92 protein-coding genes and 11 pseudogenes are annotated in these 107,433 nt (G+C 69.2%); 41 read left to right on the forward strand and 62 right to left on the reverse strand.

Annotation, left to right across the window (positions count from 1 at the left end; translation table 11 throughout):
• Positions 1-106 precede the first annotated feature (106 nt).
• On the reverse strand, positions 107-946 hold the full coding sequence (locus tag ACFYW8_RS25665) for a phospholipid scramblase-related protein (RefSeq protein ID WP_389080433.1): 840 nt from the start codon (positions 944-946) through the stop codon (positions 107-109).
• A gap of 52 nt (positions 947-998) precedes the next feature.
• Positions 999-3,050: a phosphocholine-specific phospholipase C gene (locus ACFYW8_RS25670; RefSeq protein WP_389080436.1), complete on the reverse strand. Its 2,052-nt coding sequence runs from the start codon at positions 3,048-3,050 to the stop codon at positions 999-1,001.
• 149 nt (positions 3,051-3,199) lie between these two features.
• Between ACFYW8_RS25670 and ACFYW8_RS25675 the strand changes: the two are divergent.
• Positions 3,200-3,458: pseudogene (locus tag ACFYW8_RS25675) on the forward strand (hypothetical protein); the annotation flags it as partial.
• A gap of 14 nt (positions 3,459-3,472) precedes the next feature.
• On the opposite strand, the gene ACFYW8_RS25680 reads toward ACFYW8_RS25675, so the two are convergent.
• The 7 genes from ACFYW8_RS25680 to ACFYW8_RS25710 form a co-directional block, all read right to left on the reverse strand.
• On the reverse strand, positions 3,473-4,033 hold the full coding sequence (locus ACFYW8_RS25680) for a nitroreductase family protein (RefSeq protein ID WP_389080439.1): 561 nt from the start codon (positions 4,031-4,033) through the stop codon (positions 3,473-3,475).
• A 137-nt stretch (positions 4,034-4,170) separates the two neighbouring features.
• The gene (locus ACFYW8_RS25685; RefSeq protein ID WP_389080442.1) at positions 4,171-4,635 is read right to left on the reverse strand and encodes a DUF3592 domain-containing protein; all 465 of its coding nucleotides are present in this window, start codon (positions 4,633-4,635) and stop codon (positions 4,171-4,173) included.
• 306 nt (positions 4,636-4,941) lie between these two features.
• Positions 4,942-5,496, reverse strand: coding sequence for a hypothetical protein (locus ACFYW8_RS25690; RefSeq protein ID WP_365869637.1), 555 nt, complete (start codon positions 5,494-5,496; stop codon positions 4,942-4,944).
• A gap of 117 nt (positions 5,497-5,613) precedes the next feature.
• Complete coding sequence (locus tag ACFYW8_RS25695; protein WP_389080445.1) at positions 5,614-6,888, reverse strand: MFS transporter; 1,275 nt, start codon at positions 6,886-6,888, stop codon at positions 5,614-5,616.
• Positions 6,889-7,190: 302 nt separating this feature from the next.
• A complete protein-coding gene (locus ACFYW8_RS25700; RefSeq protein WP_389080448.1) occupies positions 7,191-8,405 on the reverse strand; it encodes a glycoside hydrolase family 3 N-terminal domain-containing protein in 1,215 nt (404 codons plus the stop codon).
• Between the two features lie 250 nt (positions 8,406-8,655).
• Positions 8,656-9,849 (reverse strand): MFS transporter, encoded by a 1,194-nt coding sequence (locus ACFYW8_RS25705; protein ID WP_389080451.1) that lies wholly within the window; start codon positions 9,847-9,849, stop codon positions 8,656-8,658.
• Between the two features lie 4 nt (positions 9,850-9,853).
• A complete protein-coding gene (locus tag ACFYW8_RS25710) occupies positions 9,854-11,218 on the reverse strand; it encodes an FAD-dependent oxidoreductase (RefSeq protein WP_389080454.1) in 1,365 nt (454 codons plus the stop codon).
• Between the two features lie 111 nt (positions 11,219-11,329).
• Here ACFYW8_RS25710 and ACFYW8_RS25715 point away from each other — a divergent pair, with 111 nt between their 5' ends.
• Both ACFYW8_RS25715 and ACFYW8_RS25720 read left to right on the forward strand, forming a co-directional pair.
• Positions 11,330-11,704 (forward strand): ArsR/SmtB family transcription factor, encoded by a 375-nt coding sequence (locus ACFYW8_RS25715; RefSeq protein ID WP_389080457.1) that lies wholly within the window; start codon positions 11,330-11,332, stop codon positions 11,702-11,704.
• Between the two features lie 85 nt (positions 11,705-11,789).
• Positions 11,790-12,161 carry a metalloregulator ArsR/SmtB family transcription factor gene (locus tag ACFYW8_RS25720; protein ID WP_365869631.1) on the forward strand — a complete coding sequence of 124 codons (372 nt, stop codon included), beginning with the start codon at positions 11,790-11,792 and terminating at the stop codon, positions 12,159-12,161.
• A 147-nt stretch (positions 12,162-12,308) separates the two neighbouring features.
• Here ACFYW8_RS25720 and ACFYW8_RS25725 read toward each other — a convergent pair whose 3' ends face one another.
• The 19 genes from ACFYW8_RS25725 to aroA all read right to left on the reverse strand — a co-directional run bounded on the left by ACFYW8_RS25725 (position 12,309) and on the right by aroA (position 33,285).
• Positions 12,309-13,247 (reverse strand): GNAT family N-acetyltransferase, encoded by a 939-nt coding sequence (locus ACFYW8_RS25725; RefSeq protein ID WP_389080461.1) that lies wholly within the window; start codon positions 13,245-13,247, stop codon positions 12,309-12,311.
• Entirely contained in the window at positions 13,244-15,580 is a 2,337-nt protein-coding gene (locus tag ACFYW8_RS25730; RefSeq protein ID WP_389080464.1) for a heavy metal translocating P-type ATPase, read from the reverse strand. The genes ACFYW8_RS25725 and ACFYW8_RS25730 overlap by 4 nt, the downstream gene beginning before the upstream one ends.
• A gap of 132 nt (positions 15,581-15,712) precedes the next feature.
• Entirely contained in the window at positions 15,713-15,964 is a 252-nt protein-coding gene (locus tag ACFYW8_RS25735) for a heavy-metal-associated domain-containing protein (RefSeq protein ID WP_389080467.1), read from the reverse strand.
• A complete protein-coding gene (locus ACFYW8_RS25740) occupies positions 15,961-17,154 on the reverse strand; it encodes a pyridoxal phosphate-dependent aminotransferase (protein ID WP_389080470.1) in 1,194 nt (397 codons plus the stop codon). The genes ACFYW8_RS25735 and ACFYW8_RS25740 overlap by 4 nt, the downstream gene beginning before the upstream one ends.
• A gap of 6 nt (positions 17,155-17,160) precedes the next feature.
• On the reverse strand, positions 17,161-17,673 hold the full coding sequence (locus tag ACFYW8_RS25745) for a FixH family protein (RefSeq protein WP_389080472.1): 513 nt from the start codon (positions 17,671-17,673) through the stop codon (positions 17,161-17,163).
• A gap of 36 nt (positions 17,674-17,709) precedes the next feature.
• The gene (locus ACFYW8_RS25750) at positions 17,710-17,970 is read right to left on the reverse strand and encodes a hypothetical protein (RefSeq protein ID WP_389080474.1); all 261 of its coding nucleotides are present in this window, start codon (positions 17,968-17,970) and stop codon (positions 17,710-17,712) included.
• Positions 17,963-19,885: an ABC transporter ATP-binding protein gene (locus ACFYW8_RS25755; RefSeq protein WP_389080477.1), complete on the reverse strand. Its 1,923-nt coding sequence runs from the start codon at positions 19,883-19,885 to the stop codon at positions 17,963-17,965. Before ACFYW8_RS25755 ends, ACFYW8_RS25750 begins: the two co-directional genes overlap by 8 nt.
• Complete coding sequence (locus ACFYW8_RS25760; protein WP_365869623.1) at positions 19,882-21,579, reverse strand: ABC transporter ATP-binding protein; 1,698 nt, start codon at positions 21,577-21,579, stop codon at positions 19,882-19,884. The genes ACFYW8_RS25755 and ACFYW8_RS25760 overlap by 4 nt, the downstream gene beginning before the upstream one ends.
• A gap of 286 nt (positions 21,580-21,865) precedes the next feature.
• The gene (locus tag ACFYW8_RS25765; RefSeq protein ID WP_389080481.1) at positions 21,866-23,113 is read right to left on the reverse strand and encodes an acetyl-CoA carboxylase biotin carboxylase subunit family protein; all 1,248 of its coding nucleotides are present in this window, start codon (positions 23,111-23,113) and stop codon (positions 21,866-21,868) included.
• 8 nt (positions 23,114-23,121) lie between these two features.
• Positions 23,122-24,303, reverse strand: a complete 1,182-nt coding sequence (locus ACFYW8_RS25770) for an acetyl-CoA carboxylase biotin carboxylase subunit family protein (protein WP_389080483.1) — start codon at positions 24,301-24,303, stop codon at positions 23,122-23,124.
• Positions 24,303-25,430: a GNAT family N-acetyltransferase gene (locus ACFYW8_RS25775; protein WP_389080485.1), complete on the reverse strand. Its 1,128-nt coding sequence runs from the start codon at positions 25,428-25,430 to the stop codon at positions 24,303-24,305. The genes ACFYW8_RS25770 and ACFYW8_RS25775 overlap by 1 nt, the downstream gene beginning before the upstream one ends.
• A 9-nt stretch (positions 25,431-25,439) precedes the next feature.
• On the reverse strand, positions 25,440-26,705 hold the full coding sequence (locus tag ACFYW8_RS25780; protein WP_389080487.1) for an acetyl-CoA carboxylase biotin carboxylase subunit family protein: 1,266 nt from the start codon (positions 26,703-26,705) through the stop codon (positions 25,440-25,442).
• A gap of 44 nt (positions 26,706-26,749) precedes the next feature.
• Complete coding sequence (locus ACFYW8_RS25785) at positions 26,750-27,097, reverse strand: carboxymuconolactone decarboxylase family protein (RefSeq protein WP_365869618.1); 348 nt, start codon at positions 27,095-27,097, stop codon at positions 26,750-26,752.
• A 34-nt stretch (positions 27,098-27,131) separates the two neighbouring features.
• Positions 27,132-28,361, reverse strand: a complete 1,230-nt coding sequence (locus tag ACFYW8_RS25790; protein ID WP_389080491.1) for a M28 family metallopeptidase — start codon at positions 28,359-28,361, stop codon at positions 27,132-27,134.
• 10 nt (positions 28,362-28,371) lie between these two features.
• Positions 28,372-28,551, reverse strand: coding sequence for a hypothetical protein (locus tag ACFYW8_RS25795; protein ID WP_389080493.1), 180 nt, complete (start codon positions 28,549-28,551; stop codon positions 28,372-28,374).
• Between the two features lie 85 nt (positions 28,552-28,636).
• Entirely contained in the window at positions 28,637-29,665 is a 1,029-nt protein-coding gene (locus tag ACFYW8_RS25800; protein ID WP_389080496.1) for an anion permease, read from the reverse strand.
• Between the two features lie 59 nt (positions 29,666-29,724).
• Positions 29,725-30,423 (reverse strand): hypothetical protein, encoded by a 699-nt coding sequence (locus ACFYW8_RS25805; protein WP_389080499.1) that lies wholly within the window; start codon positions 30,421-30,423, stop codon positions 29,725-29,727.
• Positions 30,424-30,472: 49 nt separating this feature from the next.
• Positions 30,473-31,990 (reverse strand): 2,3-bisphosphoglycerate-independent phosphoglycerate mutase, encoded by a 1,518-nt coding sequence (gpmI, locus tag ACFYW8_RS25810; protein WP_389080502.1) that lies wholly within the window; start codon positions 31,988-31,990, stop codon positions 30,473-30,475.
• Positions 31,987-33,285 (reverse strand): 3-phosphoshikimate 1-carboxyvinyltransferase, encoded by a 1,299-nt coding sequence (gene aroA, locus ACFYW8_RS25815; protein WP_389080680.1) that lies wholly within the window; start codon positions 33,283-33,285, stop codon positions 31,987-31,989. Before aroA ends, gpmI begins: the two co-directional genes overlap by 4 nt.
• A gap of 247 nt (positions 33,286-33,532) precedes the next feature.
• Between aroA and ACFYW8_RS25820 the strand changes: the two genes are divergently transcribed.
• Positions 33,533-34,603, forward strand: a complete 1,071-nt coding sequence (locus tag ACFYW8_RS25820; RefSeq protein WP_389080504.1) for a LuxR C-terminal-related transcriptional regulator — start codon at positions 33,533-33,535, stop codon at positions 34,601-34,603.
• Positions 34,604-34,757: 154 nt separating this feature from the next.
• Here ACFYW8_RS25820 and moaA read toward each other — a convergent pair whose 3' ends face one another.
• The 3 genes from moaA to ACFYW8_RS25835 all read right to left on the reverse strand — a co-directional run bounded on the left by moaA (position 34,758) and on the right by ACFYW8_RS25835 (position 38,916).
• On the reverse strand, positions 34,758-35,756 hold the full coding sequence (gene moaA / locus ACFYW8_RS25825; RefSeq protein ID WP_389080506.1) for a GTP 3',8-cyclase MoaA: 999 nt from the start codon (positions 35,754-35,756) through the stop codon (positions 34,758-34,760).
• Between the two features lie 77 nt (positions 35,757-35,833).
• Positions 35,834-36,220: an ArsR/SmtB family transcription factor gene (locus tag ACFYW8_RS25830; RefSeq protein WP_389080509.1), complete on the reverse strand. Its 387-nt coding sequence runs from the start codon at positions 36,218-36,220 to the stop codon at positions 35,834-35,836.
• Between the two features lie 182 nt (positions 36,221-36,402).
• Complete coding sequence (locus tag ACFYW8_RS25835) at positions 36,403-38,916, reverse strand: molybdopterin-dependent oxidoreductase (RefSeq protein WP_389080511.1); 2,514 nt, start codon at positions 38,914-38,916, stop codon at positions 36,403-36,405.
• A 234-nt stretch (positions 38,917-39,150) separates the two neighbouring features.
• On the opposite strand from ACFYW8_RS25835, the gene ACFYW8_RS25840 reads away from it, so the two are divergent.
• Both ACFYW8_RS25840 and ACFYW8_RS25845 read left to right on the forward strand, forming a co-directional pair.
• Positions 39,151-39,474, forward strand: a complete 324-nt coding sequence (locus tag ACFYW8_RS25840) for a hypothetical protein (RefSeq protein ID WP_389080514.1) — start codon at positions 39,151-39,153, stop codon at positions 39,472-39,474.
• A 361-nt stretch (positions 39,475-39,835) separates the two neighbouring features.
• Positions 39,836-40,159: a hypothetical protein gene (locus ACFYW8_RS25845; protein WP_389080516.1), complete on the forward strand. Its 324-nt coding sequence runs from the start codon at positions 39,836-39,838 to the stop codon at positions 40,157-40,159.
• Here ACFYW8_RS25845 and ACFYW8_RS25850 read toward each other — a convergent pair.
• Positions 40,146-40,577, reverse strand: coding sequence for an arsenate reductase ArsC (locus ACFYW8_RS25850; RefSeq protein WP_365869606.1), 432 nt, complete (start codon positions 40,575-40,577; stop codon positions 40,146-40,148). The two genes, ACFYW8_RS25845 and ACFYW8_RS25850, sit on opposite strands and share 14 nt — an antisense overlap.
• A 117-nt stretch (positions 40,578-40,694) precedes the next feature.
• On the opposite strand from ACFYW8_RS25850, the gene ACFYW8_RS25855 reads away from it, so the two are divergent.
• The gene (locus ACFYW8_RS25855; RefSeq protein WP_389080520.1) at positions 40,695-41,006 is read left to right on the forward strand and encodes an ArsR/SmtB family transcription factor; all 312 of its coding nucleotides are present in this window, start codon (positions 40,695-40,697) and stop codon (positions 41,004-41,006) included.
• Between the two features lie 123 nt (positions 41,007-41,129).
• On the opposite strand, the gene ACFYW8_RS25860 is transcribed toward ACFYW8_RS25855, so the two are convergent.
• Positions 41,130-41,561: a phosphotyrosine protein phosphatase gene (locus tag ACFYW8_RS25860; protein ID WP_389080523.1), complete on the reverse strand. Its 432-nt coding sequence runs from the start codon at positions 41,559-41,561 to the stop codon at positions 41,130-41,132.
• A 226-nt stretch (positions 41,562-41,787) separates the two neighbouring features.
• Between ACFYW8_RS25860 and arsB the strand changes: the two genes are divergently transcribed.
• Complete coding sequence (gene arsB, locus ACFYW8_RS25865) at positions 41,788-42,894, forward strand: ACR3 family arsenite efflux transporter (RefSeq protein ID WP_389080526.1); 1,107 nt, start codon at positions 41,788-41,790, stop codon at positions 42,892-42,894.
• Positions 42,895-43,022: 128 nt separating this feature from the next.
• Here the strand turns inward: arsB and ACFYW8_RS25870 are convergent, their stop codons facing one another.
• Positions 43,023-43,679: an HAD-IA family hydrolase gene (locus ACFYW8_RS25870; RefSeq protein WP_389080683.1), complete on the reverse strand. Its 657-nt coding sequence runs from the start codon at positions 43,677-43,679 to the stop codon at positions 43,023-43,025.
• A gap of 235 nt (positions 43,680-43,914) precedes the next feature.
• Between ACFYW8_RS25870 and ACFYW8_RS25875 the strand changes: the two are divergent.
• A pseudogene (locus tag ACFYW8_RS25875) lies at positions 43,915-44,187 on the forward strand (transposase); the annotation flags it as partial.
• On the opposite strand, the gene ACFYW8_RS25880 reads toward ACFYW8_RS25875, so the two are convergent.
• From ACFYW8_RS25880 to ACFYW8_RS25890, 3 genes are all read right to left on the reverse strand, one after another.
• Positions 44,150-44,707 carry an esterase/lipase family protein gene (locus tag ACFYW8_RS25880; RefSeq protein ID WP_389080529.1) on the reverse strand — a complete coding sequence of 186 codons (558 nt, stop codon included), beginning with the start codon at positions 44,705-44,707 and terminating at the stop codon, positions 44,150-44,152. The pseudogene ACFYW8_RS25875 and the gene ACFYW8_RS25880 overlap by 38 nt on opposite strands.
• Positions 44,708-44,748: 41 nt before the next feature.
• Positions 44,749-45,606, reverse strand: a complete 858-nt coding sequence (locus ACFYW8_RS25885) for an alpha/beta hydrolase (protein ID WP_389080531.1) — start codon at positions 45,604-45,606, stop codon at positions 44,749-44,751.
• Positions 45,607-45,713: 107 nt separating this feature from the next.
• Positions 45,714-46,538, reverse strand: a complete 825-nt coding sequence (locus tag ACFYW8_RS25890; RefSeq protein ID WP_389080534.1) for an alpha/beta fold hydrolase — start codon at positions 46,536-46,538, stop codon at positions 45,714-45,716.
• 302 nt (positions 46,539-46,840) lie between these two features.
• On the opposite strand from ACFYW8_RS25890, the gene ACFYW8_RS25895 reads away from it, so the two are divergent.
• The 5 genes and pseudogenes from ACFYW8_RS25895 (at position 46,841) to ACFYW8_RS25915 (ending at position 52,719) form a co-directional block, all read left to right on the forward strand.
• Positions 46,841-47,806, forward strand: a complete 966-nt coding sequence (locus tag ACFYW8_RS25895) for a helix-turn-helix domain-containing protein (protein ID WP_389080536.1) — start codon at positions 46,841-46,843, stop codon at positions 47,804-47,806.
• 207 nt (positions 47,807-48,013) lie between these two features.
• Positions 48,014-50,788, forward strand: a complete 2,775-nt coding sequence (locus ACFYW8_RS25900; RefSeq protein ID WP_389080539.1) for an ATP-binding protein — start codon at positions 48,014-48,016, stop codon at positions 50,786-50,788.
• A gap of 303 nt (positions 50,789-51,091) precedes the next feature.
• A pseudogene (locus ACFYW8_RS25905) lies at positions 51,092-51,325 on the forward strand (pyridoxal-phosphate dependent enzyme); the annotation flags it as partial.
• A gap of 226 nt (positions 51,326-51,551) precedes the next feature.
• Positions 51,552-52,109, forward strand: a complete 558-nt coding sequence (locus ACFYW8_RS25910) for a hypothetical protein (protein WP_389080542.1) — start codon at positions 51,552-51,554, stop codon at positions 52,107-52,109.
• A 37-nt stretch (positions 52,110-52,146) separates the two neighbouring features.
• Positions 52,147-52,719: a DUF6529 family protein gene (locus ACFYW8_RS25915; RefSeq protein WP_365882830.1), complete on the forward strand. Its 573-nt coding sequence runs from the start codon at positions 52,147-52,149 to the stop codon at positions 52,717-52,719.
• Positions 52,720-53,356: 637 nt separating this feature from the next.
• Here the strand turns inward: ACFYW8_RS25915 and ACFYW8_RS25920 are convergent.
• The 10 genes and pseudogenes from ACFYW8_RS25920 to ACFYW8_RS25965 form a co-directional block, all read right to left on the reverse strand.
• Positions 53,357-54,421, reverse strand: a pseudogene (locus ACFYW8_RS25920) (S-(hydroxymethyl)mycothiol dehydrogenase); the annotation flags it as partial.
• A gap of 64 nt (positions 54,422-54,485) precedes the next feature.
• Positions 54,486-55,703 (reverse strand): cytochrome P450, encoded by a 1,218-nt coding sequence (locus ACFYW8_RS25925; RefSeq protein WP_389080546.1) that lies wholly within the window; start codon positions 55,701-55,703, stop codon positions 54,486-54,488.
• Positions 55,704-55,747: 44 nt separating this feature from the next.
• Entirely contained in the window at positions 55,748-56,737 is a 990-nt protein-coding gene (locus ACFYW8_RS25930) for a PDR/VanB family oxidoreductase (protein WP_389080548.1), read from the reverse strand.
• A 130-nt stretch (positions 56,738-56,867) separates the two neighbouring features.
• On the reverse strand, positions 56,868-57,632 hold the full coding sequence (locus ACFYW8_RS25935; protein WP_389080549.1) for an IclR family transcriptional regulator: 765 nt from the start codon (positions 57,630-57,632) through the stop codon (positions 56,868-56,870).
• 48 nt (positions 57,633-57,680) lie between these two features.
• Complete coding sequence (locus ACFYW8_RS25940) at positions 57,681-57,803, reverse strand: hypothetical protein (RefSeq protein ID WP_365881645.1); 123 nt, start codon at positions 57,801-57,803, stop codon at positions 57,681-57,683.
• 161 nt (positions 57,804-57,964) lie between these two features.
• On the reverse strand, positions 57,965-60,400 hold the full coding sequence (locus ACFYW8_RS25945; RefSeq protein ID WP_389080552.1) for a glycoside hydrolase family 3 C-terminal domain-containing protein: 2,436 nt from the start codon (positions 60,398-60,400) through the stop codon (positions 57,965-57,967).
• Positions 60,401-60,900: 500 nt separating this feature from the next.
• Positions 60,901-63,498 carry a family 78 glycoside hydrolase catalytic domain gene (locus ACFYW8_RS25950; protein WP_389080555.1) on the reverse strand — a complete coding sequence of 866 codons (2,598 nt, stop codon included), beginning with the start codon at positions 63,496-63,498 and terminating at the stop codon, positions 60,901-60,903.
• 44 nt (positions 63,499-63,542) lie between these two features.
• Positions 63,543-64,457 (reverse strand): carbohydrate ABC transporter permease, encoded by a 915-nt coding sequence (locus ACFYW8_RS25955; RefSeq protein ID WP_389080558.1) that lies wholly within the window; start codon positions 64,455-64,457, stop codon positions 63,543-63,545.
• A gap of 5 nt (positions 64,458-64,462) precedes the next feature.
• The gene (locus ACFYW8_RS25960) at positions 64,463-65,347 is read right to left on the reverse strand and encodes a carbohydrate ABC transporter permease (protein WP_389080561.1); all 885 of its coding nucleotides are present in this window, start codon (positions 65,345-65,347) and stop codon (positions 64,463-64,465) included.
• A 101-nt stretch (positions 65,348-65,448) separates the two neighbouring features.
• Positions 65,449-66,765: an ABC transporter substrate-binding protein gene (locus ACFYW8_RS25965; RefSeq protein ID WP_389080564.1), complete on the reverse strand. Its 1,317-nt coding sequence runs from the start codon at positions 66,763-66,765 to the stop codon at positions 65,449-65,451.
• A gap of 296 nt (positions 66,766-67,061) precedes the next feature.
• On the opposite strand from ACFYW8_RS25965, the gene ACFYW8_RS25970 reads away from it, so the two are divergent.
• Both ACFYW8_RS25970 and ACFYW8_RS25975 read left to right on the forward strand, forming a co-directional pair.
• Positions 67,062-68,075 carry a LacI family DNA-binding transcriptional regulator gene (locus ACFYW8_RS25970; protein ID WP_389080566.1) on the forward strand — a complete coding sequence of 338 codons (1,014 nt, stop codon included), beginning with the start codon at positions 67,062-67,064 and terminating at the stop codon, positions 68,073-68,075.
• Positions 68,076-68,090: 15 nt separating this feature from the next.
• The gene (locus tag ACFYW8_RS25975; protein WP_389080569.1) at positions 68,091-69,182 is read left to right on the forward strand and encodes a LacI family DNA-binding transcriptional regulator; all 1,092 of its coding nucleotides are present in this window, start codon (positions 68,091-68,093) and stop codon (positions 69,180-69,182) included.
• Between the two features lie 10 nt (positions 69,183-69,192).
• Here ACFYW8_RS25975 and ACFYW8_RS25980 read toward each other — a convergent pair whose 3' ends face one another.
• Together ACFYW8_RS25980 and ACFYW8_RS25985 are read right to left on the reverse strand one after the other, a co-directional pair.
• Positions 69,193-70,419 (reverse strand): MFS transporter, encoded by a 1,227-nt coding sequence (locus ACFYW8_RS25980; RefSeq protein ID WP_389080571.1) that lies wholly within the window; start codon positions 70,417-70,419, stop codon positions 69,193-69,195.
• A 267-nt stretch (positions 70,420-70,686) separates the two neighbouring features.
• A complete protein-coding gene (locus ACFYW8_RS25985; RefSeq protein WP_389080574.1) occupies positions 70,687-71,598 on the reverse strand; it encodes a LysR family transcriptional regulator in 912 nt (303 codons plus the stop codon).
• Positions 71,599-71,724: 126 nt separating this feature from the next.
• Between ACFYW8_RS25985 and ACFYW8_RS25990 the strand changes: the two genes are divergently transcribed.
• The 10 genes from ACFYW8_RS25990 to ACFYW8_RS26035 all read left to right on the forward strand — a co-directional run bounded on the left by ACFYW8_RS25990 (position 71,725) and on the right by ACFYW8_RS26035 (position 80,799).
• Entirely contained in the window at positions 71,725-72,726 is a 1,002-nt protein-coding gene (locus ACFYW8_RS25990) for a fumarylacetoacetate hydrolase family protein (protein WP_389080576.1), read from the forward strand.
• Positions 72,723-73,688: a cyclase family protein gene (locus tag ACFYW8_RS25995; RefSeq protein ID WP_389080579.1), complete on the forward strand. Its 966-nt coding sequence runs from the start codon at positions 72,723-72,725 to the stop codon at positions 73,686-73,688. The genes ACFYW8_RS25990 and ACFYW8_RS25995 overlap by 4 nt, the downstream gene beginning before the upstream one ends.
• Before the next feature lie 23 nt (positions 73,689-73,711).
• Complete coding sequence (locus tag ACFYW8_RS26000) at positions 73,712-74,842, forward strand: FAD-dependent oxidoreductase (protein ID WP_389080582.1); 1,131 nt, start codon at positions 73,712-73,714, stop codon at positions 74,840-74,842.
• Complete coding sequence (locus ACFYW8_RS26005; RefSeq protein ID WP_389080585.1) at positions 74,839-75,843, forward strand: amidohydrolase family protein; 1,005 nt, start codon at positions 74,839-74,841, stop codon at positions 75,841-75,843. Before ACFYW8_RS26000 ends, ACFYW8_RS26005 begins: the two co-directional genes overlap by 4 nt.
• Before the next feature lie 12 nt (positions 75,844-75,855).
• Positions 75,856-76,794, forward strand: coding sequence for a VOC family protein (locus tag ACFYW8_RS26010; RefSeq protein WP_389080588.1), 939 nt, complete (start codon positions 75,856-75,858; stop codon positions 76,792-76,794).
• A gap of 91 nt (positions 76,795-76,885) precedes the next feature.
• Complete coding sequence (locus tag ACFYW8_RS26015) at positions 76,886-77,857, forward strand: fumarylacetoacetate hydrolase family protein (protein WP_389080591.1); 972 nt, start codon at positions 76,886-76,888, stop codon at positions 77,855-77,857.
• Positions 77,854-78,609 carry an SDR family NAD(P)-dependent oxidoreductase gene (locus tag ACFYW8_RS26020; RefSeq protein WP_389080593.1) on the forward strand — a complete coding sequence of 252 codons (756 nt, stop codon included), beginning with the start codon at positions 77,854-77,856 and terminating at the stop codon, positions 78,607-78,609. Before ACFYW8_RS26015 ends, ACFYW8_RS26020 begins: the two co-directional genes overlap by 4 nt.
• A complete protein-coding gene (locus ACFYW8_RS26025) occupies positions 78,606-79,397 on the forward strand; it encodes an SDR family NAD(P)-dependent oxidoreductase (RefSeq protein ID WP_389080596.1) in 792 nt (263 codons plus the stop codon). The genes ACFYW8_RS26020 and ACFYW8_RS26025 overlap by 4 nt, the downstream gene beginning before the upstream one ends.
• Positions 79,394-80,149, forward strand: coding sequence for a CoA transferase subunit A (locus ACFYW8_RS26030; RefSeq protein ID WP_389080599.1), 756 nt, complete (start codon positions 79,394-79,396; stop codon positions 80,147-80,149). The genes ACFYW8_RS26025 and ACFYW8_RS26030 overlap by 4 nt, the downstream gene beginning before the upstream one ends.
• Positions 80,149-80,799: a CoA transferase subunit B gene (locus tag ACFYW8_RS26035; protein WP_389080602.1), complete on the forward strand. Its 651-nt coding sequence runs from the start codon at positions 80,149-80,151 to the stop codon at positions 80,797-80,799. Before ACFYW8_RS26030 ends, ACFYW8_RS26035 begins: the two co-directional genes overlap by 1 nt.
• A 49-nt stretch (positions 80,800-80,848) precedes the next feature.
• On the opposite strand, the pseudogene ACFYW8_RS26040 reads toward ACFYW8_RS26035, so the two are convergent.
• Positions 80,849-81,291, reverse strand: a pseudogene (locus ACFYW8_RS26040) (transposase); the annotation flags it as partial.
• Between the two features lie 48 nt (positions 81,292-81,339).
• Positions 81,340-82,161, reverse strand: a complete 822-nt coding sequence (locus ACFYW8_RS26045) for a hemolysin III family protein (protein ID WP_389080605.1) — start codon at positions 82,159-82,161, stop codon at positions 81,340-81,342.
• A gap of 218 nt (positions 82,162-82,379) precedes the next feature.
• Between ACFYW8_RS26045 and ACFYW8_RS26050 the strand changes: the two genes are divergently transcribed.
• Positions 82,380-82,940: a hypothetical protein gene (locus tag ACFYW8_RS26050; protein ID WP_261710027.1), complete on the forward strand. Its 561-nt coding sequence runs from the start codon at positions 82,380-82,382 to the stop codon at positions 82,938-82,940.
• A 151-nt stretch (positions 82,941-83,091) separates the two neighbouring features.
• On the forward strand, positions 83,092-83,448 hold the full coding sequence (locus ACFYW8_RS26055) for a hypothetical protein (RefSeq protein WP_328446067.1): 357 nt from the start codon (positions 83,092-83,094) through the stop codon (positions 83,446-83,448).
• Between the two features lie 108 nt (positions 83,449-83,556).
• On the opposite strand, the gene ACFYW8_RS26060 is transcribed toward ACFYW8_RS26055, so the two are convergent.
• From ACFYW8_RS26060 to ACFYW8_RS26080, 5 genes and pseudogenes are all read right to left on the reverse strand, one after another.
• Positions 83,557-83,865 (reverse strand): SCO5918 family protein, encoded by a 309-nt coding sequence (locus tag ACFYW8_RS26060; RefSeq protein ID WP_326784465.1) that lies wholly within the window; start codon positions 83,863-83,865, stop codon positions 83,557-83,559.
• A gap of 50 nt (positions 83,866-83,915) precedes the next feature.
• Positions 83,916-84,320, reverse strand: coding sequence for a CBS domain-containing protein (locus ACFYW8_RS26065; RefSeq protein WP_389080611.1), 405 nt, complete (start codon positions 84,318-84,320; stop codon positions 83,916-83,918).
• A 45-nt stretch (positions 84,321-84,365) separates the two neighbouring features.
• A complete protein-coding gene (locus ACFYW8_RS26070) occupies positions 84,366-85,856 on the reverse strand; it encodes a DEAD/DEAH box helicase (RefSeq protein WP_389080613.1) in 1,491 nt (496 codons plus the stop codon).
• A gap of 341 nt (positions 85,857-86,197) precedes the next feature.
• Complete coding sequence (locus ACFYW8_RS26075; RefSeq protein WP_151471173.1) at positions 86,198-86,401, reverse strand: cold-shock protein; 204 nt, start codon at positions 86,399-86,401, stop codon at positions 86,198-86,200.
• A 673-nt stretch (positions 86,402-87,074) separates the two neighbouring features.
• Positions 87,075-87,251, reverse strand: a pseudogene (locus ACFYW8_RS26080) (STAS domain-containing protein); the annotation flags it as partial.
• A 41-nt stretch (positions 87,252-87,292) separates the two neighbouring features.
• On the opposite strand from ACFYW8_RS26080, the gene ACFYW8_RS26085 reads away from it, so the two are divergent.
• The gene (locus ACFYW8_RS26085; protein ID WP_389080617.1) at positions 87,293-87,757 is read left to right on the forward strand and encodes an ATP-binding protein; all 465 of its coding nucleotides are present in this window, start codon (positions 87,293-87,295) and stop codon (positions 87,755-87,757) included.
• Between the two features lie 299 nt (positions 87,758-88,056).
• On the opposite strand, the gene ACFYW8_RS26090 is transcribed toward ACFYW8_RS26085, so the two are convergent.
• On the reverse strand, positions 88,057-88,392 hold the full coding sequence (locus ACFYW8_RS26090) for a MerR family transcriptional regulator (RefSeq protein WP_389080619.1): 336 nt from the start codon (positions 88,390-88,392) through the stop codon (positions 88,057-88,059).
• A 1,133-nt stretch (positions 88,393-89,525) separates the two neighbouring features.
• Between ACFYW8_RS26090 and ACFYW8_RS26095 the strand changes: the two genes are divergently transcribed.
• From ACFYW8_RS26095 to ACFYW8_RS26125, 7 genes and pseudogenes are all read left to right on the forward strand, one after another.
• Entirely contained in the window at positions 89,526-89,654 is a 129-nt protein-coding gene (locus ACFYW8_RS26095) for a hypothetical protein (protein ID WP_389080622.1), read from the forward strand.
• 332 nt (positions 89,655-89,986) lie between these two features.
• Entirely contained in the window at positions 89,987-90,826 is an 840-nt protein-coding gene (locus ACFYW8_RS26100; protein WP_389080624.1) for an RNA polymerase sigma factor SigF, read from the forward strand.
• 342 nt (positions 90,827-91,168) lie between these two features.
• Positions 91,169-92,329 (forward strand): annotated as a pseudogene (locus ACFYW8_RS26105) (IS3 family transposase).
• A 20-nt stretch (positions 92,330-92,349) separates the two neighbouring features.
• Positions 92,350-92,763, forward strand: coding sequence for an alcohol dehydrogenase catalytic domain-containing protein (locus ACFYW8_RS26110; RefSeq protein WP_389080626.1), 414 nt, complete (start codon positions 92,350-92,352; stop codon positions 92,761-92,763).
• Positions 92,764-92,919: 156 nt separating this feature from the next.
• A pseudogene (locus ACFYW8_RS26115) lies at positions 92,920-92,994 on the forward strand (DoxX family protein); the annotation flags it as partial.
• A gap of 172 nt (positions 92,995-93,166) precedes the next feature.
• Positions 93,167-93,769 (forward strand): annotated as a pseudogene (locus ACFYW8_RS26120) (LLM class flavin-dependent oxidoreductase); the annotation flags it as partial.
• Positions 93,770-94,261: 492 nt separating this feature from the next.
• The gene (locus ACFYW8_RS26125) at positions 94,262-94,429 is read left to right on the forward strand and encodes a hypothetical protein (RefSeq protein WP_389080628.1); all 168 of its coding nucleotides are present in this window, start codon (positions 94,262-94,264) and stop codon (positions 94,427-94,429) included.
• A 155-nt stretch (positions 94,430-94,584) separates the two neighbouring features.
• Here ACFYW8_RS26125 and ACFYW8_RS26130 read toward each other — a convergent pair whose 3' ends face one another.
• Positions 94,585-95,130 (reverse strand): hypothetical protein, encoded by a 546-nt coding sequence (locus tag ACFYW8_RS26130; RefSeq protein ID WP_389080631.1) that lies wholly within the window; start codon positions 95,128-95,130, stop codon positions 94,585-94,587.
• Between ACFYW8_RS26130 and ACFYW8_RS26135 the strand changes: the two genes are divergently transcribed.
• From ACFYW8_RS26135 to ACFYW8_RS26145, 3 genes are read left to right on the forward strand one after another with little or no spacing between them, the layout of a single operon-like run.
• Entirely contained in the window at positions 95,105-96,007 is a 903-nt protein-coding gene (locus ACFYW8_RS26135) for an MFS transporter (protein ID WP_389080633.1), read from the forward strand. The two genes, ACFYW8_RS26130 and ACFYW8_RS26135, sit on opposite strands and share 26 nt — an antisense overlap.
• A 3-nt stretch (positions 96,008-96,010) precedes the next feature.
• On the forward strand, positions 96,011-96,265 hold the full coding sequence (locus tag ACFYW8_RS26140) for a hypothetical protein (RefSeq protein WP_389080635.1): 255 nt from the start codon (positions 96,011-96,013) through the stop codon (positions 96,263-96,265).
• Between the two features lie 7 nt (positions 96,266-96,272).
• Positions 96,273-97,940, forward strand: a complete 1,668-nt coding sequence (locus tag ACFYW8_RS26145) for a beta-N-acetylhexosaminidase (protein ID WP_389080638.1) — start codon at positions 96,273-96,275, stop codon at positions 97,938-97,940.
• A 935-nt stretch (positions 97,941-98,875) separates the two neighbouring features.
• On the opposite strand, the gene ACFYW8_RS26150 is transcribed toward ACFYW8_RS26145, so the two are convergent.
• The 4 genes and pseudogenes from ACFYW8_RS26150 to ACFYW8_RS26165 all read right to left on the reverse strand — a co-directional run bounded on the left by ACFYW8_RS26150 (position 98,876) and on the right by ACFYW8_RS26165 (position 104,840).
• Positions 98,876-100,480: a family 43 glycosylhydrolase gene (locus ACFYW8_RS26150; protein WP_389080640.1), complete on the reverse strand. Its 1,605-nt coding sequence runs from the start codon at positions 100,478-100,480 to the stop codon at positions 98,876-98,878.
• A 61-nt stretch (positions 100,481-100,541) separates the two neighbouring features.
• Positions 100,542-100,826, reverse strand: a pseudogene (locus ACFYW8_RS26155) (MFS transporter); the annotation flags it as partial.
• Between the two features lie 74 nt (positions 100,827-100,900).
• Positions 100,901-103,342: a beta-glucosidase gene (locus ACFYW8_RS26160; RefSeq protein WP_389080643.1), complete on the reverse strand. Its 2,442-nt coding sequence runs from the start codon at positions 103,340-103,342 to the stop codon at positions 100,901-100,903.
• A gap of 208 nt (positions 103,343-103,550) precedes the next feature.
• Positions 103,551-104,840 (reverse strand): MFS transporter, encoded by a 1,290-nt coding sequence (locus ACFYW8_RS26165; protein ID WP_389080646.1) that lies wholly within the window; start codon positions 104,838-104,840, stop codon positions 103,551-103,553.
• Between the two features lie 188 nt (positions 104,841-105,028).
• Between ACFYW8_RS26165 and ACFYW8_RS26170 the strand changes: the two genes are divergently transcribed.
• Both ACFYW8_RS26170 and ACFYW8_RS26175 read left to right on the forward strand, forming a co-directional pair.
• A complete protein-coding gene (locus ACFYW8_RS26170) occupies positions 105,029-106,039 on the forward strand; it encodes a LacI family DNA-binding transcriptional regulator (RefSeq protein WP_389080649.1) in 1,011 nt (336 codons plus the stop codon).
• 912 nt (positions 106,040-106,951) lie between these two features.
• Positions 106,952-107,433, forward strand: a pseudogene (locus tag ACFYW8_RS26175) (hypothetical protein); the annotation flags it as partial.

A 107,433-nucleotide genomic window follows, 5' to 3' on the forward strand; every position in this document is an offset into this window, starting at 1 on the left:
CCTGTCACCCCCCCCCGACGGGCGCGGGTGGGGGGGCGGGGGGGGGCGGGGGGGGGGGGGGGGGGGTGCCCCCCCCCCCCCCCCCCTTCCGTACGACCGCAGCCGGTCAGCCCAGTCCGCGGGAGTCCTGCTTGAGCGCCGTGTCGACGGTCAGCGCCGTCGCGACGACGAGGCTCAGCAGCGGCTCGGGGAGCTGGAAGTGGATCTGCAGGACGTAGTTGTCCGCGGTCGTGAACATCGTCTTGGCGAGACCTTCCCAGGTCTTCGTGATCCGGGCCACCTCGTTCTCCGCGTGGTCGACGATCGCGAAGTTCCAGGCTCGCCAGTTCTCCGCCTTGATCGCGCCGACCTTCTGGCCGTTGACGTTCATCGCGAAGTTGATCTTGCCGATCATGTTCTGCTGCACGATCTCGCCGACGGCCGAACCGTCCGGACGCGTCACGACCACCCGCGACTTGAATATCTTCGCGGGGCGTGTGAGCAGCAGCTGCGGCTGGCCGTGCGCGTCACGGATCTCCAGCCGGTGCGTCAGGAACTGGTCGAGGTTGGAGACGAAGCGCAGGATCTTCTTGAACACGCCCTGCCCGACCTCGACGACCGAGCCGATCAGGTTGCCCTGCTGGTCCATGACCTTGTACTCGTTGGTCAGCTCGATCAGCTTGGCCTTCTGGTTCACCACCAGGACCGGCTCGGTGAACATCGTGCCGCCGCCGACACCGCTCGGCGCCACCCCGGCCTGCTGCTGCACCTGACGCTGAACGCGCGGGTCGGGGGCCGCAGCCTGCTGAGGGAACGCCTGCTGCGGCGGCTGGGCCTGCTGGGGCACCTGCTGGGCGGCCGGAGCCTGCTGGTCGGTCCACTGCGAGCCGTCCCAGTAACGCTGCGTCTGCGGCGTCCCGTTCGGGTCCGGGTACCAACCTGCAGGAGTGTTCGAATGCGTGGTCACCGGGGCACACTACCGCGACACACCCGGAAATCAACCGGCAGTCGGGCATCCATCAGACGGTGATGAGGGCGGGGTCGCTGACACCGGGCTGCCCATTCTCGACATGTCCGGCGAATCGCCGCAGGAAGCCCGCCTCCTTGTCGGATACGACGGTGAGGTCGTACCAGCATTTGCTCGCCCGCAGGTCCACCGTGTACTTCACGGTCGCGCCCGCCCGCACCCGGAAGGCCTGAGGCTGTCCGCCGTAGCCGTTCGTGAGCGTGAGCGTTGCCGTGGCGGCACCCTTGTTGACGAGCGTGAGCTCCACGTCGCAGCCGGTGTGGCGGGCGGTGACCTCGGGCCCCGCCGCCTTGCCGGCGCCCTTGAACGTACGCAGGAAACCGTTCGGACCGTGCACCGTGAGGTCGTACGAGCCGCCGGAGTACGCGGAGTTCCAGGTGTCCGAGATGGTTTTGCCCGCTTCGGTGGTGTACGTCCAGGGGCCGTCGGCGCGGTTGCCGGAGGTGACGAGGAAGGCCGCGCCGGCCTTGGCCCCTGAGCCGAAGGTCAGCGTGTACTTGCCGGCCGCGGTGTCCGCCGAACCGTCCACCAGAGGTGCGTACTTGAGGGGACGGGCCGGGCGCGAGCCGCGCTCCTGCCTGGGCAGGACGGGGTTCGCGGGCGGGGTCGGCACATAGTCGGGGTGACGGTTGGCGTCCGGCGGCCGGTAGCCGTCGGTGTCGGGCAGCGCGACCGGCTCGGTGTCCTTGTGGCCGAAGTCGAAGGCGGCGGTGAGGTCGCCGCTGATGGCGCGCCGCCAGGGCGAGATGTTGGGCTCGCGCACCCCGAACCGGGCTTCCATGAACCGGATGATCGAGGTGTGGTCGAGCGTCTCGGAGCAGACGTAACCGCCCTTGCTCCAGGGCGAGACGACGAGCATCGGCACCCGCTGGCCCAGTCCGTACGGTCCGGCGGCACGGCCCGCGTCACCCGCGTAGAGGTCCGGGCCGACGTCGACCGTGGACCTGCCCTGCGACGCGGACTGCGGCGGGAACGGCGGGACCAGGTGGTCGAAGAACCCGTCGTTCTCGTCGTACGTGATGAACAGCGCCGTCCTGCTCCACACCTCGGGGTCGGAGGTGAGCGCGTCCAGCACCTTGGAGATGTACCAGGCGCCGTAGTTGGCGGGCCAGTTGGGGTGCTCGCTGAACGCCTCGGGAGCGGCGATCCAGGAGATCTGCGGCAGCGTCCCGCCCTGCACGTCGGCCCGGAGCTGGTCGAAGAAGCACTCGCCCTTGCGGGCGTCGGTGCCGGTGCGGGCCTTGTCGTACAGCGGGTCGCCGGGCTTGGCGTCGCGGTACTGGTTGAAGTACAGCAGCGAGTTGTCCCCGTAGTTGCCCCGGTAGGCGTCGGGGATCCAGCCCCAGGAGCCGTTCGCGTCGAGCCCGTCGCCGACGTCCTGGTAGACCTTCCAGGAGATCCCGGCCGCTTCCAGCCGCTCCGGGTAGGTCGTCCAGCCGTACCCCGCCTCGTCGTTGCCGAGAACCGGGCCGCCGCCCTTGCCGTCGTTGCCCGTGTAACCCGTCCACATGTAGTAGCGGTTGGGGTCCGTGGAGCCGATGAACGAGCAGTGGTACGCGTCGCAGATGGTGAACGAGTCGGCCAGCGCGTAGTGGAACGGGATGTCATCACGCGTCAGATAGGCCATCGTCGTCGCCGACTTGGCGGGCACCCACTTGTCGTACCTGCCCTTGTTGAACGCGGCGTGCCCGTCGCTCCAGCCGTGCGGGAGGTCCTGGATGAAAGCGAGTCCGAGGTCGTCCGCCTCCGGATGGAAGGGGAGCACGTCCTTGGTGCCGTCCGACTGGTACCAGACGGACTTGGTGCCCGTCGTGGTGGCCGGACGAGGGTCGCCGAAGCCGCGGACGCCCCTCATCGAACCGAAGTAGTGGTCGAACGAACGGTTCTCCTGCATCAGGACGACGATGTGCTCGACGTCCTCGATCGTGCCCGAACGGCGGTGCGCCGGCAGAGCCGCCGCCCGCTGGATGCTGCCGGACAGCGTGGTGAACGCCGCTGTACCACCGGCGAGTTGGAGGAATCGGCGCCGATTCGTTTGAGGCATGAGTGGGTGACCTCTTGTCCTGACGGGCCCATGGGCCGGGGGGTGCTGGAACGTGCGCGAAGGGAGTGTTCCAAGCGCACCAAACGTCAGGAAAGGGCCCTGTATCCCTTGCGTGAAACTCGGCGGTACGCGAAGCGAACGATTCCGGACGCGGCACCAAGGCGGTCATCCCTGAGAAGAAGGACCCGACCGCCGACCGGAAGAAGGGCGCCCGCGGCGGGGCGGCCTGTCAGTCACGACGCCGAGCTCTACAAGGAGCGGAACACCGTCGAGCGTCTGATCAACACGCTCAAGTCCTGGCGCGGCGTTGCCACCCGCTACGACAAGACCCCAGGCAGCCGCCTCGCCGGTCGCCGCCTCCGTGCCTCGATGATCCGGAACAAGGATCTCACCCGGGCCGCTCATTGATCATGACTCGGCCGTCACTCCGCCGGTGACCAGGGAGCGGAGCGCAAGTGCGCGACGCTGTACCGGGCGCGGCCCTCCGGCGGTCCGTCGACCGCCTTGCCCACGGCGACCATGGAGACGATCACCCAGCCAGGGGTCGGGTCCAGCTCCTTGGTGAGCCCTTCCAGGTCGAAGGCCCGGAATTGGTGCGCGGCCAGCCCCATCGCCTGGGCCTGAACAGTCATGTGGGCGACGGCCTGGCCGAGGTCGTAGTCCGCGAACTCGGAGTAGAGCAGCCGCGTGTCATCGATGTGTCGGCGCGTCAGCGTGACGACGAGCAGGCTCGCGTCCGTCGCCCAGCGGGCCGAGCTCGGCGCAAGGTGAGGGAGCACCCGGTCGTGCTCCGGCTCACCGGGCCTTCCGGTGAAGAAGCCCCACGGCTGGGAGTTCCCCGCCGACGGCGCCCACCGCGCGGCTTCCAGCAGCAGACCGACGGCGTGGTCGTCGACAACCACGGACGGATCGAACCGGTAGGGGCTGAAACGCCCGGCAAGCAGCGGGTGTATGCCGATGGGCGGCTCCTGATGATCGTGCATGTTCCGCTGCAACCGGCGACCGCGAGTGCGTATTCCGGCCGGTGCGAGCGCGGGCACCGCCCCACACCGGACGATCCACCGGAACGAAGATCCACACGCGGGGGAACCCGCAGATCGATCACGACCCGATGCACTCCCTAGCTGCCACCCGCGAACAGGGAGAGCACGCCGATCCCGACCCCGGCGATGACCAGTGACGTGGTGAGGAAGAAGGCCAGGAACACGAGAAGGCAGCCGAGTTCCCGCTGGGCCCGGCGGTCGCCGGGCAGGGCAACCGTGGCCTTGTCCGGGCGCTCCGGCAGATAGGAGACGGTGAACAGGTCACCAGGGACGGTGGTGTCCGGAGCGGCGTCCTCGAACCGGACCTGTCGACCGTCCTGCGTGACGAACTCGAAGAGGTAGTGGCGTCGCAACGAGGAGGGACGACCGCCGCCGGAGCGCCGCACCGTCTCGATTCTTATGCATCTGCCCTCGGTCCGCAGACCGTGCCGCTGCGCCCGGGTCCGCCAGCGGACCCGGTTCACCGCTTTCACCGCCATGACGATCGGGGCGAGCACGAACAGAGAACTGATGGCGACGAACACAAGCGCGATGAAGGTCATTCGAAGTTCCTTTGGCGCAAATGGTGCTGATGGCGCGTCAGAACGAGTGAGGCGCTGCGACCGGCAGGGCGCTCGCCCCAGGACGCCGCACACGCCGGACGGGTTCACCCGACATGGCCGACGCACCGCGGCTCGCGGCCCGGACCGGGCCGGTCCGGGCACCGCCATCCGGCCCGCCGGAAGAACGGGCCGCGCGCCCCCTCCGCACCAAGACGGGCTCCGGGTCACTTCCGTTCCATCAGTACCGACCAGCCCGCCCGACAGCTCGGCATCGGGCGGGCAGGAGACGGCCGGTTCGTCTCCAGCTCAGCAGTCGCTGCCCTTGGGGGTGAAGGCCATGCGGGCGTGCCTGTCCGTGCCGATGGCCGCGTCGTAGGTCGTCCTGCTGACCCGGTACCAGACGTCGTCCTTCGTCGCGTCGCCGTCGAGGTCGTCCAGACTGACGCACCACCGTTCCGGCCGGACGACGCGCGTGTAGGTCTCGGTTCCGCTGACGACCTGCTTGCAGGTCCTGGACTGCTCGGTGGAGTACGAGGTGCGGGTGCGCCGCTTGGTGCCCGACCCGGTGCTTGTCGTGTGTTTGACCCGCCGCGTGGTAGTGGCGCACTTCTTGGTCGTGTGCGGCCGTGTGGCGCGGGTGGTCCTGGCGGCGAGGTGGCGGACCTCGTCCCGGAGGCCGAAGACGCTCGCGTCCGTCGTGGTGGCCGGGTCCGGCCGGTGCTCCTCCGCCGTGCTCCCGCTGTCCTGGCCCACGCCCACCGAGCCCGTGCTCTGGTGCTGGACGTCACCCCCTCGGCCGCACGCGCCGAGCCCGGCTATCAGCACTGCCGTCACTGCGGCGGTCACAAGTCGCTTGAACATGTCTTCCTTTGCGATCAACGGCCCGCAGCGTAACGGATCACCGGCCGAACCTTCGGAAGCGGGTCGGGCCACTGACGCCCGGGGTGGAACGCGGGTTCCGGCGGCGGCAGTTGTCGCTCACCCGCCGCACGGCACACCGGTTTCCGTGCCTGCCTGGATGCTGTCGACGACCCTTGCCGCGTCGGAGGCTCGGGCCGGAAGGCGCCGTACGGCCGGGACACAGAGAAGTGCGAGGGCGGCGGGGACCGCGATGACGGTCATCGCGTACAGCGTGGGTCGCACGCCGAAGGACTCGGACACCGGGCCCGCGAGCACGAGCCCCACCGGCATGAGTCCCTCCGACAGCAGATAGTCGTAGGAGCTGACACGGGACAGGGCGGATTCGGGTATGTGCGTCTGCAGTGCGGTTTCCCAGATGACGAAGAAGAGGGACACGGCAACGCCGGTAACCGCTTCAAGAGTCGCTATCAGAGCGAGATTTGCGCCGGACCCGATGATGAGCGCCTGGCAGGAGCCCACGGCGAGCGCCGCGGCGGCCAGCGCCATGGGACGGCTGACCTTGAGCCGGTAGGCGCAGACGTCTCCGACGATGGAGCCGATACCGAAGCCCACGGTCACGACCGACCAGCTCGCCGCGCCGCCCCACTCGTCCTGGGCCAGGACGGGCCCCAGCACGAACACCGACGGAAGTACGACGACGTGGTAGACCGCTATGGCGGCCATGCCGGACCACACCCACGTCCGACCGCGCAACTGGGCCCAGCCGGCGCGCAGTTCCCCGAGGAACCGTCCTCCGGGGGCGAGCCGCATCGTCTCGGGTGCCATGCTGCGGGGTCTCAGCCGGGCCAGGAACCAGGCACTCACCGCGAAGGTCAGGGCGTCCACCGCCAAGGCGCCGCCAGGGCCGGTCGACGCGACCAGCAACCCGGCCAGGGCCGGACCGACCACCAGCCCGGCCGACTGGACGAACCCGCGCAGGGCGTTCGCCTCCCGCAGTCGGTCGGCCCCGACGACCAGCGGCATCAGTCCGGTGGCCGCCGGCATGAAGAACGCGTCCGCCGTGCCGAACACGATCATCAGCAGAACAAGATGCGAAACCTCGGCGACGCCGGTCAGCAGCAGAACCGCGGCGAGCCCCTGCACGACGAACCGCACCAGGTCCGAGACCAGCATGATGCGGTGCCGCTGGAATCGGTCCGCCCAAACCCCACCCACCAGGGCGAAGAGCAGCATGGGCAGGAGCCCTGCCGCCGCCAGCAGCCCCACGTCGGAGGCGGACCCGCCCACCGAGAGCACGGCGAAGGGCACGGTCACGAACGACATACGGTCGCCCACCACCGACAGGGACTGCCCGACGAACAGCCGGGCGAACTGCGGCTCATCACGCAGCACGCCAGGAACCAAGGACTTCACGCGATGGCCGATCAGGAAAGGAGGAACAGGACTGCGGCGCCCGATGGTAAGCGGCGCCGACCTCGGCGGTCACCTGGATTCCCGGGCCGGAGCCCGTTCCGGCGGCTCACCGTGACGCCGGCACCCGACACCTGACCCCCGGCACCCGGCGCTTCGCCCCGACCAGTGGTACGACCGCGACGACCTGGCCGATCCGGCCGCCAGAACGTGGCGCACACGCCGCGGCAAGGGACGGCCGGGGCCCGGTTACGGCGCCGACGGCACCGTCGGCACAGTCCCGGTCATCCGCAGGACAGCAGGCCTGCTTTCTGCTTGGCATTGAGGACGCGATGGACGCTCTGTTCCACTTGCCAGCGGAAGCTCTCGCTCCGCGTCATCCGAGTCTGTACCGCCGTGGTCATCGCCGGGATCAGGTTCGGTTCGACGGTCAGCACCAAGTCACCGCCGGCCGACAGGAACTTGACCGCGCGGTCGCCCGGGGACACGGTCTTGACCGCCACCGCGTTCCCCAGGTCGTCCGACACGACCACGCCCTTGAAACCCACCTCCTTGCGGAGCAGTGTCTGGATCACCGTCGAGGAGAACGCGGCCCGGTTCTTCGGGTCGATCCTGCTGTAGGTGGCGGAGGAGATCATGACGACCGGCGCCCCGGCCTCGACGCCGGACTTGAACGTTGTGACGCTTGAGCTCTTGCTCGTTGTCACGGTGTCCACGACGTTGGCCGTGGTGTCGGTGTTACCGACGACGCTGCCGAGCCCGGGGAAGTGCTTGAGCGTGGCCAGCACCCCGGACTGGGCGGAGCCCGCGAGGAACGCGTCGCTGTGGGGAGCCACCGTCGCGGCCGTATGACCGAACTCGCGGTCGTATCGACCGATCGGAGCGTTGGCCGTGCCCAGACTCGCCGGTACGACATCCGCGACGGGCGCGAGGTTCAGGTTCACGCCGGCCGACTTGAGCTCCTTGGCCCACACAGCGGCCTCACCGCGCAGTTTGTCCGTCGTCCAGCTCCCCTGGGTCAGGGCACTCGGGATGGTCGAGAACCCGGGGCCGGACAGCACCTGTACCCGTCCGCCCTCCTGGTCGGTCGAGACCAGGAGGCCCACACGACGTCCTGCCGCGCTGTCCGCGTTCGCCTGAAGGCCGTCGACCAGTGTCTTCGTCGCCTGCGTCCCGGCCTTGCTCCGCCCGGCCAGGAACACCGAGCCCACGTGGTACTGGCGCATGAGCTGGATCCGCTTGCTGTCCGGAGCGGACGGCGTGACCGATCCCATGAAGAGCTGGCCGACCCGCTGCGAGACCGTCATCGCCCTGAAGGTCCTGTCGGCGCACGTGGCCGCCGCGAACTTGGCGCTCCCGGCGGACGTGCCGACCGGGGCGGCCTGGGAGACCTCCACGCCGACCACTCCGACCGCCGCCAACGCCAGTGCCAGCGAAGACGCGAGCAGGACAGGACGCTTGCCGGCGGCGCGGTGGGTGGGTGAACGGTGCGATGCCATGGAGACGCTCCGGTGCCTGCTGCGGGATGTTCGTGTCTTGTAGCGGGTGGTCGGCTCCCAGTTCATGCTACCCGCACGCATCTCCACGGGACCGGGGTGCGTACGGATGGATTCCTGCGGCCTGGCCGTCCGCCTCGTTCTTGAGCCGTCCAGCAGACCGCGCCCCCGTTCGTTCGGCCATGAAGCCCCGGTCCCGGAGACCCCGCCCTCAAGCGCGATGAAAGGCCCCGAACTCTCACGGAGCCTCTCCTCAGGTGGCACAGGACAGCACCGATGCGACAAAGGCGAGCGAGGCAAGGGCCAGGAAGAGTGGCGCGTAGCCGCCGACGGGACCCGCCAGCACGGCGCTCGCGAAGGGGGCGACGGCCGAAGCGGCGGTGACGGGGGCGCCGAGAATTCCGGACAGCCGGCCGTAGTCCGCGGCTCCCCATCGGTCGGTCACCGCTGTTGCCTGAAGAAGAGTGAGGTTGCCCCGCACCATGCCTGCGGTCAGGGAGAGCGCGACGATCAGTGCGTAGGGCCCTGAGGTCAGGGCGAGGGCGACGGTTGCGGCCCCGCCGAGCGCCATCAGCACTGTTGCCCGACGGGCAGGGCTCGTACGGCCGGCAAGGCGTGCGTAGAGGGTGCGCCCGAGTGTCTGTCCCGCTCCGCCCAGGCCGAGGGCCCACGCTGCTTGAGAGGTGGTGTAGCCGCGTTCGATGAGCAGGGGTACCAGGGCGATCACCACGGCGTAGGTGGCCAGCGCGGAGAGGGTGAGGGCTCCGGCAAGGATCCAGAACGTTCGCGTGTGTTCCACGTGCGCAGCCGTGGTCGCCGAAGGCTTCGCCGTGGACGGATGGACCCTTGGCCAGGGGGCGTCGAGGGCGATCGCGTGGGCGGGGACGGTGACGGCCGCCAGGAGGAGGGCCAGGACCGCATAGGTGGCCCGCCAGGACAGATGGGCCGAGAGGGCCGCGGTGATGGGGGCGAAGAGGGTGGAGGCGAGACCGCCGGCCAGGGTCACGTAGGTGAGAGCCCGGACGTGGCGGGGGGCCCACCACCTGGTGAGCGCGGTGAAGGCCGGCTGGTAGAGGATCGCGGCCATCGCTGTCCCGGCGAGGAGCCAGCCGGCGGTGAAGCAGAGCAGGTTCGGCGCGGCGGCGATCAGCAGCAGCGCGACGGTGGCCAGGACGGAGCCCGCGGTCATGACGAGGCGCGGCCCGTGACGGTCGATGACGCGGCCGACGGGGATGCCGGTGAGCGCGGAGGCGATCAGTGCGAGAGAGAAGGCGGCTGTGGTGGCGCCGGGTGGCCAGCCGGTGTCGCGGGTGATCTGCGGGTTGAGGACGGGGAAGGCGTAGTAGACGATTCCCCAGCTGGTGATCTGGGTCGCGCAGAGCGCCGGCAGAGCCCGGCGTGGACGGTGACCTGGGTCGGTGTCCGGCCGGGCTGCGACGGGCTGCACAGCGTCAGTTGCCGGTGGTGAAGCCGGCCGGGGCTCCGATGCCGATCTGGAGGGTCTGCGGCGTTGCGCAGCAACTGCCGCCGGAGTCTTCGCCCGCGGGTTCGTCGTAGAGGCCGGATCCGCCGCAGACACCGGTTTCGGGGAGGGTGAGCTCGACCCGTTCGGCGGCTTCCCGGTCGCCGGCGAGGGCGGCTGCGATGGAGCGGACCTGCTCATATCCGGTCATGGCGAGGAAGGTCGGGGCGCGGCCGTAGGACTTCATGCCGACGAGGTAGAGGTTGTGCTCGGGGTGGGCGAGTTCCTTTTCGCCGTGGGGGTAGACCGTGCCGCAGGAGTGGACGTTGGGGTCGATGAGGGGGGCCAGGTCGGTGGGTGCCTGGAGGCGTTCGTCAAGGCGGAGGCGGACTTCGCCGAGGTAGGAGAGGTCGGGGCGGAAGCCGGTCAGAACGATGATCTCGTCGACGGGCTCGGAGCGAGTGCCGTCGTCGGAGACGAGGGTGAGGGTTCCGTCCGTGTTGTGGGAGATCTCGGCGAGGCGGAAGCCGGTGAGAGCGTGTGCGTGTCCGGCGTCGACCGCCGCCTTGGCGGCGAGGCCGAGGGCTCCGCGGGCGGGGAGCTGGTCCGCTTCGCCGCCTCCGTAGGTGGCGGTGCCGATGCCCCGGCGCAGGATCCAGACGCCGTGGGTGCCGGGCGCGGTCCTGGCGAGTTCGGCGAGGGAGGCGAGGGCGGTGAAGGCGGAGGCGCCGCTGCCGATGACGGCCGTGCGCTTGCCCACGTAGCGGTTGCGGTCCTGGTCGCTGCTGAGGTCCGGCACGCGGTAGGTGATGCGGTCGGTGAGGGATCGCTCGCCGAGGGCGGGCAGGCCGTTGGCGCCGGCGGGGCTGGGGGTGGTCCAGGTGCCCGAGGCGTCGATGACCGCGCCGGCCAGGATGCGGGATTCGCTGCCGTCGCCGTGGGTGGTGTGGAGCGTGAAGGGCTGCTGGTCGCGGTCGGCGTCGACGATGCGGTCGCGTCCTTGGCGGGCGATGCCGGTGACGGTGGTGTTGTAGCGGATGCGGGTGGTGAGGGCATCGGCGAGGGGCTGCAGGTAGTTGTCGGCCCAGGCTGCGCCGGTGGGGTAGGTGGCGCCGTCGGGCCGGGTCCAGGTGGTGGCGGCGAGGAGCTTCTCCGCGGCGGGGTCGATGACTTCGTCCCAGGTGGAGAAGAGGCGGACGTGGCCCCAGTCGCGGACGGAGGTGGCGGCGGTGGGGCCGCTCTCGAGGATGAGGGGGTCGAGGCCGCGGTCGATGAGGTGGGCTGCGGCCGCGAGGCCGACGGGGCCTGCCCCGATGATGACGACGGGGAGTTCCGCGGGGACTGGTGCGGTCATCGTTTCTGTCCTTCGCTGTGGTGAGGGGCGCCGACCGACTACTGATTAGATAACTATCTATGCTACCTTCGCCAGCTTGCCTCGGATATCGACGAGTGTCAACATAGATGCATGTCTAAACCCCGGAACGCGGACCCGCAGCAGCAGACGACCCCTTGCTGCGCACCCCTCACTTCCGCGGCACTGTCGGAGATCGACGCCGAGAAGATGGCCTCGATGTTCAAGGCGCTCGCGGATCCCGTACGGCTGCGCCTGTTCTCGCGGGTGGCTTCACACCCCGACGGCGAAGCGTGCGTGTGCGACATCTCCGACGTGGGGGTGTCCCAGCCGACCGTCTCCCATCACCTGAAGAGGCTTCGCGAGGCGGGACTGCTGACGTCGGAGCGCCGCGGAACCTGGATCTACTACCGCATCGCCCCGCAACCGGTGGCGGCCATGTCCGCGCTCCTGGCACTGCAGGAACGGGACGCCGCGACCCACGCCTGACCTGCCGCGGCACACGGCCGACGGGCCCGCACTCTCCACCCGTCGGGCCATTGCCCGCTGTTTCGACACATGCAAAAATAGAGACATGTCGAACCTGAGTACGGTTCCGCCCGAGGAGGCCGCTGCCGGCGCGGTCGTCCCCTGCTGCTCCCCCATCATCGCCGCCGAGCTGTCGGCCCTGGACGCGGAGAAGCTGGCAGCTTTGTTCAAGGCTCTTTCCGACCCGATCCGGCTGCGCCTGCTGTCCCGTGTGGCCTCGCACCCCGCCGGAGAGGCCTGCGTCTGCGACATCGCCGACGTAGGGGTCTCGCAGCCCACGGTCTCCCATCACCTCAAAAAACTGCGCGAGGCCGGACTGCTGACGTCGCAGCGCCGCCGCACCTGGGTCTACTACCGCATCGATCCCCGGGTCCTCACGGCGCTCGCCGCCGTATTGGTCCTGCCCGCCCGCGCCTGACACCCGGACCCGGCCGAACCAGGGCCCTTGCCGCACCCCGCCCCGTCACGGTGCTTCCTCCACGTGCCCGTACCGTCATCCGACGGCGCGCAGGTGGACAAGGCATGGGGGCGCCACCGGCACGCCGGCCGGTGACGCCCCCACGGCTCAGCCGCTCTTGAGCTCGTGCACCACCGTTCCCGCCAGTTCGACACCCCGGTAGGGGCGGACATCGAGCGACGCGGCGTCCGTGGTGAAGACGTTGAGACAGAGCGCGGACGCGACCGCTGCCGCAGCATCGTCCGCCGGCCCGTAGGACAGCACCAGAGCCGGATCGCTCAGTGCGGTGAGCCGGACAACACGGTCGGCCTGGTGCGACCCGCCGGCCGGCTCGGCCCGCTGGGAGGGAACTGCCGCAAAGCCCAGCCGGGACTTGAAACTGAACAGTCCCGCGTTCCCGACGTGACCGTAGAGATTGACGTCACGGCCGAGGCAGACCCTGGCCCGTCCTCGCAGACGGGCCTCGCGCAGGGTCTCCCAGTACAGCACTCGTGCCAGACTGCTGCTGCGCTGTTCGGCCGTCACGGCGGAGAAGCGGGCACGGATCTCGTCGGCCGGTTTCAGGTCCTGGCTGAGGCAAGCACCGACCAGTTCCCCACCGGACCGGGCCACCACGGCGAAGTAGGTGTCCGCCTCGTCCAGAATCCGGTCGCGCTGCTCGACCGCCACGGCCCAGCCGTGCCGCATCCGGCCGATCTCCTGCTCGTACAGGGCAAGGAAGTCCTCCAGCGAGGCGGCGGTGAGGGCTTCGGTGGTGAGGGAGAGGTGGGCGTCTGCCGCGTTGCGATAGGCGATACGGATGTCGTAGCGGTCTTTGCGGGCCAGCGTCGCGAGATAGGCCTCCTCGCTTTCGCAGGTGCCGGCCCGCCACTCCAGAACCTGCGGTTTGGGCAGGAACCCCGCTTCCCGCAGCCGGGGCCAGGTGTGGGCGGGCGGGCCCTGGACTCGGATGACGTCGACGTCGTGGGCGTAGTGCTGCCACTCGCCGTTGACGGCCTGTTCGACGTCTATGAGGGCTATGGCCAGGCCCTTGGAGTTGACTCTCACGAGGCGGCGACCGGCGTCTTGGGCGATGCGGACCGGGCCGCGTTCCTCGGCGGGGCAGACACGTCATCGCGTGGCCGGGCCCTGAAGCGGCGCAGGCGCAGGCTGTTGGTGACGACGAAGATGCTGGACAGTGCCATGGCGGCTCCGGCGATCATCGGGTTGAGGGTGCCGGAGGCTGCCAGCGGGATCCCGGCCAGGTTGTAGACGAACGCCCAGAACAGATTGCCCTTGATGGTGCCCAGCGTGCGGCGGGAAAGACGGACGGCGTCGGCGGCATCACGGAGGTCCCCGCGGACCAGGGTGATGTCGCTGGCTTCGATGGCGGCATCCGTGCCGCCTCCGATCGCGATGCCCAGGTCGGCCTGGGCCAGGGCTGCGGCGTCGTTGACACCGTCGCCGACCATGGCGACGGTGTGGCCTTGCTCCTGAAGCCGGCGGACCACGGCCGCCTTGTCCTGGGGCAGGACCTCGGCCTCGACATCGGTGATGGCCATCTCCGCGGCGATGCGGGCAGCCGCGCCCGCGTTGTCGCCGGTGAGGAGGATGGGAGTCAGGCCGAGCCGGCGCAGTTCGTCGATGGCCCGGCGGCTGGTGGGTTTGGCTTCGTCGGCGACGAGGAGCAGGCCGCGGACCTGTCCCTCCCAGCCGACGGCGACCAGTGTGCAGCCTCGCTGTTCGGCGGCCGCCAGCTGCGCGGCAAGCTTCTCGGGCATGGTCATGCGGTCTGCGGCCCAGGCAGGACGCCCGGCGATGACCTCCCGGTCGTCGACGCGCCCGCTCACACCGTAGCCGGCGTCGGTCTGGAAGTCGCTGACCGGGGGCAGCTGCTTCGTCAGGGCGCGGGCCGCGGCGGTGACGGCCGCGGCGATGGGGTGTTCGGAGGCGTGCTCGACGGCGCCGGCCAGGGTCAGCAGCTCGTCGCGGTCGACACCGTCGGCGCAGGCGACGTCGATGAGCTGCATGGTTCCGGTGGTGACGGTGCCCGTCTTGTCGAGCACGATCGTGTCGATGCGGCGGGTGGACTCCAGGATGTGGGGGCCGCGGATGACGATGCCGAGCTGTGCGCCGCGGCCGGTGCCGACCAGCAGGGCGGTGGGGGTGGCCAGTCCGAGCGCGCAGGGGCAGGCGACGACCAGCACGGCGACCGCTGCGGTCAGTGCGACGGCGGCGTCCCCGCCGTTGCCGAGCCAGAACCCGCAGACGGCCACGGCGATCGCGAGCACCACGGGTACGAAGACGGCAGCGACGCGGTCGGCGAGGCGCTGTACGGGTGCCTTGCCCGCCTGGGCTTCGGAGACGAGGCGGCTGATGTGGGCGAGCTGGGTGTCGGCGCCGACGCGTTCGGCGCGCACGACGAGGCGGCCGCTGGTGTTGACCGTCGCCCCGATCACACTGTCTCCGGCGGCGACCTCCTGCGGGACGCTTTCCCCGGTGAGCATGGAGGCGTCGACGGCGGAAGCGCCTTCGGTGACCACCCCGTCCGTGGCGATCTTCTCGCCCGGGCGGACGACGAAGAGTTCTCCCACACGGAGTTGGGTGATGGGCAGGGTGGCTTCCTGCCCTGCCCGCACGACCGTGACGTCCTTGGCGCCGAGTTCGAGAAGCGCGCGCACCGCGCTGCCTGCGCGGCGTTTGGCACGGTGTTCGGCATAGCGGCCGACCAGGACGAACAGGGTGAGGGAGGTGGCGACTTCGAGGTAGATGTGGTGAAGGCCCTGTCCGGGGACGGGGGTCATCACGAACGACATCCGCATGCCGGTCACGCCGGCGTAGCCGAAGAAGAGGGCGTACAGGGACCAGCCGTAGGAGGCCAGGACGCCGATGGAGACAAGGGTGTCCATGGTGCCGCCGGCTTGTCGCAGGTTCTTCCACGCGGCCGCGTGGAAGGGCCACGCCCCCCAGACCGCGACGGGTGAGGCCAGGGTGAGGGAGAGCCACTGCCAGTTGTCGGTCTGCAGGGGGGTGATCATCGCCATGGCGATGACGGGCACGGTCAGCGCGAGGCAGACCCAGATGCGTTGGCGCATGGAGGCGAGCTCGCGGTCGGCGGCTTCCTCTTCGCTGTCGGCGGGCCTCTGGGCAAGTGCCTCCCCGGGCGGAGGGGGCTCGACGGCCGTGTAGCCCATCTTCTCGACGGTCGAGATGACGTCGTCGAGGCTGTGGCGGTCGTCGAAGCTGACGTGGGCGCGTTCCAGGGCGAAGTTGACCTCGGCGGTGACACCGTCGAGCTTGTTGAGTTTGCGTTCGATGCGGGCTGAGCAGGCACCGCAGGTCATGCCGCCGATGTCGAGCGTGACCAGGGCTGGTGCAGCCGTCGTGACGATGCCGGCCATGGACTGCACTCTCCTTCAAGTGAGTGAAATGGGTGGGGTGTTACTGGGGTGGCAGTACGGCGCCGAGTGCGTACGCGGCGGTGAAGCAGACGGCGAGGATCAGTGCGAACAGGACGAGGCGGGTGCCGGCGCTCACGCCTGGGTTCCGGCGAACTCGTAGCCGGTGCGCTCGACGGCGGCCTGGACGTCGTCGGGGGTGAAGGTGCGGGGGCTGTTGATCGTGACGCGGCCGCTCTTGTGGTCGACGCTGACTTCGGTGCCCTCGCCGAGGTCGGACTCGATCGCGGTGCGGATCCGCTTGGCGCATCCGCCGCAGGTCATGCCGCGGACTTCGAAGACGCTGGGGATGCTGGGGATGCTGGGGATGCTGGGGATGCTGGTCATGGAGTACTCCGGTGGGTTGCGGTTTTCAGGTAGGTGGCGATGCGGTCCAGTGCCTGCGCGATGTCGGTGGAGCTGACGGCGTAGGACATGCGGACGTGGTGGGGGGCGGCGAAGTCCCGGCCGGGCATGACCGCGACGCCGGCCTGCTCCAGCAGGTCCTGGGCGATGGTGGCGGCGTCGTCCTCGGGGCGCCGGCAGAGGCCGCTGACGTCGACGAAGGCGAAGAAGCCGCCTTGGGGTTCCACGGCCAGGCGCAGGGGCGGCAGGGTGTTCAGGCCGTCGCGCAGGGCCGTGCGGCGGGCGTCGAGTTCGCGCGCCCTGCGGGCCAGTTCGGTGTCGGTGTCCTCGGCGAGGGCGGCGAGGGCGGCGTACTGGGAGATGGATGAGGGCGCGGAGCTGGTGTGGCCCTGGACGGCGGTGAGAGCTTTGGCCACCGGCAGCGGGGCGGCGGCGAACCCGATGCGCCAGCCGGTCATGGCGTAGGTCTTGGAGAAGCCTGCGACCGTCACCGTACGCGCGGCGATCTCGTCACCGAGGGAGGCGACGGAGGTGAAGGTGGCCCCGCCGTGGACGAGGTCGCCGTAGATCTCGTCGCTGACGACGGTCAGGCCGTGGCGGACGGCGAGGTCGGCCAGCGCCCGCAGTTCCCCCTCGGTGTAGACCAGGCCGGTCGGGTTGGAGGGGTTGTTGAGCAGCAGGACCTTGGTGCGGGGGGTGAGGTGGGCCTGGACGGACTCGGGGGTGATCTTGAAGCCGGTGTCCTGGGTGGGGACGACCACGGGGGTGGCGCCGGCGAGGCGGATCATGTGGGGGAAGCTGACCCAGTACGGAGCCTGCAGGAGGACCTCGTCGCCGGGTTCGCACAGCACGGTGAACAGTTGGGCAAGGGCCTGCTTGGCACCGTTGGTGGTGACGATCTGCGCCGGATCGTAGGCGCAGCCCCAGTGGGTGTTCAGCCGCCGGGCGATGGCCTCGCGCAGCGCGGTGATGCCCGCGACGGCCGTGTAGCGGGTGTGTCCGGCCGCGATGGCCTGGTGGGCGCCGTCGGCGGCCTGCTGGGGGGTGGGGAAGTCGAGTTCTCCGCCGGTGAGGTTGATGATGTCGGCGCCGTCGGCGAGCAGGCTCTTGATGTGGGCGTCCAGCGCTGCGGTGCTGGAGGCGGGCAGGGTCTGTGCGCGGTGACTGAGCACGGGCGCCTACTTCGCCGTCAGAGCGAATTCGGCGGATGCCTTCTGCCCGCTGGACGGAGTCACGTGGACCGTGATCTTCCAGTCTCCGGGCATGCCCAGGACGAGCTTGGCCTGGTAGCCGTCGCCCTTGGCATCGGCCCTCTGGTCGCCGCCCTTCATCTTCATCGACGCCATCTCGGGGCTGACCTCGACCTTGGCGCCGTCGACCGCCTTGCCTGCGGAGTCCTTGACGGTGATGGTCGCGGTTCCGGTCCTGCCGCCGTGCAGCGGGCACGGCGTGGCGGTGAGGGTGATCTTGAGACCGGCGGTGGTTCTGGTGCTGTTGCAGGCGGCTCCCCCGGCGGAGCCGGGGTCGGCGGCGGTGTTGGTGCCGCTGCCGCAGCCGCTCAGGACAGCGGCGGCCAGTGCGGCGGCGGCGAGGAGAGCTGACCGGCGCACGGCGGGCGTGCGGCGCAGTGCCGGATGTGGTGCGGGGGTGCGGGTTGCGGCCGGCTGAGCAGTGGCCGTGCGCCGGTTCATCGGTCCTCCTGGTGAAGAGATGTGCAGGTGAGCCGGTCAGCCGCAGCAGGACTTCTTCTGCGGGGCGGCTTCGGCTGCCGGCTTCTCGCCGGTCTCGGTGGCGGCGGGCTTCGGACCGCAGCAGGACGAGGCCGCCTTCTTCGGTTCCGCGGCCGTCCCTGCGGCTGTCTCGGCGGCCGGCTTCGGGCCGCAGCAGGACGAGCCCGCCTTCTTGGGCTCCGCGGCGGCCGTGGCGGTGGCGGCGGGCTGGGACTGGGCAGCGGCCCAGAACATGGAGCCGGGGCTGTTGTCAGACACGGGTGTTGTCCTTTCCGGTGGTGTTCTTCGCGGTGGGGCCTTCTTGGGCCTGGCACAGCTCGGTGAGCCGGCCGCCCGCGGTGAGGAGTTCGACGGGGAGGCCGGACTCGACGATGCGGCCTTCCTCCATGACGAAGACGCGGTCGAGGTCTTCGACGAGGGTCAGCCAGTGCGCGACGACGACGGCGGTGCGGCCCTGCAGCAGGCGCCGGATGGCGGCGAAGACGTGGCGCTGCCGGTTCGGGTCGACGCTGGAGACGGCTTCGTCCAGGACGATGACGCGGGGGTCGGCGAGCATCGCGCGGGCCAGGGCGATGAGTTGGCGTTCGCCGACCGACAGGCGCGAGCCCCGCTCGCCCACGCGCGTCTGGTAGCCCTCGCGCAGTTCGGTGATGACGTCGTGGGCGCCCACGGCCCGCGCTGCGGCGATGACGTCGTCCTGGCCGGCTTCGGGCCGTCCGAACAGGATGTTCTCGGTGACCGTGCCGTCGAAGAGCTGCGCTTCCTGGGTGACCAGGAGGACCTGGGAGCGGACGGACGCGCTGCTGATGCCGGCCAGGTCGTGTCCGTCGATGCGGATGCTGCCGCCGGTGGGGGTGTAGAGCCGCACCAGCAGTTGCATGAGGGTGGACTTGCCCGCCCCGCTGGTGCCGACGATGCCGATGTGCTCGCCGGGCTCGGCGTGGAGTGTGACGTCGTGGAGCACGTCGGGCCCGTCGCCGTAGGCGAAGGTGACCTGGTCGATGTCGAGGACGCCGGAGACCGGGGGCAACGTGCCGGATCCGCTCTGCTCCTCCTCCAGGTCGAGGACGTCGAGGATGCGGCGGGCGGAGACTGCGACGTCGGAGGACTGTCCGAGCTGGTGGGCGAGGTCGCGCACCGGATTGAGCATGCGCTTGACGAAGAGGGCGAACGCCGCCAGCGTGCCCGCTGCCAGGGCGGTGCCGGAGGCCATGCCCATGGACGCCATCATCGTGTTGGTGCCCAGCAGCATCCACGTCATCGGCATCATGCCGGAGGCCAGGTCGAAGAAGAATCCGGAGCCGAGCTGGTGTCCGTTGATGATCTGCAGGCCGCCGAAGAAGATGAGCAGGGCGAGCGCCAGGAAGACGCTGAAGCCGAGGTGGGAGGTCAGCCACAGGCGTTTGCGGGAGAGCCGGTTGTGGACGGTGCTGTAGTCCTCCGAGCGCACGCGCAGGTCCGCCAGGACGGCTTCCTCCTGCCCGAAGGCGCGGATGTCGGCCAGGCCGTCGATGCGCTGGTTGAGGTAGCCGACCATGCGGTCCCAGCCCTCGCGCTGGGCGCGGGTGTCTGGGCGCAGGCGTTTGGTCCACCTGACCGCGATCCACACCATCAGCGGGATCGTGATGAGGGTGGGCAGCGCGACGGTGGGACTGAGCGCGAGCAGGAAGACGGAGAAGGCGATGAACCAGATGACGCTGTTGGCGACTTCCATGAGCGACTTGGTCAAGAAGCCGCGGAAGCGGTTGGCCTCGAACAGGACGCGGGTGACCCATTCGCCGCTGGCCTGGGACACGTGGCGGGAGAGCTGCACGTTGTGCAGGCGGGCCACCAGGTCGTTGCGGATGGTGACCGACAGCCGCTCGTTGATGCGGATCATCGCGGAGTTGTAGATGATCCGGATGATGTTCTCGATGACGGTCAGGGCGATGAGGTTGATCGCCGTGGAGTGCACGGCTTTCAAGTCGCCGAGGACGATGTGGCCGATGCCCGCCATCACCGTGTACATCACGGCGATGGTGGCGATGGAGTTCAGGACGGCCATGAACGTGGCCACGGTCAGCCAGAACCAGTGAGGCCGCAGGTAGGGCAGGAAGCGGCGGATGGCCTTGAGGAGGACCTGGCGGGCTTCGCGGCCCTCCAGCGGAACGGCCTCGGCGGTGGCGGCGGTCATCGGTCGGTGCCTCCTTCGAGGCTCGTCGCACCGGCCAGCGGAACGGCTTGGCCGGTGCGGTCGCTGCCGCGGGCGCCGTCCAGGCTGACCGTGCGGTCCACGTAGCGGGCAATGGCGGGCTGCTGGGAGGCGATGATCAGGGTGCGGCCGTTGCGGACCTTGAGGATGGTCTCCAGCAGTGCGGCTTCGGTCTCGGCGTCGAGGTTGGCGGTGGGGTTGTCGAGCAGCAGGATGTCGGGGTCGACCAGCAGGACGCGGGCCAGGCCGATGCGCTGGCGCTCACCGGCGGACAGGTCCAGGGTGCTGGAGCCGAAGCGCCGCTCGAGGGCTATGTGGGCGAGGCCCGCGGCCGTGACGGCGGCCTGGACTTCCTCGCGGGTGGCGTCGGGCCTGGCGAAGCGGACGTTGTCTTCCAGCGTGCCTTCGAACACCCACTGGCGCTGCGGCAGGCACACGATGTGACGGCGCAGGGCTGCGGGCGCGTAGGTGAGGGCGTTGACGCCGTTGTAGGTGACGGTGCCGCCCTCGGGGTCACGCAGGCGGGCCAGAACGTGCAGGAGGGTGGTCTTGCCGCTGCCGGTCGGGCCGATCAGGGCGATGCTCTCGCCCGCGCGGACGTGCAGTCGGGCCTTGTCGAGGATGCGGCGGCCGGCTACGTCGACGTCGATGTCGGTGGCGTCGATGGTATCGAGGGTCGGGATGTCGCTGGAACCGGTGTGCCGGCGGATGACGGACCGCGCGTCCACGACGCGCAGCAGGCGGTCGGCGGTGACGGCGCTGCGGAAGGCGCCGTTGGTGTGCATGGCGAGCATGTGGACGCTCATCTGGAACATCATCACTAGCGCGACGACGGCGACGAGGTCTCCGACGGTGCTGGTCCCGTTGACGACTGCGTCGCCCCCGGCCCACAGGGCGATGGGGGTGGGCAGGCCGCCGATGATGTTGAGGACCGCTTCCCAGCGACTGTAGGTCCGCTTCATCTGGCCGTCGCGGGCGGAGTGTTCGGCGTTGACCTTGTGCAGGCGGCCGGAGGCGTCCGATTCGCGTCCGTAGGACTTGACGACGTTGATGTTGGCGAGGGATTCGCCGACGCCCGCGAGGAGCTTGGTGAACTGGCCCTTGAGTTCCACGAAGGCGCGCTGCAGGCGCAGTTGCACGGTGAGGTTGCCCGCGATGACGAAGGCCATGGGGATGATGGCGAGCAGCGTGGTGCGGGGGTCGATGAGCAGTGCGGTGACGAGCATCGCGAGTGTGACCAGGACCTGGTTGAGCAGTTCGAGCAGTCCGCCGTTGGTGAGGCCGCGCACGGCGACGGCGTCGGACACGAGGCGGGTCAGGGCGCGGCCGCCGGAGGCTTCGGCGACATCGGCCGGACCCATGCGCATCATCTGGCGTACGAGGTCTTCGCGCAGGTCGTTGACGGCCTTGCTGGCCACGGTGAACCGCATGCGCTTGCCCCAGTGGAGCAAGGCCGTGGTGGCGGCGCCGGCTACCAGGACGCCGAGTGAGGTGAGCAGCAGGGTGCTGGACTTTCCGCCGAGTACGCCGACATCGATGGCCGAGCGCATGAGCAGCGGCACGGCGATGTTGCCCAGGAGGCCGAGGAACATCACCACGGTGGCGGTGGTCATCTCGCGGCGGTAGCGCAGCGGGTAACCGTAGATGAAGCGCAGCGCGCGCAGCGAGTCCTTCAACTTCGAGCCCCCTCTTATGTGGTGTGTGGTTGTTCCAGCGGGCCGCGCCCGTGGGACGCGGCCCGCCGTGGTGCGTGGTGGGCAAGGCCTACTCGCAGCAGGCGCAGGCGCAGCCGCACTCGGTGCCGTCTTCCGCGACGTCCTCGTTTCCGCTGGTCTCGCAGCAGCCGGAACCGATCATGTCGTCCGCCATGACTCCTCCCCTCCATTCTTGATTCGATAATTTCAAAATTATCGAATCACGTTGCCTGATGGTCGTCAAGAAGTGGGCGCGAGACGGGAGTTGTCAGCAGCAGGACGTATGGGCGCGGTCCACGGCGTCGTCGGTGACCGGCTCGTCGCGCAGGCGGACGGCGAGCTGTTCCAGCACCGTGGCGAGGTCGCGTTCGAGCTGTTCCGGGCTGTCTCCGCCCAGCACGATGCGGCCGAAGGCTCCGCCGCGGGGGTGTCCGACCTCCAGGACGGCCTCGCCCGGCTGCACGTCGAACTCGACGAACGGGGCCACCGGTGACTCCAGGCCGGTCAGTGAGGCCGCCGCCGACAGGCTGTAGTCGATGCGGCCGGCCCGGTCGAAGACGATGCTGCGGTACAGCCCGCAGGCGACGCGTGGTGCCTGGGGAGCCGTTTCCCGGCCCAGGGCGGCGTCCGCCGCGATCAGGCTGGGTTCGTGGCCGGTGGTCGAAAGGATCATCTCCACGGCCTGCCCGCCCGGTACGCGCGGGTTGATCTCGCCGGCGCGCCAGCCGTCGGGAGTGAGCATGAACTGCAGTGCCGCCACCCAGTCGTCCAGGCCGACGGCGGCCAGCGCACGGCCGGTGAGTTCCTCCAGTTCCGCCAGTTGTCCGGCCGGCAGGCGGCTGGGGAAGTGACCGCCGACCTTGACGAAGGTTGGCGGCGGTCCGACTTCCGCCTCGACCACCCACACCACGCGGGTGTGTCCCTGCACGCGGGCGGCGAAGACCCCGAACTCGGGGCCGGTGAGGAACTCCTCGATCAGGGCGCTGTCGCGTCCGGTGGCGAGGATGCCGTCGACGGCGAGGCGCACGTCCTCTTCGGTGTCGCAGTACTTCAGTCCCGCGGCGCTGGAGGCATCCCGGGGTTTGACCACGACGGGCAGGGTCAGTCGGGCTGCGGCCGCCGCCCCGTCGTCGGCGCTGGTGACGACGCGGTGGGCCGCGACCGGGACTCCTGCCTCGGTGAGCAGGCGGTGTGTGGCGGCCTTGTCCATGCAGTCGCGGGCCGCCTGTTCGGTGATGCCGTGGGCCAGTCCGAGGCGCTCGCGCAGAATGCCGGCCAGCGGGACCAGCCGCTCGACTCCGGTGACGACCGCGTCGATGGGCTGCGCGGCGTGGGCCTGGGCCACCTGGTCGGCGACCTTGGCCCAGTCGGCGAAGTCGACCTCCAGGGGGTAGTCGGCCAGCATCACTTGATCGAGTGTCATGTCCTGTTCGGCGAAGAGGACGTCGTGGTCGGTCAGTTCCTTCAGCTGCTGCACGGTTCGCTGACCGGACAGCACGAGCACGCGTGTGGGCACGGGGCCACCTACTGGATGTCTGGCTCGACGCGAGGTCGGAGCGATTCGAGGATGGAGCGGTAGCGGTTCTCGAGCACGGTGGGGTCGTCGCCGTAGACGACGATGCGTCCGTAGCTGCCGCCGTCGGGGTCGCTGACGTCCAGGACGCTGTCGCCGTCCTCGACATCGAGGATCAGACCGGGGGTGCCGGCGGGGTCGGCGGCGAAGCGGACGGTGCCGGGGCTGTCGAAGGTCACGCACCGGTACAGGACACGGGCGGCGCCGGCCGGGCCGCGGGTGACGGATCGGCCGAGTGCCGTCTCGGCGGCCGCGCGGGTGAGGTCGATGCCGGAGATGCGTTCGGTGGCCGCGCAGAGCTGCCCGCCCGGCGGGCGGGCGGCCACGTTGATCAGCACAGGGCCCTGGTCGCCGAGGCGGATCTGGGTGTGGGCGACGCTGTGGTCGAAGCCCAGAGCGGCCAGGGCGCGGACGGTGAATTCGGCAAGCCGGCGTTCGGTATCGGGGTCCAGGCCGCTGGGGTAGTCGTAGCCGGTCTCCGCCTGGCGGGGGCCGGGTCCGACGTGCTGGGCGAGGATGCTGACGACGTCTGTGTCGCCGCCGCAGGTGATGCTCTGCACGGCGTACTCGGGTCCGGGGATGTAGGACTCGACGATGAGCGGTACCGGTCCAAGGACGCTGACGGCACGGGTGACATCGTCGGCGGACCGGCACAGCAGACTGCCGCGGCCGGCTGATCCGGTGCGCTTTTTGATCACGACCGGCAGGCCCAGCGTCCGGGCCGCGGGCAGGGCGTCGTGTCCGTCGCCGACCGCGAGATGATCGGGGACGCGGATGCCGGCGCTGGCCAGCGCCATCCGCATGCGGCTCTTGTCGTGACAGTTCATGGCCGCGTTCAGTGCCAGGCCCCGGGTCTCGAGGCGGGCCGCGAGGTAGCTGGCCAACGGCAGATGCGCGTCGTAGACGGTGAAGACGCCGTCCAGCGGACGGGTCTCGTGCAGCCAGCGCAGGGCCGCCTCCGCCGCCGGCCAGTCGTCGAGGTCGACGTCGAGCGGGATGTCGACCTTGCAGGCCAGGTCGAGAGGGGTGGGGTCGGCCAGCAGGACGGAGCGCACGTCCAGCCGGGACAGGACGTCGACGACGCGGCGGCCCGAGATGCAGGCCACGCTCTGGCGGGTGTCGCTCGAGGTCATCAGCAGCACCGCCGGGCCATGTCGAGTTGGTCGTCCGGTCCCTGGCAGCGCTCTTCAAGGCGGCGGCAGGCGGCGTGCAGGGCCGCGTCGCCGCGCCGGTCGCCGGTCTTGACGGCCAGGTACAGCGGGGTGGGCCGGGCACCCAGCCGCCGCTTCTGCGCGGCGTTGGCCCGTCCGAGATCCACCGTGGGGATGCCGTCGTGGACGGCCATTTCGATGAGGTCGGCTGCCAGAGCGCGGTAGGGCAGGAAGCCGGGCAGCCGTGCGGTGTCGAGGCCGGCCAGCCATACCGACCAGGTGTCCGCGAACTGCCAGCTCCCGAACAGGGCGACGGTCCGCTGATCGTCGTCCGTGGCGGTGAGGGTGCGTTCGAAGGGGGCAAGTCTGCTGTGCAGGGCCCGCAGGAACGCCTCGGGCAGTACGTCGGTGGGTGTGCTGCGGTCCTTGAGCAGCGCGTGCACCAGGTGGACGAGCACGTCGGCGTCGGCCGGCCCCTCGGTGATGGTGAAGCGGCGCTTGATGGCGCGTCGTTCCTGAACGAGTTTGCGGCGGTGCCGGCCGTCGGCGTAGGCCCAGTAGTCCGAGGTGCTGGGAACTTGTGTGGCACACCGGTAGGACGTGGTGATGTGGGCGGTGGCGAAGCCGTCGCGCAGGAGCCGTCCGGTCAGCGGTCCCTGGGCCGCGTTGGCCACCGCGGCGGCCCACGCGCCCAGACGGCGGCCGCTGTGCTGCAGGGCGGTCAGCAGGGCGGGGACGGCGGCGCTGTGGCCGGGCACGGCGAGGGGGCCGCCGCCGAGAGCGGCGAGACTGTGCGCCATCAGGACGGGTCCGCCGAGGTCCAGTTCGGCGAGGTCGGCCAGGTAGGACAGCCGGGGGCACTGATGGGTGAGGAAGGCGGGGCAGACGGCGACGAGCCCGTCGTTGTCCCAGGCCAGCAGATGGTGGGGCTCGGCCTGTCCGGGCGGCGCGTCCTCGTAGGCTGCCAGCCAGTGCCAGCTGTGGAAGATGCTTCCGCCCGCGGCGGCGACGACACGGTTCCACGCCTCAGGTTCGACGGCGTGAATGCTGGTGACGGTCTCGATCCGGTGTCGGCCGGTGAGGGGCGCGGTGGAATCGGTGAGGGTCATCGGGGCACCTCAGCAGCACGACTTGAATTCGCGGCTGTCCTCGCCGATCCAGTCCAGCCCCTCGGCGGCCGTGACGCGCAGGCCGAGCCGGTCACGGACGGCCTGCTCTGCCTCGTCCATTTCAAGGGGTGTTCGGCCGAAGACCACGATGCGCCCGTATACCCCGCCGTTGGGGTGCTCTTTGGGCAGCACGGGCTCCCCCGGATCCACTTCGAGTTCCACGATCGGTGCTGCGGCCTCATCCGTGACCGGCACCGGGTCGTACAGCAGCGTGCCGGCAGTGTCGAAGACGATGCTGCTGTAGCGGGCGCAGGCGATGGTCGGCTGTTCAGGTGCCTGGGGCAGGCCCAGGGCGAGGCGGGTGACGGCCTCGGTCATGTCGACGCCGCTGACAGCCGTGGTCATCTCCACCAGGCGGCCCCCGGGGCGGCGGGCGTTGACCTCGATGACACGGAAGCCTTCTGCCGCGCGGCGGATCTGGGTGTGACTGATCCAGTTGTCGAGGCCCAGGGCGGGCAGGACCTGCTGCACGAGGTCGTCCAACTGGCTGCGTTCCGGCTCGGTCAGGCCGCTGGGATGGTCGTATCCGAGTTCGACGAACACGGGCGGCTCGGTGACGTACTGGCGAAAGACGCTCAGCACCCGGGTGATGCCGTTCTGGGTGAGGGTCTGTACCGCGTATTCGGGACCGTCGACGTACTCCTCGACCAGCACTCCGGTGACCGTGCCGGGCGGCGCGTCGAGCAACGCGGTGACGGCTCCGGTGACTTCGGCGTCGTCGGTGGCCAGGCGGACACCGAAGGCTCCTGCCCCGTCACGTGGTTTGACGATGACCGGGAAGCCGATCTCTTCGGCGGCCTGTACCGCTTCCTCCGCGGTGGCGGCAAGAGCGAAGGCTGGTACGGGCAGTCCGTGCTCCTTCAGCGTGGTGCGGGTGCGCCATTTGTCGCGGCAGTTGAGTGCTGCTTGCTCGGTGAGCCCTCTGGGTGTGGTGCACAAGGCGTTCGACAGGTGCGCCATGAGCGGCAGGCGGGGCTCGGTGTGGGTCAGCACCGCGGCGGGAGGTGTGCCGCGGAGATCGTCGCGGATGACGTCGGCCACCGCGGTGAAATCGTTGACGTCGACATCGATGGGGACGTCGACCCAGGGCATGCAATGCCAGGGCACCTGCTCGTCGAGCAGCACCACGCGGTAGCCCAGTTCGCGCACGATGCTGAATTCGCGTTCGCTGCGGCCGCCGAGTACGACGACCGTGGCCGCGGGAGTGTGGGTCACTGCCACGTTCCTCCGGAAGAGTCAGCAGATGGACAGGTCGGCGGTCAGCAGCAGGTGTTGGCCTTCTTCGCGGCTGCGGCGACGGCCTGGACGGCGGGCCGTTGCAGGGCGTCGAGCTTCATGGCCTCGACGATGCCGGCGACCTGGCCTATCTCCTCGTTCTTGAGGCCGAGTTGCTTGGCTGCGGCGAGGAAGGAGCGGACGGTGTCCTCACGGTCCTGCATGAGGGCAGCCGTCAGCGCGACCGCGGCGCGGGTCTTGGCGTCGAGGGCGTCGTGGTCGAAGACGGCGCCGAAGAACTCCTGGTAGCTCTTGGAGAAGGTGGCGTGGTTCTCTCCGATGGCGGGGGCGAGCTGCATGAGCTGGGTGGAGACGGGCTGCTGGGCGGCCATGGTGAGGGCTCCTTCAAGAAATGGTGAGGGGTGGTCAGGTATGTGCCAGATGGGCGACGGAGGCCAGCAGGAGGCGGCCTGCCTTGCCGAGGGCGTCGGGGTCGATCCGATCGAGGCTGTCGAGCGGTGAGTGGTAGTGGGCGGCACCGAGGCCGATTCCGGCTGCCGGGAACCCGGCCTGGGCGTAGCGGCGGTTGTCCGAGGAGACCGGCGCCGCGTAGAGCGGGAGGCGCAGTTGGCGTCCTGCGGCGTCGAGAGCCGCGATCAGGAGCTTGGGCGCGGGGTCGGCGGGACCGAGTTCGACGGCGATCTTGCCGTTGAACTTGCCGGCCATGTCGACGTTGAGGACATCGGGCCGCAGGCCGTCCTCGGCCAGTCGGCGGGCGTGGTGATGCGAGCCGATGGTGCCGAGCTCTTCCGCATCCAGCAGGGCGAAGTGGACGGGCCGGGGCAGCGGGGCAGCCCGGGAGAGTACGCGGGCCGCCTCGCACAGCACGCCGGCGCCGCTGGCATTGTCTCCGGCGCAGGGGAAGTGCAGTTCGGGATCGGCTCCGACGCCGTCGTAGTGCGCGGTGAGCAGGACGGGCCGCGCCGCGGGCCGGGTGCCGGGCAGGGCCGCGAAGATGTTGGTTCCGGTGGCGGGTTCGCGGAGGAGGGGCACGTGCGCGGTCAGCTCGCCGCCGACGGCTGCGGCGAGCAGGTCGGGTCTGACCGCGACGACGGGCAGCGGTACGGGGGTGGCGCCCTGGACGCGTTTGGTGAGGTATCCCGAGCCGTCCGCGTTCTGTGCCGTGAGGATGCCGATCACGCCGCGGGCGGCGAACTGGTCGGCGAGGTCGGCGAACGCGCGGCCCTGAGGCACGTTGGCCAAGGCCGCCCACTGGCCCTGGCCGGCGTCGTCGGCCTCGGCGACGACGCCGGTGAGGGAGTCCGGCATGGGGCCCGAGCGGGGGTGCTCGGCGAATTCCGAGCGGTGGGTCAGCGTGCGGGCCGGTCGTGGGGTGGTGAGGCGGCAGACGGGCTGGTGCGCCAGCCGCATGACCTCCCGTACCGGAAAGGTTTCCTGACGGACCGTCAGCCCGGTTGCGGTGAGGGTCTCGCCGAGGTGCCGGATGGCCCGGTCATGTCCGGCACTGCCCAGGGAGCGTCCGGACATGTCCGGCGTACACAGGGATTCGACCGTGGCCAGGGCGCGCGGCACGTCGAAGGCGGCGGCCAGGTCCTGGGCTGCGGTGTGCGCCGCGTTCTGGGCGGTGTCGGTCATGGGTGCGGTCTCAGCTCTCGCCGGCGGGCTCGCCGCAGCAGCCGCCGCTCTGGCCGCCCGGGACCAGGCCGGCGGAATCGGCGGGCTCGCCGCAGCAGCCGCTCTGGACGAGCGGCAGGGCGGCGGTCGGGTCGGCGATGAAGCCGCCCGTGAGTTCGTCGTCGGTGTTCTGCTGGGGTTCGGTGGTCATGGTGGGTGTCCTCCCGAGGACCTCTCTGATTCGAACTCTCTTTACTTACATAAGTATCGAATCAGAGAGATCGTGGTGTCAATGCTCAGGCGACGAGCCAGTACGCGGCCGCGGCGACGGCGAACCCGAACGGCGGGGTGGCCAGCCAGGCGACGGCGAAGTCGCGCAGCGTCTTGCGCTTGATGCGCCCGACGTCCTTGCCGACGGTGCCGGAGATGGCGCCGACGGAGACGTGGGTGGTGGACATCGGCATGCCGCGGAAGGCGCCGAGTCCGACGAGCAGGGCGGTGGTGAGGTTCGCGGTGAAGCCGTCGACGTGGGTCAGGTTGTCGACGCAGGCGTTGAGGGACTTGGCCACCCGGGCACCGGCGACGAGTCCGCCGATGGCCATGACCGCGGTGACGGCGAACAGCAGCCGCTGTGGAGTCCACCCTCCGAGCAGGGCGAAGGAACCGATGGCCACGATCTTGGGTGCGTCGTTCATACCGCGGGCGAAGCTGGTGAATCCGCTGGTGGCCCAGTGAAGGGCGGTGAGCACGTTCACGCGTGATGCCGTGACCTGCATCTCGGCCACCGACGCGGCGCCCGGTCCGACGCCCGCGGTGGCTTCCAGGGCGCGCCGGCGGCGCTGCTCAGCGGCGGTGGCGATGCGGTTGCCGACGAACGTGAGCACGGCCGAGACCAGGTAGGCCACGAAGACGCTCAGCAGCAGCGGCAGGACCACCTTGTTGACCAGGACGTCCCAGTGCACATCGCTGCGGGCGAAGAGCACGCCCGCTCCCAGCAGCGATCCGACCAGCGCGTGGGTGGTGGAGACCGGCAGTTTGAGCACGGTGGCCAGTGCGACCCAGGCGCAGGTGCCGATCAGGACGGCTACCGCGAACTCTGCCGTGGGCGGTGCGGAGACGATCTCCTTGGAGAACAGGGAGGTGAGTTTGGCGGCGAAGGTCAAAGAGACCAGACAGCCTGCCGCGGTGGTGACGGTGCCCCACCACACGGCGGTACGGATGTTGGCCACGCCGGCACCGGCGAGCGTGGCGACACCCTTGGGAACGTCGTTCGCGCCGTTGGCCGCGGCCAGGGCGAGAACGAGAAGGAACACGATGATGGTCATGGAAGGACTCCGAGGGGCTGAAGTGAGCTGCTGGCGGACAGTTCAGGTGTTTCAGCTCGTCAGAGGGAGTGCCGGCTGCGTCTGGTGACCGCGGCCAGGAACGCCTCGATGAGTGGGTGCACATCGGCGGGGCTGGAGGACAGCTCGGGCTGGAACAGCGTGCCGATGAAGAACGGATGGTCGGGCAGTTCGACCGCCCGCGGCGCCTTCTCGCTGTCCCAGCCGCTGATGTGCAGCGAGCTGGCCAGGACGGCGTCGACGTAGGTCGGGTTGAGGCCGTACTTGCAGTGATAGGTCTCCACCACGGACTCGCGGCCCGGATAGACGGAGGCCAGCCGGCTGCCGGGGCTCAGGTGCAGGGGGGCGGTCTCCCCCACCAGCGAGCAGGCCAGCGGCACGATCAAGGGGGTCCCTGCGTTCGCGTCGTACTGGACGTCCTCGGCGTCGGCGATGCCGAGGACGTTGCGGGTGTACTCGATCAGCGCGTGCTGGAATCCGCCGCACGTACCGAGGTAGGGAATGCCGCAGGTGCGGGCGGCGCGGATGGCGTGCAGCACCCTGGCCTGGTCGGCGTACGGCGATCCGGGAACGACCCAGATGCCGTCGTAGCCGGCGATGGCGTCGCCGACGGTGTCGCTGGCCATCCATTCGACGTCGAGGTCGGCTTGCAGGTGCGGGATGAGGTCGGCGAGTTTGCTGTGAGCCGGTACGCGGTCGCTACGGTCGCCGACGACGGCGAGCCTCGGGCGAGCGGTCACGCGCAGATCTCCTTTCGGTGGGTGGGACCGGGCGACATGCCCGCGGCGTTCACCACAGGGGACGCCCGGTCATGACCTTGGTGGGCGGCAGAGCGAGCAGGGACAGCACGCTCGGCGCGATGTCGGCGAGCGTCGCCGGCCCGGCGGCCGGGTGGACGGTCTGGTTCTCGGCGGGCACCAGTACCGCGGGCACCGGGTTGGTGGTGTGGCCGCCGTAGGGGCGGGACCGGCCGTCGGCGTCGGTGCGCATCTTCTCCGCGTTTCCGTGGTCACCGACCAGCAGCACCCACCGTCCTGCGGCGCGGGCCGCGTCGCAGATCTCCTTGACGGCGCGGTCGGTGTGTTCGGCGGCCTGCCGGGTGGCGTCGAAGTGGCCGGTGTGGCCGACGACATCGATGTTGGCGAGGTTGGCGATCACCAGTGGTACGTCGCGCCGGGCGGCGGCCGCGGAGACGGCCTCGGTGACCTTGGCGAGGTTCATCGCGGGCCGCGTCCGGTAGTCGGCCGGCTCGTCACCGGTGACCTTGACGTGTTCCTCCGTCGGCTGCGCGGTCGCGTCACGCCCGTTGAGGTAGTACGTGACGTGCTCGAACTTCTCGGCCTCGGCGATGCGGACCGAGCGGATTCCGTGCGCGGCGAGCTGGGTGGCCAGGCCGTCACCGGCCTCGGCGCGCTGCACCAGGGCGGGAATGGCGGCCCGGGTGTCGTACTGGGCCAGGCTGAGCAGGGTGACCCTGCGTGGTGCGAGGCGGTCGTGGAGCAGGTCGGCGAGCTGTTGGATGCGGTCGCTGCGGAAGTTGGTGAACAGCACCGCGTCCCCGTCCCGGACGGGACCGGCGGGCAGGCCTTCGTCGCCCGTGATCACGCAGGCCGGTACCCACTCGTCGCCCCGGGTGGTCAGTTCGACGGCGTCCTGGGGTTCGCTGATCGCTTCTCCCCGACCGTCCGTGATGGCGTCGGCGGCCTGCTCGGTCAGCTGCAGGTTGCCGCTCTTGTCCATCGCGTAGCCGCGGCCCACGACCGTCGCGATGCGTCCGGTGCCGGCTTCGGAGGCGTACGTGCCCACCAGTCCGAGGTAGGCCGCAGCCGTGTGGTCGGAGACGTCGCGTCCGTCGGTGATGGCGTGGATGAAGACCTCGGGCACCTTCGACTCGGCGGCCACGCGCAGGAGTTCCTGCAGATGGTGGACGCTGGCGTGGATCATGCCGTCCGAGATCAGCCCGATGAGGTGCAGGGCCTTCCCGGCCGCGGCCAGGCGGCTGCAGACGTCGGTCAGCTGCGGGTCGGAGCGCAGCTGCCCGCTGTCGATCTGCTCCTGGACCAGCACGCTGTCATAGGGCAGGGGCCGTCCGGCACCGATGACCATGTGCCCGATCTCGGAGTTGCCGACGGTGCCGGGCAGGAGACCGACGGCTGTGCCGGAAGCGTCGGCCAGGACGGCCGGACACTCTGCGCGCAGGCGGTCCAGGCACGGAGTGTCGGCGGCCGCCAGGGCGTTGGCGTCGCTGGGCTCAGCATGGCCCCAGCCGTCGAGTACCAGCAGGATGCCGGGTACGGGGGCGCTCATATGGTGCCGTCGGCGTCGTCGTGGAGCGTGTCCAGGGTCTGCCAGAAGGCGGGGAAGGACTTGGCGACGCAGCCCGGTTCCTTGATGACGACGCCTTCGGTGCGCAGACCGGCGATGGCGAAGCACATGGCGATGCGGTGGTCGTCGTAGGTGTCGATGACCGCGCCGCGGGGACTGCCGCCGGTGATGGTCATGGCGTCGGGCTGTTCGTCGACGGTGATACCCATCTTGCGCAGTTCGGTGGTGACCGCGGCGATGCGGTCGCACTCCTTGATCCGCAGGCTGGCGATGTTGCTGATGTGTGTGGTGCCTTCGGCGAACGCGGCTACGACGGCAAGGGTCGGCACGACGTCCGGCATGGCTTCCATGTCGATGTCGATGCCCTGCAGTGCGCCACCCGTCAGGGTGATCGAGTCGTCGGTGACCTCGGCGCTGCATCCCATGCGGACCAGAGCGTCGACCAGGCCGATGTCGCCCTGCCGGGAGTTCTTGCCGATTCCGGGGATGGTGACGGTGCCGCCGGTGACGGCGGCCGCGGCCAGGAAGTAGGACATGCCGGAGGCGTCGGGCTCTACCGTGACGCTGCCGCCGCGCAGTCGCTGGCCGGCCGCGACGTGGAAGCGGGTGTAGTCCTCGCGCTTGACGGTGACGCCCATCTCGGCAAGGGCCGCGATGGTCATCTCGACGTACGGCTTGGAGATGAGGTCGTCGATGACCGTGATCTCGGTGTCCTGCTCGGCGCGGGTGGCGTTGATCAGAAGACTCGAGGTGAACTGGGAGCTGACGGCGCCGCTGATGCGCGTAGAACCGCCACGGAAACTGGGCCCGGTGACCTTGACGGGCGGGCTGCCGTTGCCGCGGACGGCCTCGGCGGTCACACCCAGCGCGGGCAGCGCATCGAGCAGCGAGCCCATGGGACGTTCCTGCATGCGCTGGGTGCCGGTCAGGACGGTGGTGCCTTCGGCGTGGCCGGCCATGGCGATCAGGAATCGGATCGGGGTTCCGGCGGCGCCGACGTACACGTCCTCGGCCGGCGCCCGCATCGGGGCGCCCGTGGGCGTGACGGTGATGCGCTCGGCGGCGGCGTCGATGTCGACACTGACATGGCCGAACTGGCCCAGTGCGCCGGCGAGGTACTGCGTGTCGTCGCAGACGAGTGCGCCCTCGATGACGGTCGGCTGCCCCGACAGTGCCGCGATAGCCAGGTACCGATTGGAGTAACTCTTGGAGCCGAGGACCTTCACTTTCTTGCTGAAGGACTCCAGCGGGCGGATGGTGACACTCTCGGCTTGCATACGCGGATCGGCTGCGAAGGTACTCAAGATCGTCTCCCCATCGTCGTTGGCGTGACGGCGCCAGTGGTGACCCGGATGAGACTGCGAGCCGATCAGGTTCGAAGGAAAGCCCTCCCGAAGGCAGCATGTTGCCGGGCAACTTGCTGCCACAATCGGTCACCAAAGGATCACTAACGGTCCATCAAACCCGCAACCACCGTGCTATCTTCAAGAAATTCAATTCAGCAGCACACCGGGGGGGCAGAAGTTGCAGCCGCTGGGATTGGACGAACTGGCTCACGCCGTCTATCGATTCACGCTCAGCCAGCCGGGATGCCGTCCCGAGGATCTGCTCCTGCACCTCGACGGCGACGAAGACGCCATCCGCCGCAGCGTGGACCGCCTGCTGGAACTCGCACTGCTGCGCCCCGTTTCCGGCACCCTGGTCCCCACCCGGCCACCCTTGGCGCTGCGCACCCTATTGCAGCGCCAGCAGTCTGAACTGCTGCGTCAGGAGCGGGAGTTCACCCAGATCAAAGCCGCGGTCGACCGGCTGTCGGAAGAGTACGAGTACGCCCAGGCGCCAGGCTCCCATGCCGGCTGGGAGCGCCTGGAGACGCCGGCCGCCATCCACGCGCGCATGGAACGTCTGGCCGGCAAGGCGGCCATCGAGTGCCTGTCCTTACTGCCCGCCGACACGACCGGCGAAGCGCTCAACGCCCGCCGCCCCATTGATCAGCACATGCTCGAACGAGGGGTGTCGGTGTGGAACCTCCACCTGGAAAGCATCTACAACGACCGCCCCGCGCTGGGCTACGCCCGCTGGCTGGCCTCGAACGGCGGCGGAGTGGGCACCGTGCCGACCCTGCCGCTGTGGCTGGTCATCTACGACCGCACCACCGCCCTGCTGTCCATTGACCCCCACGATCCGGCCGCAGGCGCGGTCGAGGTCACCGGCGCCGGCTTCCTGACCGGACTGGTCTCACTGTTCGAGCGGATCTGGGCATCGATGACGCCCTTGGACGCCGACGAGGCAGCGTCGGGTGACGAGCCCTCACCGGTCGAACGGGAAGTACTGCGCCTGATGGGGCAGGGACTGACCGATGAAGCGGTGTGCAAGAAGCTCGGGATCGGCCTGCGCACACTTCGCCGCACGATTGCCGAGTTGATGGAACGCCTCGGCGCCCGCAGCCGGTTCGAGGCCGGTGCGAACGCGGTGGACCGTGGCTGGCTGCGCCCCTGCCCGTGCAGCAGCGACCGCCTCCCTCGCCCGAAGGACAAGGCACAGCCCGACGAAGCGGCCGGCCGGCCGAGCGCGAAAACATCAGTGTTCGCGTAGCGGCCTACGCCTGGAGCACCGCTGCTCGTCGCTACGGGCCACCGTGGCGGCCGCCGCCCAGCGGCATGGCTGGGCCCATTTTCAGGCTCGGCTTCTCACGCTGTCCAAGAGCGTCACCGGGTGGACGTCCGGCGAATCGGGCGACCGGCTGGTGTCAGCCGCCGATCGCGGACATGGGCCGCTCGGGCTGCTGGTAGTCCACGTCTGCGATTCCCGGGCTGAGCGGTTTGGCACGGGTCGCCTGCTGCCAGCGACGGGCGATGGCGTCGTCACCGCTGTCCGCTCCGGAGGAACGGAGCGCCGCACGCAGGTCCGTCTCCGTGGTGGCGAACAGGCAGGTGCGCAGTTGACCGTCGGCGGTGAGGCGGGTGCGGTCACAGGCGCGGCAGAAGGGCCGGGTGACGGAGGCGATGACGCCGACGCGGTGTGGTCCGCCGTTGACGAGGAAGCGCTCGGCCGGTGCGGTACCGCGGCGGCCGGAGGGTTCGGGGGTCAAGGTGAAGCGGGTGCGCAGGCCGGCGAGGATGTGCTCTGCGTCGATCATGGTGGTGCGTTGCCAGCCATGTTGGGCATCGAGGGGCATCTGTTCGATGAAGCGCAGTTCGTAGCCGTGCCGCATGGCCCAGGCGAGCAGGTCGGGGGCTTCGTCGTCGTTGAGTCCTGGCATCAGCACGGCGTTGATCTTGACTGGCCGCAGGCCGGCCTGGTGGGCGGCGGCGATGCCGTCGAGGACGTCCCGATGGCGGTTGCGGCGGGTCAGCTCCGTGAACACGTCGGGTCTGAGGGTGTCCAGTGACACGTTGACCCGGTCGAGTCCTGCCTCTTTCAGGGGGCCGGCGAGCCGCGCGAGCCCGATGCCGTTGGTGGTCAGCGCCATGTGCGGGCGGGGCGTAAGGGCTGCCGTGCGTTCGATGATGCCGATGAGGCCGCGACGCAGCAGGGGCTCGCCGCCGGTGAACCGGACGTCACGGATGCCGAGTCGGGTGACGGCGATATGGATGAGGCGGCAGATCTCGTCGTCGCTGAGCAGTTCGGGTCTGGGCAGCCAGCTGAGGCCTTCTTCAGGCATGCAGTAGGTGCAGCGCAGGTTGCAGCGGTCGGTGAGGGAGACCCGCAGATCGGTGGCGGTGCGGCCGTGGGTGTCGGTGAGCACGTGAAGAGTCCTGCCCTGGGTGTGATGCCGGCGCAGGACGGCGGCCCGGGACTGTGGCCGCGGGTTTGGATGCCCGGTCAACCGCAGGGGGTGACGGCGAGCGTGCCGGTGACGCCGGGAACGGCGAGCATGTCGGACAGCATGTGGAGATGGTCGCGTTGGAGGCGGTAGTAGACCCAGGTGCCCCGTCGGTCGGAGGTCACCAGGCCTGCCTCGCGCAGGATTTTGAGGTGGTAGGAGATGGTGGGCGCCGACAGGTCGAAGGGGGCTGTGAGGTCGCAGACGCAGACCTCGCCGTCACCAGGGGCCGAGGCGATCATCGAGAGCAGACGCAGCCGGATGGAGTCGCCCAACGCCTTGAACATCTTCGCCATGTCGGCTGCGCGTTCCGCTTCGAGCGGCGCTGCGACGACGGGGGTGCAGCAGGACGTGGCCGGGGCCATCGCCACTTCGACCTTAGACATTCCTCTAGTTTTACAGTTGTCGAATCTTTCTGCAACTGACCTGAATAAAGCTGGCTTGGCTGGTTTCTGTGCTCCTGGTCGGTTGGTTGCCCTGCCTCCGCGCGGGGGGTGTGCCGGGGCGGAGGCAGGGCGGTGCCTGGCCGGCGGACGGGGGGCCACCGGCTCGGCTGGAGGAGGGTCTTCTACGCCGGCGCTTTGGTGACCCGGCAGGCAAAGCATTTGTAGGCCTGCTGGCCCGAGAGGTTGTCGTAGTAACGGTCGTCGACCAGGGTGTTGGCCGCTTCGTAGCGGGGGTCGTGGAACTGGTCGGCCACTTCCTGGGCGGGGCCGAAGGTGTTGGGCAGGAAGACGGTGTCCTTGCGGATACCGGGCCAGTACAGGGCGGTGGCTTTCACGGCGCCGCGGGGACTCTCGACGACGATGTCGTCCCGGTCGGCGATGCCCAGGCGATGTGCTGTCTCGGGGTGGATCTGCAGGAGGCGGATGCCGTTGAGCTGTTCCCCGGTGGGCGTCCAGTGGGTCACGGAGGCGAAGTGGACGACGCTGGGACGGCCGGTCATGCCCATCAGGGGGAAGTCGCGGTGCACTTCGCCATTGCCCGGAACACCGAGTTTGACCGGGTGGGTGACGGCCTGGGGGTTGATGGGGCTCGTGACGAAGCGTTTCTCATAGGAGAGCGTCGGGTGCGCGCCGGTGACCTCGGGGTGGGTGTAGAAGGTGGGCAGTGCGGTGTGCCCGGCGACGGCGAGTTGCTTGTCGAGGGCTTCGGTGTAGATCTCGATCTTGCCGCTGGGCGTGAGGAACCGCTGCCCCCTCTTCCCGCCGAGTGCTTCCGCGGCCTGGTACCACGAGGGGTGGTCCTGGTAGAGGGCGCTGACACCAGGGTGGTCGGCGCTGGGGCAGGGCCAGCGCAGCGGCTCGGTGCGCTGCTGGAGCCGCTTTTGCGTCATGCCGCCCATGCCCGGGGTGTGCTCGACGAACTCCGCCCACAGGGTGGGGTAGTCCTTCCAGGAGAGCGGGAAGGGATCTTTCCAGTAGGAGGCGGGTTTGCGGCGGTCGTTGCGTCCCATGGCGTGGGCGAGGTCGATCCATATCTGCCAGTCGGGCTTGCTCTGCCCGGCGGGCGCAACGGCGGCGTCCTGCCAGCGGATGGCGCGGTCGTCGCGGCGCATGTAGACGCCCTCGAATTCCAGGCCCGCGCTGACGGGCAGCACGACGTCGGCGTAGTAGGCCGCTTCCTCCATGAACAGGCCGGTGTAGACGTAGAAGTCGAGCCGGCGGAAGGCGTCTTTGACCTTGCTGGTGTTGGCGGAGGAGATGAGCGGGTTGCCCTGGGTGATGAGGGCCTTCAAACGGTACGGCTTGCCGGTGAGGATCGATTCGGCGAAGTAGTCGGGCCCGACGGGCAGGGCCTGGGTCAGTTCGGGCGTCTTGGCTTCGAGTTCCGGCAGGTGCAGGTCACCGGGCCAGGTGTTGTGCATGAAGTTGCAGCCGGCGCCGAGTTTGCCGATATTGCCCGTGACGGCGGCCAAGAACGTCAGGACCCGGTAGGTGTCGAAGGCACCGAGCTGGTGGGAGATGCCGGCGTTGCAGAAGATGGCCGCTTTGCCGGCACCGGAGTAATCACGGGCCAGGCGGCGGATGGCGTCGGCCGGCACGCCGGTGACACCGGCGGCCCAGTCCGGGGTGTAGCCGGACGCCGCCATGTGGGTCTTCAGCTCGTCGAAGCCGACGACCCAGCGGTCGGTGAACGCCCGGTCGTACAGGCGCCGGTCGAGGATGTGGTGCAGCATCCCCAGCGCCAGGGCCAGGTCCGTGTGCGGTTTCGGGGCGATCCATTCGTCGGCCTGCGCGCCGGTGGGGGTGCGGCGGGGGTCGATCACGACGAGTTTCGCGCCGGTGCGCCTGCGGCCGCGCAGGAGGTAGTCGAAGGTGACGGGGTGGGTCTCGGCCTGGTTGGTGCCCAGGAACAGGAAGTAGTCGGCCGAGCCGAGGTCGTCCTTGCCGGTGGCGCCGTCGGTGCCGTAGCCGTTGGTGAAGTTGCCGAGTCCGAAGGAGGCTTTGAGGGCGTTGCCTCCTGCGTCGTTACAGACCGGGCCGACGTCGGTGTTGTTGGGACTGCCCAGAAGGGCGAAGAGCCGGGCCACGAGTGAGCCGGTGCCTCGGGGCAGGCGTCCGGTGGTCCGGTTGGCGATGGTGTGGGCTTCGCCGGCATCCCGCAGTTTCAGCAGCCTTCGGGCGATGACGTCGAGGGCTTCTTCCCAACTCGCCTCGCGGAAGGTGGAATCGCTGGATCCCTTGCGGCCGCCGGTGCGGATCAGAGGCTTGGTCACGCGCAGGGGGCTGTAGACGAGTTCGGCCATCATGGGGGCCTTGACGCAGATGTTGCCCTGCTGCACCGGGTCTCCGGGGGCGCCCTGAACACCGATGATGCGCTCCGCGCGCAGGCTCACCGTGAGCGCGCAGTTGGAATTGCAGAACTGGCAGGCGCTGGTGACCGTGCGATCGGGGTGCAGTGCGGCGGATTCGTCGGTGAAGCTGAGCTGGCGTCCCCGCTCGGCCGTCGGCGTTCCTGCGCCGGTCGCGTCCGCCGGATCAGCCGTGGCGGGCGGCGCGTTGACCAGCAGAGCCGCACTCGTCAGTGCGGCGCCCTGGACCAGATGGCGTCTGGAAACGGCGTTGTGCGTCACGTCCAACTACCCCCTGTGGTTGATCAGGCGCGCCGAGCCTAGGGTCACCACAGCCATCTGTCTAGAGACTTATCTAATCAGACGGGCTAACGTGTCGGCCGTCAGCCCTGACCTCCAACGGGCCGTATTTGCAGGCGTGATGACGAGTCATCAGATCGGATCGGCGGTAGGGGATCCCGCAGCGGCGACCTCGGGAGGGGGAGGTGGGTGACAGGCCGTATACGAACGGGACATGCCGGCGTGACGCTGCCGCCGGTCCCCCAGGGGCATCTCGTCAGGATCGACCGGACGGCGCGGACAGTCACCTTCACGGGTGTGTGCGTGTTGCTGCCGGCCGGCGGTCACACACTGGTGACGGGCGTGTCGCCGTCCTGGAGCGTGCAGACTCTCGCGACCGTCCTCGCCTCAGCGCTGATCGCACCGCTGTCCGGCCGGCGCAAACCCCTGGCGTTCGGTGCCGTGCCGCTGTCGGTTCCGCAGATTGCGCTGCACATATTTTTGCCCTCGCTATGCCGTCCGCCGAAATGTCGAACTCCGCCATGGCCGGTCAGCCGCACATGGTGATGCCTTCGTCGGGGGTGGACTCGGTCGCGCCGACGGCGCCCATGCCGGGCGGTCACGCACTGGCGGCGCTCTGCGCGGCGTGGCTGCTGCACCGCGGGGACACGGCGGTGAGCCGACTGTGTTCGCCGGCGGGCAGTCGACCGGGCCTGGCTGTACGGGTGCTGATGCGCGCCGCGGCTGGGCGAGGCCGGTCACCGGGGCACTGCGCCCCGGTGCTCGCGCGGCTGACGGGCCGCCCGCCCTGCCGGCGGGAGGCGCAGCGGCCTGGGTGGACATCGCGGGTGGGCGCACATCGCGGGTGGGCGCACATGTCCTGACGCGGCGGGGACCTCCGGTGGGGTTTCCCGAATCCGCTTGACGCGTGTGTGCACTTGCCGTCACAGAGGTCCGCGGCCGCGGAACGGTCAGCGTGGTCCTGGATCCGGGGCGGATCGGCGCCGACGCCGCGCACGTGTCGGTCACGAGCCGCGCTGGGACCATGCCCGACGTCCCCGAGGCCCAGCCGGCACCGACCGCGGACCGTCAGATCGGTCCGCTGCGCGCGCCCCTGCGGCACGCGGCGACCGGGCACTGGACCCTGCCGGGCTTCCAGGTGCCCGCGGCAGGGGCGTGGGAGGTGGCAGTGACCGTACGCACCTCGGCGATCGACCACCTGACGGTGCGCAAGGATGTCAGGATCGGCTGAGGCGAAGGTCGTGGAGGGCATCGATCTCGGCGACGAGGTCTTCCACACGGCCCTTGATGGCGTCGCGGATCACACGGACGGTGTCCAGACCGGCGCCCGCGGGGTCGGGCAGGTCCCAGTCACGGTAGGTCTTGCCGGGAAAGATCGGGCAAGTGTCACCGCAGCCCATGGTGATGACGAAGTCACTGGCCCGCACGGCCTCGGTGTCCAGCAGCGCGGGGCTCTGCCCGGTCAGGTCGATGCCGACTTCGCGCATGGCCCGCACGGCTTGGGGGTTGATGTCCTTCGCCGGCATGGTTCCTGCGGAACGGACCTCGACGCGCCCTTCGGACAGGTGCGTGAGCCAGGCGGCGGCCATCTGGGAGCGGCCGGCGTTGTGGACACAGACGAAGAGGACAGAGGCGCGGGGGTCAGCCATGATCGTTCCTTGCGGTGCAGGGTGGTGCAGCTCGGCGGGCGCGCCAAGACGGCAGTGCTGTGCCAGGCGCCCGTCAGCCGGTGGCCCCGACGCCCCACAATATGAGAGTATCAGCGCATGCTGACATCAGTCGACACTGACCTTTTGCGTGTGCTCGGTGATCCCCTGCGACTGCAGATCGTGACGCTGCTGGCACGCGAGTCCCTCTGCACCACCCATCTCGTCGAGGAGACCGGTGCACGGCAGACCAATCTCTCGAATCACATGAAGGTGCTGCGCGAGGCGGGCGTGGTGGACACCGAGCCGTGCGGGCGCTGGATGTACTACCGGCTCAAGCCCGAGATGCTGGCCGCCCTGTCGGGCAAGTTCGCGGAACTTGCCGCCGAAGCGGAACAGACCGCCGAAGCCGGCCGCAAGCGGCCCTGCTGACGCAGTGCCCCGCACCACGGCGGAGCAGTTCGGGGCCGGGGCTCCGCCAGGCGCCCCGGCCCCGAGCTTTCCTTCCGCCGGCCGCGACGCTTTCGGCTTCGCGCGGCGGAGCGCACAGGGGTGTCAGCCGGCCGCGGGGCGCCCGTCTTCGGCGAGTTCCCGCATCAGGGCCTCCACCAGCGCCTTGATCTCGTCACGGATGCGGCGCACGGTCTCCATGTCCCGCCCCGCGGGATCCTGCAGCGTCCAGTCGAGGTATCGCTTGCCGGGGAACACCGGACAGGCGTCGCCGCAGCCCATCGTGACGCAGACGTCCGCCTCCAACACGGCCGCGGCGTCAAGGGCCTTGGGCAGTTCGGCGGAGATGTCGACACCTGCTTCCGCCATGGCCGCCACAGCCGCAGGTTCGACTTCAGCACCCGGATCAGTGCCTGCCGAGTGCACCCGGACACTCCCCCGCGACAGATGAGCGAGCCAGGCGGCGGCCATCTGCGAACGGCCGGCGTTATGGACACAGACGAAAAGCACGGACGGTGCCTGCACTGGATCGACCATGGCAGTACGCCCCTTCGTTGATACGCGACAGCCCAACCACTCGCGACATCACTCCGAACTGGTGTCAGCCACCAGTGATGTGACAGTATCAGCGCATGCTGACTTCAGTCGACACTGATGTTTTTTGGGGCCGGGAACTCCGGCTACGGGCGCGTCCCGCCGAGCCGTCCCGATCACCGGCCGGCGCCGGTCCTGCCGCACCGTGCGGTCCGGAGGTCGCGGGTCCGTGACATCCACCGAGCGCACTGAGCAGCGCGCCGACACCACGTCCGGCGACACAGCCACCAGCAAGCTGTCGACCCTCGATCGCTGTCTCGCCCTGTGGATCCTGCTCGCCATGGCCGCGGGCCTGGCTCTGGGACGACTTCTGCCGGGGCTGAACACCGCGCTGACGCGGATCGAAGTGGGCGGGATCTCCCTGCCGATCGCGTTCGGCCTGCTGGTGATGATGTATCCGGTCCTGGCCAAGGTGCGTTACGACCGCCTCGACGCCGTGACCGGCGACAAGAGGCTGATGACGTCCTCGCTGCTGGTCAACTGGCTCGTCGGCCCGGCCGTGATGTTCGCCCTTGCCTGGATCTTCCTGGCCGACCTGCCCGAATACCGCACCGGTCTGATCATCGTCGGCCTGGCCCGCTGCATCGCCATGGTCATCATCTGGAATGACCTCGCGTGCGGAGACCGCGAGGCCGCTGCCGTGCTCGTCGCGCTCAACTCCGTATTCCAGGTGCTCGCCTTCGGCCTACTGGGCTGGTTCTACCTCGACCTGCTGCCCAATTGGCTCGGCCTGGGCAACGGCGAACACCTCGACATCTCCATGTGGAAGATCGCACTCAACGTTGCGGTGTTCCTCGGCATCCCGCTCCTCGCCGGATTCCTCACCCGCCGGCTCGGCGAGAAGAGACTGACCCGGCGCGGCTACGAGTCGAACTTCCTTCCGAAGATCGGGCCCTTCGCGCTGTACGGACTGCTGTTCACGATCGTCGTGCTCTTCGCCCTGCAGGGAAAGAAGATCACCTCACAGCCCCTGGACGTCGCCCGCATCGCCCTGCCCCTGCTGGCGTACTTCGCACTCATGTGGTTCGGCTCCTTCGTTCTCGGCAAGGCGATCGGCCTGACCTACGAACGGACCGCGACCCTGGCCTTCACCGCAGCCGGCAACAACTTCGAACTCGCCATCGCCGTAGCCATCGCCACCTTCGGCGTCACCTCGGGACAAGCCCTCTCAGGCGTCGTCGGCCCCCTCATCGAAGTCCCCGTACTGGTCGCACTCGTCTACGTCGCCTTGGCCTGGCGCCGCAAGTTCCCTCAGCACACGTCGCCACAGCGCTGACACGGCCGCTGAACCTGCTCAGGTGATGTCGGAGCCATTCGCCACACGGCGGGCGCTCGTCCCCAGAAGCCCCGGGCCGGCACAGGCGCACCGGATCGTGGGTCGTGATCACACCAGCCATGTCAAGATCATTCCACCGCGGCCGGTCCCTCCGGCCCGTGAGGGCGGGGTCCGGACACGAAGGCAAGGACGTCGCCGACCGCTTCGCGCAGGCTGCCGAAGTGACGGTGCACGCCGTCCACCGCCGCAGGGGCGTTGACACCCCACACCGTCATCCCGGCGCGCAGCCCGGACTCCACCCCGGAAGGAGCGTCCTCGACGACCAGGCAGTCCTCCGGTTCGGCACCAAGTCGCGCGGCTGCCTGCAGATACGGCACGGGCGACGGCTTGCCTTCCTCCACGGCGGCCGCATCCACGAGGACCTCCGGGACCGGCAGGCCCGTCCGTGCGAAACGTCCACGCACCCGGTGCTCATAGTTCGAAGTCACCAACGCCCAGGACCCGGGCCGCAGAGCACTCAGCAGCTCCGCGGCGCCACCGAAGGCCGTATAGGCACCGGAACGGACGTCCTCGTCCTCCAACGCGTGCAGTGCGGCAAGACACTCCCCGGGATCCTGGTCCGGAGCAACCTGCGCGAAGGTCTCCATCGGCCTCGTCCGCAGCGCCACTCGGTAGACCTCATCGGGGTCCAGTCCGTATCGCTCTGCCCACGTTCGCCAGACCAGGCGCTGATTGTCCACGGCGTCGATCAACGTGCCATCGACATCGAACAGGACATACCTCATCGCACCGGACCGACCGGATTCACTGATCACGCTTCGATCATGCCATCGGCCCCCGAGCAGGCAGTTTGCGGGACGATTCTTTAGGCCAACCAAGGCGAATTCGACCCGGATTCGACCCGGATTCGACCCGGATTCGCCCCGGATTCGACCCTGGAGCCACTCGTTACAGCAGCGATCCTCTCTGATCTGCGGCGAGAACGCGTGGGTGGGGTGCCCCCGGACGGAGTCTGGGGGAGAGTTCACGCCGTTCCTCCGCTTCGACACCGAGATCCGGCGCATCGTCTGCACGACGAACGCGATCGAGTCGGTGAACGCCCGCATCCGGCGAGCGGTCAAGGCCCGGGGACGCTTTCCGAACGAGCAAGCAGCGTTGAAGTGCGTCTACACGGCGATCATGTCGCTTGACCCCACCGCCAAGGGCCAGGCCCGCTGGACCATGCGCTGGAAGACCGCGCTGAACGCCTTCGACATCACCTTCGACGGCCGCCTCCCAGCAGCCCGTCACTGACCCCAACTGCCCCAGTTACACCGCTCGTTTGACCCGGCCGGGGTCGAGCTTGGTGAAGCAGCACCCCCTGTTCCGCGCTGTAGGCAGTGCGGTGCCCGGCACGGGCTGTCAGGCCTGGACCGGGCACGCAGTTTTTGACCGCTGGGTCGCCGGTGGCGGCGCCGGTGATGACGGCGCCGCCGTAGGAGTGGCCGACGAGGATGACGGGGCCCGGGACGGTGGCGAGGAACGACTTGAGGTACTCGGTGTCGCCAGACAGGGAGCGCAGCGGGTTGGCCGGGGCGTAGACGGTGTAGCCGCGCTTTTGCAGGGCGTGGATGACGGCGTTCCAGCCGGAGGCGTCGGCGAACGCGCCGTGTTCCAGCACGATGGTGGGCTTGGGTCTGGCCGTTTCGGTGTGGTCGGCGTTCGAGGCTGCGGCGGGGGTGAGGGTCAGGCCGACGGCGAGCAGCGTGGTCAGTGCGGCGACGGGGCCGGCCTTACGCGGGACGCGTCGGATGGTGGGGAACAGGTGCGCCATCGGGTCCTCCAGCTGAGGCGGGGTGTCGGGGCGGGTTGGGGCTACTTGGTGAATCGCTGTACGAAGGTGAGAGCGGTCTCGGCGACGTCGCGCCAGCCTCGGTCGATGGTCAGCGAGTGCCCGCGGTCCGGGATTTCGGTGAACTCGGTGAGGCCGGGGTTGTGGAGCTGGCGCTTGTAGGCGGCCGCGGAGATGGCGTGCGGGACGGTGTGGTCCCTCTCGCCGGAGACGACCAACAAGGGGCCGCGGTCGGGGTTGTCGACGTCGACCTTGGCTTCGGTCCAGGGGTTGAAGTTCGCGGTGGCGGCCTGGAAGAGCGGTGCTCCGGGCGCCGGGACCGCGTAGTTGTCGTGAAGCTGTCGAGCCTCCTCCTCACTGACGGCGTTGGCGAAGGCGTAGCGGAACTGCTCGAAGGTGAGGGGCACGGCACGGTGCCGGTTGGCGGGGTTGCCGAGAACGGGCAGGGAGGAGCGCAGGGCGGAGACGGGCAGCGGCAGGACACCGCGGAAGGGCGCCGCGTCGATGGCGACGGTGGCGGCTGCCAGCCCGCGGCCGGCGACGATCTGGGCGAGGAGACCACCGAAGGAGTGGCCGATGACGGCGGGCTTGCGGTCGAGGAGTCCGATGACGGCGCTGTAGTGGTCGGCGACCTGGCCGACCGACTTGTTGGCGAAGACCTCCGGGTGGGCGGCGGCCTCCTCGACCGTGTCCGGGTCGTCGGGCCAGCCCGGCGAGAGCGGGGCGTATCCGGCGGCCTCGAACAGCGCCGCCCAGCGGTCCCAGCTGTTGGGCAGGAGCCAAAGGCCGTGGATGAAGACGACGGGTGTGCGGCCCGAGGCGTTGGCCTCGGCAACGCGCTCCAGGACGGCGGCGGGGATCTGGGCGGGGTGATCGGACATGCGGGGCTCCTCGAAGCAGGTGTTGAGCGGAAGACCGGGGCACCGGCGTGCGGTGCGGCGGAACGCGCGGGTGCGTGCGGTGCCCCGGGGCGGGCGGGTGAGGTGGTTCAGCTCGTGATGAAGGCGAGCAGGTCGGCGTTGAACGCCTTCTCGAAGTCGCCGACCAGGCCGTGCGGGGCGCCCGCGTAGACCTTGAGGTGTGCGTCCTTGACGAAGTTGACGGTCTGCAGGGCGGCGGCCTGGATGGGGACGATCTGGTCGTCGTCGCCATGTGCGACCAGGACGGGAATGTCGATGCTCTTGAGGCCCTCGGTGAAGTCGGTCTCCGAGAACGCCTTGATGCAGTCGAGGGCGCCCTTGATGCCGACTTGCATGCTCATCAGCCAGAACGCGTCGCGCAGGCCTTGGGAGACGTTCGCGCCGTCACGGTTGGCGCCGTAGAACGGGGAACTGAGGTCCTGGTAGAACTGCGAGCGGTCGGCGGCGACGCCGGCCCGGATCGCGTCGAAGTTCTCGATGGGGGTGCCTTCGGGGTTCGCGGCGGTCTTGAGCATCAGCGGTGGGACGGCACCGAGCAGGACGGCCTTGGACACCCGCGAGGTGCCATGACGGCCGAGGTAGTGGGCGACCTCGCCACCGCCGGTGGAGTGACCGACCAGGACGGCATCGGTCAGGTCGAGCTGCTCGATCAGCTCAGCCAGGTCGTCGGCGTACTGATCCATGTGGTTGCCGTCCCAGGTCTGGGAGGAGCGGCCGTGTCCACGGCGGTCGTGAGCGATGGCCCTGAAGCCGTGCGAGGCGACCAGGTTGGCCTGGTTGTCCCAGGCGTCGGCGTTCAGCGGCCAGCCGTGGCTGAAGACGACCGGGCGCCGCCCGCTGCCCCAGTCCTTGAAGAAGATCTCGGCGCCGTCGCGGGTGGTGATGGTGGGCATGCTGGTCCTCCGTGGGTGAACAGGTGTCGGTGGGGTGGGGCCGGCACGGTGGTCGGCCGGCGCTGTCACACCGGGTGGTCCGTCGTGCTTGGTGCCCTCAATCTCCCGTGCCGGGCCCAGCGCAGGATTGAGTCATCCGGCTGTGCCTGCCGCTTGAGTCGTCGTCCCGGCCGGTGCTGAGCATTGAGTCGTACGGGAGCGGTACGACTGCCGGAGGGCTTGGAGGCAACGTCCCCTCGTGGCTGGTCATTACGATGGGATCGGGGAGGGGCAGCCGCTGCGAGCGGCTGGGGAGGGGTGACATGGTTCTGGTTCTCGACACCGCGGACATACCGGAGCGCGATCGGGCCGAGGCCGTCCGCGCCGCGATGCTGACCGCCACCCCGGCCTGCAGACTCCACCATCAGGACTCCGGCAGCAGTCCTCGCGCCCGGATCGACCTGTGGCACTTCGGGGATGCCTTCCTGTGGCGGCACGACGGTACGGGCATGCGGATGACCCGCACCCCCACGCACATCCGTCGGGACGCACCCGAGACCGTCGCGCTGGCTCTTCAGGAGTACGGCCGGGCCCGCCGCACCCAGGCCGAGCACACACTCGACCTCGGCCGCGGCGACCTTCTGCTTTCTGATCTCACCGCCCCCTACGACTACGTCTGGTCCGGTCTCGGCTGCGCCAGTGCTCTGTCCGTCCCCTACGACCGGCTCGGGCTGCCGGTCGACCTGGTGCGCCGCGCCGCCCCCAGACTGCACGCCAGCGCGCTGTTCCCGCTGGTCCGCCAACACCTGGCCACGCTCACGAGGCAGGCCGACGCTGTCAGTCGTGACGGCCAGGCGCCGGCCGTCGGTGAGGCGAGCATCGCCCTGGTCCGCGCCCTGCTCGCATCCACCGACAGCGAGCACAGGGACGCGGCCGCAGCCCTGGATGACACATTGCCCGCCCAGATCAATGCCTACATCGAAACTCATCTGCGTGACCCGGAGCTACGGCCCGCGGTGATCGCCGCCGCGCACAACATTTCGCTGCGTCAGCTCTACCGGCTGATCCAGCCACCACACACGACTCTTGAACAGTGGATCGTCACCAGACGCCTGGCCGGCGCCCGGACCGATCTTGCCCGCTCGCGGGAGCGGCGTTCGATCACGGATATCGCCCGCTCCTGGGGCTTTCGCGATCCCTCTCACTTCACGCGGCGATTCCGGGCGGCCTACGGCCTCACCCCACGCGAATGGCGCCGGCTCACCACCGGGGAACGCGAAGCCTCCTAGCCGGCACGACTCGCCTGCCTGGCCGCGAGTCGCTCTGGTCCGACCGTGCCTGCCTCTCTGACAAGCAGCCTCACCATGACGGCCATTGCGGCAAATCCGGCACTGCGTGCCGGAGCCGTCCGCCCCGTCGTACGTTCTCCCTGCCGACGCCGCTCTACGCGCTCGGCGAGCGTCGTACACCACGCCCACACCCCGGCGGAGCAGCCCGTGAATGGCCCCCTGTCCCAGTCCGTGCCGTTCGGCGGCAGCGAGAGCGACCTCGTGGGAAGACAGAGTGAGAGGGCGCTGCTGGAGGAGTTGCTCGATCAGGCGGCAAGCGGGCAGGGAAACGCGCTGGTCCTCAGCGGTGGGGCCGGTATCGGGAAGTCCGCCCTGCTCGCCTGGGCCTGCGCCGACGCCACCCGCCGGAACATGACCGTGCTCACCGCCCTGGGCGTCGAACCCGAGAGCCGGATGCCCTTCGCGGGACTTCACCAGCTCCTGCTCCCGCTCCGACGGCACGCGCACCGGCTGGAGCCGGGCCAGCGCCGGGCCCTGCGCACCGCATTCGACGCGCAGGGTACTGTCCCCGACCTGTTCAGCGTCGCACTGGCCACCCTGGAGCTCCTGACGGAGTGCGCCGCCCTCACCCCGGTGGTGGCGGTCGCCGACGACACCCAATGGATCGACCGGCCGAGCGCCGACGTGCTGGCCTTCGTGGCCCGCAGGGTGACCACCGACCCCGTCCTCGTCCTCACCGCCTCACGCACCGGCCACCCGGACCCCCTCAGAGGCGGCGGCCTGCGTGAGATATCCCTGCATCCACTGGAATCCACCGCCGCGCAAGCACTCCTCGCGGCAAGCGCACCACAACTGACCGACGCCCAGCGCTCCCTGATCCTGAGCCAGTCGGCCGGCAACCCGCTGGCCCTGGTCGAACTCCCCAAATCCCTGATCCGGTCCAACCCGTCGGCCGGGCGACCCCGCGGCCTTCTCCCACTCAACGAGCGTCTTGAGCGGGCCTTCGGAATCCGCTACACCGATCTGCCCGCGGACAGCAGGACGCTCCTCCTCGCAGCATCCGCCGACACCAGCTGCGACCTGCCCCAACTGCTGCGCGCCGCGGCGATCGCCGGCGGCACACCCGTCGGTACCGCGGCGCTCCAGCCCGCCGTCGACAAGTCCCTCATCGGTCCGGACACCCTGCGCGTCCAGTTCCGCCACCCGCTGATCCGATCCGCGGTCTACACCCGGGCCACGGTCGCTGAACGGCTGGCGATCCACGCGGCGCTGGCCGTCGTCCTTGAGACCGACCCGGACCGGCAGGTCTGGCACCGGGTCGCCGCCACCCTGGGAACCGACGAAGACCTCGTCTCCGACCTGGAGGCGTTCGCCGCAAGAGCCCGGCCCCGCGGCGCCGTCACCATCGCCGTCACCGCCCTCGAACGCGGATCCGACCTGACCGCCGCTCCTGGGCGACGCACCTCGCTCCTGCTGCGGGCCGCGGAGCTCGCCAGCGAACTCGGAGAACGTACAGCCGCCGCCGAACTCGTCCAACGGTCCGACCCGTCGCTGATGGGCCCGGAGGACCGCGGCCGCCTGGCTGTCGTCCAAGAGATCGTCGACCCGGGCGAGATGCTCGACGAAGCCCGTATCCGCACTCTCCTGGAAGCCGCCGGCGCCGCGCGGGCCAGTGGCCACCCCGACCTGGCCGCCGACCTGCTGTGGCGGGCCGCCTCACGGTGCTGGTGGGGCAACCTGCCCCCTGATCTGCGCGCGGCCGTCGCCCAAGAGGTCGACCACCTTGGCCTGACCCCTGACGCCCCCCGCACCCTGGCAGTCCTGGCCTACGCCCTCCCACGGACGCACGGAAACGCGGTACTCAGCCGCATGTCCACCCTGACTCCCGACCGGTCCGATCCCGACGTCATGCGCTTCCTCGGCGGCGCCTCCCTCATCCTCGGAGACTTCCATACGGCCTCGTCCTACATGAGCGTCGCAGCCGACACCTGCCGCTCCCAGGGTCGTCTCGCCCTCCTGGCCCGCACGCTCGGCGCGGGAAGCTGGGGCAGGATCTGGACCGGCGAATGGGACCGTGCCCGCTCCGAGAGCGAAGAAGCCGCAGCGCTCGCGAAAGAGACCGGCGAGACCTTCTGGGCCACCTCCGCCACCACCAACCTGGCCATGCTCGCGGCCCTGCGCGGCGAACACGACACCGCCCTGACTCTCGCGCAGAACGCACAGGACAGCCTCAGCGTCACAGGCGTGCGCTTCCTTCTCAACAGCATCCAACAAGTCCGCGCCGTCACGGCGATCGGCACCGGCCGCTATGAGGAGGCATTCGACATCCTGCGACGCCTCTTCGACCCCGCCGAATCGACCTTTCACGACATGCGCTGGTGGGTCGCCCCCGACCTCGCCGACGCAGCCGCCCACACAGGACGACAGGAAGAAGCCCACACCATCCTGGCCGGCCTCGAGCCCCTCGCCGACCAGCTCTCCTCACCCATGATCCAGATGTGCCTGCACTACACCCGGGCTGTCCTCGCCGACGACGACAGCGCTGAACTCCCTTTCAAGCAAGCGCTGGCAGGCGACCCGAGCCGATGGCCGCCCTACCGCGCACGCCTCCTTCTCGCCCACAGCCGCTGGCTTCGCAGACAGCGCCGTACCGTCGAATCCAGAGCACCTCTGCGCGAAGCAAGAGACATTTTCGACACCCTCGGCGCACCATGCTGGAGCGACCACACTCGTCAGCTACTGCGCTCCGCAGGCGAAAACAGCACCCCACGATCACCGTCTGCCCGCGACCGCCTCAGCCCGCAAGAACTCCAGATCGCGACACTCGCTGCCACCGGCTTGACCAACCGCCAGATCAGCCAGCGTCTCTACCTCTCCCACCGCACCATCGGCTCCCACCTCTACCGGATCTTCCCCAAGCTCGGCATCACCGCCCGAACACAACTCGCCGACGCGCTCAGCTCCTTGGAGCCCACGGTCTGAAAGGTCCCGTCGCACCGCCAAGGCCGGTGCCCATCTGCCACTACCGACTTGACCGCTACGCGGTGGTCCCCCGGGGACGGCGCACCGGCCGTCGCCGAGGTCCGGATCCTGCTTGCCGAGCACGCGCCAGTCGTTCGGGCGAGCGAAGCCGTGCTCGACCGGCGCCGGACCGCGGCCAACGCCGCGTGATGTCGACCCCCGGTCCGGGCCGAGGGCGGCTGTCGTGCTTGGCCGTTGCTCGAGTTCTCGGCGACACGCGCGAACCAGGTGAGCTCTGGCGGACGTCGACACGTTTCCCGCGAAATGCGCGGTGCGGTGCGCAAGGTCCAGACCGACGCGCACCGGTCCGCCGATACGCACCTGCTCCGGTTCCCACTCCCCGAGGAGTGGGGCATCGACCTCTACCTCAAGGACGAGTCGACCCATCCGACCGGCTCCCACAAGCACCGCCTGGCCCGGTCCCTCTGTCTCTACGGGCTGTGCGACGGATGGATCCGGCCCGGTCGACCCGTCATCGAGGCGTCCAGCGGCTCCACGGTCCGTCGAGATCTGTTCCAGCGCTCTGGAAGAGGCCGGCGAGGTCTTCGTCCACGAGCACGGCGACTTGGGCGGCCGTGCCGCATCGAGTGTCGTCGGGGCATCCATCTGGGCGAAATCGCCCTGCGCTGCGGCGCTGCGGAGCACGCGGATCCCGGAGCTGCGGGGAGCATGACTCCAATGCGCCGGTCAGCCGTCCGGGGCACTGCGATGCTGTGGAGCTGTGATGAGGCGCACCCGCCTGACCGTTGTTGCCTGGACCGCTGCCGCTGTGGTGCTCGGCGTCGGCGCCGGTGGCTGCTCCAGCAGTAGTGGTTCGTCGTCCTCGTCGGCGACGCCGTCGAACGGGGCCACGAGCAGTGCGTCCGGCTACGCCCAAAGCGCGTCCGCAGCAGCGAGCAGCGCCTCGGCCGGTGCGCAGGCCGCGGTCATGACCGCCACGGCAGGCAAGCTCGGCACGATCCTGGTCGACGCGAAGGGCAACACCCTCTACCTGTTCGAGGCGGACAAGTCGACGCAGTCGACCTGCGACGGTTCGTGCGCCGCGGCCTGGCCACCGCTGCTGACGTCCGGCAGCCCGACGGCGAGCGGCTCGGCCAAGTCCGCACTGCTGGGCACGACGAAGCGGTCCGACGGCAAGATGCAGGTCACCTATAACGGGCATCCGCTGTACGGGTACGCCGGAGACTCCAAGCCGGGTGACACCAACGGCCAGGGCCTCAACCAGTTCGGCGCCGCCTGGTACGTGCTCAACACCAGCGGCCAAAAAGTGGATCTGAGCTGACCGCCGCCCTGTCCGTCGCCGAGCAGTGGACGCGACGATGACCGAAGGACACCGCGCTTCCGGGCGGCGCTCCGCCGGGGGCGCCGTCGCGCTGGTGCTGGGCGCCGCCGTGGCCGTGGCGGTGGCGATCTGGGTGACGGGACGACATCACAGCCCCCAGTACGGAACGGGTCTGTTCGGCGCCCACGGCACCGACGCGGTCGACCTCAAGGCCCGTCTGGGCAGCGCCCTGTTCGGCCTTGCGCTCGTCCAGCTCGTACTGGCTCTGTGGATGTACCACCGCCTTCCCGGCCTCGCGGCCGCGCCTCGCCCGGTGCGTACCGGACACCGTGTGCTGGGATTGGTCGCCTTCCTGCTGTCGCTGCCCATCGCGTACCACTGTGTCCGCACCTACGGGGTGGAGACCACGACCACGCGGGTCTTCCTGCACTCCGTTGCCGGCTGCGTGCTGTACGGCGCGTTCGTCGCCAAGGTGCTCGTGGTGCGCAGCCGTCGCCTGCCGGGCTGGATGCTCCCGGTCACCGGCAGCGTCCTCGTCTGCGCCGTCGGAGTGCTGTGGTACACCGGCGCGCTGTGGGCCCTCAACGGATTCGCCGCTCCCGGACTGTAAGAGGTCCTAGTAGCCGGAGCGGGTGCGCTCTCATCCCGCACGCGGTGATCCTGCTGGTGACGTGCGTGGCGCCCGGACCTCCCTCCCCGTCCCGCCCTACGCTGGCTTGCCTCGGAGCCTGCGCGGCCACGCCAAGGCCGCCAAACCAGACGCTGGTGAGCTGGGTCCGCGGGAGCGGACGAGACGTTCCGCGTCTGACCCAGCTGCACATCGACGATGAAGGTGCTGATCAGCATGGTCAACCCAACTCGATCGATCTTCTCGCCAGTCACGCACGGGGAGCTGACACATGTTCGGGATCCGAAACGTACGCCCTGCGTGACGTCGCCACAGCCTGCAGGTCCGCCGAACTGACCGCACAAGCGATCGTGACCGATCCCGGACAGCCTGGCAACGCGGGCCGAGAAAGCACGGGCCGACGCGATCAGTGCACGCTCATTGCTGGCGGGGCACTTCGGCACCCCTCGGAAGTCGAGTTGGCCATCCGCGCTGTCCTGGAGCTCTTCACTGACAGACGGCCAGGTACTGCGGCCAGGTACTGCCACCCATCCCAGACGGACACATCGGGTCTGCCGGCGGCAGGGTGAGGCAGCACCAGCAATGGAACCCCGGACGCCGAGGCATGGCTGCCTCTTAAGAGGACATCGCCCTTGTGTATGCGGGCGAAGGCGTCTTCGACCTCGTCCAAGGTGATCGTCTCGGTGACGAAGGAGTCGAGGTCCAGGCGGCCTTGGAGGTAGAGGTCGATGAGCATGGGGAAGTCGCGGGACGGGAGGCAGTCGCCGTACCAGGAGGACTTGAGCGTGCCGCCTCGTCCGAAGACGTCCAGCAGCGGCAGGTCGAGTTGCATGTCGGGGGTGGGGACGCCCACGAGGACGACGGTGCCGGCCAGGTCACGGGCGTAGAACGCCTGTCGGTAGGTTTCCGGCCGCCCGACGGCTTCGATGACGATGTCGGCGCCGAATCCGCTGGTGAGCTCGCGGATCGCCTCGACCGGGTCGGTGTCGCGCGCGTTCACGGTGTCCGTTGCGCCCATCGTCCGCGCTGCCTCGAGCTTGAGGTGGTCGATGTCCACGACGATGATCTTCGCGGCGCCGGCCGGCCGTGCGCCGACGACGGCTGCGTTGCCGACGCCGCCGCAGCCGATGACGGCGACGGTGTCGCCTCGGCCCACTCCTCCTGTGTTGATTGCCGCGCCAATGCCTGCCATGACCCCGCAGCCGAGCAGCCCGGCGGCGGCCGGTGAGGCGGCCGGATCAACCTTCGTGCACTGGCCGGCGGCGACGAGGGTCTTTTCGGCGAAGGCGCCGATGCCGAGGGCAGGTGACAGTTCGGTGCCGTCGGTGAGAGTCATCTTCTGGCGCGCGTTGTGCGTATCGAAGCAGTACTGCGGGCGTCCGCGTCGGCATGCGCGACAACGGCCGCAGACCGCCCGCCAGTTCAGGACGACGAAGTCGCCCGGCACCACGTCGGTGACTCCGGTGCCGACCGACTCCAGGATGCCCGCCGCCTCGTGTCAGAGAAGGAACGGGAAGTCGTCGTTGATGCCGCCTTCGCGATAGTGCAGGTCGGTGTGGCAGACGCCGCAGGCCTGCACTCTTACCACCGCCTCGTCCGGCCCTGGATCGGGCACGACGATCGTCTCGACGCGCACCGGCTCGCCTTTGCCACGGGCGACGACGCCGCGTACGTGCTGAGGCATGGATGGATCCTCTCGACTGTCTGCCTGTGTGGGAGGTGATGCTCGGGTTCACGACGGACGGTGGTCAGCTCACGGGGCGCACGCGTACGGGGAGCTCCGCGAAGGAGCGCAGGGTGTTGTTGAGGTGCCGGCGCGGTTCGCCCGCGAGCTCGATGCGTTCCACTCGTCGAGCCAGGGCCGTGAGGAGTGCTTCGGCTTCCAGGCGGGTTACGTGCTGGCCTACGCATTGATGGATGCCCATGCCGAAGCCGACGTGTCCGGATGGATCGCGGGTGAGGTCGAAGCGGTCCGGGTCGTTCCAGCGGGCCGGGTCACGATTCGCCGCGCCGAGGAACATGAGGATCTTGGATCCCTCGGGGATGAGGGATCCCGCGATCTCGACGTCGGTCGTGGCCGTGCGGAAGAAGGTCTGGACGGGTGACTGCCAGCGCACCGCCTCATCGAATGCCACGCGGGCCAGGTCGGGGCGTTCGCGGAGCCGCTGCCATTCGCCGGGGTGGCCGGCGAGGGCGTAGAGGGTGGCGGCCAGGCCATGCACTGTCGTGTCGACGCCCGCGGTGAGAAGGGAGCGTACGACCAGCGGTGCCTGCTCGTGGGTGAGGTCGCCGCGGTCGGCAGCGGCCCAGATGCGGGCGCCGAATCCGTCGTCGGCGAGGGCTTGACGGGCGCACTGGGCGTTCACCCAGGCGGACAGGTCGGCGGCCCTGGCAGCGTCTGCCTGCACGAGGGCGTTGACGGGGCCGAAGGCGTTGAAAGCCATGTTGCCGTAGGGCAGGAGGTTGTCGCGGCCGTCGGGTCCCAGTCCCACGGCGTCCGGGAAGACGCGCAGCGGGAACGCTTTGGCTAGCGCTTCGAACGCGTCGAAGTCGGTTCCCTGGGTGGCCAGGACGGTGTCGACGAGGTCGTCGGCTATCGGCTGCCATGCCGCGCGCAGTCGGCGCAGTGCTGGTGGGGCGAGTATCTCGCGCAGGACGCGGCGCGGTGCGTCGTGGTGCGGCGGGTCGGCCTCCAGCAACAGGCTCGGAGGCCGCCAGGGCTTCGCATGGCGGAAGTTGGCCAGTCCCACGCCGGCGGCGGACTGGAACGTCTGCCAGTCGACGAGGGCCGCGTGCACGTCGCGGTATCGGGCGAGCGCGTAGACGTCGTAGCGGGACAGCCGCACGACGGGACCTGCTTCCCGGAGGGCGTGGTGCAGGGGTTCGGGCGTCGTGAGGTGTTCGGTGGCGAACGGGTCTGCGTCGCTCGTGGGCGGTCCGACGGCAACGGCGGGTGCTTCGGACATGGCGGCTCCAGCGAAGTGCGGCTCGGGAAGGGGCGGGTCGTGGCTCAGAGATCCAGGACCAGGCGGGCCGAACGGGAACGTGAAACGCAGGGCAGCATGCAGTCGTTGGCGGCGCGTTCGTGTTCGGCCAGCACCGAGTCCCGGTGGTCCGGGGTGCCTTCCACGACCGGGGTGAGGCAGGTGCCGCAGGTGCCGTGCTCGCAGGAAGACAAGACGTCCGCACCTGCCCGCCGCACGGCTTGGAGGACGGTGACGTCGGGGGTGATGGTCACCGTGCGCCCGCTGCGGCGCAGTTCGACCTCGAAGGGCCCGTGGTGCACCGGCTCTGTCAGGGCCTTGTCTGTGAATCGCTCCGTCCGCAGGCTGTACGTGGGCCAATGGGAACACGCTGCCTCAACGGCAGTGAGCAAGGGCCCAGGTCCGCAGCAGTACACCTTGGTTCCCTCATCCGGTTCGCTCAGCCAGGCCTCCAGGTCGAGGAGTCCGACCTCGTCCTGGGGGCTGATGTGAACGCGGTCGCCCCAGGAGGATGTGAGTTCCTCGAGGAAGGCCATGGACGCTCGACTGCGGCCTCCGTACAGCAGTTGCCAGTCGGCTCCGGTCACGTCGGCTTGATGCACCATCGGCAGCAGAGGAGTGATGCCGATGCCGCCCGCGATGAACAGGTACCGCTCGGCGGGCGCCAGGGGGAAGTGGTTGCGCGGCCCTCCGACCTCCACGAGGTTCCCGGGCATGAGCTGATCGTGGACGTAGGCGGAGCCGCCCCTGCCAGGGGCTTCGCGGAGGACCGCGATGCGGTAGGCGTGCGGGTCCCATCGGTCGCCGCACAGGGAGTACTGGCGAGTCGCACCGGTCGGGAGAATGAGGTCGATGTGCGAGCCGGGCGTCCAGTCCGGCAGCCGTGTGCCCTCGGGATGCGCGAGGGTGAGTGCCACGACGCCGTCGGCGACAGGGTCCTTGTCCTGCACCTGCAACGTCACGGTGGAGAGGCTCTGTTGCAGCGGAGCGGTGGGCAGCAGGTTGTGTACGACCACGTTGTCGCCTCCCGTCGGTGGAATGCAGGAAGCATGCGCGCGGGCGCCGTCGGACCGCGACGGCATTCTCGTTCAGTGAGAGACCGACTTCGCGGAGATGTCATGCGGCTGTCGCATCGCCGTCACCTGCCTATGGAGCGTCCTGTGTCCCGCGTCCGGCCAGCGCGCGGGAGATGCCCCGGGCGGCGGTCCGTACGACGGGGACCACGGCCTGGGCGCCGGCCTCGTTGGGCACGATGACCGACAGCGCCGCGATCACCGTGCCGTCCGCACCGCGGACGGGCGCGGCTACGCCCAGGGCCTCCGCGTGGACGTAGCCGGGGCAGTACGCATAACCCTGCTGCCGGATCTCGGCCAAGGTCGCGCGCAGCTGTGCCGGAGTGGCCGGTGTCGCCGGTGTGTACGCGGTCAGCGGGCTGTCCAGGATCCTTTGTTTGAGGTCACTGGGGCCGTGGGCGAGGAGCACCAGACCGCTGGAGGAGGCGTACAGAGGAAGGCGCCCGGCGATCCGGGTGTAGTTGATCACCGCGTGTGGTGCGGAGAGCCGTTCGAGGAAGAGCACGTCGTCGCCGTCGAGGACGCCGATCTGCACGTGGTGGCCCACGACGTCGTGGACGCCTTCCATGAACGGCATTGCGTGATCACGCAGGGAGAGAGTGGGGGAAGCACGCGTTACCAGCTCCCACAGCCGCACGCCGATGCGTACTTTGCGGTCGGAGTCCCGGCTCAGGAAACCGTGAGCCACGAGCTCGGCCACGAGGCGGGAGACCGTGGCCACGTGCAGGCCGGTTCGACGGGCGATCTCGGAGACCGTCAGCGCCGGTTCGTCCTGGCTGAACGCTTCGAGAATGCGAGCTGCCCTGGACAGCACCGACTCCTGATGAGGTGTGTGCATGGCGAACCGTTCTGGTGGTCTCCCGGCCGGGGGTGTCCGTTTCTGCGTCTACTCGTACGCACTGTCCATGGCAGCCAGTGCGTGAGCGATGTCCGTGGTGCCTGCGAAGAGGGCACGCACCTGCTCGAAGTGCGTCTGCTGCACCTCTGAGTTGGGCCATCGCTGATCCATGAACGGTACCGTCGTTCCGTCCTTCTGCCGCCGTGCCACCTCCGCGACGGCGGGAAGTCGTCCTCTTTCAAGGCCAGGACGGAGGCAGGGTTGCCGCTACCGGGCCAGACGGTGGAGGTGGCGAGGAGGCGGACGGCGTGACGCGCCGGCCGGGATTGCGGTCAGCTGATGGGAACGGCTCGCTGCGCGGTCAGGTCGCGGGAACTGTGCGCTGTGGCAAAGGTGTACCTGCCGGGGACAAGTGCCCAGGCACCTGCCTTCCAGATGGTGAGGTTGTCCACGGGAATGGTGACCGTGAGCCGCTGGGAGCCCGCGGGGGCCAGGGTGAGTTTGCGGAACGCGACGAGCCGCTGCGGCTCGGCGGCGGCGGCGCTCGGCAGTGCGGCGTAGAACTGCACGAGTTCCGTGCCCTTGCGTGAGCTGGTGTTGGTGACGGTCACGCCCACCGTCACTGTCTTGGCTCTCTTGTCGTATGTGGCTTCGAGGGAGCCGTGGGCGAAGGTGGCGTACGACAGGCCGTGGCCGAAGGGGAAGCGCGGCTGCTGCCCCTTGCTGTCGTAGTAGCGGTAGCCGATGGAGATGCCCTCGTCGTAGGAGACGGCTCCGTTGCTGCCGGGGTAGGTCGCGGGTGTGGTGCCCGGCCCCTGGGTGGCGTCGGCGGGGAAGGTGACGGGCAGGCGGCCGGAAGGGTCGCTGTCTCCGAAGAGGACAGCGGCCAGCGCCGTGCCCATGCCGCGACCCCCGTACCAGGCTTGGAGCACGGCCTCGACGTCGCCGAGCCAGGGCATCGTTACGGGACCGTCGGTGTTGAGGACGACGGTGGTGCGCGGGTTGACCGCTGCCACGGCGGCGATGAGCTGTTCCTGATCACCAGGCAGACCGAGTGCCAGGTGATCCATGTCCTCGCCGGCGACCCGGTTGACGAAGACGACGGCGGCGTCCGCGGCGCGCGCCGCGTCGACAGCGGTGGGAATCAGGGATTCGGGCTGCCATCCGAGGGTGAGCCCGCAGGTGCCGGGGTCGGTGGTCGCGTTGGTGTAGGTCACCTCGATGGTGACGGCCTTTCCGGCGGTCAGCGCGGCGGTGCCCTGGAGGGGGTAGTCGTAGGGGCCGAGGAAGAATCGGCGGCTGTGCCGGGTGCCGGTGGCGACCGTGGTGCCGTTGACCTTCAAGGTGGCGGTTCCGGCGGCGAGCAGGGAGAACCGGTGCAGGCCCGTGGTCGTCGGCACCAGGGTGCCGGTCCATTTCGCCGACCACACGTCGGGCAGGTTGTCCACGGGAGCAGCGGTGAAGTCGACGGTGGCGTCGGTGCGGGTGGTGAGCGGGGTGCCGGAGGCCTCTGCCCCTGAGTAGTAGGTGGCGGACAGGCCGGGGGTCCCGGCGCCGTTGCGCAGCACGGTGGAGGGCACCGCGGTCAGGGGGAGATCTCCCTTGGTGCCCTGTGCGTGCGTGATGGTGACGGCGCTGCCCGCGCGGGCGCGGATGGCGTCCAGGGGGGTCGTCCATGATCCCGGGTCGACGTAGGTGGAGCCGCCCACGCCGGTGAAGGCGTCGGTGCCGGCCGGGCCGATGACGGCCAGGGATTTCAGGGTGGCCGGGAGAGGGAGTGCTGCGGAGCGGTTGGCCAGAAGCACCAGGGAGGCGACGGCGGTCTCATGGGCGAGGTCCTGGTGGGCCTGGGTGCTGACGTCGGCCGCCGGAGTGGGCACAGGATGGTCGAAGAGACCGTTCGCGTACATCGTGACGAGGATGCGTCGGGCCGCGTCGTCGAGCCGGGTGCTCGGTATCGCACCGCCCGTGAGCGCTCCGGCGGGGATCTTGACTGCGTAGGGTCCGAGCCCGGCGAGGTCCATGCCGGCTCGTGCGGCGGCGACCTGGTCGTCACCCGCCCAGAAGTCCGGCACGGTGTAGCCCTGCAGTCCGATGGCCTTCTTCAAGTCGTCGAAGAGAGCCGAACTCTGTGTCGCGAAGGTCCCGTTGATCTTCGGGTAGGCCATCATGACCGAGGTGGTCGGGGCGGCTGTGACAACGCGGCGGAACGGCGCTTCGTACAGTTCGTGCAGCGCACGGTCGGAGACCTTGGTGTCTGTGGAGAAGCGGTTGGTCTCCTGCGTGTAGGCGGCGAAGTGCTTGACCGTGGCTGCGACGTTCTGGCTCTGTATGCCGGTGGTGAGAGCCGCGCCCAACTGGCCGGCGAGCAACGGGTCCTCGCCCATGCCTTCGGACTGTCGGCCGGAATGCCAGGTCCGGGTGAGATCGACGGTGGGGCCGAGGAGGTTGTTGTAACCCTTGGCACGGCCCTCCGCGCCGATCGCGCGGCCGATACATGCCGCCAGGTTGGCGTCGAACGTCGCCGCCTGCGCGACCGGAACCGGGAATGCGGTAACGCCCTGCTCGCCGCGCAGACCGGCCGAGGCGTCCACCATGGTCAGAGCCGGTATACCCAGGTGAGCGACGGTCGCGAAGTCGCACCGGACGAGCGCTTCCTTCTCAGCCGCTGTCATACGGCCGAGCATCGCGTCCGCCTGATCCTGTGGTGCCTCGGACCGTGCGGCGGCTGCCGCTTCGGTCATCAGGGGAGCCATGCTCAGGCTCATTGCGGTGAGGGTGGCGGCAGACAGAAATGATCTTCTTTTCACGGCGGCTCTCCGAAAGGGGGGCGGATCTACGCTTATGGAAAAAGGGGCCGGCCGAGGGTCAGGTTCACGGCCGGCCCCAACTCGGGGAGGGAAACGGATCCCTGCGGTGTTCCCGGACTCACCTGCTTGCCTACCGAGTCCCGCGGCAGCAGAAGCAGTGAGGGAATGGAGATTTCCATGCGGCGTACGCTTGTTGAACGGAAAAACTAGAGGACCCGCCCAGCAGGGTCAACCCTTTCGGCAGCCGTGCAACAAAAGGCCGTTGACCAGCCAGTTTGATACTCACATTGAAAAGTTTGCGTGAAATTTCAATTGAAACCAGCAGACAGCGTGACTGACTATAAACTGTATCGATAGGCGTCATCGACAGGCCGAATTGCAAAGCCGCGGAGGATGCCGAAAATAAACAGTCCGGCGCCATGATCAGCGCCGGACTGTTTGGAATCGGTGAATGTTTCTCAGGCTGATTTCTCCAGGAGTTCCCAGGAGTCGAGCTCATGCTCCCCCGGCTCCACATGGACCGGCGGACACCCTGGGAGCCGCACGACGCCGGAGCAGCCGTCGGGCACGACGACATGGATGCGCATCCGGCCGTCGGCGGTTGTCTCCCATGACGACTCGGCTGCGCCGTAGGGCGTTTCGTGGCGTGTCCGTGCCCAGGTGATGCCGCCGCCGGGCCGGGGCTGGAAGACAAGCTGCCGATAGCCGGGCATGGACTCGGCCATGCCTCCGACGACGCGGTGCAGCCAGTCGGCGACGGCTCCGAGAGCGTAGTGGTTGAAGGAGGTCATACCGCCGGGATTGAGGGTGCCGTCGGGGCGAAGGCTGTCCCACCGTTCCCAGATGGTGGTTGCCCCTTGCGTGACCGGATAGAGCCAGGAAGGACATTCGGTCTGGGTCAGCAGGCGGTAGGCGACGTCCAGGTGGCCGGTGTCGGTGAGGGCGTCACAGATCACCGGAGTCCCGACGAATCCTGTGGCGATACGGGCTTCGTCGGCGAGGACCAATTCGGCCAGCCGGTCGCCGGCCGCGCGTCGTTGCGGCTCGGTGAGGAGGTCGAAGGCGATACCGAGTGCGTAGGCGGTGGGGCTGTCGCTGGTCATGCGGCCGACGGGCAGTACGTACCGGCGGCGGAAGGCGGCCGCCACCGCTGCGGCCAGTGCGGCGTACCGCTCGGCGTCCTGTTCCATGCCCAGTTCGGCCGCGGCCAGGGACAGGTGACGGGCGGAATACGCGAAGTAGCCCGTGGCCACCAGGTAGCGGTCGGTGCAGCCGGCAGCCGGGTCATCCGGCGGGGCGGCGGGGTCGAGCCAGTCACCCAGCTGGAATCCGGTGTCCCAGAGGCGATCGGGGCCGGCGAGCCGTTCGACGAGGTCCACCCACGCCTTGGCCATGGCGTAGTTGCGGCGCAGGATCTGCAGGTCGCCGAAGCGCCGGTACAGGGTCCAGGGGGTGAGTGTGGCGACGTCTCCCCAGGCGGCACCGGGCTGGACCGGCGTCCACATCGGCTTGCCGGGGATGACGGGCACGTACCAGGGGATGGTGCCGTCGGGAAGCTGCTCCAGAGCGACGTCGGTGAGCCAGGAGTCCAGCATGCCGGCGCAGTCGTAGAGGAAGCTCGCGGTCGGGGCGAAGACCTGAAGGTCGCCCGTCCAGCCGAGGCGTTCGTCGCGCTGGGGACAGTCGGTGGGGATGTCGACGAAGTTGCCGCGCATGCTCCATACGACATTTTCGTGGAGCCGGTTGATCAGCGGGTCGCTGCACTCGAACCAGCCCGTACGGCGCATGTCTGTGTGATAGACACGGGCCGTCACCGACTCCTGCGTCAACTCCCCTGGCCAGCCGCTGATTTCGGCGTAGCGGAAGCCGTGCAGGGTGAACCGGGGCTCCCACGTGTACGGACCACGTCCGGAAAGAATCAGGGTGTCGGTGGAGTACGCCTCGCGCAGGGGTTGGGTGGCCAGTTCCCCGTCCTGGAGCACTTCGGCGTGTCGGACGGTGATGGTGGTGCCGGCGGGGCCGTCTGCGGTGAGGCGGAGCCGGCCGACGAGGTTCTGGCCGAAGTCGAGGAGGTGACGGCCGTCGGCCGTTCGCGTGATGGCGACAGGGGCCATCTCCTGGGTGCAGCGCACGGGCGGGCCCTGGGGGGCGACGAGTGTGCGCGGGTTCCGGTTGCCGAGCCGAACGGGGGTCCATTCCGCGTACTGCTCAGGCGTGCGGGTCGCCCAATAGGGGTCGTCGAGTCGGGCGTCGAAGTGCTCGCCTTCGTAGAGGCCACTACTGGCGATGGGCCCCGTGGCCGCCGTCCAGGTGGCGTCCGTGGCGATGACCGCGGTGGTGCCGTCGTCGTAGGTCACTTCCAGCTGGGCGATGAGGGCTTGGTCGGTGCCGTAGATGTTGCGGGTGCCGCCGTCGAATCCGTACTTGCCGCGGTACCAGCCGTCGCCGAGCCAGGCACCGATGACGTTGGTGCCTGTGGCGAGGTGGGCGGTGACGTCATGGGTGCGGTAGCGCAGGCGGTGGGGGTAGACCGTCCAGCCCGGGGCGAGGATCTCGCTGCCCACGCGGAGTCCGTTGATCTCCACCTCGTACAGGCCGTGAGCGGTGACGTAGAGGCGGGCTCGGGTGATCGGGCGATCCAGGTCGAAGTCTTTGCGTACCCGGGCCGGTTGGCGTTCGGCGGCCGGATCCTCGGTCCATCCGCCGCCGACCGGTATCGCACTCCAGTCCGTCGGGTCGAGCAGCCCGGCTTCCACCACGCTGGGCTCGCTCCATGCGGAAGGAGCCGCGGCTCCGGCTGTCCAGACCCGGACTCGGACGGTCACGCTCTCGCGTGAGGCCAGCGGTTCACCGGGCCAGGGCACCAGTAGCTGGTCGCTTCCTTCGATCCGGCCGGTGCTGTGCTCACGGCCGGAACGTTCGAGCCGGACCTCGTAGGCCTGCTGGCTGCCGGTGCCGGGGGGAAGCTTCCAGGTCAGCCGCGGGGTGGCCGTACCGATACCGAGGCCGTCCGGGAGGTGTTCGAAGGAGACCGGGACGGGTTGGGGGGTCGACAAGGGGAACCTTTCTTCACGTGCGGGAGCGGTTGGGCTTCGGAGGTTCAGCCCTTGAGCGCTCCGGAAGTGAGGCCCTTCATGACCTTCTGGTTGAGGAAGAGGTAGATCAGGAGGGTGCCGAAGACGTTGAGGCAGATGGCGGCGAACAGGGGGCCGTACTGGGTGGCTCCGAAGTCGCCGGTGAAGTTGAGCAGGCCGACCTGGACGGTGCGCAGGTCCTGGCTGTTGGTGAAGGTGAGGGCGATCAGCAGGTCGTTCCAGATGAAGAAGAACTCGACCAGGCCGACCGTCAGGAGCGCGTTGCGGACCATCGGAACACTGATGGTCCAGAAGGAGCGCAGGATCCCGGCGCCGTCGATCGTGGCGGCCTCGAAGAGTTCACGGGGGACGGACTTGTAGTAGGTGGCCATCATGAAGACGGTCAGCGGCAGGCCTGTGCCGGTGTAGGTGAGGATCAGCGGCCACAGCGTGCCGGACAGACCGGTCTGGAAGTACACCGTGAACAGGGGAAGCAGGATCATCTGCGGCGGCACCATCATGCCGGCCAGAAAGACCAGCAAGGTCAGGTTGCGGCCCTTCCACACCATGACCTGGAGCGCGAAACCGGCTGCCGCTCCCAGCAGCAGGATCAGGGCAAGCGCCGGGACGACGGCGAGCAGGCTGTTGCGGACGTACAAGCCGATGTGGCCGGTGGTCCACGCTTCGGTGTAGTTGCCCCACTCCCACGTGGTGGGCAGGCTCCAGGTCGAGTGGTCGAGGTAGTCGCTGTTGGACTTCAGTGAGGTCAGGAACATCCAGACGAGCGGGTAGATCTCGACGACCAGCAGCAGGGTGACGACGATCTTCACCCACACCTTGCTGACCCGGACGCGCCGCCGGGAACGGGACCGTCCGGAAGCGGCGGACGGTCCGCGGCTCGCCTGATGGGCGGTGGCCTTCACAGGGGTGTCGATGGCCATGGTTGTCAGCCTTCCGTGAGGTCGCGCCGTGAGACGCGGAAGACGACCAGGCTCACCAGCAGGCACACCACGGTGAGCAGCACGGCGATGATGCTGCCGTAGCCGTAGTCGCCGTAGGTGAACGACGTCTGGAACATGTACAGGGTCAGTGGTGTGGTGTCGTTGCCCGGGCCTCCGTTGGTGAGCGCGACGATGGAGTCGAAGGCCTTCAGCGTGCCGTTGATACTGAAGATCAGAGAGGACATGAGCACGGGCAGGGACAGCGGCAGCACGATGTGGCGCACCAGTCGCAGGCCTGTCGCTCCGTCGAGGCGCGCGGACTCCAGGACTTCCTCAGGGATGTCGACCAGACCGGCGAAGAGCAGGACGGCGTAGAAGCCCATGGAGCGCCAGATGTCCATGACGACGAGGACCCAGAAGGCGCTCGAAGAGCTGCCGAAGAAGTCGATGGAGTCGATGCCCACCGCGTTCAGCAGTGAGTTGACGGGGCCGGTCTGCGGGGCGACCTGGAAGAACTTCTGGAAGAGCAGGCCGACGGCGACCGTGGGCAGTACTACGGGGAAGAACACGAGGGTTCGCACGAGCGCGGAGGCGCGCTTGAGGAAGAAGACGTAGAGCAGGGCCAGGAGGTAGCCCGCGACCACCTGGCCGGCGGTGACGACGACGGCGTACTTGAGGGTGAACCACAGGGCGTGGCGGACGGCCGGATCATCGAGAAGGCGGGAGAAGTTGGCGACGCCGTTGCCGGTGAAGCCGTCGATGGAGTTGCCCTTGGTGAAGGAGTAGCCGAGCGACCACACCATCGGGACGAGCATGATCAGGGAATAGACGACGAGTGCGGGACCGAGCAGGATCGCGATGGCCCTGCGGTCACCGAGTACGCGGTGCATGAGTGGTATCCACTTCGATGACGATGAGGAGTTGTGCCGAGCAGGCGCCGGGGCGGCGCGCGGAAGGCGCGTGCGGCGTCAGGCACGCCGCCCCGGTCGGCTCACTGAGCGGACAGCGCGTCCTGGACGGTCCGCATGAACTGCTCGGGGCTCATGCTTCCGCTGACCAGGCCCGCGGCGTTGGTCTGGCTGATCGTGGTGGCCTTGGTGCCGAACAGGGCCTCGAACCACAGGACGTTCTGCTTGGAGGCACTGATGGTGTCGCGCACCTGGGTAGTGACCTCGTTGGCGTCGGTGACCGGGGTGTTGACCTTGAAACCGGAGATCGAGCCGTGGTCCTTGAGCGCCTTGCTGCCGTAGTTCTTGGCGATGCAGGAGACCCAGGCGCCGGTGTTCTTGTCGAAGGACTTGGCGCCCAGGGTGATGCCGAGGCCGACGTTGGACGGGTACTGGTCGATGGAGCCCTTGCCGCCGGAGACGGCCGGGAAGGGCATGAAGCCGACGCTGTCCGCGCCGATCTTGTCCTGCTTGGCGTCCGAGATGTTCGCCAGTGCCCAGCTGCCCATGTAGAGCATGGCGGCCTTGCCGGTGAGGAACTGGTTCATGGCGGTGTCGTAGTCGATGGAGCCGACGCCCTTGCCGAAGTAGCCCTTCTTGCCGAGGGCGGCGATCTCGGTGGCGGCCTTGACGTACTGCGGGTCGGTCAGCTTCGCCTTGCCGTCGGCGACGTCCTTGAGCGCGTCCGGGCCGAGGCTGCGGTAGAGGTAGCCGCTGAGGAGGCGGGTGAGCGGCCAGCCCTGCTGACCGGAGGCGGAGAAGGGCTGGATGTCCTTGGCCTGGAGCTTGGCGGCTGAAGCGACCAGCTGGTCCCAGGTGGCGGGGACCTTCAGGCCGTTGGCCTCGAAGATCTTCTTGTTGTAGAAGACTCCCTCGATGTTGTACTCGTACGGCAGTACCTCCAGCTTGCCGCCGTACAGTGCCTTGATCGTCGACACGGCGGCCGGCTCCAGCTGGTCGTCGACTCCCAGCGCCTTCAGCTTGGCTTCCAGGTCGGCGATCTTCCCCGACCTGGCGAGCTTCTGGGTGAGCGCGGGGGCGTTGCCCGCGGCGAACTGCACCGGCAGGGCGCCCTGCCCGGCGAGCAGTTGCAGCTTCTGGTCGAGGCTCGCCTGGGGAACGGTCTCCACCTTCAGGGGCAGCGCGTCGTTCGCGGACTTGCACGAGCCCTCGGCGAGGCTGGTCAGGGCCGTCTTGACGGTGGTGTTCTCGGTGACGCTGAGGTAGCTGAAGTTCTTCGGCGCCGCCGCGGTACCGCTCCCGCTGCCGCCGCAGGCGGTGGCGAGCAGGGCCATTGAGGCCGCGCCGGCCGTGAACAGACCCAGACGTGTGCGCCGAGCGCGGAACGTGCGAAGGGACACGGGTGACTCCCAGAGGTTGGAGAAGAAGCGAGATGTGAGGCGGAAGGCGCAAGGACGGCGCCGAGAGCGACAGGCGGCCGCGCCACGCTGGAGTTCGTAAAACGTTCTCCATGTCGAGTGGGCAACACCCTGCACCCGTCGCCCGACTCCGTCAAGACACGGAGCCGTAACACCAGGGATTTCAATCAGAGACTTGACGCCGGGCGTGTGACATCCTGTAAACCGTTACACCAACGACCACGAGAACCGGAGTGCGGACGATGGACGGGGCTGCGGGACCCAGGCAGAACAAGCGCGTGACGATCACCGATGTCGCCCGGCACGCTGGCGTGTCCATCGCGGCCGTGTCCAAGGTGCTCAACAACGCCTACGGGGTGAGCCCTGCCATGCACGAGAAGGTGCAGGCCGCGATCACCGCACTCGACTACCGCCCGCACGCCGCCGCCCGTGGCATGCGCGGGCGGACCTACACCATCGGCGTCCTGCTGGACAACGTCCGCAACGCCTTCTTCGCCGACATCCTGGACGGCATCCGGGACGAGCTGCGCAGCTCCGACTACACCGTGCTGATCGGAGCGGCCGGGTTCGACGCGCAGGACCAGGCCCGCACCATCCGTTCCATGGTGGACCGCCAGATGGACGGCCTGATCCTCATCGCGCCGAGCACGCCCCGCCCGGAGGTCCTCGCCACCGCCGCGTCGACGCCCACGGTCGTGATCGGCCACGACGACGCCGCGGACAGCCACGATTCGGTCGTCGACGCCGACGATGTCGGCGCCGGCCTGGTGGTGGACCACCTGGTCTCCCTCGGCCACCGCGACATCGCCCTGGTCTCGGCGCCCGGAGCCAAGACGGGCCGGTGGAAGAGAACACCCGAGATCGTGCTCGCCTCCGGCTACATGGAGGCCATGCGACGGCACGGCCTCGCCGACCACGCCCAGGTGCACCATGGCGCGTACTCCGACGATGGTGGTTTCAAAGCCGGTATGACCTTGTTGACCGCGGAACGCGCCCCCACGGCCATCATGACCGGCGCCGACGTCGCGGCCCTGGGCATCTACCGCGCCGCCCACGAACTCGGCCTGCGCATCCCAGACGATCTCTCCCTCGTCGGCTACAACAACACGGCCCTCGCGGCCCTGGCCCCGGTCCAGCTGACCAGCGTCGACCAGGCCGGACACACCATGGGCTCGACAGCCGCGCGCCTTCTCATCGAGAGGGTCGAAGGCCGCCGCGACCGGGCGATCCGCACCACCATGACCCCGCGCCTGGTCGTGCGGAAGAGCACGGCAACGCCAGGAGGCCGGTAGACCGTGGAACGGACGATGCCCACCGTGCCCGTGGTCCGGCGCGAGCCACCGCGCCACCACACAGCAGCCGCCCGGGAAGCCAGAGCCCGGCGCAGAGTGGGCATCAAGGACGTCGCGCGGGAAGCCGGCGTCTCGCTCGGCACGGTGTCCAACGTCCTCAACCGCCCCGACATCGTCGCCGCGCCGACCCGGCAGCGGGTCCTGGACGTCATCGACGCCCTGGGATACGTACGTTCGGACGGCGCGCGCCAGTTGCGCGGCTTCGCTTCCCGGCTCGTGGCCGTCTTGGTCCTCGACCTGGCCAATCCCTTCTTCACCGCGCTGGCCGCCGGCGTGGAACAGGCCGCGCTCGAGGCCGACCTCGGGGTCATGGTGTGCACGGCCGGCCGAGGACCGGCCGACGAGGCCCGCCACCTTTCGCTGATCACCTCGCACCAGGTCCGCGGCGCCGTCCTGGCCTCGGGAGACGGCACGGGGCGCAGGGTGGCGGGCTTCCGTCGCAACGGGGTGCCGTTCGTCATCGCGGACCAGAACGCCCCTCAGCCGGGGGCCTGTTCGGTCGGCATCGACGACGTCGCGGGAGGACAGGCCGCCGTGCGCCACCTGATCCAGCAGGGACACCGGTCGATCGGCTACGTCAGCGGACCCGACGGTCTCCAGCAGGTTCGGGACCGGCGCAGGGGGGCCGCCATCGCGGTCAACCTGGCCGGACTTCCGGCGGAGTCCCTTCGGGGCCTGCCGTGCCCTGCGCTCACCGTGGGCGCCGGCAGGGACGCCGGGCACAGGATCCTCGGCCTCAGAAAGCGCCCCACCGCCGTCTTCTGCGCGAACGACCTGCTGGCACTCGGCGTGATGCAGGCACTGTACGAGGCCGGTCTGCGGGTGCCGGAAGACATCGCAGTGGTGGGATACGACGACATCGAATTCGCCGCGTCCGCCGTCGTTCCGCTCACTTCGGTACGACGGCCCGCTCTCACATTGGGCCGCGAGGCAGACCGGCTGCTCCTCGAGGACACGGCCGAAGCCGCCACGCACGAACACACCCACGTGGTGCTGCAGCCGGAACTGGTCGTGCGCCGGTCGACCATGCGGACGCCGGCGCGGTGACCCGAGTGAGTCAGATGCTTTCGGGAACATGCTGGGGCAGCGTCTTCGGTGATCGGCGGGTCAGGGGAAGCAGCGCGGCCGAGACCAGCATCGTGAGCAGGCCGAGCAGCACGACGGCCGAGGCCAGCGTGCCCAGCATGCCCTTGGCGGCCAGGAGGGCGAGCGGGCAGGCGAATTCACCCAGGAAGAAGGCCGCCGTCCACAGTCCGGTGCCACGCCCGCGGTCGGCGAAATCGAGCCGGGACAGCGCCAGCGTCAGCAGGGAGGGAAGAAGCAGCCCCGTACCGACGCAGTTGACGACGGCGCCGACGACGACAAGGGCGACGTGGTCCGTCGCCCCCATCAGCAGAAAGCCCACGGCGCACAGGAGGAAGAGGGCCGGCATACGGCGGCGTGGCCGGTCGGTGAGCCTGGTGAAGAGCACCGAGCCCAGGACGGTGGCCGCGCTGGCCAGCGCCGTGACCGCACCCACCACTCCGGTGGACTTCACGCCCAGGTCGTCCATGAGATACGCCATCTCCACGGGCACGGTGTAGAAGACCACCGCGCCGAAGACGGTCAGCAGACAGATCCCCGCCATGCGCCGCAGCGGGAAGGGGTGTTGGCCGGCTGTTGTCGGCTCGGCCGTCGGATGTGGAGTGGGCAGCACCCTGGCCATGGCCGGAGCGAGCAGCAGGCCGACGGCGTACAGCCAGAAGGGCGCCCTCCAGCCGATCGAGCCGAGGGCCCCGCCAAGGACGAAGAAGAGTGTGGCGGACGCCGATGCGCACATGGTCTGCAGGGCGAGGTACCGGTCACGGGTCCGTCCGCTGTAGTAGTCGCCGATCAGCGTGGTGCAGCACGTCATGATGGCCGCCTCGGCGACGCCCACCAGGACACGGCTGAGCAGGATGCCCACGAGCGAGCCCAGCCACAGTGGGGCGGTGCCGAACAGCGCGTACAGCACGGTGGCTATGACCAGCAGGCGCTTGCGGCCGAGCCGGTCGACGAGGACACCGGCGAACGGGGCGAGCACGGCCAGGGAGAGGGCCGGGACGGTGAGCACGAGCGGGACGAGAGCGGCGCTGCCCGGGACGTGCTGGAATTCGTCCTGCATGCGTGGCAGGACCGGAGCGATGAGGACAGCTCCCAGGATCGGCAGGCAGCTGCCGGCCATCAGCAGCACGGCGGGCAGCCTGCCCCAGACGGCCGGGTCCCCCGTACGTTCGTGAGCGGGCAGGGCGGCGGAAGCGGGCATGGCGGCACTCCGTGGGACGTGAGGAAGGGAGGAGCGCCGTGTAGCGGACCGGGCCGGACGGGCGTGCGGGCGGCCCCCGCAGTCGGCTCACGGGCGCGGTGGTGTCCCATGACTATGCGTTCCGGGTCTGGGCCTGCCCACCCCTCACGTCATCCAAGTTGCCGATGCCTTCGATCCATCATGTGGATAGTGATGTCGTTGGCTGCATCGGGCTTCGGCGACTTCCCGCCCGGGAGGCCGTTACAGCCTGCGTGTCAGAAGCGCCGCTCAGCCCCGGGGGCCCAGACGGGCTCCGACGCGCGCGGCGGTCTCACGCAGCCAGATGTGTGCCGCGTCATGCGTGTGCACCGGGTGCCACCACAGTGCCTCTCTCAGCGGTACGGCTTCATAGGGCGGCTCCACCACCTTGACGGCGGCGATGGGTGCCATCAACTGGGCCATACGCGCCTGGACCAGCGCGATGCGCCGGGTACCTGCGACCAGCAGCGGCAGCGACTGGAAGCTGTCGACCGAGACTTCGACCCGCGGTTCGATCCCCAGCATGCCGAGCTGGCGTACCGCTGGGGCGTCGTACGTTCGCTGGTACGTCACCCAGGGAAGCCGGGCAAGGTCCTTGCGGGTGAGCCGGTCGTCGACGCTCGGGTGGTCCCGCGCGACGAGAAAGACCCAGCGGTCGTCATAGAGGTCGGTGGCGGGGAAGTCGCTGATGACGCCGTGCGGCATGAACAGACCGTCGCTGGCGCTCAACAGGGTGGCGGTGTCGTCCACCACGGTCGTCGGAGTCTGGGAGAAGCGCAGCCGGATCCCGGGAGCCTCCTCATGGATCACACGAGCCAGCTCGGTGCCGAAGATCGCCACGGCGTAGTCGGACGCCACCAGCTTGAATTCCCTGTTCTCCTTGGCCGGGTCGAAGTCGGCCTGGCTGGCGAAGAGACGTTCCAGCACGTCATAGGCGGTCGAGGTCCGGTCCAGTAGGACCTGCCCCAGCGCGGTCAGCTCGTAGTGGCCGCCGACCCGAGCGAGCAGGTCGTCGTCGAAATGCCGGCGCAACCGGGAGAGGGCAGCGCTCATCGCGGGCTGGCTGAGGCCGACACGCTGCCCGGCACGGGTGACGTTGCGCTCCTCCAGCAGGGCGCGCAGAGCGACGACGAGGTTGAGATCCAAGCGGGCCAGGTTCATGAAAGTCCCTCTGCAGAGCGATGCCGACCCGGAGCAATCCATGACATGGATGCAGATCATCCACAGAATCGATTTCCCTGATCAGTGGTGCGGGGTCCAGATTAGTCCCACCGCAATCAGGAGGACATGTCCGTGAAACCTGAATCCGCGTCCGCACTCTTCGCCGGACCTTTCGCCCTCGCGACTCTCTCGGCCCCCGACGGGCCCCGCTTCCCCGCTCTCGTCATGCCGGACGGCAACGCTCTCGACCTTCGGGCCGCACTGGGTGACGAACAGCTGACCGTGCTGAGCCTGCTGGACCGCTGGGACAAGGCCCTGCCGCAGCTGCGTGCCCTGGCCGCCGACACCGGCGTCAGCCGCACGCCGATCACGGACTATCACGTCCATGCCCCGGTCGAACCGCGCCAGGTCTTCCAGTCGGGTGCGAACTACCGGCAGCACGTGATCGACCTGCACGTCGCCCACCGTGCCCCCGGCGATGACCGGTCCGAGGCCGAACGGCGAGCGGAAGCGGCCGAGATCATGGACCGGCGGGCTATCGAGGACCTGCCGTATGTGTTCATCGGCCTGCCCAGTGCGATCACGGGTCCCTACGACGACGTCGTGCTGCCCGCCTGGGCCGAGAAGCCGGACTGGGAACTGGAACTGGCGGTCGTGATCGGCCGCCCCGCGTACCAGGTGTCCGTCGTGGAGGCATCCGCGCACATCGCGGGCTACACGATCGCCAACGATCTGACCGACCGGTCGACCGTCTTCCGCAGGGACATGCCGCAGATCGGCACCGACTGGCTGCGCAGCAAGAACGCGCCCGGCTTCACGCCGCTCGGCCCGTGGATCGTGCCCGCCGAGTCCATCGCCGACCCTGACGACCTGCGGGTGACGCTGAAGCTCAACGGCGAAACCATGCAGGACGAGTCCACCAAGGACATGATCTTCAAGGTCGCGCGGATGGTGTCGTACGCCTCGCAGACGGCGCATCTCCTCCCGGGTGACCTTGTGCTCACGGGCAGCCCGGCCGGCAACGGCATGCACTGGGGCCGCCTTCTGCGCGACGGCGATGTGATGGAGGGCTCGGTCACCGGGCTCGGCGTCCAGAGCACCCGGTGTGTGGCGGAGGCGAAGGCATGACGGCCGTCGATCCCCGCGATCCGGAAGGCGCGATCGCGCTGGCGGCCAAGACGTACTCCAACTGGGGCCGCTGGGGCGAGGACGACCGGCTCGGCACACTGAACTTCCTGGACGAGGCAAAGCGCCGCGAAGGTGCCGGTCTCGTCCGGCGCGGGACCAGTTTCTCCCTGTCGCAGTCCTTCGACATGAACGGCCCGCAGAAGGGCTGGCGGCGGCGCACCAACCCGGTGCACACCATGCTGGACACCGGCACCGACGCCGCGCTCGGCCACCAGGGCTTCCCGCACGGCATCGGCGGCGCCGACGACGTGATCGCGATGCCGCTCCAGTGCTCCACGCAATGGGACGGGCTCGGGCACATCTTCGATCACGGCAAGGCGTGGAACGGCCGTGCGGCCGAGAAGGTCGTCACCTCCGACGGCGACCTGGTCACCGGCATCGAGCACATGGCTCCCCATGTCGCCGGACGCGGCGTGCTCCTGGACGTGGGACGGGTCGTGGGCACCGCCGGCGAACTGCCCGACGGATTCGCCGTCACCGAGGAGCACCTGGCCGGCACCGCGGAAGCGCACGGCGTGAGCGTGGGACGCGGTGACATCGTGCTGATACGTACCGGTCAGCTGACCCGCGTACGCCGGGACGGGTGGGGCGACTACGCCGGCGGACCCGCGCCGGGGCTTTCCTTCACCACGGCCGGCTGGCTCCACGGCACCGAGATCGCGGCGATCGCCACGGACACCTGGGGCTTCGAGGTCCGTCCCAACGAGTTCGAGAACGCCTTCCAGCCCCTGCACCAGGTCGCGATACCCAATATCGGCCTCCTCATCGGTGAGATGTGGGACCTGGAAGCCCTGGCCGAGGACTGCGCGGCGGACGGGGTGTACGAGTTCCTGCTCGCCGCCGCGCCCCTGCGCATCACCGGCGCTGTCGGTTCCCCCGTCAACCCGATCGCGATCAAGTGACGCGCTCAGCAAGGGAGTCCTCCATGAGCACAGCCCGCACGGTCCTGGTGATCGGTGGTGGCGCTGCCGGAAACGCCATGACCATTCTGCTGCGCCGGGCCGGTCTGACCGTCGACCTGATCGAGGCGAAGGACGACTGGAACGCCACCGCCGGTTCAGGCATCACCCTGCAGGGCAACGCCTTGCGTGTGCTGCGCGAACTGGGCGTGTGGGAGGAGGTCAGCGCATCCGGTTTCGGTTTCGGTTCCGTCGGCATCACCGCTCCCGACGGAACGGTCCTGCATGTCGCACGCGACATTCGAACCGGCGGCGACGACCTGCCCGCCACCGTCGGCATGCAGCGCCCAAAGCTGCAGCGCATCCTGATCGACGCCGTCCGTGCCAGCGGCGCATCGGTGCGCCTCGGCACCCGGGTCGAGCAGTTGGAGCAGGACGGCACAGGGGTGAACGCGCGCTTCACCGACGGCAACGAGGGCCGCTACGACCTGGTGATCGCCGCCGACGGACTGGGTTCCACCACCCGCGCGGCCATCGGGATCACCGCCAAGCCGGAACCCACCGGCATGGCCATCTGGCGCGTCGCCGTCCCCCGGCCGGCCGGCGTCACCCGCACGGATCTCGCCTACGGCGGTCCGGCCTACATCGCGGGTTACTGTCCGACGAGCGACACCACGATCTACGCCTACGTGGTCGAGGCCCATCGCGACCGGGCGTCGATCCCGCCGGAGTCCTACGCCGACGAGATGCGCGGCCTCGCCGCCGCCTACGGAGGATGCTGGCCGGAGATCACCGAGCACATCACCGATCCGGCGAAGGTCAACTACACCTGGTTCGACCGGATGCTGGTCGAGGGCTCCTGGCACCGGGGCCGCGTGGTCCTCGTCGGCGACGCCGCCCACTGCTGTCCGCCCACCCTCGCGCAGGGCGCCGCCCTGTCCCTGGAAGACGCGTGGGTGCTCTCGCGGCTGCTGACCAGCACCGAGGTCTGGGACGACGCGCTCTTCCAGGCGTACTACGACCGGCGGATCGCCCGCGTCCGTCCGGTGGTCGAGGCGTCCGTGCAGATCGGACAGTGGCAGCTCGACGGCGTACGCGACGCGGACGTACCCGGTCTGATGGGCCGCACGATGACGATGCTCAGGGAGCTGCCGTGACCTCACCGACCGTCGACGTCCACGCTCACGTGCTGCTGCCCGAAGTCGAGTCCCTCGTCGACGGCCTGCCCGGACTGGCGATGGCGAGAGCGCTGGATGCCCGGCGCAACGGCCCCGCGGCCCTCGCGGTCAGCGGCCCCATGGTGCGCGAGCGCATCCCGCGGCTCACCGACCCGGCCGCACGGCTGGCCGCGATGGACGCACAGGGCGTGGACGTCCAACTCGTCAGCCCCTCACCGTCGCACTACCACTACTGGACGGACGAGGAGACGGCCGAGAAGCTGTACCGGCTGGCCAACGAGGCGACGGCCAGGCACTGTTCAGCCGCTCCGCACAGGCTGCGCGGCCTCGGGCTGGTGCCGCTCCAGCACCCGGACCACACGGTGGGGGCGCTCGATCACGCGCTGGAGCAGGGCCTGGCCGGGGTGGAGATCTCGAGCCACGCTCCGGGCCTGGAACTGTCCGACCCGGCCTACGAGCCGTTCTGGTCGCGAGCGGAGGAAACCGGCGCCGTCATCTTCCTGCACCCCTTCGGATGCACGCTGGACGAGCGCCTGGACCAGTGGTATCTGTCCAACACCCTGGGCCAGCCCACGGAGAACGCCGTGGCACTGTCGCACCTGATCTTCTCGGGAGTGCTCGACCGTCACCCGGGGCTGAAGGTGATCGCCGCCCACGGCGGTGGCTACCTGCCGACGCACATCGGCCGCTCCGACCACGCCTGGTCCGCCCGCACCGACGCGGCCGCCGGCTGCGCCCATCCGCCCAGCAGCTACCTGAAGCGCCTGTACTTCGACTCGCTCGTCCACGACCCGTCCGTCCTGCGGGAGCTGATCCGGGTCGCCGGGCCCGACCGTGTCCTGCTCGGCTCCGACTTCCCCTTCGACATGGGCACGAAGGACCCCGTGGGCGCTCTGCGCGCCGCACGTGTCTCCGAGGCCGACTTCGAGGCCATCCGGGGCGGAACCGCCTCCGCCCTGCTCAACCTGACCCTGTCCTGAGGAGGAACCCTCATGAGCGCACGACTGCTCACCCATCTGCGGCACGTCGACCTGGCCGTGCCCGACTACGACAAGCAGCTCGACTTCTACGCGGGTGTCTGGGGTCTGACCAAGGTCGCCGAGGACTCCGGGATCTCCTTCCTCGCCGCCGAGGGCTCCCCCGAGCAGTACGTCATCAGGCTGCGCAAGGCCGAGGAGAAGCGCCTCGACCTCGTCTCCTACGGTGCCGCTTCGCCGGCTGACGTGGACACTCTCGCCGAACAACTCCTCGCCGGTGGCGTGCGGTTGATCACGCAACCGGGCAAGGTGGACACACCCGGCGGCGGTTACGGCTTCCGCTTCTTCGACGTGGACGGCCGGACCGTCGAGGTCTCTGCCGACGTGGCGGTACGGCAGCACCGCAAGATCGAGGAGAAGGAGTCGATCCCGGTCAAGCTGTCCCACGTCGTGCTCAACTCCCCGGATCTGGACCGGACGAAGGAGTGGTACGAGCAGCACCTCGGCTTCCGGCTCTCCGACACCCTGAGCTCGCCGCACATGGGCGAGGTCATGCACTTCATGCGGATCTCCAACCAGCACCACTCGATGGCACTGGCGAAGGGACCGCACGCCTCCCTGCACCACGTGTCGTTCGAAATGCGCGGCATCGACGAGTACATGCGCGGCTCCGGCCGTGTGATCCGCGCCGGCTTCAAGAAGATCTGGGGCCCCGGCCGCCACATGGCCGGCGACAACACCTTCACGTACTTCCTCGACCCGCACGGCAACACCGTCGAGTACACGACCGAGCTGGAATGCCTGGACGAGGACACCTGGCACCCGCACGTCTACGACTTCTCCCAGCCCGAGGTCACCGACCAGTGGGGCACCGCCAACCCGATGAACGAGCTCGTCGCCAAGGAGTCCTTCAACGACCCCGACCGCGGCTGCTTCGTCGCCCCGCCGGTCTGATCCCTCTCCGAACTCCCGGGGCGCGGCAGCCTGTCACCTGCCCTGACACATAGTGCCGCGCCTCGGGCCCAGCCCCAGCCAGGAGCTGCTCATGCGCTTCGCCGCCTACGAACACCAGCATCAACCCCGCGTCGCCGTGGTCGACGCCGATGGCGTGCTGTATCCCGTGCCCGGCCTCCGCTCGTTGACCGAGGTCATCAGCGCCGGGGGCGGTCTCCCCGCACTCCTCGATCTCGGTGCCGCCACCCTCGACGTCCCGGCCGGACCGCACGTCTCCCAGGTACGCCTGCTGCCGCCGCTTCGGCCCGCCTCCGTGCGGGACTTCGTCACGTTCGAGGAGCATGTCGAGGGCGTACGCCGCTCGGTGGAGGGAACAGGCGGCGTGCCCGAGCAGTGGTACACCGCGCCCACCTTCTACTTCACCAACCCTCACGCGATCTACGCGTCCGGCGACGACATTCCGATGCCGCCGGGCTCCGCCGTCCTCGACTTCGAGCTGGAGGTCGCCGCGGTCATCGGCCGCGAAGGCCGCGACCTCACTCCCGACCAGGCACGCGACCACGTCATCGGCTACACGGTCTTCAACGACTGGTCCGCACGGGACCTGCAGTCCGCCGAGATGAAGGTGGGTCTCGGCCCGTGCAAGGGAAAGGACACCGCCACCACCCTCGGCCCGTACCTGGTCACCGCCGACGAACTCGAACGGCATCGGGACGACGACGGCTTCCTGAGACTGGCCCTTACCGCCGAAGTCAACGGCGAGGTCGTCGGCAGGGATCTGCTGTCCAACATGAGCTGGACGTTCGAAGAAATGGTCGCGTACGCCTCCCGCGGCACCCGGGTCGTCCCGGGCGACGTGCTCGGCTCCGGCACCTGCGGAAACGGCGGCTGCCTCGCCGAACTGTGGGGCATACGCGGAGAACAGACCCCGCCGCCGCTCAAGCCCGGCGACACCGTCACGCTCACGGTCGAGGGCATCGGCACCGTGTCCAACACCGTCGCTCCCGGCACTGAACCCATCGCACTCCCCGTCGGCCGACGCCGCTCCCGGGAGAGGCCGTGAGCGACCCGCACCCCAAGAGGCTGCTCGGCAAGGTCGTCGTGGTCACCGGAGCGGCCCGGGGCCAGGGGGCCGCCGAGGCCGAGGCACTGGTGCGGGAGGGAGCCCGCGTCATCGCCACCGACGTCGCATCCGCCGAGGGCTGTCGCCGCCTCGACGTCACCAGTGAGAAGGACTGGGCGGATCTGGCCGCCGAGCTCAAGGAGGCGTACGGGCAGGTCCACGGCCTGGTGAACAACGCCGGCATCACCTGGCGCGCCCGCGTCGGCGACGTGCGCCCAGACGACCTGGCACGTGTCCACGCGGTCAACGTGGCCGGCCCGCTGCTCGGCATTCAGCACCTCGCCCCGCTCATGCCGCCCGGCTCATCCATCGTGAACGTCGGTTCCTCGGCAGCCCTCACCGCTCACTATCCGGTCGCCTACACGACCAGCAAATGGGCCCTGCGCGGCCTGTCGAAGACCGCGGCCACGGAACTCGGCCCGCGCGGCATCCGCGTCAACACGATCCACCCCGGCTACATCGAGACCGAGATGACCGCCTCCGCCGCACCGGCCTTCCGCGAAGCCAACATCCGCGAGACCCCGCTCGGGCGCACGGGCACCGCGGCCGAGGTGGCCCCGCTGGTCGTCTTCCTCCTCTCGAACGAATCCTCCTTCATCACCGGCGCGGAGATCGCCGTCGACGGCGGCCTGACCGCGCACGGCGGTGTGAAGTCCGTGTCGGACGCACTCCTTGGGGAGGCCGGCGCGTGAGGCGACTCGACGGCAAGGTGGCCTTGATCTCCGGCACCGCCGGCGGTCAGGGGCGAGCCGCGGCACTGCGTTTCGCCGCCGAGGGCGCGCTCGTCGTGGGAGGCGACCTGCTGCACGAGCAGGCACTCGACACGCAGCGGCTCATCGCCCGCGAAGGCGGGACCGCTCTGACCCCCGGCCCCCTGGACGTCACCGACGAGCAGTCCGTCTCCTCCTGGATCCACGAAGCCGTGGACGCCTTCGGAGGCATCGACATCGTCTACGCCGCAGCCGATCGCTTCGGACCGGTCAACAGCCGACCCTGCAAAGACTTCGCCTTCACCATGCGGGCCGAGCTGGACCCGGTACGGCTGACCGTCCGATCCGCCTGGCCGCACCTGCGGCGCAGCCGCGGCTGCATTCTCACCATCGGCTCCGCCGCGGGACTCACCGGCTCACTCACCAACCGGACAACCGCGCACTCCGCCTCCCGGGGCGCCGTCATCACACTGACCCGCCAACTCGCCGCCGAGGGCGCCCCGTACGGTATCCGCGCGAACTGTGTCAGCCCCGGCGCAATCGGCACTGCCGGTTCCCGGGCCACTCTCCTCTGCGAAGACCACCCGATGCGCGCCATCGCCCGCCGTATCCCGCTCGGCCGCGCTGGACGCCCCGACGACGTCGTCGACGCCGCCGTCTTCCTCGCCTCCGACGAAGCCGCCCACATCACGGGGGCCAACCTCGTCCTCGACGGCGGCTGGTCCGCCGTCCTGCCCGGCGCGAGCCCTGAAAGGACTCCCTCAGCATGAACAAGGTCCGAGCGAGCGCCATGGAAGCGGTCGCCGACATACCCGACGGCGCCTCGCTGGCCGTCGGCGGCTTCGGACTCAGTGGCGTACCCGATGTCCTCATCCGCGCCCTGTACGCGCACGGCGCCAGCGATCTGAAGGTCATCTCGAACAACTGCGGCGTCGACGACCGCGGCCTCGGCGTTCTCCTCGCCGCGCGCCGCATCAGCCGAGTCACCGGTTCCTACGTAGGTGAGAACAAGGAGTTCGCCCGGCAATACCTGTCCGGAGAACTCGAGGTCGAACTGGTGCCCCAGGGCACTCTGGCCGAGCGCCTGCGGGCCGGCGGCGCCGGCATCCCGGCCTTCTACACCCCGGCCGGCGTCGGAACGCAGGTCGCCAGGGGCGGACTCCCCTGGCGTCATGGGCCCGACGGCTCGGTCGCCGTGGCCTCCCCGCCCAAGGAGACCCGCGACTTCGGGGGCCGCACACACGTCCTGGAGCACGGCATCGTCACCGACTTCGCCCTCGTACGGGCCTGGCGCGGCGACCGCCACGGCAATCTCGTCTTCCGGAGAGCCGCCGCCAACTTCAACCCGCTGGCCGCGATGTCCGGCCGCACAACGATCGCCGAGGTCGAGGAACTCGCCGAGCCGGGCGAGCTGCGCCCCGACGAAATCCACCTGCCCGGCATCTACGTCCAGCGGATCGTGGCCCTCACTGCCGAGGAAGCCGCCGACAAGAAGATCGAGAAGAGGACGGTACGTTCCTGATGGCCTGGACCCGCGAGCAGATGGCGGCCCGCGCCGCCGCCGAACTCACCGACGGCTCCTACGTCAACCTGGGCATCGGCCTGCCGACACTGATCCCCGGTCATCTGCCGGCCGGCGTGCACGTGGTCCTGCACTCCGAGAACGGCATCCTCGGTACGGGTCCCTACCCCACGGAAGCGGAGGTCGATCCCGACCTCATCAACGCGGGCAAGGAGACCGTCACCGTCCTGCCCGGTGCGAGCTTCTTCGACTCCGCCCTCTCCTTCGGCATGGTCCGAGGCGGCCACATCGACACAGCCGTGCTGGGTGCCATGCAGATCTCGGCGCGGGGCGACCTCGCCAACTGGATGATCCCCGGCAAGATGGTCAAAGGCATGGGCGGAGCCATGGACCTCGTCCACGGCGCCCGCCGGGTCATCGTCCTCATGGAACACACCGCCAAGGACGGCAGCCCCAAGATCCTCAAGGAATGCACCCTCCCGCTCACGGGAGAACAGTGCGTGCACCGCGTGATCACCGACCTCGGAGTCCTCGACATCACCCCAGACGGCCTCGCCCTCGTCGAAACCGCCCCCGGCGTCACGATCGAGGACATCACTGCCCGCACAAATGCTCCCCTTCGCTTGGACAGCACCACCGCTGTCTACTGAGAGGTCGTTTTCGCCTGTTGTTTCATCCCGGAATTGACGTTTGATCCGATTATACCGGGTCGCGCCAGGAGATGGTGGCTTCGCCGGTGAGGCGGGGGCCATGAGGTCGGTCATGGCGAGGTAGATCATGGCTTCGGACCGGGCGGGCAGGGTCTCGTAGTCGCGCGCCAGACGGCGGTGGAACATCAGCCACCCATAGGTCCGGTCCACGGTCCAGCGCTTGGGTAGCGGGGTGAAACCCCTGGTCCCAGGCGCGCGTTGGACGATTTCCATGGCGATGCCGAGAGCGGCGACGTGCTCGACGAGGTGCTGGCCGTAATCACCGGCGACCCAGACCCTGCGAATCCCGGAGTGGGCGGCGGCCACGTGGTCGATCAGGTGGGTGCCCGCGACGGAGTCCTGGACGCCGGCCGCGGTGACCAGCACCGCGAGCAGGAGACCGAGGGTGTCGGTCACGATGCTCCGCTTCCGGCCGACCCGTCGCGGCCCGGCACGCGGCAACGTGCGTGACCAGCGGCCCTGGCCAAAACGTTGTCGCGGTCAGTAGACGGCCAGGGAGATGGCGATGTAGTGCGCCGTGAAGGCCGCCACGGTCAGGGCGTGGAACACCTCGTGGAAGCCGAACCAGCGCGGTGAGGGATCGGGGCGCTGGAGGGCGTAGACGACCGCGCCCGCGCTGTAAAGAAGACCGCCGGCCACGACCAGGGTGAGTACGGCCACTCCGCCGGTGTGCAGGAAGTCGGGCAGGTAGCGCACCGGTGCCCACCCCAGCGCCAGGTAGCACGGGGTGTACAGCCAGCGCGGAGCTCCCACCCACAAGACCCGGAAGGCGATGCCGACCAGTGCGCCCGCCCACACGATCCACAGCAGCACGGACCGCTGGCCCGGCGGGAGAAGGACCACCGCAAGGGGCGTGCAGGTGCCGGCGATGATCAGGAAGATGTTGGCGTGGTCGAGACGCCGCAGGACCGCCTCGCCACGCGGCCCCCAGGTGCCACGGTGGTAGACGGCGCTCGTTGCGAACAGCAGCCAGGCGGTGACCGAGTACACGGCGCAGGCCACGGCTGCCCGCGGGGTGCGGGCCAGACAGATGAGCACGATGCCCGCGATCAGTGCGGCGGGGACCATCCCGGCATGCAGCCAGCCCCGCAGCCTCGGCTTGATCGGTTCGGTCAGATCGGCCGCCCGCTCCACCAGAGCGGCAACCGAGTGCCCGCTCTCCCCACCTTGTGATCCGCAGGGCAGCCCGTCTTCATGGTGTTCTCCACGCGCTGCGGCGGCGTACGTGTATTCGGCTTCAGCGGCGTCGTGCGACACGGCTTCTCGTCCTCCCTCGGACTCCTGGGCATCACCGGTGATCATGCAGCCATGCTAAAAGACCTCGCCCAGACAGTTTTCTGCAAGGCCGGTCTCGAAACAGCCAGGCCCCGTCGCCGGAAATGGGTCACTTCGCCGCCGTGTGAACTCCGGCCCGTTGCCGCTGCCGCCCATTGGGCTCGAAGCGGAATAGATCAGCTGCTCATGGGAACGATCAGAGCTCCCGAGCGGGTATCTCCGCTCCCTGCGCGCAAGGATCGCCGATGCTTCCTGAGGTCCGCCCCCACCTGTCCGGCCCCCTCGCCGACCAGTTGGAACACCAACTGGGTCTGGCTCCGCAACGGGAAGCCGGCGATCTCGATGTGCAGCGCGTCGCCGGCATCGCCGTCGTCGCGGCCGCCCACTCCGATGGGTATGCGGCCACCGGTCACCTCCTGGGACTGCTGGCCGCGCTGCCTGCCCCCACCAAGGCAGGAGAACGCTTCTGGTCGGAGCTGTGGAGGTCTTCTGGCACCGCGTACCTGCTGCCTGCCAACATCAAGGCCGCGGTGCTGCGTTCCCTGGCGGGAGAAGGAATCGTGCTGGCCCGACAGATCCTGTCGGCCGTCGATGAGATGACCCCGCCCCAGCGCGTCGCAGCCGGGGAGGTGATCGGTCAGGCCCTCGCCGAGTCCGACCATTTTCCCGACCTCAAGACACAGGTCATCGGAGAACTATGGCTCCGTGACCTCGAACTCACCGCCTGGCGCGTCCTGCACGCGGACCGCAGGTCCGACGATCCGACAGGACGCAAAGCATTCCTCGATGCCTGGAGCAGGGTCTGAGCTTCAGCGCCTGCTTGTCGTGATGGGTGAACACTTCCAGCAGTGCCCGGACGGTCACGTGTGCGTCTGCAGGATGGCGGACGGTGCCGTCCAGTCAGCACCTCCCGCGCACCGGGGGAACCTCAGGGTGGCCAGTAAATATAATCGGCCCATGTCGAAGCCTGACGAGCTGCTCGTTGACGTCGCCGCCCTGGTGGAGTCCGGGCAGAGCAACCAGATGTCCCTGACCGTGGTCACCGGTGGTGCTGTCATCACCGGCCGGCTCGCTCCCGAAGCAGTGTGGCGGCAGAGGGTGTCGGACGTGCTGACGGATTCCGCCCGCCTGGGAGAATTCTCAGCCGTCTTCGACACCCCCGCGAAGAACGGGCCGCCCACGCATCTGCACTTCCATGTCGCCCGGATCCTGCAGGGCACGGTGGGGATCCCGGAGACGGGCGGGATGTACCGCGTGGCGATCGCCGACGTCGGCGCCTGGACCGTGGGCGACTTCAGCTATTCCGACCACTGAGCAACCACTGCGACGGGAACCCGTTGCAAGCAGTGTGGGCCCGACCGGCGCATGCCGGGCGGGCCCACACTGCTGTTCAGGTGTCGGCTTCGTGCCTGTTTCCCTCGGTCAGACGGACACGGGAGTGCCGAGCATCGCGGAAGCGTGCTGGAGCGGGCTGAGGATGCGTACGGGTGCGGCCTCGGGGAGGGTACGGCAGGTGAAGCCGAGCTGCGTCATGGCCCGGAGGACTTCGCCGGCGCTGAAATCACGTCGGTCCTGGCGGGTGATGACCTGGCCGACCTGTTTGACGGGGTAGTGGCGCCGGCCGATGATCACGGATTCGCCGGTACCCAGTTCGGGCTTGATGCCCTTCATCGATTCCAGCACGCCGCTCTTGGTGAGCTCGAAGGGGAAGCGGGCGATGACACAGCGCATGTGACCTCACAGAGAGAAGCGGGAGAACGGTCCGGCCAGGGTGAGACGGTTCAGCGGGAGAGGGCGAGGACGCCCAGAGTGCTGCCTTGCCCGTCGACCACCTGCAGGGCACCGAGCGGGCGGGAACGCATCGCGTGCTCGGCTTCGGCCGTCGTGGCCACGGATGTAGTGAACGACCCGTGGTTGCCGAGGAGGTCGCGCAGGCGGACGCGGTCCGTGTAGGCGGAGCTGTCGCGGACGGCGGTGAGTTCGGTCCGGGTGACCAGGCCGGTCCACTGGCCGTCCTGGTCACAGACGACCAGCCGACCCGTGCGTGCGGCGGCCATGACCGACAGCGCCACCTCGACACTCATGTCGTCACAGACCTGCGGTCCGGCCGCGTCCACGACCTCAGCCACCGTCTTGTGTCCGGGGCTGGCGCTCGCCGGGCGGGGCTGCATCTGAACCAGCGTCAAAGGTGCCTCCTGCAGAGATGGGTCAGCTTCCTGATCACGAAGGTTCTAGGCTGCCGTGCCGAAGACGGTCTGGCGTACGGGCGCGCGCCGGGTCGTCGAAGAGGGGCGGCGCCGGCCTCGCGAGGTGCTGCGCTTGGAGCGTTCGGCCACCGGTGCGGTGATGACGACCGGGATGCCGGACGGGGCCTGGGCGCCGGTGATCCGGTGCAGGGCCTCGTCGCCCGAGCGGATCTGGGTGGTCTGCGGCCGGATCCCGGCGTCCACCATGAGGCGGACCATGCCGCGGCGCTGGCTCGGTGTGACCAGGGTGACGACGCTGCCGGACTCGCCGGCTCGGGCCGTGCGTCCGCCGCGGTGGAGGTAGTCCTTGTGGTCGGTCGGCGGGTCGACGTTCACGACGAGGTCGAGGTTGTCGACGTGGATGCCGCGCGCCGCGACGTTGGTCGCTACCAGCACGCTGACGTGCCCCGTCTTGAACTGCGCCAGTGTGCGGGTGCGCTGCGGCTGTGACTTGCCGCCGTGCAGCGCGGCGGCCCGAACCCCACTGTTGAGCAGGTCCTGGGTCAGCCGGTCGACGGCGTGCTTGGTGTCCAGGAACATGATCACGCGGCCTTCGCGGGCGGCGATCTCTGTCGTGGCGGCGTGCTTGTCGGCGCCGTGGACGTGCAGGACGTGGTGCTCCATCGTCGTGACCGCACCGGCCGACGGGTCGACCGAATGCACGACGGGGTCCGTCAGATAGCGGCGCACCAGCAGGTCGACGTTACGGTCCAAGGTGGCGGAGAACAGCATCCGCTGCCCCTGCGGACGCACCTGGTCGAGCAGCGCGGTGACCTGCGGCATGAAACCCATGTCGGCCATCTGGTCGGCCTCGTCCAGCACCGTGATGCCCACCTGGTTCAGCCGGCAGTCGCCACGGTCGATGAGGTCCTTGAGCCGGCCCGGGGTCGCGACGACGACCTCGGCCCCGCCTCGCAGCGCGCCGGCCTGCCTGCCGATCGACATCCCGCCCACCACCGTGGCCAGCCGCAGCCTGACGGACCGGGCGTACGGAGTGAGCGCGTCGGTCACCTGCTGCGCCAGCTCACGCGTCGGTACGAGGATCAGCCCCAGCGGCTGGCGGGGCTCAGCACGCTGTCCGGCGGTACGGGCCAGCAGGGCGAGACCGAAGGCGAGGGTCTTGCCCGAGCCGGTGCGCCCGCGGCCCAGGACGTCACGGCCCGCCAGGGAATTCGGCAGCGTCGCGCCCTGGATCGGGAACGGCGCGCTCACACCCTGCCTGCCGAGTTCGGCCAGCAGCTGCTCGGGCATGGAGAGATCGGCGAAGCTCTCCACGGCAGGCAGCGCGGGGGTGATCGTCGTGGGGAGCGCGAATTCACCCTGCACGGGGGCGGGCCGGCGGCCGTAACTGCCTGAACGGGCAGGACCGCCGGAACGGCGCGGTGCCGGCGAGCCGAAGCGGCTGCCGCCCCTTCCTGCGTCGGCACTGCCGTTACGGGTGCGGGGTGAGTGGTCGTTCGTACGTGTGCGGTTCATGCGGAACCTTCCTCGATGCGGCACATATCAAGGAATTCCCGCAAGCGGTGAGCAGCACGGAATTACAAGTATGGACCGATGTCAAAGCAAATCCGGCCGACGGGAATCCGCGGCGGGCGTAAATGCTGAAATAGGTGACGCAGCAAGGACGTAAAGTCCCGGGCGCCGAGGTGCGGTGTGGCTCTTCAGGATGCGCCTGCATTCCGAAGGAGGAGCCGCGTGTGGTGAGACCGCGGATTTCTCCGAGCCGTCCCGCAGGTGAAACCACTGCGGGAAAATGCGTGTAGCCGGGGCCCGCACCCCGAGGGATGCGGGCCCCAGCTACAAAGTGCGCGTCAGCGTCAGGCCGGAACGATGTTCTCGGCCGTCGGGCCCTTCTGGCCCTGCGCGATGTCGAAGGTCACCTTCTGGCCTTCGAGCAGCTCACGGAAGCCCTGGGCGGCGATGTTCGAGAAGTGGGCGAACACGTCAGCGCCGCCACCGTCCTGCTCGATGAAACCGAAACCCTTGTCCGCGTTGAACCACTTCACGGTACCAGCAGCCATGTCATATCTCCTTTGGGGCAGTACACCGGCATCCGCACTGTGCGAACACCGTGTCGCCGCGATGATTACCCCGCCGGAAAATGACCGGAAATACAAAAGCGCTCTCCTCGACAGAAGCCGGGTGGGAACACTTGAAGTTCGGGAACCACAACTGCAACTGAGATGGACAGTAGCACGCCGCAACGGCCCGCGTCGGTCAAGTAATTCCACTCCGCTCATTGCGGCAAAAACTCTCACTACACGGTCCGGCAAACTCTCACCTCACGAGCACAGATATTGACTCACTCGCAGTGCAACGTTCCAGAAAAGCGGAGTCTCCAGCCGCGACCCAGGGTTGTCGGGGCGCTTTGGTGTGTGCGGCTGTCCGCAGGGTCGCATTGAACAGCGGCCAAGAGCAGCCGCCACCATGAGGCGGACCTGCGTTGATCGCCGCGTCCGGAGCAGTGGTCGAGCGTTCGATCCGGTGAGGGGACGTCACCGTGGATCGTGTCGGGCAAACTGCGCCCTCCGGAAGTGCCGTGCGCTCAAAGGCTCGGCTTCACCCGGACACGGCTGCTGACAGCGGGGTGAAACTTTGGTGTTCGTTCGCCGTCTGCCCGACGGGCGCCGCATCCATGACGACCTGTGGGGAGAGTCCGGCCGCTGACCGGGAGCGGAGCGGCTTTGCCTGTCGTCAGGAGGGGAGGGTTTGACGGAGCGTGGGACAGCAGGGAATGACCGCGTCGAGACCAACGATTTCAACGACCCGCTGAACCGCTGCCCGCAAGGCCGCCAGCCGAATCCAGCCGCCGGCGGACGCTTCATCGCGTTGTGCGGCCAGGACGCTGACGGCGCTGGAGTCCATGAAGGCGAGCGCACTGCAGGACGCCGGAAGCGCTACACCTCATAAGGGTGCCACCCCCTTGCGCCTGTGCTGCAGGTACAAGAGGGGCCGAAGACGAAACGGCCTCGCTGTTGGAGACATCGCTCGCGCTGGACAGCGACGGCTCCCGCATAGCTCAGGCCCGTCACATGGCCGCGGCTTTCCTGACGAAGGTGAGAGACGACCACGGCATTCCGGTGGTGACCGCCGCGGTCGAGATCGTCCGGCTGATCGTCAGCGAACTGGTGACCAACGCCCGAAAGTACGCGCCGGGACCGGCCCTCTTGTACCTGCGGGTCACCAGTGCCGTGGTGCGGGTTGAACTCTGGGACAGCAATCCCGCAGTGCCGGCTGCACAGGCGCTGGATCCGGAACGCATCGGCCAGCACGGCTTGGAGATCGTCAGGGCACTCGCCCAAACCGTCATCGTCGAGCGGACCCCCCTCGGGGGGCGCATCACCGTGGACATCGCCCTCATCCCGGCCACGGCATAGCCGGTCCCGTCTCGCCTGTTCGAGTAGCTCATGGCGACGGCCGCCGGTCGGCCGGCCGCCGTGTGCCTCGCGTGACGTGGCCCCCGTACCGTCCGCATCGAGCACTCCCCCGCAGGCAGGACCCGGAAGCATGAAACCCGGGTATCGAAGCTGCCCGCCAGGGACGCACCGGGCCTGTCGGCCTCTACGGGAGTCGAGGCGGGCCCGGCGCTCATGGAACGCCGCAGGCTCGCTCTGCCGCGGGAAGCAGCCTCAACGGTGCAGGGAGACTGCGCCCCCAACCTAGCCCCTCACCGCCGCTACCGACCCGTCGGGTTCGACGATCCGGCGGCGCGGCGGTGTTCGGCGTTGATGCGCTGCGCTTCTTCCAGCTGGTCTTCGAGGATGACGATGCGGCAGGCGGCCTCGATGGGGGTGCCCTGATCGACGAGTTCCCGGGCGCGGGCCGCGATGCGCAGCTGGTAGCGGGAGTAGCGGCGGTGCCCCCCGGCGGAGCGCAGCGGGGTGATGAGGCGGGCTTCGCCGATGGCGCGGAGAAAGCCCTGGGTGGTGCCGAGCAACGCGGCGGCCCGGCCCATGGTGTAGGCGGGGTAGTCGTCGTCGTCGAGCCGGCCGAACGAGTCGTCTGCTGTCACTTGCACCTCTCATGGAACGCGTGGAGGGGCCCCGGCGCTATTCGCGCCAGGGCCCCGAAGGAACTGCTACACCATCTGCCGGCCCTGATACTGCGCCGGCCTTCTGTTTCCGCACGCCCACCCGGGAGAGGGCGGGGAATGCGGGGATCGCGGTTGCTCGACCGGAGACCACCTCACTATCGATGTCCTGCGGTACCCGGGCTCAGCCATTCCGCCCGGGCGATCCTGATGGCGCTCGGCCCCTCCGTTCTTTCCCTCTGGGATCTATTAACTGCCGGTACTGCTCTACCGCGTACTGCTGGTGATGCGACCTGCTCGGTGACCTGAGGAAGCGCCACTCTTCGGCAGCCAGCCCCGTCGCCCGTCCTGCGTCTGCTCTGGCTTAGAACCCCACTGCCGAACCTCCCGGTGCGCGCGCCCGCAGCCGACGCCTTCACCGAGGAACCACTCACATACCTTCACTGCTGGATACCGCGAACTGCACTGACGGGTACTGCAACTTCAACTGCGGTCCTGCTCACGGCGGCCCCTGATCACTGCGGGCCGCCCGGTCCGGTCGTCAGCCCCGTCGCCGTCCTGCGACAACCCTGGCTTCGGAGCTCCACCACCGCACCGTCCTGCACATTCCAACTACATGTACCGCTGCCTGGCAGTTCGTGTCTGCCAGGCCCTGCTGATCTCGGCTACGAGAGAAACCATAGCCAGACGATCTCCCAATGTCTACTTCGGTCAGCATAGATTTTTGCGTGTCAGGCGGAGAGTTAGTCGGCCTCGAACAACGACTGCGGAAGGCCTCGGCCAGGTTGGCCGACTGCACGCCAGGGCACAAGCACAGCGCACACACCGGACATTGGACTCCACAGGGGCTTGGGGGAACTGATGGTCACGATGAGCGCAGACGTCGCACCCGACCGTTCTGTGGCATCCATCGCCGACGTACGCGAGAGCGCCCGGGCCCTTTTTAAGCGTCTCGGCCCGATCGCGCAGGACGCCGCCGACACCGTGGTCCTGGTCGCCTCCGAACTCGTCACCAACGCCCTGCGCCACGGCGGCGGCGCCTACACCCTGCACCTGGTCGCGCCCCGGACAGCATCGGGGTGGCCGTGCCCGACCACTGCTCCCAGGTGCCCCGCATGCGCATCCCCGCCCTGAACAGCACCGGAGGCTTCGGCCGACCCATGGTCAACCACCTCGCCCACGCCACCGCGGTCACCCGCCACCCGTTGGGGAGCAAGACCGTGAGCGTCCTCCTGCCACGCTAGTGACCCGGCATAGGCGTCGGGCGGCACTCCTGGTCGTTGCTGGGAAAGGTGACCGCAGTGGCAAAGTCCTGACGTCGCGCTGCCCGTCGTGCCAGCACCAGGGGCTTCGCCGGGACGGCATCTCGGCGAGGGCGGCCGGCCCTACGTCGAAACCCCGCATGCCGAATGGGTTAACCTCGCTTCCGCTTCGACTCCTGAGGCCGGATGGCCGAGCAGCAGATCCACTGCGGAATTGCCTGGCATGCATGCCTCAACTGCGGGTACGCCGTCTCTGGCCGCTCAGGAGCAGGCGGCACGACATCTGAGGCTGGATCACGCAGGAGGGGACGAGCATGACAGTGACCGAGACGGCAGGGGCGCGGACCGTTGTGCTGCCGGAGATCAGTGACCCGTCGCAGGTCGCTCCGAAGGATGCCCGCGAGCTGTCGAGGCTGTTCTTCGACCAGCTCGCCGTTCTGGAAGAGGGCACGCCCGAGTACCAGTACGCGCGCAACACCCTCATCGAAATGAACATCACCCTCGTCCAGTTCGCGGCCTCGCGTTTCCGCAGCCGCGGCCAGGACGAGATGGAGGACATCGTCCAGGTCGGCACGATCGGCCTGATCAAGGCCATCGACCGCTTCGAGCTGTCCCGCGAGGTCGAGTTCACCTCCTTCGCCGTTCCCTACATCGTCGGTGAGATCAAGCGCTTCTTCCGCGACACCACGTGGGCCGTCCACGTCCCGCGCCGCCTGCAGGAAGCACGCGTGGCGCTCGCCAAGGCCACCGAGGAGCTCCGCAGCCGGCTCGGCCGCACCCCCAGCACGCGGGAACTGTCCGAACTGATGTCCCTGTCCGAGGAAGAGGTCATCGAGGCCCGCAAGGCCGCCAACGGCTACACCTCGGCCTCCCTCGACGCCGCCATCACCTCCAGCGAAGACGGCGAAGCCGCCCTCGCCGACTTCATCGGCATCGACGACACCGCCCTCGAACTCGTCGAGGACTTCAACGCGCTCGCCCCTCTGATCTCCCAGCTCGACGACCGTGAACGCCGCATCATCCACATGCGGTTCGTCGACGAACTCACCCAAGCCCAGATCGGCGAACACCTCGGCGTCTCCCAGATGCACGTCTCCCGCCTCCTCAACCGCACCCTCGCCAAGCTCCGCGAAGGCATGCTCACCACCAACTGAGCACAGCAGCCCACAACACACCGGCGTTGTTCTCCTCCCCCATGCGGCGGAAAGGGGACAACGCCGGTACACGCCACGGCGCGTCGGCACGGATGCTCCGCCTGCTCGCGGTGCGGCACTTCGCCAGACAGGACTGCTGCGATCGGTGAGCCCGAATACTGGCTGAATCGGGCTCAGTCTCACAGCGCTGAGGCGTCCTCAGCAAGTAGCCGGAGCGCGGGGTGGCCCATGAGTGATTGCTGCAGTCCGGCAAGTCGTTCAGCCGACGAGGACGACCTGCCCCAGGTCCTGGGTTCCAGTTCTGGTGGCTGACTGACAGTCCTTCACGGAAGGCTGGCGGTCATGCCTCGCCCTTGTCCTCCGGAGTTCCGGGCACGTGCCATCGCGCTGGTCCGCGCCGGCAAGCAGGCCAAGCGGACCGCGGTCGAGCTCGGCATCCATCCGTCACGTTGTCGAGGTGGTTGCGGCAGGACGACATCGACAACGGGCGGCGACCGGGAACGCCGTCGAGCGAGTCCGCTGAACTGCGGGCCGCTCGCCGGCGGATCCGTGAGCTGGAAACCGAGCTGGTGATCGTCCGGCAGGCGGCGAAGTTCCTTGACGAGGACAAGCCCCGCCCAAAAGGCTCTACCCGGTGATCGACCGTCTCGTCGATGCCGGGGCACCGGTCGACCGATGCTGCCGGATCCTTGGCGTCACCCGGCAGAACCACTACAAGCACAAGCGCACCGCCACCACACCGCGGCAGCTACGGCGGGACTGGCTGACCGGGCTGATCCGGGAGGTCCACGTCGCCTCCCATGGCACCTACGGCTACCGCCGTATCCACGCCGAGCTCACCATGGGCATGGGCATCCAGGTCTGCTCCAGGACCGTGTCGGTGCTGATGACGCAGGCCGGGATCCACGGCCTGCCCGGACTGGTGCGCGTGAAGCGCCTGCGTGGCATCGTCACCGCCGAGGACCTCGTCAATCGCAAGTTCCATCGGTTGCGTCCCGACGAGCTGTGGGTCACCGACATCACGCAGCACCGGACCAGGGAAGGACGGGTCTACTGTGCGGCGGTCCTGGACGCGTTCAGGACCGCCGGATCGTGGGCTGGTCCATCGACTCCAGGCAGGACTCCACCCTCGTGGTCAACGCGTTGGACATGGCCATCCGCAACCGCCGCCCCGAGCCGGGCGGGATCGTTCACGCCGATCACGGAACCCAGTTCACCTCCTGGGTCTTCGGGGAGCGGATCCGCTCCGCCGGCCTTCTGCCGTCGTTCGGCACCGTCGGGGACGGCCTGGACAACGCGATGATGAAGTCGTTCTGGTCCTCGATGCAGATCGAGCTGCTCAACCGTCGGCGGTGGAAGACCCGGGTCGAACTGGCCAACGCGATCTTCGAGTTCATCGAGATCTTCGACAACCGCCAGCGACGACACTCAGCATTGGGTTATCGCACCCCCGTCGAGTACGAACTACTCTCCGAGAACGACACCACCCCGGCTGCTGGTTAGTCACCGAGCCTGGAGCCCAAATGGTGGGGCAGGTCAGCAAGGACTTCGCCGGCACCGTCGAGGCCCTCGGCGAGGGCGTCGACGGCTTCGCGGTCGGCGACGTGGTCTTCGGCGTGGTGATGAAGCCGTTTCTCGGCACCGGCTCACTGGCCCAGTACGTCACCGTCCCTGCCGGATACGGCGTCGCTCCGGCCCCTGAGGGCCTTGGCGTCCGGGACGCCGGTGCGCTCGGCCTGGCCGGCACCGCTGCGCTGGACAGCGTGAACGCCGTGGCGCCCGACAAGGACGAGACGGTGCTCGTCTCCGGCGCCACCGGCGGCGTCGGTGCGCTCGCCGTGCAGATCGCCGCCACCTACCCGCTGGAGCAGGCTCCCGAGGAGTTCGCCGCCTTCGGTTCCGGGGCGCTCGGCAAGCTCGCCGTCACCTGCTCCTGACCCTGTTTCCCCTGCAGCCCGTCGCCTGGTCGGCGGGCTGCGCTCTCCCCTGTCTCGGCCGATGCGCCCTGAACCTCTAAGGACCCCAACCCCGTGAACGTCTTCCTGTGGATCGTGCAGGCCCTGCTCGCCGCCATGTTCGCCATGGCCGGTGTCATGAAGGCCACCCAGCCCAAGGACAAGCTCGCCGAGAAGCTGCCCTGGGTCGAGGACTTCTCACCCGCCACCGTCCGCTTCATCGGCATCGCGGAGTTCGCAGCGGCACTGGGCCTGATCCTCCCCGCCGCCACCGGCATCGCCCCTGTCCGACCTGCAGACCGACCCCTCCACCGGCAAGCTCCGCGATCCCGGGACCCGCACCCGCGAGATCGTCTCCTACGCCGTCGCCGCCGACCAGGCGGGCCTGGACGTCTTCGCCCGCGGCGAGCACCACAGCCCCGACTTCGCCGTCGCCAACCCTGCGATCCCGCTCGCCGCCATCGCCCAGGCCACCGAGAACATCCGCCTCACCAGCACCGTCTCCGTCCTGTCCACCCTCGACCCGGTCCGCCTCCACCAGGACTTCGCCTCCCTCGACCTCATCAGCAACGGACGCGCCGAGATCATCGCCGGCCGCAGCGCCTTCCTCGAAGCTTTCGAACTCTTCGGCGTCGACCCCGCCGACTACGACGACGTCTTCGCCGAGAAACTCGACCTGCTGCTGGCGATCCGCGACAACGAGCACGTCACCTGGTCCGGCCGCCACCGCCCCGCCCTCGACCATCTCCCCGTCCCGTCCCGCCCCGCCCCGCCCCAGCAGGACAGACTGCCCCTGTGGCTCGGCGTCGGCGGCACCGCAGCAAGCGCCGAACGATCCGGCCGCCTCGGCCTGCCCATGGTCCTGGGCCTCATCGGAGGCGACATCCGCAGCGCCCGCCCCCTCATCGAGCACTACCGCGCCGTCGGCCAGGCGGCGGGACACACCCCCGGCACCCTTCGCCTCGGTCTGACCAGCCACTTCTACGTCGGCAAGACCTCCCAGGCAGCCCGTCAGGACCTCTACCCGCACTACCGCGAATACCTGCGCCCCAAGACTCCGGGCGGGCGCGGCTGGCTCATCGGGCCGGACCAGTTCCAGGCTGTCGCCGGCCCCTTCGGCGCCCTGATGACCGGCAGCCCCAGGAAGTCATCGACAAGATCCTCACCGAACGTGAACTTCTTGGCATCGACCGCTTCATGGGCCAGATCGACTTCGGGGGTATGCCCCACCACATGGTCACCGACTTCATCGAACTCCTCGCCACCGAAGTCGCCCCCGCCATCCGCAAGGAGACAGAACGCGGCTGACGTCCCACGGTCGGCTCGAAGCCAATGGCCAGTTGCCCTCGGGGAAGTCGATCCTCAACCGGTTCGCGATCTGCTCCGGACTCCAGGCTTTCGCCCAGCACCGATCCTGTAGGCGAGGCTTGTTCCGGTCCTTTCAGGGCGGAGCTTGCTGCCGCGCAATGAGGTTGCGTCCTTGGAGATGGTGTACGGGTTCGACCTGATCGGCAGGACACTGACGGCGGGCACTTCGCGCAGCCATGCCGTGTCGGCGTACTTCCTGGATGGCTCTGGCCAGATTTTCGTAGCCGGAGATCATCCTGAGGCGGACAGCCGCCCGGTTCGCGGGGTGGGCATCCTTTGAGTGTGTCCTGTTGAACTGTCAAAGCTGTTACCGCACTTGGCCGGGATTCAAGCGGTCTCCTGGAACACGGCCGCACACATACCGCGCCAGCCTTCCGTTCACTCGCCCGGCGGCTTCCCCGTCCGCGTCCGGCCCAGTGCTCTGCGAGGTTGCGATCAGTTGCTGGGTGACGTGGACGGGGGGTAGCGGGCGAACAAGGCGTCGGCGACGACGGCCCACTGGGTGCGCAGGTCGAAGTTCTCGGGATCCATGAGCCAGTGCATCTGCAGGCCGTCGAGTACTGCGGGGAGGACGTGCAGGAGCTCGGCGGGGACGTCGGTGCCGGTGTACTCCCACATGGTCTTGGCGTAGTAAGAGGTCCGGCCCTCGAAGTAGGCGCGGGCAGGGTGCGCCGGGTCGAGGGCCTCGGCCTGCACCATGGCGTACAGCTGGGCGCGGCGCGGGTGGCGGGCGTTGTAGTCGATGACGAGGTCGAGGGTGGACCGCAGGTCTCGGCTCTCGCTCAGCACGTGCTGCAGGCGGGTGCGGTCGATCTCGTCGCGGTGCTCGAGCAGGGCCAGCAGGAGTGTGGGCATGTCGGGGAAGTAGTGCATGACGCCCGGTGCCGACATACGGCAACGGCGGGCGATCTCGCGCAGCGACAGGCCCTCGCCGTCGATGCGCCGTCTGTTCGGGATGATCATCCCGCTGAACGTCGCCATCCATCTGATCATCGGCGCGGTCCCTGGCATCCTGCTCCCCTTGCAGGTGCAGGAGATCGACCGGGCGGGCAAGGCCGCCGCCCTGGCGCTGATCACCGGCATCGGGGCGTTCGCGGCGATGATCGCGAGCCCGGTGGCCGGACTGCTGTCCGACCGCACCCGCAGCCGTTTCGGCCGGCGTGCGCCATGGATGGCGGGCGGCATGATCGGGCTGGCCGTGAGCCTGGCGGCCATGGGCATGGCGAAGACCGTGCCGGCGATGGTCGTGGCCTGGGTGGTCGTGCAGATCCTGCTGAACCTCGTCATCAGCCCCGTCACCGCGCTGCTGCCCGACCGTGTCCCCGCGGCGAGACGCGGTTCGTTCGCCACCTTCTCCGGCGTGAGCCTCATGCTCGGCGCCGTCGGCGGCCAGGTGCTCGGAGCGGCGCTCTCGTCCCAGGTGCAGGTCGCGTACGTCGTCCTGTCCGCGGTCCTGCTGCTCGCGGTCGTGGCCTTCGTGCTGGTGTGCCCGGACGTGCCGAGCACGGAACAGGTCAACGAGCCGTTCTCCCTGGCCGTGTTCCTGCGGACGTTCTGGGTGAGCCCGCGCCGCCACCCGGACTTCTTCTGGGGGTTCCTGGCCCGGCTGGCCCTGTTCACCGGCTACCAACTGTTCATCCTGCAGGACTACGTCGGCCTGAAGGACGACGCGGTCGGCCTCGTTCCCGTCCTCGGTGTGGTCAACCTCGTCGCACTCGTCGCCACCACCTCCTTCCCCGGCCCGCTGTCGGACCGGATCGGGCGGCGCAAGCCGTTCGTCATCGGCGCCTCGGCCGTCATGGGCGTCGGCATGGCAGTGCCCTTCTTCCTGCCCACCGTGACCGGCATGATCGTCTAAACGGTGATCGCCGGCCTCGGGTTCGGCATGTACCAGGCCGTCGACTCCGCGCTGATGTCCGAGGTGCTGCCCGACGAGTCCTCCTACGCCAAGGACCTCGGCGTCCTCAACATCGCGGCCACCCTGCCGCAGACCATCGGCCCCTTCCTCGGCGGCGCCATCGTCACCGTGGCCGGCTACCCGGCGCTCTTCCCGATCGCCCTGCTCTTCGCGGTCGCCGGCGCCCTGGCGATCATCCCGATCCGATCCGTTAAGTAGGCACACGATGAACCACCCCCTCATACCGGCACCGCTGCGCCTCGGCACACCGGGCGGAGCCGCCTTCCCGGTCACACCGGGAACCACCGTGGCCTGCGGCCCCGAACTCGCCGAAGCGGCACGTGTGTTCGTCAACGACGTCGCCCGCGACACCGGCCTGTCCCTGACCGTCGAGCCGACCGCCGCCGTGGCGGCGATCCGGGTGGAGCTCGTCACCGACGGTCCCGACGCCGCGGAGCTGGCCGCCCTGCCGAAGGCGGATGGCGTCAGGGCTGACGACGGCGACCCGACCGCCGAACGGTACGGACTGGAAGTCCAGAGCACGTACGTGCGCGTATGGGCGGCTACGGCCGAAGGCGCGCACCGCGGCCTGACCAGCCTCCGGCAGTTGCTGACCGCCGGACTGCGGCCCGACGGAACCGCCGAACTGCCGCCACTGCGCGTCCTCGACGCGCCGCGGTACGCCTGGCGTGGCCTGTCCCTGGACGTCGCGCGCACCTTCCACGACGCCGACCAGGTGGTGCGCGTCCTGGACATCCTCAGCCTGCACAAGCTCAACGTGCTGCACCTGCACCTCACCGACGATCAGGGCTGGCGTGTCCCCATCACGGGATGGCCCGCCCTCACCGAGGTCGGCGGGGACGGCGCGCTGGGCGATCGTCCCGGTGGCTGGTACAGCGTCGAGGACATCGACCGCATCGTCACCCACGCGCGGCAGCGGTTCATCACCGTGGTGCCGGAGATCGACATGCCGGGCCACTGCCAGGCGGTGTTCCGGTCCTACCCCGAACTCGCGCCCACCGGCTCCGCCGTCGTCGGCCCGGGGCCGATGCCGATACCGATCGGCACTCTCGACCCCGAGCGGGACATCACCTGGCGGTTCGTGCGCGACGTCCTCACCGACGTGGCCCGTCTTTTCCCCGGCTCCGCCTACCTCCACCTCGGCGGCGACGAGGCCTTCGGCATGCCTGACGACGCGCACGCCTCCTTCGTCGACCGCGCCCGGGACATCGCTCTCTCGCTGGGCCGGCGCGCCGTCGGCTGGCAGGAGACCGCCCGATCCGCCGTCGGCCCCGAGGACGTCGTGCAGTACTGGATCGAGGCCACGGAGATGCGGCAGGTGCTGGACTCCGGTGCCCTGACCCAGTTGATGCCCGAACCGATGGCCGCTGTATTCACCGAGATGATGGCCAAGGCCGAGCACGACGTCGACCGTGCCGCAGGCAAGGGAGCCCGCGTACTGCTCTCGCCCACCTCGCACCTGTACCTCGACCGCCCCTACGCCGAACCGGCCGCCGACGCCGACGGCGAGACCCGGCGCGCCCGGGTGGGCCTGCCCGTCTACCCGCCCAAGACCGTAGAGCAGAGCTACGACTGGGACCCCGACCGCGCGCTCGCTGCCGCCACTGCCGCCGAAGCCACCATCGCCGGAGTCGAGGCCGCCGTCTGGTGCGAGACGGTCACCTCGGGCGAGGACCTCGAATTCCTCCTCCTGCCCCGCCTCGCCGGCATCGCCGAACGAGCCTGGTCGCCGGCCGATGCGGGGAAGTGGGACGACCACCGCAGCCGACTCGCCGTCCAGTCGGCTGCATGGCGCTGCCGCGGTTGGACCTGGTTTGCCTCCACCCTGGTCGACTGGCCCGCACACGCCGTCACAGGCGACGAAGCAGCCTGAACCACCGACCTCTCCGTCTCGGGCCGGTGGCAGGCCGGTCCGCGACGGACTCCCGAAGCCGGGCGCGTGACCGCTCCCCGGCCGGACCGCCGGCAGAATCCGGCCCGGCCGAGACACCGCCCGGCCGCGGCAGCGACTCCGTCGCTGTCGCGGAAGGCCCCCGGTACCCACCGCACCGGGGGCCTTCCGCCGTCCCGAAACGCCGAGTTCAGGCGACCTCGCGCCCTCCGTCCTCCAGCCGCACGGGCTGCGCCCACTGCTGCGCCGGCGATCTGCACGCGGAGGGCGGCCGTGATCCAGCGGTGAGCTACATCTGACGCTCGCAGCATCGGCGTCCCGGCCGCAGGGGGTCCCCCCATTTGCACCCATCGCCGACGGCTGCCGGAAGCGTCCGGTCGCCGCGTTCACGGTTGACGTCCGGCCCGCGAAGCTCGAAGGCTGTGGCCAGGGCCCCTTCATCCGGAGGGGGTCGCTGCAAGACGACGATGCCCGCATGCCCCGCGCGCGCTCGCCGTACGGTTTGCGGATTGCGCCTGCCCAGGGGAAGCACGTTGTTCTCAGAGGGCGATCGTGTCCGGTTCGACGAGGACGAACTGGCAGACAGCATCGGCCTGGACTACGAAGCGGCCCACAAGCCGCCCGTCCGGCCCGGGCACCGAAACCCTCCCGCCCAGGACCCGGACGGCTGCCGGGTCGAAGGAACACCAGACCCACACCCCGCCACGACGTGCATGCACCGTCAGCGAAGCAGCGAACGCAGAAGTCAACCACCCCACGCCCTTGCCGCACAGGTTGCTGCGGACTGAAGCAGTACGTGCACAGGGGCGGCCACCGGGCCCGTAGACCGTGCTTGTGGGTATTCCGCCCGCATCCTGAACACGGCCGGAGACGGCTGCCTCACCGGGTGGCTCACCTAGCGGCTCGAGTGCCGCGTGCTACTCGGCGGCGTCCTCGCGTCGCTGGAAGGCGAACAGGGACAGGTCGCCGAGCGGGCCGCTGTCTGGTTCGAACACCATGAACAGGGCGTGCGACCCGGTCACGGCGGCCGTGGTCACCCTGAGGGTGCGCCATCCCGCGCCGACGGCGCTCGCCGGCACCGGCACGGTCGCGATGTGCGGGCCGGTGTGCGGCACGTCGACGTACACCTGGATCCGGCCGGCGCTGCGCGCGTCGATCTCGACGAGGAGGGTGTGCGGGACGCGGTCCGGGCCGAAGTCCAGGTACTTGAATCCGATCGAGCCGCCGCGGTGGGTGTCGCTGACGACCTGGAGGGTGCGTCGCCCGGACTCGTCCTCGGTGCCGCGCGGGTCCTCGCGCAGCACGATCGACGGGCGCCGGGAGCGGCCTGGCAGGCTGCGCGGTCCGACCAGGTGGCAGGCGATCGAGGCCGGCCAGGCCCGGAACGCGTCGAGGTCGCGGGTATCCAGGCCCCGGGAGGTGTATTCGGCGTGCTCGAACCCGCCGTGCGGGGTGCGGGTGAGCGGGGTGGCGCAGGCCTGCCGTCCGTCCGCGGTGTGGCGGTGGTAGACCTGGTACCAGGTGCCGTTCGCCTCGAACATTCCGCCGTGGGTGTTGCCCACCCGGTCCGTGGGCCCCGGTGGGGTGTTCTTCCACGCGTTGCCCAGCGAGACGAGCGGTCCCACGGGCTGGAAGGGGCCGAGCGGGTGGTCGGCGACGGCGTGGTACATCCCGAAGAACCCGCCACCGCCGACTGCCCAGTAGGACAGCCAGAACCGGCCGTCGATCTCTCGGATGGAGGGGCCGTTCATGAACGCCGTCCTGCGTCGCCGGCCCGAGGCCAGGGCGAGTGCGGGGGCGATCGCGCTGGTGCGGAAGATCGGCGTCACGTACTGGCCGGTCGTCGCGTTGCGCACGACGGTGCGCTTGTCGGCCGGGTCCAGTTCGATCACCGAGCAGTTGGCCAGGCCGAAGTAGAGGAAGAGCCGCCCCTGGTGGTGCAGCAGGGCCGGGTCGTAGGGGTATTCCTTCGACATCCGGCCGTTGCGGAACAGCCCGACGTTCTTGCCGAATGGCAGGTCTTCGTCGTCGACGCCGTCCTGGTCGTCGCGCCCTCCGGCCGGCTGGTCCGCCGCCGGGTAGCGGACCCGCCCCACGTACTCGAACGGTCCCGTCGGCGATGTCGCCGTCGCGACGCCGAACCCGGACCTGGACATCCCGACGCCGTAGTACAGGTAGTAGGTGTCGTCGATGCGGATGACGTCCGGCGCGAACAGACCGGACACCAAACCGTTCGGGTCCGGCCTGTCTGCGACGCTGCGCACGTACGGGTCCTGCAGCCGCCGGTAGATGACACCCTCGTAGCGCCAGTGCGCGAGGTCGTCGAGGGCCGCCGACCAGCAGACGTAGTCCCCCGCGCACATGCGCGTCGCGGCGCCCGCCACGTCGTGCGACCCGTAGAGGTAGACGCGGTCGCCGAACACGCGCGGCTCCCCGTCCGGGATGAACTCGTTGCCGGGCAGGAACGGGTTGACGGACCGGTCCCTGGCGCCCAGGGGAACGTCCTCGATCGTGGTACTCACGGCTGCAGGCCCTTTCGTGGGTGCGGCGCGGCCTTCGCGCCGACGTGGCGGGATGTCCGGGTCAGCGGGCGTTCTTGATCGGGAAGATGCAGGCGGCGGCGAGCACGCACGCGATGACGCAGACCAGGAACAGCGACCGGTAGCCACCGGTGCCGGCGATCACGGCCGCGGTGATGGCGGGAGCGACGATCTGGCCGCCGGTGTTGGCCATGTCGAGGATGCCCAGGTCCTTGGCGGCGGTCGCCATGATTGGCAGCACCTCGACCACGAGGGCCTGGTCCACTGCCCAGTACATGCCCATGGCGAACCCGCCCACCCCGGCGAACGCGAGCATCGCCCAGCTGTGCGCCGCGGGAAGCGCGCCCGCTCACGACGTCACAAGGGAGAACGAGCGGCGTCGAGAGCGGAATGTCGCGCGAATCAGCCGACCCTCGATTCCGACAGGAACGAGCGCGACCGACCGAGCCGAACCGTCGGACCGACGACCTCGAAGCCCCCTCGTGCACGGATGTCGTCGGAAGCGGACCCGAGGAGTACGTCGATGGGTCCCGGCTCGATGATGAAGCCGCTGCGGTCGAGTCCGAGGTAGCCGAGCTGGTCCATCCGCACCGAGAAGGTCACCGTCTTGACCTCCCCGGGTGCGAGCGTGATCCGGCGGAATCCGACGAGCTCCTGTGCCGGCCTCGCGAGGCCGGTCGCCGTGTCGCTGACGTACAGCTGGACCACTTCGTCGCCGCTCACGGTCCCGGTGTTCTCGACAGCGACGCTGATCTCGACGGAGCCGTCACTCTCGACGGTGGTGCCGCTCAGGGTCAGGGCGCCGTAGGCGAACGACGTGTAGCTGAGACCGTGGCCGAAGGCGAACAGCGGTGTCGCGGGCAGGTCGTGGTAGCCCTTGTGCATGTCGGAGGCTGTGCGGCGGTAGCCGCTGCCGTTGTGCTGCCCCGCGTAGAGAGGGACCTGGCCGGTGTGCCGGGGCATGCTGTAGGGGAGCTTGCCGCCGGGGTTGGTGATGCCGAACAGCGCCTTCGCGACCGCACGCGTTCCCTGCTGGCCGCCGTAGTACGCGTGCACCAGGGCGGACAGCGACGGGAGGGACTCGGTGAGGGCCATCGGCCGCCCGGTGGAGAGAACGCCCACGACGGGAGTGCCCGTCGCCGCGACAGCATCGAGCAACGCACGCTGGGGACGCGGCAGTTCGATGTCGGCCGAGTCGGAACCCTCGCCCTCCGTGGTCGCGCCGAAGAACCAGCCGCCGCGGCCGCCGATCGCGGCGATCACGACGTCGGCGTTCGCGGCGGCCGCGACCGCGGCGTCGATGTCCTGCGGCTCCGAGTCGAGCACGCCGCAGCCGGGCACGACGGTGACCTCGGCGTCGGGCGCCAGTTCCCGGATCGCGTCCGCGAGACTGATGGCGTTGTACCGGTGACGGATGTAGTCCTCCGGGCCCACCGCCAGTGCCGGACCGAACTCGGCACCGGCGGCTGCGATGGCCTCGGGCGGCATGTCGCCGCCGAGTGCGTCGAGACCCGCCATGGCGCCGTCGCCGCCGCCCATCATGGCCCCGAGCATCGTGAGTGCGACCGGGTAGGTGTAGCCGGGGAAGGCGAATCCGACTTCGTCGGCGTGCGGGCCGACGATCGCGATCCGCCGCGTTCGGGTGGACAGCGGCAGGACCGGTCCGTCGTTCTTCAGCAGGGTCAGCGATTCGCCGGCGAGGCGGTCGGCGAGGTCGACGCCCTGGTGGGCGGTCTCCGTCAGGACGATCGGGTCCTCGTCGACGTAGGGACGGTCGAACAGTCCCAGTGCGAACTTGTCGCGCAGTACGCGCCGTACCGCGGCGTCGAGGACCTCCTCGGCGACCGCTCCGGAGCGCACCTGGTCGGCCAGGTTGGAGCCGTAGCCCACCACCGCGGGCAGCTCGACGTCCAGGCCGGCTGTCAGGGCCAGCGCACCGGCCTCGGCGAAGTCCCGGGCGACGCTCTGCCGCGCGTGCAGCATCCCGACGGTCTGGTAGTCCGAGACGACGGTGCCCTCGAAGCCCAGTTCGTCGCGAAGCAGCCCGGTGAGGATCTCCTTGGACGCGCCGACCGGGATTCCGTCGACCTCGGAGTAGGAGTTCATGATCGAGCCGAGGCCCGCGAGCTCGATCGCCGCGGCGAACGGCCGTGCGTACACTTCGCGCAGCTCGCGGGCGGTGGCCTGGGTCGCGGCCATGTTCTGCCCGCCCTCGGTCATCGCGTAGCCCAGGAAGTGCTTCGCCGTGGCGATGACACCGTCGCGCAGATCGGCTCCCTGCAGCCCCTTCGTGAACGCCACGCTCAGCGCCGAGACCAGGTAGGGGTCCTCGCCGTACGTCTCGTGGACGCGACCCCAGCGGGCGTCGCGGGCGACATCCATCACCGGTGACAGTGCCTGCAGCAGCCCGACGCTGCGCATCTGCCGGCGCGTCAGGTCCGCCATCTCCTCGACCGCTTCGCGATCCCAGGTGGCGGCGAGACCGATCGCGGTGGGGAAGACCGTGAAGTCCGGCGCCAGGACCCCGTTGAGGGCCTCGTTGTGGAAGATGGCCGGGATGCCCAGACGGGTGCGTTCGACCAGGAAGCGCTGAATCGAGTTGACCGCGCGGGCGATCGTCCCGGGCGACTTGTGTCCGAACAGCCCGATGGCCGACACGTGTCCGATGCCGGATCCCAGCAGCTTGGCCGCCTGCGACTCGATCAGGCCGTCGACGCCGAGCAGCGGGATCGGGATCGTCGCGGACAGCTGCATCGCCTTTTCGTCGAGGGTCATCTGCGAGAGCAGGGCGTCCGCACGCCGCTCGGGGGATGCGTCGCTGTTCCAGGGCCCGTTCGTGCTCATGGTCTTCTTTCCCTGTCTGGATCGGTCGTTCAGTGTCTGGTTGTGGCGGTGGTGTCGGTCGCTCGACACCTTTCGTGCGGTACGCGAGTCCCGCTTCGGGGACCCGCCGCCCGCGAGTGTCCGGTCCGGCGGACGGCGGGTCCTCAGCGGACGGGCGGGGGTCACGTATGCACCCGGGTCCGCTCCCGTTCCGGTTCGGGGCGTCGGGTCAGCGGACCGAGCGGATCGGCTTCACGCTCAGCGCCGCGGCCACGATCAGGACGATCGCGACGGCGAACAGCGAGCGGTACCCGCCGAGCAGGGTGACGGCGACGGCGGCAAGGGCCGGGGCCAGGGCCTGGGGTCCGGCGTTGGCGATGTTGAGGACACCCATGTCCTTGGCGGCATCGTCCGGATTGGGCAGGACCTGGGTCATCAGGGCGGTGTCCACGGCCATGTAGGTGCCGAAGGAGAGTCCCACGAGCACCGAGTAGGCGAACATGGCGCCTTCGGACGGGACGGCCAGCGGTACGGCGAGCGCGAGTGCCATACCGAGGGAGGCGGCGACGACGAACGGCTTGCGGCGGCCGAGGCGGTCCGACAGCGGGCCCATCACCACGATCATGAGGATCATGCCGGGCAGCATGGCGAGGCTGAGCAGCGGAACCAGGTGGTTGGCACTGCTGTGGCTCAGGCCTATGTAGTCCTCCAGGATGTAGAGCTGGTAGGACGCGACGCTGAAGTAGCCCAGGACCATCAAGAAGCGGCCGAGGAAGGCCCACGCGAAGTCCGGGTGACGGCGTGGGCTGACCCAGAACCCGGCCAGGAACGTCTTCAGGTGGAACGGGGCGACCTGGGCGCCGGCCGTGGAGGGTTCGCGGTTGAGCAGGACGAACACGGCGGTGCCGGCGATGACCAGCAGGCCGAAGACGGTGAAGCCCAGCCCCAGTGCGTTGGCGAAGCCGGCGGCCAGTGCGGTGCCGAGCCCTCCGCCGAGCATCTGCGCCAGTCCCGCCGCCGAGGAGAAGTATCCGCGCCGGTGCGCGGGAGTACGGTCGGGGACGACCGCGGTCAGGGGTGCCTGCAGGACGTTGAGGCACATCTGCGCGAGGGTCCAGGCGACGGCGACCCACACCAGGCTGTTGCCCGACCCGAGCGCGATCAGCGAAAGGCCGCCCAGCAGCGCGCCGCCCGCCATCCACGGCGCGCGCCGTCCGAAGCGGCTGCGGGTGCGGTCGGACAGCGCCCCGGCGATGGGGTTGGCCAGCGCGGAGCCGACCGCCGAGATCGCGCTGATGACGCCCAGGGCGGTGGCCTTGCCACCAGGGTCGATCTCGCCGACCAGATCCGCGAGCAGCACGGTCGGCACCGCACCGTAGACGGCGAACAGGGTGATGCTGTTGGCCATGAGGCCGCCCAGCAGGCGTCGCTCTCCGGGCGTGCGTCCGGGTCTGGCACCGGACTCGTCCAAGGGCGCGCCACCGGAGACGGCAGTGCGCTCGGAACTCGAAGTGATCATGGTGACCTCGTTGTCATTACATGCGGAGGGCGTCTGGCGTCCTTGCATGGTCCGTGCTCGGCTCGTACAGCTCCGAGCAAGTGGTGACACGTGTGACCACTTGCCCGGAGCGATGGTCACACGTGTCACCATGTTTGTGAAGACCCCGCTAAGGTTCGGAGCGAAGCCACAGAACCGCAGGAGACGCCGTGAACTCAGCCGCTGGACGCGCGCCGACCAGCGCGGACGTCGCGCGACTCGCACGCGTGTCGCGTTCCACGGTCTCGCTCGTCGTCAACGACGTCCCCACCGCACGCATCCCCGAGGCAACCCGCGAACGGGTCCTGGCCGCCGTGCGTGAGCTCGGCTACGCCCCCGACGTCTCGGCGCGCCGGCTGCGGGCGGGGAGCAGCCGGCTCGTACTGATGCCGCTGCCCCGGATCCCGCTCAACCCCGCGATCGACACCATGATCGAACATCTCTCCGAAAAGCTCCGCGAGAGCGGTCTGACCCTGCTCGTCCACGGGGACCGTACGGCCACCGGGACCGCAGCGGCACGCACGTGGGCGGAGCTGCGCCCGGCTGCGGTCCTGGTGACGGCCGACCGATGCACCAAGTCCTCCGTCGCCCTGCTGCGCCGTGCCGGAACCGAGGTCCTGATGATCTCCGAGCGGCCCGTGCCCTGGGCCGACGCCCTGGTGTTCGACCAGGAGCGGGTCGGTGCCGAAGCGGCCGCGCACCTGCTCGCCGTCGGGCACCGGCACCTTGCCGCGATCGTCCCCTCCGGCCCACTGCAGAGCATGGGCCGCGACCGTGCCGAAGGACTGAGGAACGCGGTCCACGCGGCTGGTGCACGGAGTGAGGAAATCATCATGGAGGCGACCCACGATTCCGCGGCAGCCGCAGCCGCAGCCGTACGGCGCCCCGGCGGCCCGACCGCGGTGTTCACCTACAACGACGAATACGGGGCGCTGCTGCACCGCGCGCTGGACGACCTGGGTGCGGTGATGCCGGACGACGTCGCCCTGGTGGGTGCCGACAACCTGCCCATCGCCACATTCCTGAGACCGGCACTCTCCTCGCTCGCGCTCAATCCTCTGGAGATAGCGGACCATGTGTGCACCGCGATCCGCTCCATGCTGGAACGATCCGCCCACACCGAACCCGTAGTGGCCGGCGTGCTGGCGACCCCTCTCCTCATTCGCCGCGAGACGTCCTGAGCCTGTACCGCACGAAGCACTACCGCCACCGACCCCGTGTACTCCGCACCCGAGGCGACCTGACACCCGACATGCTCGACGACGTGCCCTGACCTCGGGCGCGCCACTCTCGGATTGAACACCAACACCAAAAAGCCACGACCGAGTGACTTCCTCGGCGCGGAATTCCACCAGAAACAGATGCCGTCCTCAGCACCCACCGCGAGCAACGGCCCAGCAGGAGCTGCCACCAGGACGAGGACCCCGGCTGCGGCGAACCCACGACTCCGCCCACGCCCAGAGCGGGGACGACCCGCTTCGTACGGTGGTTCATGGTGACAATGTCCAGCTGCTTCAGGAAGCACCACAGGGCTGCCCGGACGGCGGGTGCCGCACCAATGCCGAGCAGGAAGCCGCCCCGGCACCCACCAGTACCTGGCCGTACTGCAGTCTGAGCGCCGATGCCGTCCAGCCCTGCGACCGCGCGTTGCCGCTGGAACCCTGGCCACCCCGGAGGCACGGACGCATCCGAGACGGCGGCGGGCGCGGGCTGAACACCGTTTCGGAGCCGAATACGACCCGCGGTCTCCCCACCCTTTCTGCCTGCCGCATCTCACGGCGCCGGTTGCCGGCCGTAGCCCGGCAACCGTCACATACCTCGCGCCAGTGCTACCTCGCACCGAGGAGGCTCACCGAGATGCGCGGGAGCGGTGAGTCTTTGGGCGCAGTGCGGTTGGCCGACGCAGGACCGGCTGGGTTGCGAAGAGGTTCCCGAACCCACGGGCGTGCAGCGTCGTCACCCTCAAGCTCCTGGACAAACTGCGTGCCAGTTGACGATGAACGACGATGGAAAGACAGCGGTTCGGTAGCTTCCGCTCCGCAGGGCGCATACCGCCGTGGTGCGCCGAGGACTGCGCGCGGAGGGAGTTCGCCGTGGACCCGCCCGCCACCTCCGGCCCGCACGAACACGGCCGACACAGGCCGAGCCGTTCTTTGGACCATGTCGAACGGGCGGAGTACGAGCGGCTGCGGCGCACTCTCGGCATGCGAAACCGTCGCCTGCGCCTTTGGGGAGCCTCCCTGCTCCTCCTGCTGGCTGTTCTGATGGCGCCCATCAGCGTCGTCGCCACCTGGGTAAATTCCGAGGTCACCGACGTTGATCGGTATGAGCAGACGGTCTCACCCCTCGCCCGAGACCCCGCTGTCCAGGACCTGATCATCGAGCGTGCCACCGATGGTCTGGTCCACAAGATCGACGTCCGCAAGATCACCGACACACTCGCCGACACGCTGGCCGACCAGAACGCACCCCGTTTCCTGGTCGACGCGGCCAGGTCACTGGATGAAGAGCTCAAGGGCGGATTGAGGGCCGGCGTGCGCTACACGGTCGCCAGAGTGGTGACGAGCGATGCTTT

Origin of the sequence: Streptomyces sp. NPDC002742, assembly GCF_042888885.1 — a bacterium.
Taxonomy (GTDB): Bacteria; Actinomycetota; Actinomycetes; order Streptomycetales; family Streptomycetaceae; genus Streptomyces.

What these genes read in the sequence shown, in the direction of transcription:
- ACFYW8_RS25960 (WP_389080561.1), bottom strand. Translation starts at nt 65,347, where the DNA reads ATGCACCGCGTACTCGGTGACCGCAGGGCCATCGCGATCCTGCTCGGT.
- ACFYW8_RS25680 (WP_389080439.1), bottom strand. Translation starts at nt 4,033, where the DNA reads ATGCACGATCATCAGGAGCCGCCCATCGGCATACACCCGCTGCTTGCC.
- ACFYW8_RS26160 (WP_389080643.1), bottom strand. Translation starts at nt 103,342, where the DNA reads ATGAGCACGAACGGGCCCTGGAACAGCGACGCATCCCCCGAGCGGCGT.
- ACFYW8_RS25955 (WP_389080558.1), bottom strand. Translation starts at nt 64,457, where the DNA reads ATGGCCATCGACACCCCTGTGAAGGCCACCGCCCATCAGGCGAGCCGC.
- ACFYW8_RS25770 (WP_389080483.1), bottom strand. Translation starts at nt 24,303, where the DNA reads ATGACCTCGAGCGACACCCGCCAGAGCGTGGCCTGCATCTCGGGCCGC.
- ACFYW8_RS26045 (WP_389080605.1), bottom strand. Translation starts at nt 82,161, where the DNA reads ATGATCACCGGTGATGCCCAGGAGTCCGAGGGAGGACGAGAAGCCGTG.
- ACFYW8_RS25990 (WP_389080576.1), top strand. Translation starts at nt 71,725, where the DNA reads ATGTCCGTGAAACCTGAATCCGCGTCCGCACTCTTCGCCGGACCTTTC.
- ACFYW8_RS25775 (WP_389080485.1), bottom strand. Translation starts at nt 25,430, where the DNA reads ATGACCCTCACCGATTCCACCGCGCCCCTCACCGGCCGACACCGGATC.
- ACFYW8_RS25935 (WP_389080549.1), bottom strand. Translation starts at nt 57,632, where the DNA reads ATGCACACACCTCATCAGGAGTCGGTGCTGTCCAGGGCAGCTCGCATT.
- ACFYW8_RS26010 (WP_389080588.1), top strand. Translation starts at nt 75,856, where the DNA reads ATGAGCGCACGACTGCTCACCCATCTGCGGCACGTCGACCTGGCCGTG.
- ACFYW8_RS26055 (WP_328446067.1), top strand. Translation starts at nt 83,092, where the DNA reads ATGTCGAAGCCTGACGAGCTGCTCGTTGACGTCGCCGCCCTGGTGGAG.
- ACFYW8_RS25880 (WP_389080529.1), bottom strand. Translation starts at nt 44,707, where the DNA reads ATGGCGCACCTGTTCCCCACCATCCGACGCGTCCCGCGTAAGGCCGGC.
- ACFYW8_RS25715 (WP_389080457.1), top strand. Translation starts at nt 11,330, where the DNA reads ATGTCTAAACCCCGGAACGCGGACCCGCAGCAGCAGACGACCCCTTGC.
- ACFYW8_RS25850 (WP_365869606.1), bottom strand. Translation starts at nt 40,577, where the DNA reads ATGGCTGACCCCCGCGCCTCTGTCCTCTTCGTCTGTGTCCACAACGCC.
- ACFYW8_RS25890 (WP_389080534.1), bottom strand. Translation starts at nt 46,538, where the DNA reads ATGCCCACCATCACCACCCGCGACGGCGCCGAGATCTTCTTCAAGGAC.
- ACFYW8_RS26075 (WP_151471173.1), bottom strand. Translation starts at nt 86,401, where the DNA reads ATGGCTGCTGGTACCGTGAAGTGGTTCAACGCGGACAAGGGTTTCGGT.
- ACFYW8_RS26030 (WP_389080599.1), top strand. Translation starts at nt 79,394, where the DNA reads ATGAACAAGGTCCGAGCGAGCGCCATGGAAGCGGTCGCCGACATACCC.
- ACFYW8_RS25885 (WP_389080531.1), bottom strand. Translation starts at nt 45,606, where the DNA reads ATGTCCGATCACCCCGCCCAGATCCCCGCCGCCGTCCTGGAGCGCGTT.
- ACFYW8_RS25800 (WP_389080496.1), bottom strand. Translation starts at nt 29,665, where the DNA reads ATGACCATCATCGTGTTCCTTCTCGTTCTCGCCCTGGCCGCGGCCAAC.
- ACFYW8_RS26110 (WP_389080626.1), top strand. Translation starts at nt 92,350, where the DNA reads ATGGTGGGGCAGGTCAGCAAGGACTTCGCCGGCACCGTCGAGGCCCTC.
- ACFYW8_RS25710 (WP_389080454.1), bottom strand. Translation starts at nt 11,218, where the DNA reads ATGACCGCACCAGTCCCCGCGGAACTCCCCGTCGTCATCATCGGGGCA.
- ACFYW8_RS25985 (WP_389080574.1), bottom strand. Translation starts at nt 71,598, where the DNA reads ATGAACCTGGCCCGCTTGGATCTCAACCTCGTCGTCGCTCTGCGCGCC.
- ACFYW8_RS25910 (WP_389080542.1), top strand. Translation starts at nt 51,552, where the DNA reads ATGAGGCGCACCCGCCTGACCGTTGTTGCCTGGACCGCTGCCGCTGTG.
- ACFYW8_RS25945 (WP_389080552.1), bottom strand. Translation starts at nt 60,400, where the DNA reads ATGAGCCTGAGCATGGCTCCCCTGATGACCGAAGCGGCAGCCGCCGCA.
- ACFYW8_RS26130 (WP_389080631.1), bottom strand. Translation starts at nt 95,130, where the DNA reads ATGGCGACGTTCAGCGGGATGATCATCCCGAACAGACGGCGCATCGAC.
- ACFYW8_RS25995 (WP_389080579.1), top strand. Translation starts at nt 72,723, where the DNA reads ATGACGGCCGTCGATCCCCGCGATCCGGAAGGCGCGATCGCGCTGGCG.
- aroA (WP_389080680.1), bottom strand. Translation starts at nt 33,285, where the DNA reads ATGCAAGCCGAGAGTGTCACCATCCGCCCGCTGGAGTCCTTCAGCAAG.
- ACFYW8_RS25975 (WP_389080569.1), top strand. Translation starts at nt 68,091, where the DNA reads ATGCCCACCGTGCCCGTGGTCCGGCGCGAGCCACCGCGCCACCACACA.
- ACFYW8_RS25940 (WP_365881645.1), bottom strand. Translation starts at nt 57,803, where the DNA reads ATGGATCAGCGATGGCCCAACTCAGAGGTGCAGCAGACGCACTTCGAG.
- ACFYW8_RS25795 (WP_389080493.1), bottom strand. Translation starts at nt 28,551, where the DNA reads ATGACCACCGAACCCCAGCAGAACACCGACGACGAACTCACGGGCGGC.
- ACFYW8_RS26015 (WP_389080591.1), top strand. Translation starts at nt 76,886, where the DNA reads ATGCGCTTCGCCGCCTACGAACACCAGCATCAACCCCGCGTCGCCGTG.
- ACFYW8_RS25730 (WP_389080464.1), bottom strand. Translation starts at nt 15,580, where the DNA reads ATGGCCGGCATCGTCACGACGGCTGCACCAGCCCTGGTCACGCTCGAC.
- ACFYW8_RS25670 (WP_389080436.1), bottom strand. Translation starts at nt 3,050, where the DNA reads ATGCCTCAAACGAATCGGCGCCGATTCCTCCAACTCGCCGGTGGTACA.
- ACFYW8_RS25690 (WP_365869637.1), bottom strand. Translation starts at nt 5,496, where the DNA reads ATGTTCAAGCGACTTGTGACCGCCGCAGTGACGGCAGTGCTGATAGCC.
- ACFYW8_RS25870 (WP_389080683.1), bottom strand. Translation starts at nt 43,679, where the DNA reads ATGAGGTATGTCCTGTTCGATGTCGATGGCACGTTGATCGACGCCGTG.
- ACFYW8_RS25895 (WP_389080536.1), top strand. Translation starts at nt 46,841, where the DNA reads ATGGTTCTGGTTCTCGACACCGCGGACATACCGGAGCGCGATCGGGCC.
- ACFYW8_RS26135 (WP_389080633.1), top strand. Translation starts at nt 95,105, where the DNA reads ATGATCATCCCGCTGAACGTCGCCATCCATCTGATCATCGGCGCGGTC.
- ACFYW8_RS25790 (WP_389080491.1), bottom strand. Translation starts at nt 28,361, where the DNA reads ATGACCGACACCGCCCAGAACGCGGCGCACACCGCAGCCCAGGACCTG.
- ACFYW8_RS25745 (WP_389080472.1), bottom strand. Translation starts at nt 17,673, where the DNA reads ATGAACCGGCGCACGGCCACTGCTCAGCCGGCCGCAACCCGCACCCCC.
- ACFYW8_RS26145 (WP_389080638.1), top strand. Translation starts at nt 96,273, where the DNA reads ATGAACCACCCCCTCATACCGGCACCGCTGCGCCTCGGCACACCGGGC.
- ACFYW8_RS25925 (WP_389080546.1), bottom strand. Translation starts at nt 55,703, where the DNA reads ATGTCCGAAGCACCCGCCGTTGCCGTCGGACCGCCCACGAGCGACGCA.
- ACFYW8_RS26035 (WP_389080602.1), top strand. Translation starts at nt 80,149, where the DNA reads ATGGCCTGGACCCGCGAGCAGATGGCGGCCCGCGCCGCCGCCGAACTC.
- ACFYW8_RS25685 (WP_389080442.1), bottom strand. Translation starts at nt 4,635, where the DNA reads ATGACCTTCATCGCGCTTGTGTTCGTCGCCATCAGTTCTCTGTTCGTG.
- ACFYW8_RS26070 (WP_389080613.1), bottom strand. Translation starts at nt 85,856, where the DNA reads ATGAACCGCACACGTACGAACGACCACTCACCCCGCACCCGTAACGGC.
- ACFYW8_RS26165 (WP_389080646.1), bottom strand. Translation starts at nt 104,840, where the DNA reads ATGATCACTTCGAGTTCCGAGCGCACTGCCGTCTCCGGTGGCGCGCCC.
- ACFYW8_RS25855 (WP_389080520.1), top strand. Translation starts at nt 40,695, where the DNA reads ATGCTGACATCAGTCGACACTGACCTTTTGCGTGTGCTCGGTGATCCC.
- ACFYW8_RS25735 (WP_389080467.1), bottom strand. Translation starts at nt 15,964, where the DNA reads ATGACCAGCATCCCCAGCATCCCCAGCATCCCCAGCATCCCCAGCGTC.
- ACFYW8_RS26100 (WP_389080624.1), top strand. Translation starts at nt 89,987, where the DNA reads ATGACAGTGACCGAGACGGCAGGGGCGCGGACCGTTGTGCTGCCGGAG.
- ACFYW8_RS25860 (WP_389080523.1), bottom strand. Translation starts at nt 41,561, where the DNA reads ATGGTCGATCCAGTGCAGGCACCGTCCGTGCTTTTCGTCTGTGTCCAT.
- ACFYW8_RS26000 (WP_389080582.1), top strand. Translation starts at nt 73,712, where the DNA reads ATGAGCACAGCCCGCACGGTCCTGGTGATCGGTGGTGGCGCTGCCGGA.
- ACFYW8_RS26060 (WP_326784465.1), bottom strand. Translation starts at nt 83,865, where the DNA reads ATGCGCTGTGTCATCGCCCGCTTCCCCTTCGAGCTCACCAAGAGCGGC.
- ACFYW8_RS25720 (WP_365869631.1), top strand. Translation starts at nt 11,790, where the DNA reads ATGTCGAACCTGAGTACGGTTCCGCCCGAGGAGGCCGCTGCCGGCGCG.
- ACFYW8_RS25755 (WP_389080477.1), bottom strand. Translation starts at nt 19,885, where the DNA reads ATGACCGCCGCCACCGCCGAGGCCGTTCCGCTGGAGGGCCGCGAAGCC.
- ACFYW8_RS25785 (WP_365869618.1), bottom strand. Translation starts at nt 27,097, where the DNA reads ATGGCCGCCCAGCAGCCCGTCTCCACCCAGCTCATGCAGCTCGCCCCC.
- ACFYW8_RS25915 (WP_365882830.1), top strand. Translation starts at nt 52,147, where the DNA reads ATGACCGAAGGACACCGCGCTTCCGGGCGGCGCTCCGCCGGGGGCGCC.
- ACFYW8_RS26050 (WP_261710027.1), top strand. Translation starts at nt 82,380, where the DNA reads ATGCTTCCTGAGGTCCGCCCCCACCTGTCCGGCCCCCTCGCCGACCAG.
- ACFYW8_RS25700 (WP_389080448.1), bottom strand. Translation starts at nt 8,405, where the DNA reads ATGGCATCGCACCGTTCACCCACCCACCGCGCCGCCGGCAAGCGTCCT.
- ACFYW8_RS25830 (WP_389080509.1), bottom strand. Translation starts at nt 36,220, where the DNA reads ATGTCTAAGGTCGAAGTGGCGATGGCCCCGGCCACGTCCTGCTGCACC.
- gpmI (WP_389080502.1), bottom strand. Translation starts at nt 31,990, where the DNA reads ATGAGCGCCCCCGTACCCGGCATCCTGCTGGTACTCGACGGCTGGGGC.
- ACFYW8_RS25980 (WP_389080571.1), bottom strand. Translation starts at nt 70,419, where the DNA reads ATGCCCGCTTCCGCCGCCCTGCCCGCTCACGAACGTACGGGGGACCCG.
- ACFYW8_RS26095 (WP_389080622.1), top strand. Translation starts at nt 89,526, where the DNA reads ATGCGCATCCCCGCCCTGAACAGCACCGGAGGCTTCGGCCGACCCATG.